Genomic DNA, 85,111 nt, shown 5'->3' with positions numbered 1-85,111 from the left:
GGAGCGGTAGTTCAGTTGGTTAGAATACCGGCCTGTCACGCCGGGGGTCGCGGGTTCGAGTCCCGTCCGCTCCGCCATTTTCGGGAAAGCATTTACTACCTAGCAGGTTCTACTGCGCATTAGCAACGTCTTCTCATCTTTCGATTGGCTTTCTGTCCTTCGCTTGCCGTCTATTCTCATCTTGTTATTTATTTCTTCATTTTTTCTTTACCAAGCTTGTCCCTATTTGTCTTGCAGTACTGTTACCTGTAGCGTACGTATGGCTAACCACTGAATAGCGGTTTGGCTTGAATTGGCGTTTAACGTCCTTTTGTTGGCATTTTCACGTGAGTCACTTCCATAGCAGCTACATCCGTAAACTACACGTTTTAGATGATGTTGTTACCAGGTTTCATTTCGACACGAGATAAATTTATTCTTCTTCGCTTCATTAACTTATCTTAATATCCTGAAATACTTAAGTTCATCTAAAGTATCATGTGAATAGTCAATTTTTCGACTACTTTCATGTGTATACAACAAAATGTTTAAATTTTACGTGGTACGAATGACTTATAATCAGCATAAAAAATTTCTACTCGCTGACAATCTTAAAGCAATAGCTGTATCTTTTTTGTCTGTCGTTCTTGTTAGCGCGGTGCTTGGCCTGCTGATGTTCTCAGTCATTAAAGAGCATGAGGATGATCGTGCCGAAGATATTTTATTAAACGTGAACATGGTATTTAAAGACGCCGAGGCCGCATTAGATAATTTGAACGCTCAACCTTACTACTCTTGCAGCGAAGAAAATTTAAACGAAATGCGACGGACGTTGTTTCGCTCTCGTTTCGTGAAAGAAATTGGTTTCTTTGGTGATGGAAAGTTATTGTGCAGTACCTATCTGGGGATTTTAGAGCAACCCATAGACGAAGCTACCCCAGACTTTGAGACTTCTTTGGGAGATGCATTTTGGATAAATACCCCGTTAGAGTTATTTGACAATCAATCTAAAGGAACCATCGCAAAGCGTGGCCGTTACAATGCTGTATTAGATATGGATGCGGTTATTGGCCTAAACTTTAGTCAGGATTGGGCGCTATTTTACAAAGGGGATTCGTTATTTCACATGGCGGGGAACGCCGATTTAATGCCACAGAGCAAAGGTGTTGCCAGCCTTGCTACTAGCTACTTCTCTTTAAGTTTGATCAAGTGCGATAAATATTATTATGCCACTTGTTTGAGCGTAGTATCGGATAAAGAACGAATTTTTAACATTCATAAAGGCAAATTGGTTTTGTTCGTTTGTGTAATGTTAATGACGGCAGCGTTGACCCATATGCTTATGTTCAATTGCTTAAGACGCAGGCGTTCACTAGAGTCGCGGATTAGTCGTGGGCTTAAATCGGGTAAGTTCTATTGTTTATATCAGCCGTTCGTAATATTAAAATCTGGCGAAGTTGTTGGCTGTGAAGTATTAAGCCGATTTGAAGATGAATTTGGCTCGATTTACCCCGATGAATTTATACCTCAAGTCAAAGAGTTAGGAAAAACGTGGGAATTCACTACTGTGATGATTGAATCGGCAATGACTGCCCTCAACGAGAACAAGGACATTCCAGAAGGCTTTAAAGTTTCATTTAATCTGTTTCCGTCAGACTTTATGCAAGATGAGCTACTAGACTTAGATTGGGTGCTCGATATGAACGACAAGCACTTTAAGTTGGTTCTTGAGATAACCGAAGATGAGCAGCTAGCCACAGCTAGTGCGGTTAAGCATATAAAAGCACTCAAAAGCAGAGGTTTCTGGATGGCCATCGATGATTTTGGGGTAGGGTATTCAAACCTTAGCCAACTTAAATCTCTTAAATGTGAATTTTTGAAAATAGATCGTAGCTTTGTGATGGATATGGAAGATCACAGTATTCGTTCCTCTCTAATTCCCCATATTGTCAGTATCGCCGACGAATTGAGAGTGACATTAATTGCCGAAGGTGTTGAAAACACCGAGCAGTGTCAGGAACTTGTGAACATGAATGTTGAGTACGGGCAAGGGTGGTTATTTGGTAAACCGCAAACCGTTGAGAATCTAGCACATACCATTGAGCTGTCGTCTCAAACCCATTAATCGGTTGGCGTGCCGGTCGTTCCGCGATACCATGCGCTTATTGTTAAAAGACGAAGAACGGCTGCATGCAGGACGTATTACATTGCCGCAAAATTTGTAAAACTTATCAAGAAGGCGAGAATAGTACGCCTGTCCTAAACAACATTTCACTTTCTATCAATGCGGGTGAGCATGTTGCCATTTTAGGTAGCTCTGGTTCAGGAAAAAGCACCTTACTGCATTTGCTTGGTGGGCTCGACACACCCACAAGCGGTGAGGTGTGGTTTAAAGGCGAGTCACTTACACACTTAAATGCTAAACAGCTTGCCGCCTTGCGCAACAAAGAAATGGGTTTTATTTACCAATTCCATCATTTGCTAGGTGAATTCACTGCACTTGAAAACGTTGCCATGCCCCTTCGAATTGGCGGCGAGAGTGCCACATCGGCTAACGAGAAAGCTAATGCATTACTTAACGACGTTGGGTTGTCTCATCGCGCGGATCACTTGCCTAGCGCGTTGTCAGGCGGTGAACGTCAGCGTGTTGCTATTGCGCGTGCATTAGTTACATCCCCTTCCGTTGTGCTTGCCGATGAGCCAACAGGAAACTTAGATGCCACTACAGGTGAGCAGATATATCAGTTGCTGAAGCGTCTAAGTGAACAAAAACAAACAGCATTTGTCGTGGTAACGCACGATATTACGCTTGCCAATCGTATGGACAGAGTACTTCGCATTAAAGATGGTGAACTGCTTAACACAGCAACTGAGGAACAACCCTAGTGGCGTTGGCATGGCAACTTGCTAAACGATTTCGTCGAGCCAAAGTACAAAATCGTTTCATCTCTTTTATCTCTATGTCATCCACGGTAGGCATAGGCCTTGGCTGCTTCGTGTTAATTATCTTACTTAGTGTAATGAATGGTTTTGAACGCGAGCTGACGCAGCGAATTTTAACCGTTATTCCTCACGGCGAGTTATATAGCACCGATAACACCGGTATTGAGAACTTAGATGCGCAGCTATACCGCCTGAAGCAAGACCCCAGAATTTCCACAGTTGAACCTTACACAGCGCTTACCGGCATGTTGCAATTCAAAGGTGAGTTAAAGGCAATTGCATTGACGGGCATTGCGGCAGACACACAAAACACGTTTAGCCGACAAGTATCGGATGAGCATTGGCAAAACTTTGCATTAAATGCCGACAGTGTGCTGATTGGCAAAGGTATAGCTAATAAGCTTAATATTGTTGTAGGCGATACCGTTCAAGCACTTATTCCCGTCACGACGAAAGATTTACGCTTTAGCGCACCGACATCAATAACGTTAACCGTTGCAGGCTTTATGCATGTTGGTGGCGAGCTTGATAACCAGTTGGGGCTGATGCATCTTGCGAAAGCTTCTGCGGCCGCTGGCATAGAGGGCAAAGCATTAGGCATGCGCTTTACATTACACGACCCCTTTTCGGCCTATATAACCATGCGAGATATAGGCTATAGCTACCCTCAAGCGGTCTATATGTCTGACTGGACGCGAACTCAAGGTCATTTGTACAACGACATTCAGCTAGTTCGTACCGTTGTGTATATTGCTTTGGTACTCGTGATTGCCGTGGCCTGTTTTAATATTGTGTCTTCATTAGTGATGGCAGTGCGAGAAAAACAACCTGCCATTGCTATCTTAAAAACCATGGGTGCTACCGATACACTAATTCGGCGCACGTTTATGTTTCAAGGTTTACTGAACGGACTCATTGGCATAGTGGTAGGGGTAACCCTTGCTATGATTATTGCCCCTAATCTTTCTACTATTGTTAAGTTCTTAGAAAGTGTTTTTGGGGTAGAAGTGTTGTCAGGGGATATCTATTTTATCGACTTTTTACCTTCCGCGCTCATGTGGCAAGACGTGGTACTCACCTGTGTGGTCGCCATCATCATGTCCGTATTAGCAACCTGGTACCCAGCCCATAAAGCGACAAAAGTGTCTCCCTCTCAATCCCTTCACTAAAAGTGTTGGAGTTTAGAGATAGGGTGGCTTTATTGTCATCGCTAGTATGACTAGCTAGCAATATTCTTAGCTAGTCATAATCGTAAATGACAACTGTACTAGCCGCATACTAAAGCGTTTGATGGAGCGTATTGCAGCATCAATATGCTTGGCTTATTCACTTACAAATAGGTATTGAGGTAGTCAGTATATTGCAATTCAAAAGTGTATTTGCATTGGGTGATGGCAAGACCAACAAGCAACAAAAAAGGGTTAGCGATGCTAACCCTTTTGTTATGTTCGAAAGCGATGAGGGAGTTAAGCGTTCTTGTCAAATTCGCTAAAATTCACATCTTCTTCTTTTTCACCGGCATGTTCGTCGTAGTACACATCTTCATCCAGTCCTCCTTCGCTTTTCGCAACGACGCATGACACCATACAGTCACCTGTGATATTGACCGCAGTACGGGTCATATCAAGTAAGCGGTCGACACCAATAATCAGCGCTATACCTTCCACTGGCAGATTAACTTGCTGTAGTACCATGGCAAGCATGATTAAGCCCACGCCTGGCACACCCGCCGTACCGATAGAAGCTAAGGTAGCAGTTAACACCACCATCATGTAGTCGCCCAAACTCAAATCAACGCCATAAACTTGTGCGATAAATACGGTAGCTACACCCTGCATAATGGCTGTGCCATCCATATTGATGGTTGCGCCTAAAGGAAGGGTGAAAGACGCTACTGAATTGTTAATACCCAATTTATTTCGCGCTGTTTCCATAGTGACTGGCAGTGTAGCGCTGCTGCTTGAAGTACTAAATGCAAATAAGGCGGCATCGCGCATTTTTTTCAGTAGGACAACTGGGCTCAAGCCGCTCAGTAATTTAAGCAGTATTGAGTAAGTCACTAAACCATGGATGATAAGCACACCAAATACTAAGAAGAAGTATTTGGCCAAGCTGAAGATAGTGTCGCCACCAATGGTAGAAAACAGTTTAGCCATCAATACGAATACGCCGTATGGCGCTAGGTTCATGATGATGGTTACAAGGCGCATGATAACCGTGTTGATATCTTCAAAAAACGCACTGACGCGTTTGCCCGCTTCGCCAGTCATCGCCATAGAAATACCAAATAACACCGCAAACACGATGATTTGAAGCATATTGCCTTGCGCCATCGAGTTAATAGGGTTACTAGGAAACATATTGACGATAACGTCACCCAAGCTTGGTGCGGTCTTCGCTTCAAATGATGTTTCAGTGGTTAGATTTAACCCTTCTCCTGGTGAAATAAGTAAAGCCATACTCATTGCCAGTGTGATTGCTATTGCAGTCGTGACAACATAAAGACCAACAGACTTTGCGCCTAACCGGCCTAATTTACTCGGGTCGGATAGCGTACTGGTACCGCAAATCAATGAGACAAAGACTAATGGCACCACCAACATCTTTAAACTAGCGATAAAAATCTGCCCAAGGGTAGAAAATATACCATCTACAAAAATGCTATACGCAGAGAACTGGAAACCAAATACCGAAAACGTAAAATCTCCGCTATCATCGAATAATAATTGAAGAAGCACACCTATCACGATACCGGCAATCATGCCGATAAAGATTCTGGTGGTTAAACTAAATTTATGTGCAGATTGAGACATTAAAATTCCCTGTACATTTTTATATTTTTATTTAGTGTGACAGATTCTATTGATTTTAAAACATAAAAAACGACCCAATTGTCATTTATAAAGGTTCAGGAACGAATTATGCGACAAATTACGCGAGTCTTGTCTAAGACGCTCTGGCTATTTAGTGCACTTTTTATACTAACAGCGTGTGGGGGCGGCGACTCAGTCTCTAGAGATGATAGCGATGGCTCCGATGATGGCGGTGGTTCCTCCGCTACTGTTAATGTCGTATTAACCGTTCAAAACGCCAGCGGCGAAACCGACCGCAATCTAACCGCCGACAATTCCCTTACCGTTATTGCCACTGTTACCGACACCGACGGCGTTGCCCAAGCCGACCAACTTGTCACGTTTGCTTTAAGTAATACCGACCTCGCGGTGTTCGGGAACGACACCGGTACAGCGCGAACGGATGACAGCGGGGTTGCAAGAATTACTATTAGTGCCAGTACTGCCTCAGGCGATGGAGAGATTACAGGTAGCTTGAGCAGCGGTGAAAGCGGCTCTACTACTTTTTCGGCAGTGGGTAGTGTTACTGTTAGCGAAGAACCTGCGTCGCTACAATTATATGCCAGTGCGGTTCAACTTGCCTCAAGTGGTTCAGATGACATAGAGCTTATCGCTTTGATTAAGAACGAACAAAGTGTGTTGATGGAAGGAATTGAAGTTAACTTTTCAGCCAGTAATGAAGCGGGCGTTGAATTGCAATTAACCCAATCTACCACCACCGCCGATGGTACAGCCAGAGCGTTAGTGTCTACTCAGAATGATGCGTCGAATCGCACGGTAACGCTAACAGCTCAAACCGGCGCATTAGTTGAAACCGTTGATATTTTGATCACCGGCACCGAAGTTACTATTAATGGTGCAAATTCAGTCATATTGAATGATACTGCCGAATATACGTTACGTGTACAAGATTCTGATGGGGTGGCCATTGTTAATCAAACTATCCTATTAGAAGCAGATAATGGCTCTTTAAGTGAAGCCTCGGTTAATACGGGGGCTGATGGGCAAGCGACTATCACTTACACAGCGACTGCTTCGGGCGCAGATACGATCACTGCATCATCGCTTAATGCTTCAGTAGAATTTGATTTAGACGTTCAACAAGATGAATTTAGTTTTGTGGTATTGCCAGATGAAGAAATATCATTAAATGAAGCGGCCACAATCAGCGTTCAATGGCTACAAGAAGGTATTGCGGCTGTTGGCAATAACGTGACATTTAGTACCTCTCGTGGAGAGATTATTGACGCAGCGGTTGTAACAACTGATGCTGAAGGTATTGCCTCTATCTCAATAGAGTCTGACAACGCCGGTTTCGCTTCAATTACTGCCACAGGAAGTGAGTCTGGTAATGAGTCTACGGTGAATGCGGTTGCGCAAGTAGAATTTATCGCGGTTGAGCCTGCTACCTTGATTGCGGATGCTACCCCTGATCTTATTGGCCCCGATGGCCAAACAAGCACCATTACTGCGGTAGTAAGAGATCCGTCAGGTAATTTAGTTAAAAATACCGTGGTTAACTTTAACGTTGATGATGTATCTACAGGCTCTATTTCACCTTCTCAATCAACTACCGACAGCAGCGGTATAGCGTCTACGGTATTTACTTCAGGCGCACCTTCAAGTGAAGATGCTGTGATTATTCGCGCTGAAGTGGCTAGCGATGAATCTATCTCTGATTTGGTTTATATGACAGTGGGTGATAGAGCATTTGATATTTCAATTGGTACGGGTAACTCTCTAGAGGAGCCTGACTCAACCACTTACTTAAAACGCTTTGCAGTATTCGTGTCAGACTCCGCGGGACGGCCAGTTAGCGGCGTTGAACTAACGGCATCGGGTACGCCAGTCAAATTTAGTGAAGGCGGTACGTACGATAAAGGTTATTGGCAGTGGAATGATACGGCTTCTATCTGGGAGTCAATCACCACGATAGTGTGCCCTAATGAAGATATAGACAGTAATGGTATTCTTGATAGCGGCGAAGATACTAACGACGATGGTTTCCTAACGCCGGGTATAGTAGGGACATTATCTTTCGCTGATACAAATGTGACGGATGAGAATGGTCAGGCAGAATTAGAATATCGCTATCCAGCTAATTACGGACATTGGTATAACCTCGTTATCACTATTTTCGGTCAGTCTACGGGCAGTGAAGCTAGCCAAGATCATTATTACAGACTAAGTGTTTCTTCTGATGATATCACTAACGAAGCCGCGTCTTTACCCAGAAACCCATTTGGTTCTGAAGCAAACTGCAGTACTTTCAACTAACACAAAAAAGCCGGCGTAAGCCGGCTTTTCATAAGCAAAACAATAACTAATCTTGTTGGAATGGATACACAGAACCAAGCTTTAATAGCTGAGTAAGTTCATCTAGGGCAGTACGTGATTCAATCAGTAACTGTGGGTCGCGTAAATCGTCTTCAGCGAGTACGTCGCGGTAGTGTTTATCTACCCATTTGTTCAGACGCGCAAATTGCATGTCGTTAATTAACGTTGCTGGGTTTACCGCATCAAGTTCTTGGTCGTTCATGGCTACACGTAAACGCAAGCACGCAGGGCCGCCACCATTGCGCATACTTTGCTTTACATCAAAATAGTTCACCGATTTTATCGGCGTGCCCAAGGTTACTAGCTTGTCTAAATAACGCTTAACCGCATCGTTTTCTTCACAGTCCGTTGGCGCAATAATCGTCATGTCACCGCTTGGCAGCGTGATGATTTGGGTATTGAAAAGATACGTTTTAATTGCATCTTGTACCGATACTTCATCAGTAGGCACTTCAATAAGATGAAGGGGGGAATCACCAAACTTAGTTTGTAGTTCTTTTAGCCCAGCGTCCTTTTTATAAAAGGCTTGGTCGTGGTAAAAAAGTACGTTTTGGTTGCCCACGGCAATCACATCGTTATGGAAAACCCCTTGGTCGATAACATCAGGGTTTTGCTGCATGTACACCACGCCTTCTTCACTTAACCCATGCAAGCGAGCAACGGCTTGGCATGCTTCAAGCGTTTGTCGTGCAGGGAATTTAGTGGGGGCGGGTTTACTTGGGTCGAAAGCGTGACGGCCGTATACAAAGAGCTCTACCCCAGCATGGCTGTAATCTGAACACAAGCGGGTGTGGTTTGCTGCGCCTTCATCACCAAAGTGTTCGTTATCTGGCAAATGTAAGTGGTGGGCAAAGTGTTTTTCATTTGCGAAGGTCGCTTTTAAAATATTGCCTGTCACTTGCGGCTCTAACGAACGATGAAACTTGTTTGTTAAGTTTGCAGGTGTAAAATGCACGCGACCATCGGCCGTATCTGCGCTTGGAGAGACTGTGGCTGCATTTGCCGTCCACATGCTTGATGCAGAACAACATGCTAAGAAAATCTCTCTAGATTGCTTTGCAGCGCTTTCTAGCACTCTGGCATCTGAACCAGAGAAGCCGAGTCGACGTAATGCAGCTATGTCTGGGCGTTCTTGAGGGGCAAGTACACCTTGCATCATGCCCATGTCAGACAAGGCTTTCATTTTCAGTAAACCTTGTTTAGCCGCTTGTTTGGGGCTGCTAGCGGCATTGGCATTGTTCAGAGAAGCAACATTACCAAACGAAAGTCCGGCGTAGTTGTGGGTTGGGCCAACAAGCCCATCAAAGTTAACTTCAAATTGCTTCATACTTTCCCTCTATTTGGTGTTTGAGCGTTTGACCGCTACCCTATAAATGCACAACCCATGACTTAGGTGGTATTTACAGTGAAGCTAACGTCTCATTTTTTGGTGGCCGCGAATTAATAAGCATAATAAATGCCTGTTAATTACTAGGCGCAAAGGCATAATGGCTGGCATTATACGGTTTTTATGCGCCTTGCCAATCAAGGTGGTTGAAAAGTGAACAGGAATTGCACGTGATTGAAGCAATGGGAAGAATAACTATTAAGAAGATCTTGTTTTCCATTCACTTTGTCGATATATGTTAAAAAAGCACGGGCACCGCAATGGCACAGTCTACGGGCCCTTTATCTTTGAGAATGACTAAAATAGTCCTTTAGAATCAATAGGTTTAATTCAATTATATGGCAAAATCTCTAGTCATAGTCGAGTCGCCAGCCAAAGCGAAAACGATAAATAAATATCTTGGTAAAGATTTTATCGTAAAAAGTTCTGTCGGCCATGTTCGCGATCTGCCTACGAAGGCATTGGGCAAAGTTGAGCCCAAAAAGCCAGCGAAAGAACTCAAAACTTATAGCGAAGAAGACAAACAAGAATATCTTCGCAGACATGAATATTTAAAACTTGTTGACCGCATGGGTGTAGATCCAGAACAGAACTGGAAAGCTCACTATCAGGTTTTACAGGGTAAAGAAAAAGTGGTTAACGAGCTTAAACGCTTGGCCAAAGACGCTGACACTATCTATCTCGCAACGGATTTGGATAGAGAAGGGGAAGCTATTGCGTGGCACTTACAAGAGTTGCTGGGCAGTAAAGGCAAAACCTATCAGCGTGTGGTGTTTAACGAGATTACTAAAAACGCCATTCAAGAAGCCTTCTCAGATCCAGGTGAAGTGAACGTTGCTCGTGTAAATGCACAGCAAGCTAGACGTTTCCTCGACCGCGTTGTGGGCTTCATGGTGTCACCGCTACTTTGGAAAAAAATAGCACGTGGTTTATCTGCTGGCCGTGTTCAATCGGTAGCTGTTCGTCTAGTAGTTGACCGTGAACGTGAGATTAAAGCGTTTGTTCCAGAAGAGTTTTGGGATATTCATGCCGACTTAACCAGTGAGCAAAAAGCAGCGCTGCGTATGTTGGTAGCCAAGCACGAAGGTAAAGCGTTCAAACCGGTTAATAAAGCGCAAGCAGACAAAGCATTAGAAGATTTGAACGGTGCTAAGTATTTAGTTGAAAGCCGTGAATCTAAGCCTACGTCTAGCCGACCTTCAGCACCGTTTATTACCTCAACATTACAGCAAGCCGCGAGTACCCGTTTAGGCTTTGGTGTTAAGAAAACCATGATGATGGCGCAGCGCTTGTATGAAGCGGGTTACATCACTTATATGCGTACTGACTCAACAAACTTGAGCCAAGAAGCACTCGATAACTGCCGTGCGTATATCGATGAAAATTTTGGCAGCCAATACCTACCAGAGTCGCCTAATCGTTATGGTAGCAAAGAGGGGGCACAAGAAGCGCACGAAGCGATTCGTCCTTCAAGTGTTAAGGTAAATGCTGCGCATTTAGGTGATATGGAGCGTGACGCTCAGCGTTTATACGAGCTTATTTGGCGCCAGTTTGTTGCGTGTCAAATGACACCGGCTAAATACGATGCTACCACCATTAGAGTGGGGGCTGGTAATTACGAGTTAACGGCGAAAGGTCGTGTGTTGAAGTTTGACGGTTGGACACGCGTTCAACCGCAGCTTCGCAAAAAAGGTGAAGAAGAGTTAATGTTGCCTGATGTTCAAAAAGGTGATGTATTAAACTTAAACGCGCTTGATCCCAAGCAGCACTTCACTAAACCAGTGGCTCGTTTTAACGAAGCGTCTTTGGTAAAAGAGTTAGAAAAGCGCGGCATTGGCCGACCTTCTACATACGCAAGTATCATTTCTACCATTCAAGATCGGGGTTACGTTCGCCTTGAAAATAAGCGTTTTTATGCTGAAAAAATGGGTGAAATCGTTAACGACCGTTTGATGGAAAACTTTGATGACCTAATGAGTTTCGACTTTACCGCCAACATGGAGCAACAGCTTGATGATATAGCGGAAGGTAACAAAGATTGGAAAGACGTACTTAACCTCTTCTACAGCGATTTCTATGGCAAGTTGCTTAATGCTGAGAAAGCCCCTGAAGAAGGCGGAATGCGCCTTAATCAAGCTATTCCTGCTGGCATTACGTGTGACAAGTGTGGACGTGAAATGAACGTGCGTACGGCATCTACTGGCGTATTCCTTGGATGTTCTGGTTATAACTTACCGCCAAAAGAGCGCTGCACCAACACCATGAACCTGACACCGGGTGATGAAGTGGTGAAGGTAGATGACGAAGAAGAGTTAGAAACCGAAGCGTTACGTGCTAAGAAGCGCTGTCCAATATGCAGTACTGCCATGGACAGTTACTTAGTAGACGAAACCCGTAAGCTGCATGTGTGTGGTAATACACCGACCTGCGAAGGTACCTTAGTGGAGACCGGTACGTTCAAGATTAAAGGGTACGACGGCCCCATTATCGAATGTGATAAGTGTGGTAGTGACATGGAACTGAAAAACGGTCGCTTTGGTAAATACTTCGGTTGTACCAATGAAGAATGTAAGAACACGCGTAAGTTGTTACGTAACGGCGAGGCTGCGCCACCTAAAGAAGATCCGGTAGATTTACCAGAACTTCCTTGTGAAAAATCGGATGCGCACTTTGTGTTACGTGATGGGGCTTCAGGTATTTTCATGGCGGCGCATAACTTCCCTAAATCTCGGGAAACTCGAGCACCAAAAGTGGAAGAACTGGCGCGCTTTAGAGATAGAATATCTGAAAAATTCTATTATTTAGCAGATGCACCGCAAAAAGATCCGGAAGGTAACCTTGCTATTGTTCGCTACAGTCGTAAGACCAAGCAACAATATGTGATGTCGGAAAATGAAGCGGGTAAAGCTACGGGTTGGTCTGCATGGTATAACGACGGTAAGTGGGAAACACAAGCCGCCAGTAAACCTGCTGCTAAAACCAAAGCGAAAGCCAAAAAGAAATAAAGAGATTTAGTATATGGCCTCGTTACAGGAACAGTTATTAAAAGCCGGCTTAGCAGATAAAGGTTCTGCTAAGCAGGCGCGTGCTGAAAAGCGCAAAAAGAATAAGCAAAAAACAAAGAACAACCAGGGTGTGGTGGACGAAGCAACTATTGCTGCTCAGAAAGCCGCTGAAGAAAAGAAAGCCCGTTCACGTGAGTTGAATCAGTTGCAACAGCAAGAGCGTGAAAAGCGCTCTGTCATTGCACAAGTGAAGCAACTCATTGATGTGAATAAACAACCGCGAAAAGGCGATACCGTACTGAATTTCACTCATGACAATGTAGTGAAGCGTATGTACGTGAGCGCTGAAATGCACAAGCAAGTCACCAAAGGCCGCTTAACCGTGGTTATCTTAGGTGACGCCTACGAGCTAGTGCCTACACCTGTAGCCGATAAAATTGCGCAGCGTGACGATAGCTTCATTATTTACCGTGCAGATTTAGACACCAGCGATAGCGATGGTAAAGAAGAAGCACAAGACGATTGGTATGCCGACTACGACATTCCAGACGATCTTACGTGGTAACGAACTACTGTGGCGTGAAAAGTCTTTTTCACGCCATTTTTCTTCCTCTCTACTTTCCCGTTCTCTTTTGAATTTCATTCCATTGTTTTCGCTATTCATCTTTCATCGCTTCTAGTCATTTCTAAAATGCTAGCGCTTGATTAGCACACCACCTTAACCAGGTTTCAGTAACGGTAACGCCGTTAGTTTGCCAATGCATTTCTAGCGGCACGGATAGGGGAATATTCAACGTAATAAACACACATCCTTCTGTCTGTAAATTCTTGATGCAGCTGGGTACTAAAGCCACATTTCGCGTACTGGCTATGTGGGTAAGCAGGGCTTGCATACTACTAGGCTCGTTAGTTACTTTAGGTTGTACTTTCACGCGGTGGAATGCACTAATAATGGTGTCAAATAAGCTAGATGCTTGGTCTCGGGCAAACAAAGTGAGCGAGTAACGCGCTAAATCTACCAAGTCTACGCTGCTATTTTTCGACAGTGGATGCGATTCGGATATCACGAGAACAATAGGATCATCAGTTAAATGCTGTTGATTTATGAGACCGCGATAGCCGCCATCTATGGGCCTTGAAAAGCCAATTTCTATTCTTCCTTCGCTAAAGGCTTCTAACTGCTGAGCGGCAGTCATTTCAAATATTTGTACATCAATGAGAGGCTCGCTTAGCGAGAAGCGGCTTAGTAATTTGGGCATAACATGCGCACATGCTGAGCTTAAGTAACCAATACGCAATAACCCTTGTTTACCGTTAGCAACGCTTTGAGTTTCATATTGTGCTTGTTGGAAATGGGTTAAAATATCTTCAGCATGGCGAAGAAATACTTTTCCAGGTGCGGTTAGCTCCACATAACGAGTGGTGCGCTCAAAAAGCTTAACGTTAAGGGAGGTTTCAAGTGCATTAATATGACGACTAACCGCACTTTGAACAGTATGTAAGCGCGTAGCAGCTAACGAGAAGCTTTTGCATTGAGCCACTTCGACAAAAGTATGCATGTGTTTAAGGTTCATAATAGCTCGGTGAGTAAAATAAGATTCATGCAAAATATGCATTAATTGTGAATAAAATTATCATTTAACGGATAGCAGTGCCAGTGCGTAAAATACAAGCCGCGTTAATTTAGTTTCAATGGGGTTTTATGAAGTTATCACGTTTAGGAGAAATCACGTTATTGGTGATTTCAATGTTAACCATTATGGTAGGGGCGGTATTAGCGCCCGGACTGAACTCAATTGCGCCTGCCCTAGGGGTTAGTAAATTTGCGCCTTTGTTAATCACCTTGCCTGCATTGGGCGCCATTTTGTTTGCGTCCTTTTTCGGAAAGCTCATTGATAGCATTGGGGCTCGCAAAACCTTAGTCATAGCCTTGTGGGGATACTTATTATTAGGTATTGGTGGCATTTGGGTTTACGGGCCTTTATGGGTAAGTATCGACCGAATTTTACTCGGTGGCTTTGCAGCGGGAGTAATGGCGTCAGGCACAGCGATTATTTCACAGTGGTATAATGGCAAGGCCAGACTATCTGTTATTGCTAAACAAGGCATGGCCATTGAGCTGGGCGGCGTAATAATACTATTTTTAGGTGGTCTGCTAAGTGAAATTGATTGGAGAGCGCCATTCTTGCTCTACGGGTTGGCATTGATTTGTTTGGTGCTGACCGCAATGAGCATTCCGCATAATGAGCCAGAAACTCAACCGGTTACCATTGGTGAAGGTGGTCAAATTAATGAAAACTTACGGTCTGTCTTAATCAATACCGTATTAGCCATGTCGCTGTTCTTTAGTATGTTTATAACACTGCCAGTTCTCCTTGGCGATTTAGGTTACCGCGAAGCCGAAACGGGTTATTTGCTGTCTTTTATCTCATTAATGGCTGTTTTATCTGCGCTGGTTATGCCACAGATAGTCAATCTGAAGTCTGAGAAAGTCACCTTATTTCTAGCTTTTATAAGCTTTGCGGCAGCACACGCAATCTTCGCGATTGCTGAGACTACAAGTTTACTCGTTGTTGCATCTATATTTGCAGGTACAGGCTTTGGGTTTTCTATACCCTTACTCAACCATGCCACCGTTGAGCGCAGCTGTGAGGCGAATATGGGGCGGAATTTAGCGTGGTTTGCCATGGCGGTATTCTCAGGGCAGTTTTTAACGTCGGCGCTTGAGTTTTTACCTGTAGCAGAGCGTGGCGTATTCACCGTGTGTGGGGCAATTGCAATTCTATGCTCGATTTACGTGGTGAAAACAAAAGCGTAGCTAAGTGGTTTAAAGGTAAGTAAACATTGTTAGCCCTGTTTACTTACGCAAAAAGCGAATTACCTACGCGACGCCTAACCTTACGCGTTACGCACATTTATCTATATAATCATCAAGCCCAGCTAAAAATTGGGCTTTCTCAGTAGTACTCAGCCAGCTTGCTTTAAAGCTGTTTGCCACTAGCGTACTTAGCTCATCTTCGCTGAATCCCCCTTCTTGCTGAAGTGCAATAAGGTTGTCATTTAAATACGCTCTGAAATAAGAAGGATCGTCTGAGTTAATCGTTGGCATTAACCCACGTTCAAGCATGGCTTTTATTTCAGTTGAGGTTAGTGATTGCACCACGAATTGGTTAGACACAGGGCAAACCGTTAACCCAATATTTTTTTGCTTCACTAATTTGCATAACGCGTCTGATGCTAAAATATTTACGCCGTGATCTATTCTGTCTACATCTATATCTTCTAGTACTTGGCGAATATGTTCTAGGGTATTTTGCTGATTCACATCGCAATGCATAGTGAGTTTTAGTCCCCACTCACGGGCTTTGGCAAACACCTCGGCAAACTTAGAGGGTGGGTTATTGTGTTCATCTGAATCTAATCCTACGCCAATGAGTTTACTGAGATGCGGTTCAGCCATAGTTAAATGTTTCATGGCGGACTCGGCCGACATATCGCGAAGAAAACACAGTATAAGATTACTTTGCACACCAAATTTAGTGCTTGCGTCTTGTTGTGCGCAATAGATACCATTAATCACAGTCTCAAAATCTACACCTCTGGAAGTATGCGCTTGTGGGTCGAAAAAGAGTTCCACATATACAATGTGCTGCGCCGCTGCTTTTTCAAAGTAAGCCATGGTAAGTGCGTAAAAGTCTTCTTCTTCAACTAATACACTCATACCTGCGTAGTAAATATCTAAAAAAGAGGGAAGGTCGTGAAAATTATAAGCAGCAATCATTTGCTCTGGGGTTTCAGCGCTCAGTTTTATGCCATTTTTCTGCGCTAATGCAAAGCTTAGCTCGGGCTCTAATGTGCCTTCAATATGAACATGTAGTTCGGCTTTTGGCATCTTTTTTATAAATTCTTGCATATGGCCTCGGTGTTATTTTTTTGGAATAAGCGCGGAAAACGCATTCAGTCTGAAATACAGCTAATTAATGACGCTGCCTAGAGTGGGCTTATGTGCAAAGCTACATAAGTCAAAACTACATTAAGTCAAAGCAATGCAAAAAACACGCCTTAGTTTAAAGTTATGGTATTCAACTAAATAGCTTAAGTTATTAATAGTAGTGGGTAATTTACGTTTTTACTTTGTGTTCATGTACAGGTGTGTAATGGAAAATGATAGATAAATAAGCTGCATGAAGCAGGGGAGGCGTTTTGGCGTTAATGGTGTGACGCGACAATAAGTGGCAGATGCATCGAGTTAGTGCAGTGTTGTGATTAGTAACAATGCGTATTTCACCACACGCCGGTATGCTCAGTGTTAATTGACCTTTCAATGATAGGGTGCTCGAAAGGGTAAAGACTAAAAACCCGGGTAACGTCTTGAATGGATACTTGTACAAACCGCTCCGCGCCAGCGAACGCTTCCAGTTTTGGGTGAGACCACAAGATAGATGCTTTGCCATTAACGAACAAGATATCTCCATTGCTATCATCAACAAAGCATAAACCTACCCGCCCATCTGATTCGATGTTGCCTAGAGTATTAAAAAACTTATTCCCACTAAAGTCAGGAAACAACAAGCTACTGTCATCTACGTAAATAAAGCCAGGCTTACCGCCTCGATGTGATACATCCAGTCCGTGGCGAGGGTCGTCGGTAAAGTCATGGTGCCTTGAGGCAATGTAAAATGTATCCGCCCGAGCGATTAGCAAAACATCTTTCTTCATTAACCCATTAGATTGCACATACTGAGCCTTAACGTTTGAATTCGTGCTTGAGCTGGCAGCCAGTGTAGGCGCAACATCACGGTGCAAGGTATCTCGAGGGTGAATATACTGAGGGCAGTTTCCATAACTTTGCTCTACTTGCACGCGTATTACGCCACCCCAGTTGTGCATTATTAGTCCGTTGAGCCTATTACGGCGGCGGGTGCTGAGCTGTAACCCAAGTAGCGCAATTTTACTGCCAGTATTAACATCTAACAATGCGACATCATTAATTAACCAAGTTACATTATCGTTTAAGGCAAGTGAAAGCTGAGTGGGTGATGGCGACTGAATATAGTGGTGGTCGTCAACAGTGGTATGGTCACCCCAAAGCGGTATAGCCCAAGGATGACCCTGGCTATCTACAAGACCAGCCATCATAAATGGGCTACTGCAAAAGAACGCGCGGTGCTGCGCTGGCATAAAAGGGCGTATGAAGCCTTTCATCTGCTCATTCATACGCTCAGCAACGCCTAAGCGTTGCTGAATGCGATATTCCTCAGTATGAAAGACACTCGCATTACTAGTATTAGCGCTGCTCATAACAAACCCTACAGCCTCCATTCCACTATGGGAGACCTGGCCATAGGAATGAAATTAGCTAGCGATTCAATGCGGTTAACCCAAGCGCGAATAGCGGGGTAGGGTTGCAACGAAACACCCCCTTCAGGTGCATGGGCTATGTAACTGTACATGGCAATATCCCCAAGCGTCAGCGAGTCGGTAGCCAAGTATGATTTGGTGTCGGATAAAGTATCTTCCATCACTTTTAGCAAGGTTTCAGTTATTGCTAATGCGCTGGCTACATCAATATTGGCACCAAATACATACTCAAGACGAAGTGCGGCTGGGCCTTTGGCAAGCTCACCTGAAGCCACTGAAAGCCAGCGTTGTACACGGGCCTTTTCAATAGGTGTCGCCCCCATCCAAGGATAAATACTGCCGTAAGTATCTGCTAAATAGACAATAATAGCGTTGGAGTCTGACACTGTGTGTTCACCATCAACAATCACTGGTACCTGCCCGAAAGGGTTCTTGGTAATAAAGTCGGCCGATTTGTGCGCGCCGTTAACCATATCAAGTTCGTGATTAATGTAGCTAATACCGAGCAGCGACATAAACAATTCCACTTTATGACAATGCCCAGATTTTGGGTTTCGATAGTGAATAATAGGTGCGTCTTTCATTGTGCTATTTGGGGCATTTTTCGGTAATGAAGTCATCAACACTCTCCTTATAAATCAAGTTCTGTAAGGCTTGGAAAGTCATCTGGACGGCTATCGCCTTCCCAAGTCAGTTTACGTTCATTGGCATTGATAGGGTGGTCGTTAATACTGGCTATGCGACGCTGCATTAAGCCTTCCGGATTAAACTCCCAGTTTTCGTTGCCATAAGCCCTAAACCATTGACCTGTTTCATCTTGAAACTCATAAGCAAAGCGAACAGCAATACGATTTTCAGTATGCGCCCACAGCGCTTTTACCAATTTATAGTTAAGTTCTCTGGCCCATTTTCGTGTTAAAAAAGCCTCGATTTGAGCCGTTCCGGTAATAAACTCAGCACGATTTCGCCACTGACAATCAGCCGTGTACGCTGCAGCTACTCGCACAGGAGAACGACTATTCCAAGCATCTTCAGCCAGGCGAATTTTTTCAATAGCAGTTTCTTTGGTAAAAGGGGGAAGTGGAGGTCTCATAAGCTCATCCTGTTTATTTATATTGCAGTGAGTATGATTGCTTGCTAAAAATAAATAATTACTCAATTTTGAAATTTATAATTTCATTATTTGAAATAATAAAAGTGTAGAATAGTTGGTAAACCCCATTAGGAATGAGTAAAGCGACTCGGTATGGATAGAATACAAGCAATGTCAGTGTTTGCGGAAGCAGCCAAGCTTGGCAGTTTTGTAAGCGCTGCCGAGCAATTGTCGATGTCGGCTCCGGCGGTAACGCGGGCTATCGCTACTTTAGAAGCACAGTTGAACACGCGATTGTTCCATCGTACAACTCGTCGTATTCGATTAACCGAAGCGGGCATACAATACCTTAATGACGTACAGAGAATATTGGCAGACATAGCACAAAGTGAAGCTGCAATTGCGGGTGTTCAGTTATTGCCAAAGGGTACGCTGAGTGTAACGGCGCCCGTGTTATTTGGTGAGCTTTACATTACACCTATCATTGCTCAGTTTTTACGAGACTTTCCTGAAGTAAATGTGCATGGCTATATGTACGACAACATTGTTGATCTACTCGATACAAAAATTGATGTGGCAATAAGAATTAGTAAGCCGAAAGACTCTGGATTATATGCCACTACTGTGGGGTACGTAAGAAAGGTAACGGTAGCATCGCCAGACTATTTAGCTAATGCACCAAACCTAAAAACACCGGAAGATTTAAAACATCATACTTTGCTGTACCCGAGTGACTTCAAGGAGCCGCCGGTGTGGAATTTCAAACGTAATGGTAAAACGGTAGCCATCCGTTTACAGCCTAGATTTGAATGTAATCAAAATCGTTCGACAATTAGCGCCGCAAAATCTGGGCTAGGCATCACGCGCCTGATGTCTTATCAAGTAGCGGATGCAATAGAAAAGGGCGAATTAGTCAGTGTGTTAGATGAATTTAACGATGAAAAACTACCTATACAAGTAGTCAGTCTTGAAGGGCGTCATAACCTAGAAAAAGTGAAGAAATTCGTGGAATATGTCAAAAATACACTAACAAAAGATGTGTACTTGAATTCGTATTCTCACGCTAATATTAAATAAGCTGTGCAACAATCCGTTCAGCAAGCTGTTAATACGAGCTCCGAATCACGCTTTTTAAAAGCGTTGTACCTAAACGTTGAATAACGATTGATACGTTACTTTTACTTACCCTGGTTAATACCCTCATTAATGACTTCGTTTCTTTCTCGTTCGTAGGTGTCATAACTTTTTTGATACTGAGCTTCGCACTCTTCTCGTTGTGCGCCATAAAGTTTACGGCATTCTTGAAGGCGGTTCTCTTGCGTAGCTTCGTACAAATCTTGCGACGTGCAAGCGAATAAAAACGGCAATACCGTTGCCACTACCGCGAGGGATGCGAGTTTGCGATTAAACATAAATTACCTTTGCGAAGAGAAGTGCCACACTCGTGGCTAACAGGTATTTGTTATGACGGTTCAAATTCCATTTGGTTCATTGATTCAACCGTTCATTTTTTAGTGCTATCTTCATACAGGTTTGATAAAACTAGCCCCATAAATAAAGAGTAAATAACCAGCCTTATGATTTCTTGGAAAGTATTAACATTTAGTCAGCTCAATACCCATCAGTTGTTCGAGCTTATGAAACTGCGAGTTGATGTATTTGTAGTAGAACAAACGTGCCCATACCCTGAGCTTGATGAAAAAGACAGACATAGCGATACGCGGCATTTGTTGGGCTTTACTAACGACAAACTAGTCGCTTATGCCCGTTTGATCCCTGCGGGGGTGAGTTATCCTGGGGTAAGCATTGGCAGAGTGGCTACCCATGCTGACTTCAGAGGCAATGGTGCGGGTATAAGCTTGTTAACTGAGGCGATAAAGCAGTGTGAAAACCTGTGGCCGAAAGAGGATATTGAAATTGGTGCACAAGAATACCTGTTAGCGTTTTATCGAAAGTTTGGTTTTGTGCAAACATCTCAAGTGTATCTAGAAGATGATATCCCCCATGTGGACATGAAGCGTAACGCAGTAGTTTGATTCAAGTATGGCTTGGGTAATTAGGGCGAGTAGTTAATTAGGGCGGGTAAACACCCGCCCTAAAATAACCGGTAATTATTGTTGCTTAGGTAGCATATCTACCAATTCGTTAAGGTCATTTACGTTGTAATCGGGTGCAATAGCCAGTGGATACAATACCTTTCCAGGGCGGGCAATAAAGGCGGCTTGCCAACCGGCTTGTTTAGCGCCAGCAATATCCCAACCATGTGCAGCAACTAGCATCGCATCTTCGGGTTTAACCCCCATTTTTTCAGCGGCCCATGCGTAAGTGCGAAGATCAGGTTTGTATAGGTTGATATCTTCAACACTTAAGCGGTGTTCAAAAAAATCCAGTAAGTTAGCGTTTTTAAACTGGGTATAAACGCCTTTGTTTGAAGAGTTGGTCAAGCTTACCAGTGTATACCCTTTGTCTTTTAACGCTTGTAAACCACTGCGTACATCTGGGTGTGGTGGCAAACTGCGAAGTGGGGTAACAATGGCCGTTTTCGCTTGTTCTTGAGTAAGCGAGATGCCTTCTATTTCAGCCACCATTAGCAATGACGCCACACCAATTTCACCGAAAGTGTGAAAACGTTGGGTGGTAGAGTCTACCAATGAGTGATGCAACATGGTTGAAAACCACAAAGGGAGTAATTCATTACGCCCGCCTAATGCTTCTCCCACTGAGCTTCGCATTGCAGTCAGGTCTAGCAGGGTTTCATTCACATCGAAGAAAATAACTTTTGGGGCAGAAGGTTGAGCCGTCTTCATAGTGCTGTCTGCCTGCTGTTGGGCATAGGTTGAAAATAACGGCAGTGTGAGTAGTACTGCAGTAATAAATCGTTTCATAAGGTGTCCTCTTCTAATGAGCAAGATAAGTGAGCGAATAATACGAGTGGGTTTAACCGATGGTCTAAAAATAGACTTTCATATTTTGAATGATTGTTCAAAACGATAAAGGAGTTTGCAGTAGGGTTCAATAACTTTTTGAGTGTTTGTTCAAAATTGCTATTATGTAAATAAGTAAAGCATAAGAAAAAAATGGCGACTGTGATGGCTAGAGCGCAATTTGATAAAGACAGTATTCTGGATAAAACGATTATGCTGTTTTGGCAGCAAGGCTACCATGGCACATCGATGCAAGATGTCACTGCTAGCACAGGGTTAAAACCTGGTAGCTTATACAATAGCTTTGGAAATAAAGAACAGCTGTTTATTGCCAGTTTGGAACGTTACGCACAGCGAAGCGCTGACAAAATGAAGCTTGTAATGTCACATGGCACAGGCAAGGGCATTGTTATGCTGCTGACCGACATGGTGGCAGCAAGAGGGAAGAAAGACTACGCAAGCTGCTTTATCATTAAAACCCAATTAGAACTTACCAGTACGGAGCCTAAGCTCGCTAAGCTTGCTGGAGACTACTTAAGCCGTACTAAAGCGCAGTACAAACTGGCGATTGCCAGCGAATACGGTGAAGCGCTGAGTGAGGTGTATGCCACGTCGGTCATGATGGCTATTTTCGGTATTCGGGTTTACGGATATCAGCAGCCAAATGAGGCCGATGTGCTTGAAAGCCTCAGGCTGTCTTTACACTGGTTGCCTTGGGAAAATCATTAAATAAATGTTGCCAAAGCTATTTTGGTTTGCCGAGCTAATTCATCGTTTAATTTCCAGTGGTCAGGACTCCAACCCGCTAAAAAACGATTAAAATCAGCGCAGGCAATAGGATATAGCGCTCGCCATTCCTGTTCTATTTCATGATGTTGAGATTCATACTGTGTGCCTATCAGTTTTGTGCGAAGGCAATCGAAATAATAATCCAAACAGTGAGTAGTGTGGGTTCGTTGGCTGCTTTCACTTAACGCGCTGCCAATGAAGTAAGCAACGTCTTTCATTCCTACTCCTAATCCAGTGTATTGAAAATCTACACCACCGCATTGGTTAAAGTCGGGGGTAAAGCAAAAGTTCGCAACCTTGGCGTCGCCGTGTAATAAGGTTTGAAAGCGTGCCGATGAAAGCTGACTCGACAACCTGCTAGCTTCCCGTTTTAAAGGCCCATCTACCATGGCTTGCCATTCATCTTGTCGTGTACTCAAATGCCAGTAAGTGCCTTCGGGCCAGACATTTGTGTCAACAATACCCATGAAGCGAGCATGAAATGCTGCCAGCCAACGCAATACCGAATGCGCTTGTTTTGCACTCAGCGAGGTTACACGCTTTGTATATCCCGCGTCATCTAGGTCGCTCATCACTAAGATATGCGCATTGCTATTGTTTTCACTCTTAAGCTCTGCATTGTTAGCGGCGCTGACGGTTTCTTTGGCAACTAGATTCGCAGCTGGCTTCTCAAGTACGTTGGTTCCGCTAGCTGATACTAGGCACATAGGGGTTAAGCAGTCTGCGTTAGTGTTAGGTTGCAAATGAGTGTAAAAGTAGTGTTCTACCTCAAATGATCGGCATTTTCTAATGTGACTGGTGTTGCTTTGCCATCCCTTAGGGTGGCTGATTTCAACAGAAGGTTGAACGCACTTCGCCACCACAGGCATTGAAGTGTTATCAGCTTTATCAAACAGGGTGGCACGAAAGCATGCGCCATAACCACTCCACAGTGACTGAATAAGCGTTGGGGAGCGCACTTCTTTTTTGGTTGTGCTTGCTAACCAATCAATCAAGCTGGGTTTAACTTTTTCCATCGCTTTACTCCCACAGTTCAACAATACAAATGACCAATAAAAAAGCCGCAATTAAGCGGCTTCTTGTAATGTTTAAACAACCTTAGTCCTTAGTAATAACGATAGTCAACAGTAACTATCGCTATCAGTAACTAGGGGTGTTAATCACGCTAGGCGTTTTCATCAACACTGGCTGGCAATGTTGTTGGGGCTGATGCCGCTGCGCTTGCTTTCGCAATAGTTGCGCTTCTACCCGATACTACCACGGTAGGTCGGCTATCGTCTGACTTAGCGGTAAGCGCTACGTCATTGAAAGCATCATCAACTGATGCAGGTGCTGCCATTGGCGCAGATGCATTAATGCGGCCTCGGCTACTTGCAGGTGCGCCTGTAATAATTGGCTTGGTTATCACAGCTTTCGCTTTCTTAGGCTTAGCTTTTGGCGCAGGCTTTTCAGTTGTTTCCGTTGCTGCTTTATCAGACGCTTCACCTAGGTTAATTTCAACCTGTTTAGGTGCAGCTTCAGTGGTAGGAGCAGGGGCTACTTCAGCTTTAGCTGGCTTAGCCGTGTCCGCTTCACTTTTAGGTGAAGCTAGCTCGAACTGCATTTCGTCTTGAACTACTTCAGGCGCCGGCTTGGCTGTTGCAGTTTCTGTTGTTGCTGGCACTGCATTTTCATCCGACGGGGCCAATACACCAGGCTTGCTGGCTTGGGTGTCTTCTGTTTTAGACGCAGGTGCATTATCACTACCAGAAGGCGCTTCAGCCTTATCGGCACTTGTATCAACAGCAGCAGGCTGTACATTCTCATTTTGAGTATGCGCAGTGTCTGCCTCAAGTTTACCAGGCATAGCTGCTTGCGTATCTTCTGCACGAGGTGCTGGTTCACTAGTGTCGGCGGCAGACGTCGTTGACGCTGGTGCTTCCTGTGATGGTGAAGTTTCAACGTTTGCTGCTGGCTGTTCGCTTACTGATTCGCTGCTGTCATCATTAGACTGCTGCGCTTCTTTCTTGCGGCGCTGACCAGCGGCACGAACATGACGAGGAGAGCGGCGTGAACGACCACGGCTTTCACGTTTTTGACCGTTTTCATCAGTGTCGTTACTCGATTGTTCAGAAGATGTTTGAACATCTTGTTCAGTGGTCGAGTTAACGTCAGCAGGTTGAGAAGCTTCTTTTACTGGCGCTGTTGATTCAGAAACTGCTGTTGTATCAGTTGACTGAACTGGCGTAGCCTTAACTTCTTCTACTTCAGCAGGCGCTGATTTAGCTGGATTAGGCTTATCAACTGCAAGAGATTTTACTGGTTTGCTAGCCGGTGCTTCATTTGACTGTGTATTGTCATCTTTTTTCACACGTACGCTGCGACGAGTGTCTCTTCGTTTGCGGCGCTCGGCCACTTCTTGCTTCTTCTGCGCTTCTTGAGGCTTAGCATCTTGAGACTTGCTTTCTTGTGTCTTAGGCGCTTCGTCTTGCGCGTTATTTCTGCTTTGCTCTTGCTTAGACTTCTGAGTTTCGTCACGAGGTTTACGAGGCTTACGGCCTTTATTGTTACTTGCGCGTGGCTTGTCGTCTTGCTCAGAACGTGGCGTACGCTGTTCTTGTTCGCCGTCTTTGTTTTGAGGCTGGTTACGACGGGTATTCTTTCGTGGTTTACGACGACGATCATCACCATTGCGGTTGCGAGACTGATTGCCACCACGATTGTTTCGGCTTTCAGACTGCTTCTGTTTCTCTTTTTCTTTCGCTTCAGCTTCAGCTTTCGCTTTTTCGTCTTCACCGCCAAGTACATCACCTAACCATTTACCAATACGGGCAAATAGTGATGGTGAACTTTCAGCTTTAGCCGCAGGTACTTCTGCTTTAGGCGCAACAACTGGCGCAGCTGAAGGAGCAACTAACCCTTTTAATGCTGGCTCTTCACGTTTAACCGGCGCTGACGCTGTAGTTTCAGTTTCTGTTTCAACCGTAGGCATCAACTCTACTTCGTAGCTTGCGTCATCGAGAATATCATCTGGGCGGCGGCGAGTGACTTGATAGTGAGGTGTTTCAAGGTTGGCATTAGGGATAAGCAGTAAGTTAACACCATGACGTTTTTCTAAGCTTTGAATCGCTTTGCGCTTTTCGTTAAGCAAGTAGGTTGCTACCGATACAGGTAGCTGCGCTTCAATTTGGCCTGTGTTTTCTTTAATGCTTTCTTCTTCAAGAATTCGCAAAATAGAAAGTGCTAATGACTCGGTACCACGAATGGTGCCGTGACCTGAACAGCGAGGGCACACATGATGTGCTGAATCACCCAATGATGGGCGTAAACGCTGACGTGACATTTCAAGCAAGCCAAAGCGAGAGATACGGCCTAATTGAACACGAGCACGATCGCTGCGAACCGCGTCTTTCATGCGGTTTTCAACTTCACGTTGGTGGCGCACTGGGGTCATATCGATAAAGTCGATAACGACCAAGCCACCTAAGTCGCGTAAACGTAATTGACGGGCAATTTCGTCCGCTGCTTCTAGGTTAGTATTGAACGCTGTTTCTTCAATATCACCGCCTTTTGTTGCACGGGCAGAGTTGATATCAATAGAGGTAAGGGCTTCAGTAGGATCGATAACAATTGAACCACCAGAAGGCAAGCGAACTTCACGTTGGAAGGCTGACTCAATTTGGCTTTCAATTTGATAATGGCTGAACAAAGGCACTTCGCCACGATAAAGCTTAACGCGGTTGGCAAAGTCAGGGCGCACAAGTTGGATGTGCTGCAATGCTTGTTCATAGATGCTGGTTTTATCAATTAATATTTCACCAATATCACGACGTAGATAGTCACGAATTGCACGAACAATAACGTTACTTTCTTGGTGAATTAGGAAGGGGGCTTCACGCTCTTCAGCAACGTTAGAAATAGCTTCCCAATGGGTAAGTAATACTTTTAAATCCCACTCTAACTCTTCGTAAGATTTGCCTACGCCAGCGGTACGAACGATTAAGCCCATGCCATCAGGCAGGTCTAGTTTGTTCAAAGATTCTTTAAGCTCTGTACGTTCATCACCTTCGATACGACGAGAAATACCACCAGCACGAGGGTTGTTTGGCATTAATACTAAGTAGCTACCCGCTAGTGATAAGAATGTGGTAAGCGCTGCGCCTTTTTGACCACGTTCTTCTTTATCAATCTGAACTATAACTTCTTGGCCTTCCTTAATCACATCTTTAATGTTTGGGCGGCCTTCGAATCGGTAGCCTTTAGGGAAGTAAGTGCGCGCAATTTCTTTGAGGGGTAGGAAACCGTGGCGATCTGCGCCGTAGTCTACGAATGCCGCTTCGAGGCTTGGCTCAACGCGGGTTATTTTACCTTTGTAAATGTTTGCTTTTTTCTGTTCGTGCCCAGGACTTTCGATGTCCAAATCGTATAAACGCTGCCCATCAACAAGGGCAACACGCAACTCTTCTAATTGAGTTGCATTAATTAACATTCTTTTCATTGTATCTAACTCTGTTTTAATACAGCCGTCCAGATACAAAATTAAAGTGACATGTACAAACCCTCACCGCGCAATCTCACGATTGGACGGGGACCTTGTTGTAACGCCGCATTATCCTTGAACTTACGCAGCATGTAACGTTTTTCGTTACTCGTTCCGCGTTTTATATTGTTCTTAAGGATGTCGGGAGCGACATACCCTTATTTCTATCTATCTTTTTTACAAACACCGCTCTTAGGCTGGCGCTTGTTTGTCAATTCAATTCTGTTAGCTAAACGGCGAACTTATTTTATGTTCGCAAACAGCATCTGAATTATCTAACGGCAGTGTAGTCGTTGCCTCTATAATTCTCGTTCCAGATATAAAATTGCGTGTTCATTGAATAATGCAATTGGAACGTGACGCTGTTCTAATGGATAACAATAATGGCGAAATAAGCGAGTAACGAATTAACTAGCTCTAAATGCTCACTATGTTAAATGTAGTGTTTTACCGGCATGGTTTAGCCGCGTAAAATACAGCTTCCATTATGGCATCAAAGGTTCAATTTAAGCAAGGTGCCAAGGGTAAATAAGCCCAGATAATACGGTTTTTCAGTGCTAAATGCCCGTTTAGTATCAAAAGTAGTCAAAGGGTTTTATTTTTACGGCACATCAAAGTTTCTGTATCGGTCTGCTTTTGCATTGCGTTATAATGGAGTCTATGAAAGAACAAACCCAACAATCAGTCCGTTTCGTTACCGTTGAACCCGATTTAGCAGGGCAACGTGTAGACAATTTTTTGCGCACCCAATTAAAAGGCGTGCCCAAAAGTATGATTTATCGCATCTTGCGTAAAGGTGAAGTGCGCGTAAATAAGGGTAGAGTAAAACCCGAATATAAACTCGTTGCCGATGATGTCGTGCGTATCCCACCTGTGCGTGTTTCAGAAGGAACACCAGGGCCATCGCCAAAACTCGATAAAATTGCAGCGCTAGAATCTCAAATATTATTTGAAGACGAGCGCATTATTGTAATTAATAAACCTTCAGGCATTGCTGTTCATGGTGGCAGTGGTTTAAGTTTTGGCTTAATTGAAGGTTTACGCGCACTGCGCCCCGATGCTAATTTTATGGAATTGGTGCACCGTTTAGACAGAGACACCTCTGGCTGTATTTTAATTGCTAAGAAACGTTCGGCGCTTCGTCATATGCATGAGCAGTTGCGTACCGGTAAAATGGATAAGCGCTACCAAGCATTAGTGGCAGGGCAGTGGCCTGAAAATCGCTTTAAAGTGAAGGCGCCACTTCGCAAGAATGTATTGCAGTCAGGTGAACGCATGGTGAATGTGAGTGAAGATGGTAAGCCATCTGAAACCCGCTATCGGATATTGCAAAAATTCGAGGCCGCCACATTGGTAGAAGCATCACCTATTACTGGTCGAACCCACCAAATCCGAGTTCACTGTTTACACGCAGAGCATCCAATTGCGTGTGATCCTAAATACGGTGATACCGAGTTTGACGAAACTATGCGCCAAAAAGGGTTAAACCGCCTATTCTTGCACGCACACAGTATTTCGCTAATTCACCCCGGTACAGAAGAGCGGGTTAAATTTACCGCGCCATTAGATGCCACCTTAACCAATACCCTTAAAGCTTTGTAATTAGGCTTTTAGGGTATTCGGTACAACGTTAAATAAAGCGACTGGATTAGGTAGTACTTGGTTGCAAACCCCTTGAATAAATTTATTCGTTATTTGAATTTGTCTTTTTTATAAATAAGGATCGCAGTAACTATGCGCTATAAGTTGGTTATATTTGATTGGGACGGCACCTTAATGGACTCCGCCGATAAAATTATTAACTGTATGCAAATAGCAGCAAAACACTGTGATGTGCCTGTTCCTAGTGCTGATGCGGTAAGTCACATTATTGGAATTAGCTTAAAACCTGCGATTAAGCAGTTATTTAACATCGATGATGATGCTCTTGCTGAGCGTTTAGTACTGGCTTATAAAGAAGCCTTCGTAAGCCATGACGCTACGCCTTGCCCTTTATTTAATGGTGTAGACGATTTGTTGTCAGCGTTACAGGCTGAAGGGGCTACTCTTGCTGTCGCAACAGGGAAAGCACGTAGAGGTCTTGATAGAGCCTGGTTGCAAACCGGAACTGGCCACTTTTTCAGTGCGTCACGGTGCGCTGATGACGCCCAGTCGAAACCGTCACCTGACATGCTACTGCAAATTTTAGACGAGCTAAATATTAGTGCCCACGATGCCGTTATGATTGGCGATACTACCTACGACATGCAAATGGCAAAATCTATTGGTATGCGCAGAATAGGGGTTTCTTACGGGGTGCACGCACAAGTTCACCTTGAAGCGTTGGCGCCTGAAACCATAGTGCATTCTATAGGCGAGCTTCAACAGTTTTTAATTAGCTAGTTTAGCTTTTAAATTAGCTGTTGAAGGAATACTGCTCTCGCTGTCTATCTTCACTAGCTAATTCTCGTTAAGCACATCTTCAAGCGCTAGGCTTTGGCAGTAGCAAGGTCTAGCAAATCGATATTAAAATGTTTGTCTAGCATATTATGCAGCAGCATCACAGGAAGCCCTATTAAAGTATTAGGGTCACGACTGGTAATGCGTTCAAACAATAAGGCCCCCATGCCTTCACATTTGAAACTTCCTGCGCAATCAAGTGGCATTTCGGCTTCAACATAAGCACGTAATTGTGCTTCCTTATGACTACGAAAATACACACAGGTTTCTTCAGCTCGGGTAATAGTGTCTAAATTGCTGGTAAGGATGTCGGGTAGGTCTTCGTCGTCTTCAGTTTTACACAAACTTATCGCGGTATAGAAGTACACAGATTTTCCTTGGCACATTTTTAATTGCGCTACCGCATTTTCTACCGTGCCGGGCTTTCCTAATATGATTTTGCCATCAGTGCCTTCTACAGAAGCAACTTGGTCGCTACCAATCACAATTCTACCTGGCTGTTGTTGTGCAATCTTTTTTGCTTTTTCGAATGCTAAACGTTTACACAACGCAAGGGGAGTTTCATTAGGTAGGGGAGTCTCATCTATATCTGGTTTGCTTATTTCAGCTTGAATGCCAATATTCGACAACAATTGCTGGCGGTATTTTGATGATGAAGCTAGAACGAGTGTGGTCATACTACAAAACCTCAATCTTACATTAAGTGTTAATTAACCGAATTTTGCTTTGCGTGCGTGCCTTCTTACGAAAGTGTGTGTTTATATGTGCGTTAATAGTTAAACACCAAATTCCTTTTATGTAGTTGTTTCTTGCAAATTACCCATTAATAGTAATCACAACTTACCCTAAATATAGCGTGTTTTAGTAAAGGAGCGTAATGTCCTTTGCCCACTTGGGCATTTTCGATAATAGGCTGTTTTGCGAACCGTACCCCATTTTATACACATCATATTCTTTTTACTTGTTATTTTGGGTTATTCCCTTAAAATTCGGATCATGAAAAGAAGTACAAAACCGCTAAATTATTATACAAAAATGCCCATTAAATCTTTGACAGTGGGATGTGGAATCTATAGAATGCGCGCCCTATGCAGAAAGTGAAACTCCCTCATACGGTCGAACCGACCAGCAGCGCTATGAAACGTTCCGATTATCGGGGTGTTCTTGTGTCTGAAGATATGGAACGATTGGGTGGGGCTGTTGTCCGATGTAGTGAATTTGTGAACGTCGATGTGCAGTTCAAAAAAGACGAGCAGGGTCTTACTGTATTTCACGGTCATTTAGACACGCAGGTAACACTTCTCTGTCAGCGGTGTAATGGTGAATTCGATACCACACTTGATGTGGATTTTTGTTTTACTCCAGTGCAGGGAGAAGAGCGAAATGAAGAAGATCCAATACCCGAGGCTTACGAACCGGTAGAGGTCAACGACCACGGAGAAGTTAATCTGCTTCAGATATTTGAAGACGAGTTGCTTTTATCTTTGCCCATCGTACCCCTTCATGCAGAGGAGGAGTGCTCAGTGTCTAAAGATGATATGTCGTTCGGAAAGATTGAACCGGAACAAGAGCGAGAAAACCCTTTCGCGGTTTTGAAAGAACTTAAGCGAGACCAGGAGTAAGTTATGGCTGTACAAAAAAATCGTAAAACACGCTCTAAGCGTGGTATGCGTCGTTCACACGATGCATTGACTGCGTCGACTTTGTCTGTCGACCCAACGTCGGGTGAAACACACCGTCGTCACCACGTGACAGCTGACGGTTACTACAAAGGCAATAAAGTAGTCGGCGCGTAATACGGCGTCTACATTTTGTCTAAGCTAACCATCGCGTTAGATATCATGGGGGGCGATCATGGTCCCCCTGTTATCCTCTCTGCGGCTGTTAAAGCCATTGAACTTCATTCTGACGTTCATTTTCTGCTATGCGGCGACCAAGCCGTTATATCTCCAGCAATTGAAAATCTCACCGCTTCTCAACGAAGTCGGGTAACCGTATCTCATTGCGACCAAGTCGTTGAAATGGGTGAAGCGCCTACCTCTGCGTTACGCAATAAAAAACGCTCGTCAATGCGCCGTGTGATTGAATATGTTCAAAGCAACGAAGCCGATGCATGTGTAAGTGCAGGCAATACTGGTGCGCTGTTAACCTTATCGTTCTATTTATTAAAAACCTTATCGGGTATTGATAGGCCAGCACTTATCAGCATGATGCCCACCGCGAGTCACCATAATGTTTTCTTGCTCGACTTAGGCGCAAATGTTAATTGCACGCCTGAAATTTTATTTCAGTACGGTGTGATGGGTTCGGTGTTAGCGCAAGAAGCAGCGGGTATTCCTTCTCCTCGTGTTGCGTTATTGAACGTGGGCGAAGAAGATATAAAAGGGAATGCGTACGTAAAGTTAGCCGATCAACTATTTAAAGATGCCCCAGGCATTAACTACATTGGCTATGTAGAAGGTAATGATATCTTTACCGATAAAGCCGATGTGGTGGTGACTGACGGTTTTACCGGCAATGTCGCGCTTAAATCTAGCGAAGGGTTGGCCAAGTTGGTTATCAACGAAGTGAAACGTCAGTCACAAAAGAACTTTTATACGCGGCTAATGGCCAAAATTGCTTTTCCATTGCTCAAATCTATCTATAACAGCGTGAACCCCGACCAGTATAATGGTGCGAGTCTGATAGGATTGCGCGGCATTGTTATCAAGAGTCATGGAAATGCATCTAAAGACGCCTTTTATTACGCCATTGTGCAAGCAATGAAAGAAGCAAAGATGCGAGTTCCAGACAAGATAAAAACGAAGATAGAAACGGTTTTATTGGAGCAGCTTTGAGCAAATATTCTCGATTTATCGGTACCGGCAGTTATTACCCTAGTGATATACGAACCAATGCCGATTTGGAAGTTATGGTTGATACCAGTGATGAATGGATCACTGATAGAACCGGTATTAAAGAACGCCGAATTATAGGTGCTGAAGAAACCGCTGCGACCATGGGTGCAGAGGCAAGTAAGAAAGCCATAGAGATGGCAGGCATCGACCCTCAATCAATTGATATGATAGTGTGTGCTACTACTAGCGGACGCTATGCACTTCCTAGCACTGCGTGTGAAATCCAGCGCATTTTAGGCATTAACGGTATTCCTGCTTTTGATGTGGCAGCTGCCTGTGCAGGTTATTGCTACGCGTTAAGTGTGGCCGACCAATACATCAAATCTGGCATGGCTAAGCGTATCTTAGTTATCGGTACAGATTGTCTTAGCCGCTTGATAGCACCTGAAGATCGCACTATGGTCATTTTATTTGGCGATGCTGCTGGAGCCACGATTATAGAAGCCAGTGATGAGCCGGGTATATTATCGACTCACATAAACGCCGATGGCTCTTACGGCGATTTACTTTATGTTGGTAACCCAACACGTGGTGATGAAGCATCTGTTCACGAAAATTGGGGTGTTATGCGCGGGAACGAAGTTTTCAAAGTTGCCGTGAATAAATTGTCTGAAGTGGTCGAACAAACCCTTGCGGCCAACAATATGCAAAAATCTGATCTGGATTGGCTAGTGCCTCATCAGGCGAATTTCAGAATTATTAAAGCGACAGCAAAGAAATTAGATATGTCGTTAGACCAAGTGGTGGTTACGTTAGAAAAATACGGTAATACCTCGGCTGCCACAGTACCCACAGCATTAGACACCGCTATTCGCGATGGCCGTATTCAGCGTGGGCAACATTTATTATTAGAAGCATTCGGCGGCGGTTTTGCGTGGGCATCTGCGCTGGTACGATACTAGTTTCTTTTAATAGTCTTCATGAATTCGTAGTATTCAAGAGATTCGTTGTACTCAAAAAAATAACAAGGAACAACAATGACAAAAACAGCCTGCGTCTTTCCTGGGCAGGGTTCACAATCTGTGGGCATGCTTAAAGAGTTGGCAGACAGCCATCCTTCTGTTTTAGATACCTTCAAAGACGCTTCAGACGTATTGGGTTACGATCTTTGGGAACTGGTACAAAACGACACCGAAGGAAAATTGAACGAAACCCATATTACCCAGCCAGCTTTACTTGCCGCCAGTGTTGCTACTTGGCGAATATTAGAAGCACAAGGCATTGAAGTGAGCTATTTAGCGGGTCACAGTTTAGGTGAATATTCAGCCTTAGTGTGTGGCGGTGCCATGTCTTTCGCCGATGCGATAAAGCTAGTTGAAGCGCGTGGGCAATATATGCAAGAGGCGGTGCCAGCAGGGGCAGGTGCTATGTATGCTATCATCGGCTTAGACGACAACACCATTGCCAACGTGTGCCACCAAACGGCGATTGCCACAGGCGATGTAGTGTCTCCGGTTAACTTTAATTCGCCAGGCCAAGTGGTTATTGCCGGTGAAAAGGTGGCCGCTGAGCAAGCTGCTGCTGCATGTAAAGAAGCCGGTGCCAAGCGAGCGCTTCCATTAGCGGTTAGTGTGCCTTCGCATTGCGAACTTATGCGCCCCGCTGCTGACAAGCTAGAAGATGCGCTGGCGACTTTAAATGTTCACACCCCTGCAATTAATATCATTAATAATGTTGATGTCACCATTGAAACCGATGGAGCATCAATAAAAAGTGCGTTGGTACGTCAATTATATTGCCCCGTTCAGTGGACGCGTACCGTTGAGTACTTGGCCGCAGCAGGTGTTGAACGCATTATTGAAGTAGGCCCAGGTAAAGTACTTTCTGGATTAAATAAACGCATTAATAAAAGTTTAGAATCCATTGCTGTAAACACCCCAGAAAGTGTGGAAGCATTAAAACAATAAGGAATCGCTATGAGTCAGTTAGAAGGCAAAGTAGCACTGGTAACCGGCGCAAGCCGAGGCATTGGTAAAGCCATTGCCAGCCAGCTTGCAGCGCAAGGTGCTACGGTTGTGGGCACGGCTACAAGCGACAGTGGTGCAAGTGCAATTACTGAGTATTTATCTGAATTTGGTGGCAAAGGCATTGCACTAAATGTTACCGATAAAGACAGTATAGATGCTATAATCAAGGAAATTAATGACACCTTCGGTGGCATTGATATTTTGGTTAATAATGCAGGTATTACTCGTGATAACTTGTTAATGCGTATGAAAGATGACGAATGGCAAGATATTATTAATACCAACCTTACAGCCATTTTTACGCTGTCAAAAGCAGTACTTCGCGGTATGATGAAGAAACGCTTTGGCCGTATCGTAAATATCGGTTCTGTGGTGGGTAGTTCGGGTAATGCTGGGCAAGCAAACTACGCAGCAGCGAAAGCAGGTGTTATTGGTTTTTCGAAATCTATGGCACGTGAAGTGGCTTCTCGTGGTATAACTATTAACGTTGTTGCGCCTGGTTTTATCGATACCGACATGACAAAATCATTGACGGACGATCAAAAAAGCGCAATTTTTAAAGATATTCCTGCTAACCGTTTAGGTGAACCTGATGAAATAGCAGCCACTGTTGCCTTTTTAGTGAGCAGCGGTGCAGCCTATATTACAGGCGAAACTATCCATGTAAATGGTGGTATGTATATGGGTTAAATTCACGAAAATTGTGAATTTAACTATGTTTGGGGTGGATTTTCCCCGAACTTGGATGTAAAAATAGAACATTAAGAATTTGGGATGTCGCTGGTTTGACCAGAAAATTTGTTTAAACTGGTGCTTGCAAGCTAGTACCTTGCAAAATAAACTAGCGGCACTTTGACTATCTAGTGACGTTTAAGGGAAACCTAGAATTATGAGTAACATTGAAGAACGCGTTAAGAAAATTATCATTGAACAACTTGGCGTAAAAGAAGAAGAAGTAAAAGCTGAAGCTTCATTCGTTGATGATTTGGGCGCAGACTCACTTGACACTGTTGAGCTAGTAATGGCGTTAGAAGAAGAATTTGATACTGAAATTCCTGACGAAGAAGCAGAAAAAATTACTACTGTTCAGTCAGCTATTGACTATATCAATGCTAACAAAGACGCTTAAGTCTTCGTTATAGTAAATTAAAAAACGGCTCTCTTTAGAGCCGTTTTTGTATTCCCACCTTATTAGTTCCAATGCGAGGGCTTTTTGTGACAAAACGTCGCGTAGTGGTTACTGGTCTTGGCATGCTTTCACCTTTGGGTCTTTCTGTAGATGAGACTTGGCGTCGTCTGTTAGCAGGCGAAAGCGGTATTGGTGAAATCACCCATTTTGATTGCAGTGACTATTCCACCCGTTTCGCAGGTCAAGTTGATAACTTTGACCCGCAGGAATATATAGAAAAGAAAGAAACGAAAAAAATGGACAGGTTTATTCAGCTGGGTATTGCAGCGGGTAAACAGGCCATGGCTGATTCGGGCTTAACGATAACTGAAGAAAATGCACATCGTGTAGGTGTAGCTATTGGTTCAGGCATTGGTGGGCTAGAACAAATCGAACAAAACCACACTAAATTAATGAATAGCGGTCCTAAGCGCGTTTCGCCATTTTTTGTGCCTTCTACTATTACCAACATGATTTCTGGCTTTTTGTCTATCATGGAAGGGCTTAAAGGGCCAAACCTAAACGTAGTGACGGCATGTACCACTGGTGTGCATAACATTGGTATTGCTGCGCGTACTATCGCGTATGACGATGCAGATGCCATGCTAGCAGGCGGTTCAGAAGCGTCTATTACGCCATTAGGTATAGCTGGTTTTGCTGCGGCACGTGCATTGTCTGCACGAAACGACGATCCTCAAGGCGCCAGTCGTCCTTGGGATAAAGATCGTGATGGTTTCGTCATGGGCGAAGGTGCTGGCGTAGTGATGCTAGAAGAATACGAAGCGGCGAAAGCACGTGGTGCAACCATTTATGCTGAACTTGTTGGTTTTGGTATGAGTGGCGATGCCTATCATATGACATCACCACCTGCTGACGGTGAAGGTGCAGCGGCTTCAATGAGTAACGCTATTCGCGATGCAAAAATTGAGAGCAGTGAAATTGGTTACGTTAACGCGCATGGTACATCTACACCAGCGGGTGATATTGCAGAAGTAGCAGCGGTTAAGCGTGTATTCAACGAACATGCGCATAACATGCTGGTAAGCTCTACTAAGTCGATGACAGGTCATTTACTTGGTGCAGCAGGCTCTGTAGAAGCTATTTTCACTATATTAGCACTACGTGACAAAATGGCACCGCCTACCATTAACTTGGATGAGCCAAGCGAAGGATGTGACTTAGACTTCGTGGCTAATAAAGCAAAAATGTTTACTTCAGACTATGCGCTGTGTAATTCATTTGGCTTTGGTGGTACTAACGGTTCGCTTATCTTTAAAAGAATTTAAGCCCGAACATACGTTTGGATACCCTAGTTATTGAATAAAGGCAGCGCAAGCTGCCTTTCTTGTTTGCGCACAACAACTTGGTATACTGCGCCCTAGACGTTACTAATTAGAGCTAGTTGTGAAAATAGTCGCAAACACCGACACCGCATCTTTAACCTCTTCATCCGCCGATGCAATTGCCCTTAACGACAGGGCACTGAACTATGGTGATGGGGTGTTTACTACTATGTGTGTTAGCCAGGGGAAAGTAGAGCTGCTGTCTTTTCATCTCGCTAGGCTGAATCATGATGCCAAAGCGTTAGCCATTCCCCTCAATATGGCTACACTGAGAACTGCTATTGACGAGTATGTCAGTACGCTTAACGCATCGCTTGAACACACGAAGACTCAAAGAGTAATGAAGATTCATGTATCTTCAGGAGAAGGCGGTCGTGGTTACGCGCGAGATAGCCACGCACCTGCGATTGTTCGGTTTTCCACGCATGCTTATCCGGCACATTATTCTGAACTTGCTGCTAGCGGTTTAACCCTTATAAATGCGAAAACACCGCTGGCAATTCAGCCTTTGCTTGGTGGTATTAAACATATGAACCGGTTAGAGCAGGTATTGGTTAAGCGTGAAGTTATCGCGGCCAATGCCGATGATGCCTTGGTGTTCGACACGCAAGGGCACCTTATTGAAGCCAGTGCGGGAAACGTATTTTTTCAAACCGATAGTGGATGGCACACACCAAAGGTAAATAACTGTGGTGTAAATGGTGTTGTGCGCCAGTGTTTATTAAGTATGTTAAAAGCAAGCTCTTCAAAAGACAGGGACATAATTGGCAACCCCTCAAGCGTTCATGAAGGCGAATACACACTGGCAGATTTAACTAACGCAAAAGCATTAGTTATCACCAATGCCTTAATGGGCGTGATGCCAGTAAATAAAGTCATTTACAATAATAATGACAAAGAGATTAGCAATGAATTGGAATTCAGCGCGTCCCACCAAGGGGCAAAGACCCTCGCTAAATTAGTATTAGATAAAATTCAGGACGATCATGCGAATAGTTATTAGCATTGGGATAATGCTAGCGCTTGTTGTAGGTGCAATTACCTTTGGTGTTTTATATGTAAACGGGCAAGCTTCATCACCCTTGTCGATTTCTCAACCGCAGCTTTATACGGTAGAAAAGGGCAGTAACGGATATAAAGTGGTAAGGGAGCTTCGGGCGCGTGAGTTACTTGATAGCCCTGAATTAGCGACAAAACTTTGGCTCAAATTTTTCGCTGCCAATACCCACGTGAAATCGGGTACTTACCGTTTAGCACCTGGGTTATCACTACGAGAAGTATTCGGTATATTAAGCCGTGGTGACGAGCACTATTTTGCCGTGAGCTTGGTAGAAGGACTGACACTAAAAGAGTGGTTGGTTACGTTAAAGGCGCAAACTGAACTGATAAACGATGTATCGCTGGATCAGGTTGAAGAGACGATTAATATCTCAAGCTCGGTAAATGAGGAAAAAGCGCCAATGCTATGGCTGAGTGAAGCTAGCAGCGCCGAAGGCTTATTTTTAGCCGATACGTATTTCTTTACCGCTAACACTGCGGCCAGTAGCATTTTAAAACGCGCCCACAAGGCCATGTTAGATTATGTCGAAACCCAGTGGCAGCAACGGCAAGCAGATTTGCCATTGAACTCACCGTACGACGCCCTAATATTGGCAAGTATTATTGAAAAAGAAACCGCAGTGAGTGCAGAACGAACCAAAATAGCGGGGGTATTTGTAAACCGACTGCGGAAAAATATGAGATTACAAACCGATCCCACCGTTATTTACGGCATTGGCGATGCGTATGATGGTAATATTACCCGTAAGCACCTTCGTACGCCCACACCTTACAACACGTATACAATTAAAGGTTTACCGCCCACGCCTATTGCGATGGCCGGTAAGGAAGCCATTTGGGCCGCGTTAAACCCAATGGAAACCGATGCTTTGTATTTTGTGGCTAGGGGTGATGGTAGCCACGAATTTTCATCTTCGCTGGCAGCCCATAATGCAGCTGTGCGAAAATATCAGTTAAATAGAAAATAATAAGTCCAGCAACGAATAATTATGAACGGAAAGTTTATTGTAGTAGAGGGCCTTGAAGGGGCCGGAAAAAGTTCAGTGATTGGGCTTATCGTAAAGCATTTGCAAGACGCAGGTATTGCGGTTGAGCAAACGCGCGAGCCTGGCGGTACGCCTATGGCCGAGGCGATACGCGAGTGTGTTAAACACGACTGGGACGAAACCGTAGCCGAAGAAACAGAATTACTGTTGATGTACGCCGCACGGGTACAGTTATTAACTAACCGTATACTTCCGGCGTTAAATGCAGGGCAGTGGGTAGTAGGTGACAGGCATGACTTGTCTTCACAAGCCTATCAAGGCGGTGGTCGCGGCGTAAGCGCTAATACCATGACTGCCATTAGCAAAATAGCGCTTAACGGTTTTAAGCCAAATTTAACCTTGTACTTAGACGTTGAGCCAGCCATAGGGCTAGAACGCGCTAGAGGCAGGGGAGAGCTAGATCGCATTGAACAAGCAGGCTTGGCCTTTTTTGAGCGTACTCGTGAACGGTACTTAAGCTTAGCAGCACAAGACGACAGTATTGTGGTGATTAATGCCATGCAAGCTATGGAAGATGTACATAAAGACGTGATAACCGCTGTGCAGGAGTACCTTTCTTAATGCAATCTGGGCAAATGCTTCCTTGGTTCACTGATACCTATAACGAATTGCTTGTACGCTATTTTAATAACAAGCTGCACCATGCGCTGTTATTCATTGGCGCTAAAGGTATTGGTAAAGCAAAATTGGTTGCAGGGCTGTCGGATGCGCTGTTGTGCAAAAAGCCAACCCAGCAAGGGGCCTGTAATGATTGCCAAAGCTGTCATTTACGGCTTGCTGGAAATCACCCCGATTTTTACGTGCTAGAAAGCGAAAAACAATTGGGCGTGGATAAAATTCGTGAAGGTATTGCCAAGTTAAGCGGTACGGCGCAAATGGGGGGCAATAAGGTGCTGGTGATCCCCGTGGCCGATAGCATGACTGAGGCGGCGGCCAATGCACTATTGAAAACGTTAGAAGAGCCCACCAATAATACGTACTTGTTGCTAATCACTGACAGCCTGAACAGAATAATGCCCACTATTTTGAGTCGATGTGAAAAACATTCGCTCGGTTTGCCTGACGTACAAAGTAGTTTGGCCTATTTACAGCAACAGGGCGTACAAGATGCCAGCGAAGCGTTATTAGAAGCCTATGGCTATGCGCCACTTCGTTTAGAAGCAGCACTTAATAGCGAAAGCGACTTTAATTATCGTACTTTTACAGATGGTATGGGCGCATTACTTGCTGGTACTGGAAGTCAGCAGCTTTTAGCGCTTGCGAATAAATGGCAGAGCGATGCTGTTCAGGTAGCAACGTGGTGTCAACACATGGCACATAAATCGTATGTAGAACGCCAGCAAGCGCAAGATTACGCGCGTTATCGCGCCTGTGTAGAGGCAGTAAAAACCTTACAGCACCCTGGGGTGAATAAATCCATGGTGTTGGTAAGTATTTTGAAACAATTTCAGCGCTAGGCCGCGGTTATAGTGGGTTAGCCTTAAAAAAGATAGGTATATTTTGTTTGTAGATTCACATTGTCATTTAGACAGATTAAAGCAATCGCCAGAAGAATTGGCAGAAACCCTTAACTTTGCCCGCACCCGCGGTGTAGAGCACTTTTTATGTGTGTGCGTATCGGTGAGCGATTACGACAGTATGTTAGAAACGGTAAAAGGCTTTAATGATGTTTCTGTTTCTTGCGGCGTACACCCGCTTCACCAAGAAGATGCATGTACTTACGATGAGTTACTTGAAAAAGCGCAAGACGATGCGGTAGTGGCCATTGGTGAAACAGGCTTAGACTACTTTTATAGCCCTGAAAGTAAAGAAGTTCAGCTAACGTCGTTTGTTGACCATATTAACGTGGCTAACGAAACGAAAAAGCCGCTTATTATTCATACCCGCGATGCCCGTGACGATACCATTAATTTATTGCGCGAGCATAAAGCCAGCCACACAAAGGGCGTGCTACATTGTTTTACCGAATCGCTAGAAATGGCGCAGGCTGCCATTGAAATGGATTTTTATATTTCAATTTCTGGCATAGTGACATTTAATTCCGCCAGTGAATTACGAGACGTTGTAAAAGCAATTCCACTTGAGCGCTTATTAATTGAAACCGACTCCCCTTGGCTGGCACCGGTGCCTCACAGAGGTAAACAAAATCAGCCTGGCTATGTGGTAGAAGTCGCAGAATTCATTGCCGAATTGAAAGGTATTTCGGTAAAAGAGTTAGCACGTATTACGACTGAAAACTTCTACACTTTGTTTTCACTTGCCCAACGCAAAGCCGCTTAAGCGACCGGAGAGTTTTAACGATGCCGCAGTGGCGCACAGGGTTGACAAAAAGCTTACACGCTAGCAGAAGTATGCCTGAGAGCCGTTATTTTCAGTTGGCAACTGCTGACAAAGACGGCGTGCCGTACTGCAGAACCGTGGTGTACCGAGGCTTAAGTGATGACAACAAGCTGATTGTTATTTCAGACACCCGTACCGAAAAATACACCCAATTGTCACAGCAAGCGAAAGCGCAAGGCTGTTGGTATTTTTCGAAAACTCGTGAGCAATATCGATTTAGCGTAATTGCGACTATCATGACTGAAAACGAAGATAGGTCACTCATAGAGTCTCATTGGGCTAAATTGTCTGATGCAGGTAAAAAGCAGTTTCTATGGGGCGACCCAGGTACGCCAAGAAACAACGGGTTACCGCTTCAGATTGCGGGCGACTACTCTGTCGCTCCCGAACATTTTTGCGTAATTTTGCTAGATATTGTGAACGTGGATTATTTGAATTTGCGCGGTAATCCGCAGTATCGAGAGTTACATCGTCGTGACGATAAGGGGAACTGGATAAGCCAGTCTATTATCCCCTGATGCGCTAAAGTTGAATTCTAACAATCAAGCCTATACGCATACGAAAAAACGCCAGCACAATGTCCGGCGTTTTTAATTTTATCCTTTTGCTTACATTCTTTTACTCGAAAATTTTCGAAATTGGCGTATCACCTTTAAACAAGTAAGTAGTGACATTACTTGTGTCGCTGCGATTAACTGCTTCCACAATAGCTGTAGCCACGTCCTCTCTAGGAATCACTGCATCGTCTTGGTTGTCAGGCATGTCGGTAGATACCAAATGTGTACCTGGCTCGTTTAAGAGAGTACCGGGGCGTAGAATGATATAAGGCACGCCGCTGTTCATCAGGTGCTCATCAGCCATGTGTTTAGCGACTAAATAAGGCTTAATGCTAGAGCTAACTGCGTCTGGCTCGCCGGCCCCTATTGAACTTACCATCACAAATTTAGGCGTACTCGCTACCTTGGCATAATTCGCTGCGTTTCGCGCTGCCCATAGATCTATAAGGAGTGTTTTATCATCGCCTGAATTGCCGCCGCTGCCGGCAACGAATACAACGCAATCGACACCTTCGAAATGTTCAGAAAAGTCTTTTTCAAGATCTTGTTCTTTAATGACGAGGTTGTCGTTTTCAAAGTCGTTTAGCTTTTCGGGGCTTCGTACAGGCGCTACCACGTGGTGACCTGCTTCAAGTAATTTTCCAGTAGCCTGCTTACCAATTTGGCCTGATGCGCCAATGACAAGAACCTTAGCCATAAATGTTACCTCCATGATTGAATATGGTTATTCATAAGCGTGGGAGGGGATTTCGATCACACAGTACGATGAGTTTCATCATACTGCGCTGGTCGGCGTTAAGGCATAAATTAATTACACTCGGGAGAAGAGTGGTTTACATAATAGGTAAAGCAGCGGCTAAATCAGCAGGTTAACATAAGGCTATTTAACAACAGCATTGCGCCCCTGGGCTTTACCTTTGTAGAGTTTTTTATCAGCTGCGTGAATGCATTGCTCTACGCTATCGCTTTCACGAATATCAGCTATCCCCGCGGTGATAGTCACTTTCACATCATGTCCTTCGCAGTGAAATGAGGTTTTCTCAACCGCTTTTCTTAATTTCTCACCTACCCAGTAGCATTCATGCGCATTAAGCTCAGGCAATAGAATAAGAAACTCTTCGCCACCCCAACGACAAATAACGTCGGAATTTCTCAAACTCGTGCGTAGCAGTTCTGCCACCTTAACCAATATAAGATCGCCTACATGGTGACCGTAAGTGTCGTTAATTTGTTTAAACCAATCAATATCTACAATAAGCAAAGAAAATGCCTGTGCATAACGCTCGTAACTGTCCCAAGCCTCGAGCGCTCTGCTTGTAAAATAGCGCCTATTTTTCAATCCGGTTAACGAGTCTTGGCTTGATAGCAACGTTAGTTTATCTACTACGTCTTCAAGATCTTTGGTTTTTTCTTCGACCATTTTTGCAAGCACAACCGAACGGTTTTTAAGGGTTCGAATACGCCACCACACAAGTAGCGTTAACAGTAGAAAAGCCGAAACGATAATGGCACTTCGCCAGATGGGTTTGTCCCACCAAGGGGGGACAATACTGATTTTCAGCTTGGCTTCATTTGGGCTCCATACTTTTTCTTTATTCATCGCTCGAATAGTGAGGGTGTAATTCCCAGGGGCCAAATTGGTGTAGGTTACTCCGCGGCGGCGATGGTCGGTAAAACGCCATTTATTATCAAACCCTGATAATAGGTAGGCGTAACTTACTTCATTTGCACGAGTAAAATCGAGCGCCGCGAATTCTACAGAAAATGAAACATTGTCTGAGCTAAGGATTAATTCTTCGATATTGGTATTCGGGAAGAGGTCTTTCGAATCACTGCTTTGTTCATTAATAATTTCAATATGCGAGATATTGACCTTAGGCGACCAAGGCTGTTGTTTGATATCACTTGGCTTGAAGCGAGTGAGACCCTGTGGGCTGCCCATGAAAATAGTGTCGTCAACGGTTTTTACGGCAGCGCCTATGTAGTAACCAGCTTCACTAACACCATTTTGTGCCCCAAAATAAGAAACCGACGATAAGGTAGAATCGATATGTGCAATGCCGACGGTTGTTGAGATCCAGAGTGCGTTTTCTTGATCTTCAACAATAGCGCCAATCGAGATGTTGCTTAAGTAGCTGTCTGCTTCTATTTGGTTAAATGATACTGAAGATACTTCGTCATCTCCAAGCACCATAAAATAGATGCCGTTTGACTGTGTGCCAATCCAATAGCCGCCACGAATAGAACGAGAAACCCACGTCACCACCGCATCTTTAGGAAAATTACTGCTACTTTCACCAATATTACGGATTTCACCCGTAAATTTATTGGCAAAGTATAAACCCGATATGCTGGCCAGCCATGCGCTCTCGTTATCTTCAAATACAATGCGAGTGGTTAGCGAAATAGGCCATTGGCGAATAACTCGATTTTCGGAAGGGCGATACACAAAAACACCGTCGCTATAGCCGCCGTACCAAACATCACCGTCTGCATCTACATTAAGGGTATAGCCGGCCTTGCCCTCCAAGGCCACCAAATCTACTTGTTCGGTGGTGGTATTTAGTTTTGCTAGCCCCGCGCGAGTCGATAGCCAAACTGAGTCTGACGGTTTATCGTAATGCACGGTTAAAAGCTTGTTTGAAGATGATTTGCCTTCAGACTCGAGTGTTGAGGTATAGGGGCCGCGAACCTTGCCAGATTGATAATTGTAATGCCAAAGGTTTTCTTCAGTAGCAAGCCACACTGAGGTATCTGAATGTGCCGCAATACCAGAGATATTATTGCCAATAGCTGCGCTAGTTGAAAAGTTGGCCAGCACAGGGTTGTGAATAGAAAACCCATTGTCGCGAGACCCAGCTATAATGGCACCAGCTTCTGTTTGATATAGCGCGGTAATGTAATTATTGGCGAGTTTCGATTGAGAGACCGATAACGACACAATCTCTGATGTGTCTTTAGCCGGAATAATATTTACTCCGCCGCCCGTAGCAACCCAAATATTACCATTACGCTGAAATAAAACATTCAGCACATCATTAGATGAAAGGCCGTTGCTTTCATCAAAACAAGTAGACTCGGAAAAATCGTTTTTCGCAAATAAGGGGTAACGGCAAAGACCGTTAGCGCCTGTGCCAATCCACAAGCTCTCGTCAGCAGCTAATGCCATCAATGTTAAGTTTGTGTCCGCCAGTTGCTGAAGCTCTAAGGTATTGAAAGCCGTATTAAGCTTGTATAGCCCTGATGTTGAACTAAGCCAAACGTGACTGTTTCTATCAAAAACGATGTCGGTTAACGTACTGGTTATGTTATCTAAAACAGCAACTTGAACCAGTTTGTTTGAAAGTGATGAAAAACGATAAAGCGCACGGCCGCTAATAACCCAAACGTTGCCATTCTTATCAATCTTTATTCGTTTGATTGAGCCGGCTTTTATTTTGCTGGATACAGTTATGGGGAAGTGTTCGAACGTTGTCGTTTCGATATGAAACTTGCTTACCCCACCAATAGTACCCACCCACAAGTATTCTTTGTCTAACGAAGCCTCAATTTGAAAGGTAGTTGCAGCGTAAAGCCCGTCAGACTCAGTCTCTTGCCATTTACCGAGATGCTTAAATTCGTTCCCATCAAACCTGTCGATCCCCGACTGTGTCGCCAGCCAAATATAGCCGTTGTTATCTTCTGCGATATCTAAAACCGATACCTGCGATAAGCCTTCTTCGATTGAAAAGCTTTTAAACACGGGCAGGGGGAAGTCAGCGGCACGAGATGTGGCAGCTAAAGAAAAAACAATAGGTAATAGCATAGTGGCGGTAACCAGAAATCTTACCACTACAAACTTCATAAATACGCTCGGGAATTGGGAACAAGCGTTACGATATACTAGGGTTAACCTAGTAAAAATGGGACATAAGTATTAATTTTGCATTTACGAGATACAAGCGCAGATAAAAAAAAACCCCGATTAACGAGGTTCTACTATTAAATCATTTAGTTGGCTAAAACATTACCAGCCACACTGACGCGTAGCATTTTGCTCATCTAACCATGATTTTAACGGTGCAAAGTAGTCAGCAATGGTACTTGCATCCATTTCAGGCGAGCCAGTGAGGGTTTCTAACGCCTTTTGCCATGGCTGGCTCATGCCCATTTCAAGCATGGCGTTTAGTGCTGTACCTGCTTCTTCACTGTTATAAATAGAACAGCGATTAAGTGGGCCTTCATCACCCGCAATATCACATAACGCTTTGTGGAATTGGAATTGCAAAATATGTGCTAAGAAATAGCGCGTGTAGGGCACATTAGCGGGAACATGGTATTTAGCACCTGGGTCAAACGCATCAGCAGGTCTGTCTACCGGTGCTTTTACGCCTTGGTATTTTTCTCTTAATTCCCACCAAAGTGTATTGTATTGCTCAGGTGATACTTCACCTGCCATGACTTTCCAGCGCCACTGATCGACCATCAGGCCAAATGGAATAAAGGCAATCTTATCTAGCGCCACCTGCATTAGCATGCCTATGTCGTTAGACGCGTCTGGAATTTCGTCAATCAAACCAATTTCTTTGAGGTACTTTGGCGTGATCGACAAGGCAATGGTGTCGCCAATCGCTTCATGGAAGCCATCGTTAGCTGAACCACGGTACAATAAAGGTTGGTCTTTATAGGCACGCTGATAATAGTTGTGACCCAGTTCATGGTGAATAACATTAAACTCTTCCCCCGTTTTTTGGATACACATTTTTATACGTAAATCGTCTTTGTCGTCTAAGTCCCAGGCTGAAGCGTGACACTGTGCGTCTCGACCTTCAGGTTTTTGGAACATAGAACGCTCCCAAAACGTATCAGGCAGCGGCGCAAAGCCCAGTGAAGAAAAGAAAGACTCAGCCTGTTTCACCATTTTTATTTCATCATAGTCCTGCGCAACAAGTGATGATGTCACGTCTGGCACCGTCATCTCTTGTTCAGGCTTCACGATATCGTAAACATTGCCCCACGTTTGCGCCCACATATTGCCTAACAAGTGCGCTGGAATAGGTTGGTCTTGAGGTACTAATTCTTCACCATAATGCTCACCCAACTTAGCACGAACGTGACAGTGCAACGATTCGTAGAAAGGCGCAACTTGTCCCCACAACCTATCAAGTTCTTTCGGGAAGTCGTCGGCTGGCATATCGTATTTACCGCGCCATAGTTCGCTAACGTTTTGAAAGCCTAATTCAGCAGCGCCTTCGTTAGCCAAATTGACCTGTTGTTCATAAAGCGGCTTCATAGGCACAGACACTTCACGCCAACCTTTCCAGTACTCTAGTAAGGTGTCGGCATCGCGAACAGTCGCCATTTCACTGCTCATTTCTACCAAGCTTTTACAGGTGCCATCTTCCATGCAGTACTGACCAGAACCATACATTGCACTAAGCTCAGAACCAATTTTAGCAAGTTGCTCTGCTTTCGCAGGTTCTGACGGAGGTGGCATGGTAAGCCCGTTTTTGAGCAAATTGAGTTGACGACGGGTATTTTCATCTACTTCAACATCGTTAAATTTAGCCGCTTCTTTGGCTAATACCGCTACTTTGCTGGACAGTACTTCATTAAAATAGGCACTGACTGCGGCGGTATCAAAATTGATGTTAGTGGCGTAACTCCACTCGGCATGTGCGGCTGGCACCTGCATTTTACTAATGTCGTTTTGCGCATTAATAAGGAATTCTTGCGCATCTTGCGCGGTAGGTGCCGCAGGTGTGGTTTCAGTTTTAGTAGTAGCTTCACCGCAACCTATTAGCGTAATGCTAACTAGCGCTGCGACGATAGTGCGTTTAGTTGAAAACATAAGTTTGCTCTTGTCGTTGTTGTTTTTATGTATTGGGGAGTACATATATTTTAGCGTTATATTTTGGAGTGACTAGCACGCTTTGTAAAACAAATTTGCAACAAAAAGCGATGGCTAAATGATTTTGTGTAAAGGTGAATAGCGTAAAGCGAAAAATAAAGGCTTAGTCTGCTATCGCTATTTTTAGATTTTAGCTCATAAGCCGCCTCATAAGCTGTCTTATAACCCGGGTACATTGTGTGAAATCTTGTTTTATTTTAAGCGTGCAGAGGGTAGGCTTTGAGTCTCACCTTAATAGGCTCAATGCCATTTTTAGTTGGCTTAGTATTATAAGCCAACGGTAATCTCAGGAATTTAAATGAATGTAGAGGTTAGTTTTAGGTTTCTATCGCTCAATAAATTACAAGCTCACACGTTAGAACGAGAAGTGGCGAATTCATCTACTCGCTATGTTGAAGATAAAAATTGTTATGTGGGAATAATTCCACTTACCGAAGATATCTTTGACCCATTGATGATTTTTTTCGAGCGCCAACAAGTCGCACTTGCCAATTGCGATATTTATTTGTCGGTGCTTAGTAGTAAAGACAACAACATTGTTGATGTTCCTTCCTCGGTCAATAAAATGTTAAAGCATATAAACTGTAAGCTAGTATTTTCATACGCTTACAATCAGTAACGATGTGGAATGATAAAAATGGGTCGAGCATTCTAAGATAGTGCAGGCTCATATCTAAATGCGTATTTTTAGCAAATTTGATAAAGTCTAAGTTTTATAGCGTTAAAATTAGCGTAGTGATGACTGATAATACAAATAAGCATGCAGCAAGTACCTTTGAAGAATCTAGTAAAGGTTGTACAAACACAAGCTGCTGCCCGCCCAAAAGCCCAATAACCCGTTCGGCACCAAAGATTGGTCGCAACAGTCCTTGTCACTGCGGTAGTGAAGTTAAATTTAAGAAGTGCTGCGGTAAAAACTAACTCTACGTTTTTCGATTGTTAATAGAGCCGAGTGTGCGACTGTGAGTAAATGGAAGGTCGAGTATAGACCTTAACGCACCACAACGCCTTCCAACTACTGGGTTCATAAGGTTTAATGATGAGAAGGATTTTGTTAGGGCTATGCGTCGTTGTACTACTTGGCTTTGTTATACCAGAACCGCGAACTACTCCCGTAGATAACGCCAGTGCCGCTGATTGGAACAAAGACACTTTTTGGTATGAACCCTGGGGCACTTCAGGGGTCCACAAAGGTATCGATATCTTTGCTCAAAAGGGCACGTCGGTGCTGTCATCCACGCATCAACTTATTATCTATCAAGGTCAGAAGCCAAAAGGCGGCAATATCATACTTGCCTTAGGGCCTAAGTGGCGGCTGCATTATTATGCGCATCTTGATTCAATAGATATTGACGGCATTACACTTGTTTCCAATGGTTCAAAAATCGGTACGGTTGGTTCAACAGGCAATGCCCAAGGTAAAGCGCCTCATCTGCATTATAGTATTGTTTCGTTGTTTCCCTATTTTTGGTTGGCTGATGAATCGACTCAAGGTGCTAAGAAGGCGTATTATTTAAATCCAATATCGTACTTAAGCACGGTTGATTGATTAAAAATGGAGATATAATGAATAGTACAACCTCCTCAGATACTGGCGCTGAATATAAAAAAGAATACGAAGAAGCGTATGTGTATGCAGGTTTTGGGATTAGATTTGGCGCATCAATTATTGATACATTACTTTTATTAGCGATTACTTTTCCACTACTGCATCTAATTTATGGCAATGGATATTGGACTGCTGAGGACTCTGTTGTAGGTATAGTTGATGTCTTAATTAGTTATGTTCTACCGTTAATTGCCACAATATTATTTTGGGTATATAAATCGGCTACGCCAGGCAAAATGGTGCTTAACGTTAAGGTGGTTCATGCTAAAACGGGAAGTGCGCCCACAATACGCCAGTCTATAATTCGCTATATAGGATATTACGTTTCTATATTCCCCCTAGGCTTAGGCTTTTTATGGGTGTTATGGGATACCAAAAAACAAGGATGGCATGACAAAATGGCTGGAACTGTTGTTATTCGACCTAAAAATAAAGGTGTTGAACCGGTCAGTTTCGATGAAAAGTAACGTTGAATATTGGTAAGAGCGAGTCGATGGGTATAGCTTATCTACTTGCTCGGCAGCTTTCAAATTACGTATTAGTCACAAGGAAGCACGATGAAGCTTGAGCAAAAAATCCCGCCAGTTGCCGTCTTTTTACTGTCAGCCTTTTTTATGGTGGTGACGACCAAAGTCGCTCGGGGTGTAAGTGTTGAATATCAATACAAGTTTGAGACGCTAATTCTATTTCTATTGTTGGGTGTTGGAATAGCGGTTATAGGTGTCGTTTCGTTCAAAAAACACAAAACCTCGGTACATCCTATCAAAACCGAACGTGTTGTTAGTTTAGTGACTTCAGGTGTGTATCAGTACAGTAGGAACCCCATGTATGTAGGTATGTTGTTGTGTTTGGTGGGTATTGGGCTTTACACGGCCAACCCCGTTAATGTTGTCTTTATTCTGCTTTTTGTGTGGTACATGAATAAGTACCAGATAATACCCGAAGAGGCATTTCTAACGGATAAATTTGGCGCCAGCTATACAGAATATATGAAAACGGTTCGAAGATGGCTGTAAGCAAATTCGGCGTACTTATCACTCTTACCTTTTGCACCGCCTTAATAGCAGCGGCTTTTCTGAATTTATTACCTGTAGAAGTGGTATACCTTTACATTACTATCAGCACGATAACTTTTGCCATGTATGCTTTTGATAAATCGGCCGCTCGCAAAGGAAAATGGCGTGTACCAGAAACTCGTCTTCATCTTTTAAGTTTACTTGGTGGTTGGCCTGGGGCGTATCTTGCCCAACGAAAATTAAGACACAAGTCGGCTAAAGTTTCATTTAAGCGAGTTTATTGGGCTACGGTGACGCTAAATTACTTTGCGTTTATTTGGCTTTTTAGCGAACAAGGTCAACATTTCATCAATGCTATTTTGGCGTAAATAACGTGTCCTTTTCTTGTTGGCATTGAGCGGGTAAGATTAAAAGTTAACCACGGACTAAAACTAAAAAAATAAAGGAATATGTTGTGTTCAGACCGGTCATTACGATTGCAGTATTTTTACTTATTTTGGTGCCTTTACACTCGTACTCAAAAGTACGTGGAGAAACTACGTACCTAAATATTCATTCTGAAATACTCGATGAAGAGCATGAGTTGTTCATACACTTACCCAATAATTATCACCAGCCGACTAAGTTACGTTATCCTGTACTCTATTTACTTGATGGTCAACGAAATTTCAGCCATGCAGTAGGTACATTAGACTTGCTCAATCAATCTAATATGGCGCAAGAAATGATAGTAGTTGGTATCGCAAATACCCATCGCTCAAGAGACTTTACCCCAACTTATGATGAGAATTATAACGAGTGGGGAATATCAGGTGGTGCCGACAATTTCCTAGATTTTATCGAGAAAGAGCTCGTGCCATACATTAGCGAAAACTATCGCGCCAACAACTACAAAATAATATCAGGGCATTCGTTAGGTGGGCTATTGTCGGTGTATGCCTTGCAGTCTAGACCCCATTTGTTCCAAGCCCATTTTGCCTTTAGCCCAAGCTTATGGTGGCAAGAACAGGTTATCTTTGACGATGCCGAAACCTTCTTTTCCGATACTTCTGAATTAAACAACTACTTGTATATCAATATGGGCAGCGAAGGCGGCGATATGCTGAGCGCTTACCAGCGCTACCACGAATTGCTAAACACGCATAAGCGAAAGGGATTTAGCTACAATACAGATTTAGATACCTCAGAAAGCCACAATACCACTGCGCTTGCTGGGCATTCGTTGGCTTACCAAAATCTTTACACGTCGCTGCAGCCATCAAAAGAAGTGTTAAGTGGCGGGATGCCAGCAATTAAGCAGTTTTATAAAGCACAGTCTGAAATGTACGGTTATGAAATTAAGCCCAGTTATCGCGCCATTAACAGTGTGGGATACAAAGCATTATCTGAAAAAGATTATTCATCGGCTATTACGATATTTCAAAGCAATGTCGACAGCTACCCTTATAAAGCGGATGCCTACGACAGCTTAGCCGATGGGTTTGAAGCTAGTGGAGATTTACAAAAAGCATTAGAAATGAGAGCGCTCGCGATAAAGAAAAGTACGGCTGAAAATGTTGAAAACGGCGCTTATAAAACCCGTCATGCGAATTTACTCAAAAAAATTCAGGACAAAAAGCTTTAGTACTTTCTCTTTACGCGCGTTGAACATAATTTATAAAGGAAAACGTTGTGGTAGTGATCTATGGAATTGATAAGCACTTAAACCCAATTAAAAGCCAGTTGTCTGATGTGATCCACCGTTGTATGCAATCTGTTTTGGGTATGCCGGAAGACAAACGCGCTCATCGCTTTATTCCGCTTGCCAAAGAAGACTTTTTCTATCCTGGTGGCAGAACAGATAGCTATACCGTTATTGAAATTAACGTGATGAAAGGGCGTAAGCCCGACACCCAAAAAGCACTGATTAAAGGGCTTTTTAAAGCAATCGAGTCTCAATTGGGAATTAGCACGGTAGACATTGAGATAACGATTAAAGAACAGGAAAAATACCAATGGGGTTTTCGTGGTATTACCGGTGATGAGGCGTCAGATTTAAAATACAACGTTGATGTGTAAACTAGGCCTGCGCTCATACCTACACAAAGCCACATTATGGCTAGCTGGTGCCTTATATAGTAATAAATATAAATTTTGGGTAATTTGAAGTATTACGGTTAACGCCTTAAACGATAAATACCATTTAATTTCGTAACCTTTCAATAGCAGTAAAAAGGATTGTCGATGACAACAAGAATACTAAAAACCATGTCTGGGGCAATGTTACTCACGGCACTCTTTTCACTCGCAGCATGCAGTGCAATAGTTAGTAACAACACAGGTAAACAAGCTCAATCTAGCAGTTTAATGGATTTCCTTTACCCCGATGAAGAAAGCCGGGTTAAGCACCAGCCTGAAATTCCCACGCTACAATTACCGGTAAAGGTGGGACTTGCGTTTGTTCCTTCAAGCAATTGGCGCCGAGATGGCCTGCATGGTAAAGACCAAGTCGAGCTTCTAGAAAATGTTAAGCAGTCTTTCCTTCAGTACGAGTATATCGATCGCATTGAAATCATTCCTAGTGAGTACTTAAGCGGGGGAGAAGGTTTTTCAACGTTAGAGCAAGTAGGAAGGTTATATGATGTTGATGTAATGGCGTTAGTGTCTTACGACCAAGTTACTCAGTCACTCGAAAATAACGCGGCGTTATTGTATTGGACCATTGTAGGAATGTACGTTATTCCAGGGAATGAAAACACGGTACAGACCTTTGTGGATACTGCAGTTTTCGATATCAAAAGTAAAAAGATGCTGTTCAGAGCGCCAGGTGTAAGTAAGCTTGAGAAGCGTACCACCGCTGTAGGTATTGACGATTCGTTGGCCGAAAAATCTTTAGAAGGGTTTGGTATAGCCGTTGACGATATGTCTACAAACTTAGATGCTGAACTTGCTCGATTTAAAACCAGAGTAAAAGAAGAAAAGATTGCGAAAGTAGAACATAGAGAAGGCTATAGTGGCGGTTCACTTCAGGTTTTTTGCTTACTGCTTATGGGCGTCATGTTATTTAGAAAAATGACTGTACGGTAACTCGCTGTCAAGGTGTGCAGATTGAACGTCACCAAGCAACATCTTAAAGACGCAGTAAGCGCCAATATTCTTTCATCTGAACAGTTGATCGCGTTTTTGAATCAGCAAACGAGTACCACTGCCAAGTTCGATTTCACCCATGTGTTGTATTACCTTGGTGGCTTAATTGCCATTGGCGCAATGACACTGTTTATGAACCTAGGCTGGGTATCTTTTGGCGGAATCGGTATTGTTTTCATCAGCTTATTCTATGCAGCTGTGGGAATTAAGTTAGCTAACGTTTTTAAGGTGAAAGGATTGTTTGTGCCGGTGGGCCTATGCGCTACCTTTGTTGTTGTGCTAACCCCGTTGGCGGTTATTTGTAAATTACCTAGGTATAAAGTGGCAAAAGAACGAAGCCGCTATTACCGCGAAAACACGTAAACTTTTGCCTATGGCACTGCAAACACTGTTGGACGCTAAACATCTCTAGATTAACCTGTGTTAAATGCACAAGTTGATACTCGATTAGAAACCTGTTTATAAATTAGCGGTAAATAGGCCAGCCAAAGATTTGACTGGCCTCTACGCATTTTTGCCGTTGCTTAATATTTTCTACGTTTTAACCCTGTTTCCGCCAATATTTTCGCTGAAATCTCTTCTATTGAATATTTGGTACTGTTTAAGAACGGAATTTTTTCTTTTCGATACAAGTTCTCAACTTCTCGTAATTCCATTCTACACTGCTGTAATGACGCATAGCGGCTATTCGCTTTACGCTCAGAACGAATTTGATGCAACCGTTCTGGCTGTATAGTTAAGCCAAAAAGTTTATTTTTATAGCGGCGAAGGGCTGTAGGTAACCTAAGCATGTCGCCCATGTCATCTTCGGTAAACGGGTAGTTTGCCGCTTTAATACCAAACTGCAGGGCTAAGTATAAACTGGTAGGGGTTTTACCCGAGCGCGAGACACCCACTAAAATAATGTCGGCTTCGTCGTAATCTTTCAGGTTAGAACCGTCATCGTTGGCTAAGGCATAGTTAACCGCCTCAATACGAATGTCATACGTGGTTTCATGAATGCTATGAGTACGATGTTTTTCGGGTTTTGAGGGCACACCAAGCACTTTTTCCAGCGGGGCCACGAACTGATCGAGGAAATTGTAGTTAATACCCACAGATTTTGAAATTATCTTGCGAACATCTACATTCACAATTGTATAAAAAACGAGCGGCCTTTCTCCTGTGTCTTGAAAACTTTCAGATATTTTATCCAAAACCTTGTTGGCTTCTTCCTCAGTTTCAACAAAAGGGATGGTATTGTGATTGAATTCAACAGGGAACAAAGACAGCAGGGCGTGGCCAAACACCTCTGCTGTAATGGCGGTACCATCTGAAATATAAAAAGCTGTGCGCACAACAAATCCTTAACATTGTCGTAATTTTATTACAAAAGTAATAAAGAGTTTACTTTCCGATTTCCCCCATTCTAAGATGATTTCGTCGAAAAGCTATATGGTTATTAATGATGACTTGATGTAACGCAAGTCTGCTTTACTTGGTACTCGTTAATATTAATAAGCATTAAGCGCGTTTGGATATACGCAGTCGACACGTATTTTACCAATGTTGGGCATGTGGCCCGCCATTGCTTATACCCTACTCAAAAATAAGCTGGAGGCTTCGGCAGTGAAAGAATTCGTACTTTGGTATCAAGAACTGGGCATGCATGATGTAGGTCGCGTTGGCGGCAAAAATGCATCTTTAGGCGAGATGATTTCTAACCTAGCTAACGCCGGTGTACAAGTACCGGGAGGTTTCGCCACAACTGCAGAGGCTTTTAATGAATTTCTAGAGCAAAGTGGTCTAGAAGCAAAAATTCATAACGTACTCGATACACTCGATGTTGAAGATATTAGTGCGCTTAACGAAGCCGGCAAAGATATTCGTCAATGGATCATCGAGACGCCGTTTCAACCTGCACTAGAAGACGCCATTAAAGAAGCGTTTGTAAAATTGCAGGGTGATGCAGGCGACGAAGCATCATTTGCAGTTCGTTCATCAGCTACCGCAGAAGACATGCCAGATGCGTCGTTTGCCGGTCAGCAAGAAACCTTCCTTAACGTGAAAGGTTACGAGTCTGTATTAGTAGCCATTAAACACGTATTCGCCTCGCTATTTAACGACCGTGCTATTTCGTATCGTGTTCACCAAGGTTACGACCATAAAGGTGTCGCATTGTCTGCTGGTATTCAGCGCATGGTTCGAAGCGATATTTCATCGTCGGGCGTGATGTTCACTATCGACACAGAGTCGGGCTTTGAAGACGTAGTATTTATTACGAGTTCATACGGCCTGGGTGAAATGGTTGTGCAGGGTGCGGTAAACCCAGATGAATTTTACGTACACAAACCAACCCTTGATAAAGGGCTTCCAGCCATTGTTCGCCGTAACCTAGGCAGCAAGCTAGTTAAAATGATTTACTCAGACGATGAGGCGCATGGCAAGCAAGTGTCTATCGTTGATATCGACAGCGCTGAAAGTAAAGCTTTCTCACTGAACGACGAAGAAGTGATGGAGCTGGCGAAGCAGGCGCAGATTATTGAAAAGCACTACGATCGCCCGATGGATATCGAATGGGCCAAAGATGGCGTAGATGGTAAGTTGTATATTGTTCAAGCGCGCCCTGAAACGGTTCGAAGTCGTGAAGATTCTCAAAGTATTGAGCGTTTCCAACTTAAAGGTCAAAGTAATATCGTGTGTGAAGGCCGCGCTATTGGGCATAAAATTGGTGCAGGCGTGGCGAAAGTACTTGGCTCTATTGAAGAGATGGACAAGATTCAAGCTGGCGATGTACTGGTTACCGACATGACAGACCCAGATTGGGAACCTATCATGAAAAAGGCGTCTGCCATTGTCACTAACCGAGGCGGTCGTACATGTCACGCAGCGATTATTGCTCGTGAGCTAGGCATTCCTGCAGTAGTAGGGTGTGGTAACGCCACTGACAGTATCGAGAACGGCGATAAAATTACCGTATCTTGCGCAGAAGGTGATACAGGTTATATCTATGGTGCAGAGCTAGAGTTTGACGTAGTGACCTCACGTATCGACTCTATGCCTGACTTACCACTAAAAGTAATGATGAACGTGGGTAACCCAGACCGCGCCTTTGATTTTGCGCGTTTGCCTAATGCAGGTGTTGGCCTTGCTCGCTTAGAATTCATTATTAACCGTATGATTGGTGTGCATCCTAAAGCGTTACTTAACTTCGATAGCCAGCCTGCTGAGCTTAAAGAAGAAATTGGCGATATGATTGCCGGTTACGACTCACCAACTGAATTCTACATTGAAAAATTGGTTGAAGGTATTTCTACCATTGGTGCTGCGTTCTCGCCTGAAAAAGTCATTGTTCGTATGTCTGACTTTAAGTCTAACGAATACTACAACTTAGTTGGCGGCTATCAGTACGAGCCAGATGAAGAAAACCCAATGCTCGGTTTCCGTGGTGCGAGTCGTTATATCTCGGAAGATTTCCGCGACTGTTTTGCCTTAGAGTGTGAAGCCATTAAACGGGTTCGTAACAACATGGGCTTAATCAATGTTGAGATCATGATCCCCTTCGTACGTACTCTCGAAGAAGGCCGTAAGGTTATCGAACTACTAGAAGAGCAGGGGCTTAAGAAAGGCGAAGACGGTTTACGCGTTATTATGATGTGTGAACTACCCTCTAATGCATTACTTGCCGATCAGTTTTTAGATATTTTTGATGGCTTCTCGATTGGTTCGAACGATTTAACTCAGTTAACCCTTGGGCTAGACCGCGACAGTGGCGTTATTGCTCACTTGTTTGACGAACGAGATCCCGCCGTGAAAGCCTTGCTATCAATGGCTATTCAAGCGGCTAAGAAACGTGGAAAGTACGTCGGGATTTGTGGTCAAGGCCCATCAGATCACGAAGATTTCGCTGCTTGGTTGGTAGAAGAAGGTATCGATTCAGTATCGCTTAACCCAGATACCGTCGTTGAAACTTGGTTATACCTTGCTGAAAAGCATGGCTAGCTAGAGATTTTAAATAGCGACGTTAACTAGCTTACAGGCAGTTTACACATACCGGGTAAACTGCCAAATAAGCCAATCTAGCAGAAGCGCTATTTATAAAAGCCTCAACATTAAAAAGCCGCATAGATTTTTCAATCTAAGCGGCTTTTTCTAAGCACTTTTATCACACTGTCAGCGTAACGCAGCCTTAAGCTTTTAACTGGTTTCCAATAGGTAACTGCCTAATGCGCTTGCCACACGCCGCAAAAATAGCGTTACACAAGGCTGGGGCATAAACCGGTGTGGCTGGTTCACCCACGCCTGCTGGTGGTGCATCACTGGGTATAATCTCAACGTCAATTTCTAACGGCGCATCACTCATACGCGGTACGCGGTAGTCATGAAAATTACTTTGTTGAGCACGGCCTTTATCAAAGGTAATACCCTCACTAATGGCGGCAGTAATACCAAAGACAGAGCCACCTTGTACCTGATTTTTCACGGTGTCGGTGTTTACCACAGTACCCGCATCAATGCTGGCCCACGATTTGATAATTTTGAGATCGCCTGCATCTGACACTTCTACTTCCACCACAGTAGCTACATAGGTTAAGAAGCTTCTATGGGCTGCAATACCAAGCCCTCGGCCTTTTGGTAGTGCTCGACCCCAGCCACTCATATCTGCCACTTTCTCGATGGCTTTGCGTAGGCGACCAATATCGAGTGGATAGGCATCTTTGTCGGCACCGTAGTTACCGTACTCTGCATTTTGTTCAGTTACATCGATAATACGATCGGGGCCAATGGTTTCAAGTAGGTAGTCTTTTTGATCGCGACCCGCTTTGTGTGCCGCTTCACCAATGAAGGACTGAATAGCGAATGCATGAAAGATATTAGACACCGAACGCATCCACCCTATACGCGCTTTTGCAGGTGCTTCACCACTTTCAAGTTTAATATTAGGGGTATTGATTGGGTTATCAGTAAAGCCTAGGCCAAGTTCAAAGCTAAACGGCGCGGTAGCATCTTGTTGGAAGGTAGACGCAATAGGTGAAAAAGCCGTACGGTGCAAGTAAGCATTAATACCGCCATTTTCATCTAAAGAAGCTTCAATGTGCTGAGCTGACACTGCATGGTAGAAACCATGCTGAATGTCGTCTTCACGTGTCCACTGCACGCGAATAGGCTTACCTGTTTTCATTGAAAGGTAGGCCGCTTCAGCAGAAAAGTCGGGCTTAGACTTACGCCCAAAACCACCGCCTAGCATGGTGACGTGCACGTTAATTTTCTCTTTTGGCATACCAATCATGGCACCCACGGTTTCCATATCGGCTTGAGGGTTCTGCGTGGCAGCCCACACATCAACGCGGTCTTTATAATACATTGCCGTGGCGCAAGGTGGCTCCATTGGCGCTTGCGCTAAGTGCGGCACATAATAATCGGCAACCAGTTTGTCACTTGCACTGGCGAGCACATTGGCTGCATCACCTTCTGCGCGTACCGACTTTTGTGGTTTCGATACTGTTTCTAGCAAGCTTGCTTTAAAGGCCGCAGAATTATAATCACCATTTTTACCGTCATTCCAGTTTACTGTAAGAGCACGACGTCCTTTTATGGCAGCCCAGGTATTGTTAGCAATAATGGCGATGCCGCCTTTAGGTTGAAACTGTGGTGCGCCTTTCGCCGCCGGAATTTCCACAACATCTACAACGCCATCAATGGCTTTAACTGCTTTTGCATCAAAGCTTTTTACTTTTCCGCCAACAACAGGTGGGCGAACTACCACGGCAACTAAGGCTTTTGGCTCAAGTACGTCAGCCGCAAAAGTCGCTTTGCCAGTTACAATGTCTTTTAGGTCGATATGCGCCATGGCGGTATTAATGTAACGCCACTCGCTGCGCGCTTTTAATGTAATGCGATCTAATTCTGGCGGAGTAATTTTTAATGCATCGTTTACCAGTTCTGCATAGGTAAGAGTTTTACCCGAGGTATGGGTGACCACATGTTGCACTGCACTGCATGAGTCGAAAGGCACATCCCAACGTGTGGCCGCGGCTTGCTGCATAAGGTGGCGCACGCTTGCGCCCATTTCACGAAGACGCTGCATGTTATAACGAATACTGCGTGAACCATCGGTATTTTGATCGCCGTATTTCGGATCACCTTTACCTTGGATAACCACGACTTTGTCCCACGAGGCTTCCATCTCATCGGCCACAATTTGCGCCAATGCGGTACGAATTTGTTGGCCCATTTCAGAGCGGTGACATGTAATCTCAACAACGCCATCAGGGCGAAGTGCTACAAACAAGTTAGCCATTTTGGCTGACTCAGAGGGTTTTGCTAGTACGCCTGCCATAGCGCGGGGCGCCGCTCCCATGAAGTAAGTGCCTAACACGAGTGCGCCAGCGGTAGCCGATGACTTTAAAAAGCTGCGACGAGTTAAATCAAAATACCTGCTCATGCTTCTTCTCCCGCAGACTCAGGCACATAATACTCCACACCGGCCATGGTTTTGGCCGCTGACTTTATGGCTTTGTGAATACGGGGATAAGTACCGCAGCGGCAGATATTGCCAGACATACCTTGCACAATTTCTTCATCGCTTGGGGTAGGGTTACTCGCTAATAAACTGGCCGCTTGCATCATTTGGCCGCACTGACAGTAACCGCATTGAGGTACCTTATGTTCAACCCATGCTTGTTGAACGGGATGTTCACCGTCTTTACTTAACCCTTCAATGGTCGTTATTTTGCTGCCTGAAACAGCAGAAACAGGCAGTACGCAAGAGCGCTGTGCTACGCCATTAATGTGTACTGTGCAAGCACCACATTGTGCCATGCCGCAGCCAAATTTAGGGCCAGTTAGATGTAATTCGTCACGTAAGTACCACAGTACGGGAGTGGTAGGATCGCCCGCAAATTCACGTGTTTCACCGTTAACGGTAAACGTAATCATGGTCTTGTCTCCATTGTCGTAAGTGTCGATGGTCAGTCGAATATCTCACGTTGCCTGTTTGAATAAATGAAAGGTTTTTTGATTTTATAAGGTGTTATATAACGCGTCGTTGGTTTTTATACGCGTTACGAATTTAGCGTATAAAATAACATGACGATGGAGGTTATACTGAAACTTCAGATTAATGGTTTACGATGTGCGATGACAGGGGGATAAACGTGTAAATTACGTAGTAATGAGTTAGCGAAATTTACGCATTAACAATACGCGGTCTATTTTTCTAGCGCTTGACGTCATCATGTTCTGGCTTATTTTTAGCCATCCTCGTGCACGAGGCCAATCGTAGCTTAGTAATACTAAACCACCTATTACCAACAGAATCGACCCTGGCAAAAGGGTTAACACAATCCCGCCGATAAATAGAATGCCACCAAGGGTTAACCGAACAATTTTCATGATAATTTTTCCACGCAATTAAATGCTAGTTACTGAATTTTAGCTATTAACGGCAAGCCATCGAATCTAATCGCTTAGCCCTAACGTTCAAATTAAAGCAATCGAACTCAGGTAATGAAAGAAAACTAAACTCATTGTGGTTCAAAATCGAATAGTTGCCAACCACAAAAGTGTAAACAAGTGTATAGCGGAGTTTTTAAAGCTCAGTTAGTTTTTAAACGAGGCCTAGCATGGCCAAAGCCCCAAAACCGATGGCGGTAACAGGTAACGACACCAATGTGCTTAGGGCAATAATACTTGCAGCCAAGCGGTGATCGCCACCTAAGTTCCTTACCATCACATAACTGGCTGCGGCTGTCGGCGCGATAGACAGCAATAATACTATGCCTAGCTCCATGCCTCTGAAACCAAAAAAATAGGCAATACCTACCAGTAAGGCGGGGTAAACAATGCACTTACTAACTGTGGCTAATGCGATGTTGTACCAGTCGCTAGAAAATGAGCGGAACTGCAGCGATGCGCCGGTACAAATAAGTGCTAAGGGAAGGGTAAGCTGGGCAAAGTATTCCCCGGTTTTTAAGGCAACCTCGGGCAACGACCATTGAAAATAAGAAAACGGTAAAGCTGCAACAATCGAAATAATAAGCGGATTTCGAGCAATACCTTTAATTTGATTCATTGGCGCCGTAAAACCCACCTGATAGAAGTTAAGTACAAATACTGACATAACATTGTACAAAATAGTAATGCAGCCCATATAAACGGATGCGGCTGCTAAACCTTCTTGTCCGTAAGTATTCGCGCAATATGCTAAGCCAATAATGCCCATATTGGCCCTAAAACCGCCTTGCACTACCACCCCGCGTGCATTTTGTGGGTTCACGGTGCAATGCACCAATAGCATTAATACCGCGCACATTAATACCGAACCACTTATTCCAATAGTGATAAGGGTAAAATTAGCAGCATTAGAAAAATTCGACTGACTAATAGATAAAAAAAGCAGCGCTGGTAAGGCAACATTAAATACGAGTTTTGAACCCGACTCGATAAAGGCTTCGTTTAACCAACGGATGCGAAAAAATACCCAACCCATTAAAAGAAGGATTAAAACGGGCACTAAGGTACTGGTGATAAATGAAAGCATGGGAGTTAATCGATGAAAGCACTAAATTCAGGAGATGGGCAATACAGTACCAAACTTAAACGAGATTGCGGCATTAGTTTGAAAATATAATTTCAGTACTTTCATAGCGGGTTTTAGACATTCCAATGGCACTTGTAACTTTGCATAACTATCATTCAGTTCAGTACAAACAACAAATCCAATAGCTCAAAATGATGTCGACACTAATTCCCTAGGTCCCCAGCCCTTTGGCCCTTATTTGGAATTTCTATGAGAACGCTATATTTAAAATTTGTTGTAACGCATTTTGTTTTAAGCGCCATTATGTTTTGTGTTTGGTACTTGGTTGCAGGTATAGAGAATGCGAGGGAGATGACTTTCGTTATAAGTACATTAGCGAGCTGTATAGCAGCTAAAAATCTAATGGAAGACACATTGAAAGAAAAGAGCTGACAACATAAGTGTTGGTTCGCGTAATGTATGCACAGCGCCTTTTGAGAAGTGTCAGGCACATGCTAAATTTCCATTTCAATCTGTTGAAGTGAGCGGCCAACGCCGCCAGCCATTAAACGAGTAATGCAGCCATCAACCAACTGTAAATCAACGGTTATCAGGCTGCCTGATGGGGGATTCATTAAATGGCCTTGTTCAATGAACAGAGTAGTTTTGTCTATACCCTCTCGATCATAGAGATAGCAAGCTAAAGGGCCAGCAGCCATACCAGTAGCAGATTCTTCGTCAATTCCATAGCGTGGGGCAAACATTCTAGCGCCAGCATGACGCCCGCGCACAGTGGCTTCACTTGAAAAAACATAGAAACCTATTAGGTCATATTGTTCGCTCATTTTTTTGATGAGATTTTGATTCGGTTGTACTCCAGCTACCGAAGCTGCATTGTGAAGGGGAACAAGTAAAAAGGCATTCCCCGTATTCACAATTGATATTGAATGAAGCGGTACGTCGCTTGAAAGATTAAGCGCAGCGCGCACTTCTTCGGTGTTTAACACATCCGTGTAGATTGGCCGTGATTGCTCCATAAATGCCATTGAACCATCAATGATTATTTCTCTGGTTCCATCTACCGTCTCTTTCGACATCCGAGCATTTTGTACTAGGCCAAGCTCACTCATTCTGCTAAACGTCGCTATGGTGGCATGACCGCAATGCGCTATTTGCTGTACGGGGGTGAAAAACTCCAGCTTTATAGTGGCAACTTCTGAGTTTGAAACAAAGGCGGTTTCAGAAAGCCCCACTTTTTGCGCCACTATAAGCTTCTGCTGTGCCGTTAAGGGGTTCGCATCTAAAACTACACCGGCGGGGTTTCCACCAGAGTCACCGTCAATAAATGCATTTACTATTTCAACAGAGACTTTCATGATGAGCTCCTCTAGCAAACAATAGGACTGAATGTACTAACGTCAGACTACTAACCTCTAACACTTGAGGTTGGGCAGTTATTCCTTAAGCGCTATGAATATATCTTTATTAAGAGCCCTAATCCAATCCTTCTTGTACCATCATGTTTTTCACCGCGTTACGGCTTAGCATGGTTTGATAGTGCGCATTTAAATGCGGCCAGTCTTGAGCTTTACTGGCATACCGACGGCTCCAGTAGGCAACCATGAACAAGTGGAAGTCGGCAGCAGTAAGTTGCTCACCTACTAGCCATGGTCCATTATTGGTGAGCACTTTTTCAAGTACGCCCCAGCAATGGGTGAGCATATCATTCGCGTTATCTTTTACTTGCTGCAAATTGCTGTCGCCGCTAACGTATTGTTCAGGGTGAGCCCAGCGGTTGGCGGCCTCTTGCAGCGTAGAAGACATCCAAAATAAGTATTGATAGTACAAGCCGCGTGCAGGAGAGTGTATATCAGGCGCTAGTCCAGATTCTGGGTACTGATCTATCACATACAGTAATATTGCGGCAGATTCATAAATAACTCGCCCTTCATGCACCAACGTAGGCACTTTACCGTTTGGGTTAATGGCTAAATATTCAGGCGATTTTTGCATGTTTTTAGCTAAGTCTATTTCTATTAACTCATAAGAAACGCCAAGCTCTTCAAAAATGGCGTGGGTAGCCATATTCGCGCCGCCTTTATCCCAATATAATGTATAAATAGTTGTGCCTTTTTTTTGCTGCTATAGCTAAAAATTGAAAACCTATTAGGTGTTTTTTTAAAGCTTATCATTTTCGCGAAATTTTCGACATGATGGCAGCGGCTAGAATGGGTATTTCCGACTTCTTAAGCCTGCAATATTAATTCTACCGTTTGGCATGCCGTAAATAACGAACTCACCTTGTAGTAACTGCATTTGTTTTGCTGATAACGGTAATAATGAAAACATGCCTCTTTAAATAGCAAAATGACGTAGACGATGACACCGAACTTACACTAACCCTATTACTACCAGTCGGCGCTATATTTTTTATTCGCTTCAAAAGCTTCTACTTCTAACGGCGCATTATCGTAACCGTACGCTGCTAAATCAGAATAATGCTGCGTTATTATTTTATCTAAGCTGGCATTTTCTATCTGCCGCACATGCACTAATTCATGGGCTAGCGTTCCTTTCTAATTTTCGATGTATCTAAATATTCAGACATTTTAATACTCAAGGCCTTTCAAACTGTTTTACTTGCCTAAGTACCAAACAGCTAAGATTAATATTGCAAGATAAATGGCAAAGATACCATAGCTAGCCGACGTTGAAGCCGGTGAAATATTTTGAATTGTAAGCTTATCGTCATCTTCAAGTTCATCAAAATTTACTGTTTCAAAATTTAACGGGGAGCCAGAATGAATCTTTACTGCTATTGCGCCTGCACCAATAGCTAACTCTTTAAAAGCTCGCTTTTCAATCATAGTGAGACCACCTTCGGTTTTTTCCATAGGATGGATAATGACCTTAGGTCTGGGCCGTAATATTTGGTTAGTACTTAAGTGCTTAAAAGCGTGTTGTAGTAGCTTTTCGCCTACATAGAAATCAGAAAAAAGTACTCTGGGGTGTGAGAAAGGGTTTACGGCAATTTCATCCTGTTGAAGATTTTTACTCGCTTCTTTACCAATTCCCGATATTAGTTTCTGACCTTTGTCGGTCGTCTTTATGACTACAACGGGGTAATCATCAAAGGACGTGCGCTTTGCGGTATCAGTGACTTTTAATCGATGCTCCCAAATTTGCATGTACATGATCGGTGCAAATCTAGAACGTAAATTTGACAGCATCTTAATTTCCTTAGCATGGGTGGGGCAGGGTAGATTTCAATTTTTATAATAGTTTTATTCTATATCTCTACAAGTGTTTGTGTCACTGACGTTGGGAACGACAAAATATAGTTGATAACCACTAAATAGAGACTCTCTCAGCATTTGGAAATAACAGGCAAGCTCGGTCAAACACAAGAGCAGTATGTCTTTGTGATAGGGTGATATCGATGGCATTTGAACTATGATTAAATACCGTAATAATGTTGTCGGCATGTTGAATACGCGCTGCGCTTTGTTTATTAATTCGCTTACCCTGAGACGGCCACAGTCTTGCCAAGGGAGTATGAAGAATTAACACTTCATCACCAACGTCTTGCAATAGATGCTCCGGATTATTTAGGCGTGGTGAGCGGAACATAAAAAAAGTAAACAGAAATATAAGCAATGCTACTAAATAGAGATATTCCATGTGGGCACATTTTCCTTTGGTGAATAAATCCAGATTACCCCCTAATTCCCCCAAATTAAATACAAACTAAACAACAAAGTAGATTAGCGTACTTCGCTAATTGATCAAAACCACCAAAACGCTCCGCTAAAAGAGAAAAGTGTATTTTGCTTAATCACTATGCTATAAATTATACTATGTATTACATAGTAATAAGCTTAACCTAGCTGGAAGGTCATGACAGAAGCTTCAAATCAAAGCGCGAAGTGGGATGCGCAACTTCGAAAAGGCACCTTAGAGTTGGCCATACTTGCCGCGGTCGCGAGCGAAGAAAAATACGGGCTGGCGATACTTAATTACCTGCATAGTTTTGAAACCATGGTGATTAGTGAAGGCACGCTTTACCCATTACTCGATAGGTTGAAGCGCGAAGGGGTACTGAATGCAAAATGGCATCAAGAGGGTGAAGTACGCCCACGAAAATATTACTCGCTTACCGAAAGTGGTCTTGAACGGTTACATATTCTGCGCGCACGCTGGAAGCGTTCGGTAGTCGATATGGAATCGCTGCTAGCAGATACAGCTATCGGCGAAGGTAACGGTGCAGACAGTGTGACAGAAACTGGAAAAAGAAAAGGATAATGAAATGAGTGGAAGGGAACAAATTAGCAACTACCTGAAAAGCTTTAGTCGTTACTTGGCCTCGTTAAGTTCTGAAGATGCAGCAGAAGTCATTCAAGAAATTGAATCTCATATTTATGATGTTATCGATCAACAGGAAATGGCAGGAAAAGAAGCCAATATTGAAAGCATCTTGGCTGGGCTTGGTGCGCCAAGAGTACTGGCCGAAAATTACGTGAGTCATATTCAACAAGGTACACCCCCACCAAAAGGGTTTCGGCCTTTAACGTCGGTCACTAAAGGCCTGTCTAAAACTTTGTATTGGGGCATGTTGGCTTTTGGTTATGGTACGGGTTTGGCACTAATCGTATTGGCATTTGCAAACTTATTGCTGCCCAACGGCATTGCCTTTTGGGTAGAAGCTGAGGGAAATTCAGTTGCTGTTGGCTTTTTAAGTAACCCTATATTGGCAAATAGCGACGCTACTATTACAGGCTTATGGATAACGCCGGTTGCCTTGGTAAGTGCCTACGCGATTAGCCTATTAACCTATCGCATTCTGGCTTTGCTTAAACGGTTTGCTGTTGGCTATCAGTATGCTTAAGCGCGCAGCGAAACGTATAGCGAAATCAGTCGGGCATTTTCTACTTGTTTCTTTTGTGTTGGCTATTGTTGGTGTGGGTGTCTTAATAAGCCAGCATGGCTCTATCGATATCGGCGACGCTCCATTGGCTTATAAAGTAGGCGGGGAAGGGCCCTTTGTATTTTTTAACGATGAAACACAGATAAGCACTGATGATACAGGCTCTGATAATGTAGGTGCAGATATTGTAGGTACTAATCTTCAAGGTATTGGCGTTGAAATTAATTACATCCGCGGAAGCCGAGAAGAAAACTTCTTCATTGAAAAACGCTACGTGCCTTTAACAGACCAAACAGCAGTGCCCCTTGAGGTATATTTTGCTTTAGAAGATGCCACGTTTACCTTCAATTTAAAGCCATTGAACACATTGAATACCAAAACGCCGTCGGTGTATGAAAGCACTGCGCCTATTTTGGCAATGTCCGACTTAGAAGGGAATTATAAAACCTTTCGTGATTTCCTTATTACCCATAACGTTATAAATGAAAACCTTGAATGGCAATTTGGTGAAGGCCATTTAGTGCTAGTGGGCGACATGGTAGACAGAGGATTTTCTACTACCCAATTGCTTTGGTTCATTTATAAGCTAGAACAAGAAGCCCAAAAAGCGGGAGGGGTGGTGCATTATATTATTGGCAATCACGAGCTTAAAAACCTTCAAGGCAATTTTAAATCGGCGGCCAATAAGTATATCCCCATTGCGGGCTTAATTGGCAAAAGCCAAGCCGATTTATTCAGCCACAATTCGTACATAGGGCGCTGGCTTGCCAGTAAAAATACCATTGAAAAAATTAATGGCCATTTGTTTGTACATGGCGGTATTCATGAAGATATCGCGAACCTTGATTTAAGTTTGCAACAGATAAACAACAGGTCTAAAGCTTATTACCGACAAATGTATTTCCCAGGCGTGGCTGACAAGGCAACTGAATCGTTAATTTCAACCGAGACTGGACTGGCGTGGTATCGAGGGTATTTCAAAGGTGACGCCAGCAATACATCTATACAGCAAACATTAGATAAATTTGATGCTCGCTCAATAACGGTGGGCCATACCTTGCAGTTTAAGGTAAATAAGCAATTTAATGGCCGCGTGTTTGCTATAGACGTGAAGCACCCCAATGATTATCGAGGAAGCTTTCCAACAAAACATTCTGAGGCTTTACTGATTGAAAAGGGTAACTTTTATCGGCTTACTGAAACTGGCGAAAGAATAGTTTTATAAGTATTTGGGAAACAGCTTTAGGGTGATTCCATTGCTTTGTTCATGGCGTTTATCGATCCCATTATGTCAGCATTAGTTATCTGTGATTGTGCTTTTTTCAAGTGAATGGGGGCAGAGTCGGAGGGATCACCACGAATAATATAACGAAATCAGAGAGATAAAAAAGAAGGGAACATTCAATTCGTTTGGTGATCAGAACAATCGCCAAACATCACTGAGACCTAATAACCATGAATGCCCTGACTATTGTGAACAAAGTCGTATCGCTTGTCAGCTTTAAGATACACAATACTCGGCAAAAAGCAGTTATTGATTGTGTTAAGAGTTTGCTCAAGTGGTACAGCTCCTTAGTAGACAAAGCCTGGGGTGGAGGTACATGAAATTAAATTCGTGGGGATCCCTCAGGGGCAGGGTACATTATTAAGGTACTTTGACTCTTATTTAACGTCGTGTTGTTTAACTTGCTTTGTTATATTTAGTTCGCCATTCCCCAGCAGTGCAGCCAACGTAGCGTTTGAAAGATTTTTGAAAGGCAGATTCAGAACTGTAGCCCACGTGTTCAGTTACTTGTAATATACTCATTCCATCGGTAAGAAGCCGTGAAGCTAAATGCATTCTCCAACTATTGATGTATTGCATTGGTGGCTGCCCAACGTAAAGATTAAAACGTTTTGCCAGGGACGAGCGAGACATAGCGCATTTATTTGCCAGTGCGGCGAGTGTCCACTTATTAAATGGCGCTTGATGAATTAATACCAGTGCTTTTCCAATACATGGATCTTGTATCGCCGATAACCAGCTTTGTTTATCAAGGTCTGAATGACTCTCCATATGTTGCCTTAGTGCTAAAGTAAATATTAATTCAGTTAACTTTGTAACAATGCTTTTCGCTCGTTCATTCGATTTTCGCATCTCTTGTAAAGTAGAAAGTAGCAGTTGTTTCATTAATCCGTCGTTGTTGATGTGATCTTTAACCACCAACATATTCGGCAAAGTATTCAATACTGTATTTAATGGTTTAGCATTAAAGCCTATATACCCACATACCAAATATGACCGCGTGCCATCCTCACCTAATTTAACCGCAGTAAATGGCTGTTTTTTGGCGGCAGTTTGTTGATAAAAACTAGTGTCAACTGGCTGGCCTTCCCAACTATCAATGTTTGAGGTTAAGGAATGGCTAGTGCCCATTGGAAACATCACTACGTCACCAGTTTCAAGTTTTACTGGTGGAGAAGAATCACTAACTGATTTAGCCCAGCCTTCTCCACTAAGCATTATGTGAAAGGGTATAACATGTTCAACATCTGGCAACATGTACGATCCTATCGAGTTCATGGGAGGGTTAACCAATACCCATGGCTGTCCTGCTTCCACTTCAAAATAAAGTGCACCTTGAATGTGTAGACTGTTTAGCACATCAGTTAATACATCCATTTATCGCTTCCTTCGTGGGCACATACTGCTGAAAATAGTGGTTTACTGACGAGAATGGGAAGACACTAGGGATAGATTAGCCTATTTTTTGGACGATTGGATATAAATTAAGGTGAATTGGCTATTACCCTTTTGTGTTCAGGAGAACATGATTAGGCAGGTTTTTCGTTTAGTTAAATAAGTCATTGCGCTTTTACAGCGCAAAGTTAACAGGTGCTAATAGGTAAGATGCAAAAGCCGCAAAGTTATTATTCAAGGAATTATTACGACAACTAATAGGAATAAACAATGAATTTGCTTAGTTTTAAAAAGATGGACGGCAGCACTATTGAAGTAGAAAAGAGCAAAGTGATAGATGCGCTTACAGGGGAAATTATTATGCCCGATGCAGAGAGCTTTGATGAAGCACGGACGATATGGAATGGCATGATTGATAAGTTTCCCGGTTTAATTGTGCGGGTTAGCAATCAAAAAGACGTAGTTAACGCAGTAAATTTTGCCCGCGCTCATAATATTCTATTGGCAGTCAAGTCTGGCGGACATAATATCGCTGGTAAAGCCCTAGTAGATGACGGGTTAGTCATCGATTTTAGTAGTATGCAAGCAGTGACCATGAACCTTGGTGAAAATACCGTTAAAGTCGCCCCTGGCGCTACCTTGGCAGATATCGACCATGTAACTCAGCAACATGGTTTGGTGGTGCCTACGGGCATAAACTCAACAACTGGAATTGCGGGGTTAACGCTAGGTGGAGGATTTGGGTGGACTACGCGTAAATTTGGCTTAACTATTGATAGTCTGATTGGTGTTTCTATGGTGACAGCAGCGGGCGAAATTATAAAAGCGAATGCGCAACAAAATGTCGATATATTTTGGGCCGTCCGCGGCGGAGGTGGCAATTTCGGTGTGGTGACAGAGTTCGAGTTTACCCTACATCAAGCTGGGCCAGAGGTATTGGCCGGTATGGTTATTCATCCTTTCTCTGATGCTAAAAACGTACTCACGCAGTATCAAACTTTTATAAATACAGCGCCAGAAGAATTAACCTGCTGGATAGTAATGCGTAAAGCGCCGCCGCTACCTTTTATTCCAGAAAAATGGCACGGGAAGAAAATACTAATAATGGCCATGTGTTATGTAGGGGATATAAACGATGGGCAGAACGCCACTGCAGGTTTAAGAAAAATAGGCCACCCCATTGCAGAAGCGGTGGGCCCCATGCCTTTTACATCTTGGCAAGCCGCCTTCGACCCCTTGCTTACCGAAGGCGCGAGAAACTATTGGAAAAGCCTTGATTTGCAGGACGTTGATAATGATGTTGTAACAGAAATAGAAAAGGCTGTTGAGACATTACCTAGCGATGAATGTGAAATCTTTATTGCTCACCTTGGAGGCGCTATGGCGAACGTTGCGCCAGAAGGTACGCCTTGGATCAATCGACAAACCCACTTTACTGTAAATATTCATACCCGTTGGCAAAAAGCCTCAGATGACGAACTATGTCGAAATTGGGCTCGTCAACTGCATAGCAATTTAACGCCACACGCTATGGGGAGTGTTTACGTAAACTTTATTCCTGAAGGTGATGAAGACAGTATTGCACATGCTTACGGAGCTAATTTTGAAAGGTTAAAGAGAATTAAGCAGCATATCGACCCCAATAATCTATTTAGGGTCAATCAGAATATTGTTCCTTAAATAATGGCGCCGAGTACATTATAAGTTTTTAAAGTACTCGGTCCCTCTCTACGAACCCTCTTTACGAACCTTTTCTTCGGACTTTACTTCGCTGTTTGCGTCGCTATACCCACTTCACTATTTTCATCGATTTTTCAAAAGATTTAGTCAGCTTCGTACTGCAGTACGGCTTTGGATTAACTATGATTTGTTGATTGCAAAGGCGTAAAAGGGGGATATCAATTGAACTGTCTGAGTAACCTATAATTGTTTCATATTCTTCAAGGTTATAGCGCATTTTATGCGTTCAACTTTATTAGTTGAATAACAATGAAACTTGCTGACCATACCTCCAGCGAGCCGACTTTCTTCAGAGCAAGCGACCTCCAGCTTTGGAATACAGAGCTTTGCAATAATACGCTTAACCATCCACTCTGATGCACCACTGACAATTACTACTGTGTCATTATTTTGGGTATGTGAAATTAACTTTTCAATCGCGTTTTTATATAGGACGGTAGCGTTATTTTCCAAATACCTGTTAATAAAGCGCTTGCGTAATTTAGCTACCTTTTTAGGAGACATGCCACACGTAACTAGCCACAGAAGCACAGAGAAACCAATAAACTTTGTTTTATTCAGTATCAAAAAGGGCAGGGTGAAAGGTAGCGCGAAGAAGCATAATACAAATCGAATAGGATTGCGTTGCACCATGAACTTCATATACTCGGCGCCGGTATCTTTGTTTATTATTGTTTTGTCAAAATCAAACAATATTAAATTCACGGTGCTAAATATTTCCTTAATTTGACTACATGAGTCTTGGTAGCTATTCCACAAATAACGATATTCCACAGTTTGGAAAGTATAATTTGTGAATGTGAACATGCTCCATACCATTAAACTCAAAACTATTTACCTATAACGCCATTTTAAGCGGCACTGCCCGCTCTTGGCTGGTGCCGCTTAAAAATTTTTGTTAAGTTCTTACCTATTGATTACCATCTAATTAATAATATCATTTTCACTAAAATATGCATAAACACAGCTACTTATTGCAGCTCCGAATATTAGATATAGACCCCATGCGGATATCATCGATATAGCTTAGCTAAATTAATCACTACAGCCACCACCAGAATCTGAACCCTCATTACCCGAATATAAGTTGCTACTACCAGAACCGTCCGCAACAGGATTACCGCTATTTACTTTAGGGTTTATTGAGCGAAGGACAAGCAAAGTAATAGCAGGGCCACCTACTGGAATAAACCAATTAACAAGTAATGTAATTACTCGAGAGTAATTATTGATGAACAATGTGCTGTTGACAGCTAGAGTATTAAAAAATGCCCAAGCCAAATGAACACAAATAATTCCAGCTAATAAGTAAACCATAAGTTAGGTTTTCCCGATGGTATATAATGCCTGCAGCTGCAGCCGCGCGACGCGAGGCAGAATGCGCTTGTTAGATGTTTTCATAATTTTGCCACCAGTTTAACGGGTTGTCTTGAGCATCATAAACATTGCCATACCACCACGTAGGCTCTTTTAAGCAACTCACAAGCTTTGGCGATAGCTACTTCAATTTTTTTGAAACCCTCTTTTTACTGGGATTGTCCAAACTGCAACATGCTCAAGGTTACCATCGAGGCGAGCACCAACTTTAGACAAGGCCTCATCTAGGCTTTGCAGCTTATGAACAATGCTCTCAACTTCAACTGGTTGAGTATCGCATTCAGTACCTTCGATATATAAATCAATATGTTTGTTCATTCTTATATCTAACGCCAAGCTAAGCGGCGCAGCTCTGCTGCGTCCTTGCATGAGCGCTTTGATAAATTATTACCCAATAATAGTAGGAGGTAAGTATATGGTAAATTCATTTATTGGCTCGACTAACACACTATAGGGATTGCTTTGCTCTTCTTCCTTAACAATATCAAGGTCAGACAAAAGTTTGAAATTAGCTGATTTTATCTTGGCGGGCTTAACCTCAAGCTCTTTGTGCCACACACGATATGTACCTAACTTTTTATCTCTTCGATAATAAAATCCTGCTAGCGGATGAGTTAGATAGACCAAGGCAGACTCAACATCGGGAAAACCCGGGAAATTTAACAAATCAGATTCAGATTGAACCAAATCAACTGAAGCTTCAGCCCAGTGGGATTCAGTTTCCATGTGATACTTTTTGTACAAGCCATTTACTTCATTAAGAGTGCAGTCAAAGCTAACTTTTCCAGCGTGCCACGGAAGATTCCAAAGGTATCTTGGCACCGCTAGCGTCCAAGAATCTAAAGTAGTACCAAGGAACCACACACAACGCTCCCCAGTTTCAGTATCGATAATGTATATTCGATAGTTTGTTTGGCCCATTGTAAATTTCGGAAACGGGAAGACTGCAGAAGTAAAGTCAACATCAATGAATGGAACTACAGATATAAGCCCCATTTCTTGGCCGTTGATTTCAACTGTGTCTAATTTAAAGCGCTCGGGAAATATACCTTGAAATCTATCAGAAGGTACTGCGTAAGTAATGATTGCGAAATGCTTCAAACCACAAAGGACATCTATACCTTTCGGTTTAGGCCTTTCTATCAAATAGTCCGCCAGTTTCCGCGATTCTTGCACGATGCTTCCTTGAATTTAACAGTTTATTAGGCCCCAAATCGGTCTGTTTAAACACACTATTATGGGTTTTTTGATTTTATCTATATTTCCAGATTACCTGCTAACCCCTCAAAACAATAAAGCCGGATGGTGTTTTTTGCTCACGAATTAAAGGTACAAAAACGGTATGTTCGGGGCTGAAGGAGTATTTGACTCATTTACTTTGTATTATGGTGTAGTAAGTTTAATTTAGCTAGAAGACCATAAAAGTACTACAAATTAAGCTCTATAAATACAAAGCGCTTAGGTAAAACAAATGACAAGTGGCATTTATGGCGAAAGGTACGCTAAAAAATATTTGTCTAACGCAGAGTGCCTAGAACGGTTATATATTCTTCGCGTATGATTGAAGCGTTCCAAAAGGGATAGGGAATCGCTATTAGCAAATAAATAAAGCAGCAAAAAATATAGCTACAATTAACTTACCTGCATCAAATTCACCCAACGCTGTCACCTGCATTATTAACAAGTGCAGCGTTAGGTAAGCCTAAGCAATAAACTTCAGCTAGCTATAAAAACAAAGATAAGCAGTAGGTGTTTCAATTTTTACATCGAAAGAAAGCTTTGCATCAATAGTAAACTCTGTTCCCGTTTTGAACGACTGCCAGTCGCTTGAACCTGGAAGTTTAACGGTCATTTCACCTTCCATTACTTTCATTACTTCGTGCTGACTGGTGTTGAAGGTGTACTCACCTGGCGCCATTACGCCTGAAGTACAGGGGCCATTTGCTGACTCAAATGCAATTGAACGAACCTTGTCATCAAAATAACTGTTTACTGTAAAAGACATATGCGCTTTCCTTTAATTGAAAATAGAAGAGCGAGCATTGTGCAATAATTAAAGCTGAATGGCTAACCTGTGATTTTCTAAGGTATTCTCATTCGCAAAATAAGCCGGCATTAAAAAGGCATCCAGTTATATAAAGTGCAAAATTAGTCATTAAAACCACATGAAATATGTGTAATTGGCTAGAGACTCTCAAGCGCTGTGGTTATACTAGCTCACAATCGCATTTCCAGAGGTTTTACAGCAATTGAGCACAATGAGTTTGCCACGTGTGGTGCCCCAGCAGAGTCTTTTAACACATTATCAGACATATCTAGAACAGCTTGCTAGTACCGCTTTTACCGGCGATGTTGAGTACAGCTATGCCAGCCGTCTTGCTGTGGCCACCGATAATTCGGTATATCAAAAACTCCCTCAAGCTGTGGTATTTCCTAAAAGCGTTGCCGATTTGCAAGTATTAGGCAAGCTGGTTAACGACCACCCGCTAGTGAAATTCTCTGCGCGTGGCGGCGGCACAGGCACTAATGGCCAAAGTTTAACCGACGGCATTGTGGTTGATATGTCGCGTTACATGAATCAAATTCTGGAAATCAATGTTGAAGAGCAATGGGTTAAAGTACAGTCAGGCGTAGTAAAGGATGCACTGAATGACGCCCTTCGCCCCCATGGATTTTTCTTTTCCCCGGATCTTTCTACCAGTAACCGCGCTACGGTAGGTGGGATGATTAGCACCGATGCCTCTGGGCAGGGCTCGTTAGTTTACGGTAAAACCAGCGATCATGTATTGGGCTTAACTTCGGTGCTGGCTAACGGTGATGTATTAAACACCACGCCAATTAGTGTGCAAGAAGCGAAAGAAATAGCCGACACAAACGCAGATAACAGTGCCTATGCGGGTATTCTGCGCCAAGTACTTGCTACTTGCGTAGATAAGCGCGATGCCATTATTGAAAAATTCCCGCGTTTAAACCGCTTTTTAACCGGTTACGATTTAGAGCACGCCTATAACGAAACCGAGCAGCTTATAGATGTAAGCCGCCTGATAACCGGCGCCGAAGGCTCGCTAGCCATGGTGGCCGAAGCTAAGCTTTCCCTAACGCCTATCGCGAAACATAAAGCCTTAGTTAATATTAAATACGATACCTTTGAATCGGCGCTTCGTCATGCTCCCGAAATGGTAAAAGCAAATGCCACGTCTGTTGAAACGGTAGACTCAAAAGTACTGAACCTAGCTAAAACCGATATTATCTGGCATTCCATTGCCAATTTAATTACCGACGTTCCGAATAAGGAAATGTTGGGCTTAAATATGGTGGAGTACAACAGTAATGATGAAGAAGAAATTCGCACCCGCATTGCCGAACTAGAAGCCAGGCTTACCGCCGCTGCTGAAACCGGCGAGGGTGGGGTAATTGGATATCAGGTTACGTTTGATAAAGCGGATATTGGTAAAATTTACGCCATGCGTAAAAAGTCAGTTGGCCTGTTGGGTAAAACCAAAGGGGTGCAAAAGCCTATTGCGTTTGCTGAAGATACCGCAGTACCACCTGAAAACTTGGCTGACTTCATCATGGAATTTAGGGCTCTGCTAGACAGCCATGGTTTAAAATACGGTATGTTTGGGCACGTTGATGCAGGTGTGTTGCACGTACGCCCAGCCCTTGATTTATGCGATGTTGAACAAGAAAAATTGATGCATCAAATATCAGATGAAGTAGTCGCGTTAGTGGCTAAATATGGCGGCTTAATGTGGGGCGAGCACGGTAAAGGTTATCGCAGCGAGTATGGTCCTGCCTTTTTCGGTGACATGTTATTTACCGAATTGCGTAAAATAAAAAGCGCATTCGATCCGCTTAATAAAATGAACCCAGGTAAGGTGTGTACGCCTTTAGATAGTACTGAAAGCTTGGTAAAGGTTAGCGATACGAAACGCGCGACATTCGATAGAACTATTCCTACTACGTTTAAAGAAGCTTTTGCGCCTGCCATGGAATGTAATGGAAATGGCTTGTGCTTTAACTACGACACCACGTCGCCCATGTGCCCATCAAGTAAAGTGACTCGCGATAGACGGCACAGCCCGAAAGGCCGTGCCGGCCTTATTCGTGAGTGGATACGCTTACTCGCGAAAGACGGGGTAGACACCAAAACACTAAGTGCCGACCAATTCGATACGTCGTGGTGGCAGCGCTTTAGTAATAGCCGAAACAAACAAGACGATTTTTCTCACGAAGTGCTAGATGCCATGAATGGTTGCTTAGCCTGTAAGTCGTGTTCAAGCCAATGCCCGGTGAAAGTAGATGTACCTGATTTTAGGTCGAAGTTTTTATCTATTTATTACCAGCGCTACATGCGCCCAATGAAAGACCACCTTGTGGGTAACATTGAACGCATGGCGCCAATTATGGCTAAGTTCTCGCCAGTGGTTAATTTGTTTTTGAAACGAAAGTGGATGCAAAACGGTATCGAGAAAACCATTGGTTATGTAGACACGCCTATTCTATCTGAGCCTACGTTGGCGAACAGAGTAAAAGGGAAAGTAGCTACTTATAATCATGATGCGCTATCGAAGCTAAGTGCTGAAGAAAAACAAAAGACGGTGTTGATAGTGCAAGACCCTTTCACCAGCTACTACGATGCGAGTGTGGTTGAAGATTTTGTTGCCTTAGTGAATGCCCTTGGTTTTACACCGGTAATGTTACCGTTCAAACCGAATGGCAAACCAGAACATGTAAAAGGCTTTTTAGCTAAATTTGCGAAAACTGCAAAAAATACCGCAGGCTTTTTAAATGAAGTGGCGCAGCTAAACATTCCTATGGCAGGTGTAGATGCCTCTTTAGTACTGGTTTATCGTGATGAGTACACCAAAACCTTGGGTAAAGCCCGTGGTGATTTTCATGTGTTGGCAGTGCATGAATGGCTTGAAACGGTACCCAGTGATGTATGGCAAGCGACAAGCAAAAAGGCAGGTGTGTCAGAGACTTCAGCTCAGCCATTTGCTCTGCTAAGCCACTGCACAGAAAAAACGGCGTTGCCGGCATCTGAAAAGCAATGGCAAGGTTTGTTTGCTAAAGTTAATCAGCCAGTTGATATTGTGGCGGTAGGCTGTTGCGGCATGGCGGGAACTTATGGCCATGAAGCCGATCAAAAAGAAAAGTCGTTAGCCATTTATGGGTTAAGTTGGGAGCAAGCGGTTAAACGCTACCCACCAAATGCTATTCTTGCCAGTGGCTACTCTTGTCGAAGTCAGGTAGCCCGTATAGAGCAATTCAAGCCGAAGCATCCTTTACAAGGTTTATTGGCTTGTGTTTCATCACCCCAATATCTATTGGCTAATATTGACCGACTATGTAAAAACTAAAAATAAAATAGATTAGAGAATAATATGACAGACAATACACCACAAAATGAAATGACCGACCAGCAGCGCAGTGAATGGGTGCGTGAGCAATTTCAAAAAGCAAACAAACACCTCGCCGCAAATGGTGTGCTTTTTGAATCAGTCGTAACAAATGAAAGCCGCTATTTGGTGCCTTACTTGGCAGTGTGGAAGATAAAAGATACTAACAATGCAATGTATTGGGTGATGAGTGGCGATTTACCCACTGACTACATTGCTGAGTCTACGGCGGCTACTGCTCGCGATGCAATCAAACATTTCGCAATGGCGTGGCAGTTGAAGGCGGCAAATTTACGCGAGTCAGACAGTGCTGATGCATCGTCGTTGGAGTATGCGGAATTATTAGAAAGTAGAGCAGAAGGCCTGCACGCCATACAAAACCAAGATGAGCTATGGCCAAGCGTTTAAGTTAACCTTTATTGATGCAATGGCTAATGTGATAGTTAATGCATTTGTGAAACATCGGGGAATGGAAAACGTTCTGCAGGGCATTGCATGCGCTGTCGTGCTACGCCACCGTCCATAAACACTTGCCCTTCGGGCTTAAAGCCTAAGCCTTGATGGTACGACACACTATCAAGGCTGCAGCTAACTGTTAAGATAGTAACTTGATGGTGGTTGGCAACCTCTATTAACGCCGCAAACAGCGTGCGGTAAATAGACATGTTTCGGTAGCCGCGTTTCACCGCAATTCTGCCAATTTCCCCACACTGAGTTAACCGCCCGGTTGCAATGGGTAAGCTGGCTTCCTCACCTTCTTCCAAAAGCAGTACATGAAAAGCGCTGGCATCGCGCTCATCAAATTCACTGTCTTGGGGTACTCGCCATTCCAAAACGAATACATCTTCCCTAATTGCTTTAAGTCGATGCTTATCCCTTGCCCAATCGACGTTCTCTATCGTATAAGCCATATCGGTGCTTTATGCTTCTATCCATTCCCAGTAACCTTTGTTTATAAGTGTAGTTAATGTTGCTAAAAACGCAAAAGAGGGGGGATCTGGCAGAATATTCGCAAAAAGAACATCGTTGTTCACTAAAAGCTGAACCCACTGTTCATCTTCCTTGCTAAAACTAAACCGTTCGCCGTTAACGTAAAAGTAGCTACCAGAACGAGAAAGCGATGTATTTTCAGCATCAGTTGCAATGAGCGCACGTACACCCGGTGCAGGCGCAAACTCTACACCCGCTTCAAAACCTGCGGCTATTTGGCTATCTGTATATAAATGCTCGGGTGGATATTCAGGAAGCCCTTGTTCGCTTAACGATTCAAGCAACGCATGGGTAAAGTCATCTGAATTAATGGCCGTGATGAGCTGTTTTTTCAACGCGGCGATATCGCTGGGTTCAACCACTGCCGAAGGCATTGACAACTTTCTACCTGCATCGGTAAATCGCACGTTAATGTCGCTGGTTTCTAACATTAACGACAGGCTATCGGCGAGTTGAGCGGTTTCAGGGGCACGAAAGCCTACCGAGTAGGTTAAGCAGTCTTCCAGCGCCTTACCGTCGTGTGGCCAACCCGGCGGAATATAAAGCACATCACCAGGGTGCAGTACTTCATCAATAATAGGCTCGAAGCCTTCAATTTGACGAAGTTTAGGGTGTGGGAATACTTCTTTGTATTCTCCAGGCTTACCTACTCGCCAACGGCGCTGCCCTTTTCCTTGTACTAAAAACACATCATATTGGTCGATATGTGCGCCAACACCTGCATTTTTAGTGGCAAAACTTACCATTAGGTCGTCTAAGCGCCAGTTTGGAAGAAAGCGGAAGGGTTCAAGAATATCAGCGACGTCGTGCACATACCTGTCTACACTTTGCACGAGTAGGGTCCATGCCCCTTCGCACACGGCTTCAAAATCATGAATAGGCCCTTGATGTACTTTCCATTCGCCTGTGCTATCAGTAGCGTTGCCACGGGTATTTTCAAAGCTTAGTAGTCGGCTATCTATTTCTTCTTCTTGGGCCAAGCCTGCCAAATCGTGCTCATCGATAGGATCTTCAAAATCTTGAAAAAAGCCACGTAATACTACGGGCTTTTGTTGCCAATAATGAGATAGAAAATGTTCAATATCGAATTCTTTCATTAATTAATCTCCACGCATCTATGAGGGTATTATCGTTTATTCTATAAAGGGTTACTAGCCTAGCGTGTATCAGTAAGTCGGTGCTCGAAGGCGTCCAATTGACCTATTTTGCTATTAATTAAAATGGGGCAGAATTTAGCTTGGGTTTCAGCGGGTAGATGGGGAAATGTGCTAGCGCAAACGGTAACGGAATTTCCGTTGCAATGTTGTTCTAACATAGACGCCAAATTAACTGTATTACCCCACACATCGAAAATGCCGTGCTGCCTTTGGGGCATGCCAGCGGTAACAGGGCCTGCTGCCACACCAATACGAATTTGGCACGGCCAGCCTTCTTTTAATGCAAAAACTTTAAAGGTGGCGGTAACGGCAAGGGCAAACAGCACGCAGTTGTTTATGTGATGTGTATTTTCTTGCATTCTACTGTGTGAATGACTCTGCGCACTTGCCTGTGAACTATTCTGCGTATTTGGGTCGCCTTTTTGCGCACCAATTGCAGGGTGTGAAGGAGGGAACATACACAGTTCGCTAACCGCCATGTATTCATCGCCATTCGTTTTTACTGGGAACATGTTGTGCGCAGCGGCGAGCACATCTATTTGGCTGTAAAATGCATCTAAAGCCTCTATTACGTTTTGTTCTCCAAACAAGGGGGCCAACGTTTGATAACCTTTTATATCTGCAAATAACACACTGGCCGAGGTAAAGGTTTGACGCGTTAGCCCTGTTGAAAAACTATTTGAAGTGTGGCGCGAAAGCCCGTTGTGAGGGGTGTTTGAAACGCGGTTCAAAGGGCGAGTAAAAGCGCTTGTAAGCTTGGCTGCAGGAGTTGCTTTTATTAACAATTGCCGCGTATGGCGGTAGTTCACAGCAAGATGATGAAGGTGGCGACGGCTATGGGCATGTAAGGTCAGTATAAGGCCCACGCTGGCTAGGGTTAAGGTAATACTGTTGCTACGGCGAATAGCGCCCTGCCAACCTTGAAGCGAGTAGCTAAATAGGCCGTCGATAACACAGAATGTTAGGGCGAACAGTAACCCCCAGTAAAGTCGTGGACGTTGCTCATGCTGGCTAAACACTCCCACACAGCATAAGCAGCCAATCAATAAAAAGTGCTGAATGTACACGTCACCACGCCATAGGAAAGTCGCTAGCACGATATAGCTGTAATAGCTGGTTAACAGTAGTGTACGAGCATGCGATGGCAGGCCTTTGTTACAAAGGTATAGCGTGGTAAATGCACAAAGAATATGAAAGGTTAGATTCCACCACAGTGCGATATGGTGTGCGCTGTAGTGAGCATAAGCCATCAATAGCGGTGTTTGTAACAATAAGCACAGGGCAAAAAAGCGTGCAGTTGCGTGAAGTATTGCCGCTTTTGAATGAAATGTTTTGTGTGTAAGCATGCCTAAATCCCAACTATAAAAAAACGCGGACTGGCCGCGTTTTTAAGTGTATGGAAAAGGCGATGCCTTTATAACTGATCTACTAGCCTGATTGCATCACCAATGTAGCTTGCAGGTGTTAATGCTTTAAGGTCAGCTTTTGCTGCTTCTGGCATGTCTAAGTTATCAATAAACTCAGCCACGATTTCAGCGTTAACCTTTTTACCACGGGTCAACTCTTTCAATTTCTCGTAAGGCTTTTCAATACCGTAACGACGCATTACCGTTTGAATTGGCTCAGCTAGTAATTCCCAGTTGTTATCAAGTTCATTCAACAAGCTTTGCTCGTTAACTTCTAACTTGCTAATACCTTTAAGGGTAGCTTGATAAGCGATAACCGCATAACCCACACCAACCCCTAAATTACGAAGTACGGTAGAGTCGGTTAAATCACGCTGCCAGCGAGAAATAGGAAGCTTCGCAGCCAAGTGATTAAAGATAGCGTTAGCGAGGCCTAAGTTACCTTCCGAGTTTTCAAAATCGATAGGGTTAACTTTATGCGGCATGGTTGAAGAGCCAATTTCACCTGCAATGGTTTTTTGCTTAAAGTGACCTAGCGCGATATAACCCCACACATCACGATCGAAATCGATAAGAATGGTATTAAAGCGGGCTACTGCATCAAACAACTCGGCAATATAATCATGCGGTTCAATTTGCGTGGTGTATGGGTTCCACGATAAGCCTAGTGATGTGACAAACTTTTCAGACTCGCTGTGCCAGTCTACATCAGCGTAAGCAGATAAATGGGCATTGTAGTTACCTACGGCGCCATTAATTTTGCCTAAAATTTCAACCTTAGCAATTTGCGCACGTTGACGCTTCAAACGCATTGCCACGTTAGCCATTTCCTTACCCATGGTAGAAGGAGAGGCGGGTTGGCCGTGTGTACGTGCCATCATTGGAATGTGTTGGTATTCCTTGGCAAGTGCAATAAGGGCATCGATAAGTTTGTCGCAGTAAGGTAGCAACACGGTATCACGGGCTTCGGTAAGCATAAGGCCGTGAGAAAGGTTGTTAATATCTTCAGACGTACAAGCAAAGTGAATAAACTCATTTACAGCAGATAATTCGCTGTTGCTAGCCACTTGTTCTTTTAGAAAGTATTCAACCGCTTTAACATCGTGGTTGGTGGTGCGCTCAATATCTTTAATGCGCATAGCATCATCAACACTAAAGTTAGCCACAATAGAATCTAATAATGCGTTTGAGGTATCAGAAAACGCAGGAACTTCTTCAATTTTAGTGTTCGCCGATAGCATTTGCAGCCATCGTACTTCCACTTCAACACGGTATTTCAGTAAGCCGTATTCGGAAAAAATACTACGTAATTCTACGCTTTTTCCAGCATATCGACCATCGACAGGGGAAATTGCAGTTAACTGACTCAGTTCCACCTTCAGCTCCTTAACTAGTTTATCAGCCTGAGCGCCTTTACAGCGCTATTTAAAATTTGTTTTCTGCGAAACAAAATGTTCCGACGTTTACCACCCATTTGACGCCACATTACCGCGGCGCGCACGCCTGCAAGTAATATAGCTCGAACTTTGTGCTGCGTAGCCGGTTGGCCAAGATGATCCGGGTTGCCCGCTATTTGAATGCGCGGTGCTAATGGACTAATAATATCGCTGTATATACTGGCCAACGACGACACAATTTGCGGATTTTGAAAATCTACATGTGCCAATTGACGCTGCACGTGAGAAATACGCTCTGCTAGCTCTTTCATAGCGGCAGGTTTACGTGCAAGTTTTCTTTCAAGGCCAAGAATGCTGGCAATATAACGCGTCAACTCGGTGTCTTTGTTCGTTTGTTTATCTGATAACTGTGCGAATAAGGTTTTATACCCAACTTCCAGGTTGCTTAACTTGCCAAACACTTGCTGTGGATTTTCAGGATCGGTAACCAAAATACTGGAAAGACTTGCTTCTACCGCTTCGTCGTTTGCCGTGCCCTTTCTTGCAAGGCTTTGCACAAGTGCCGCAGACTGGCAAACGCCAGCCAAGGCCAAATTATTTTCTATGTCTGTATCTAACATTAACGAATATAGCTCTCAATAATTCCGCCGCCCAAACACACTTCATCTAGGTAGAAAACGGCAGATTGACCAGGTGTAACCGCTTTTTGCGGCTCATCAAAAATGACTTCAATCATATCATCATTGATTGGCGCGAGTGCGCAGGGAATATCAGTTTGACGGTAGCGGGTTTTTACCACAGCTCGCATAGGTTCTGTAATAGCCGTGCGGTCTACCCAATGCAGTTGTTTTGCCACCAAGCCTTTAGAGTATAGGCGAGGGTGGTCGGCACCTTGGCCTACAATTAATACATTGCGTGCTACGTCTTTATCTACCACATACCAAGGTTCTTCACCGTATTTTGCGTGGCCACCAATGTGCAGGCCTTTGCGTTGACCGAGGGTGTGATACATCAAGCCTTCGTGTTTACCAATTTCTTCCCCTTCCGCAGTTTCAATAATACCGGGTTGGGCAGGTAAATAGCGGCCTAAAAAGTCCTTAAATTTACGTTCGCCGATAAAACAGATGCCGGTGGAATCTTTTTTGTCGTGGGTGATTAGCCCTTGTTCTTCAGCAATTTTACGTACCAGAGGCTTTTCAATATCGCCTACAGGGAACAAGGTTTTCGCTACGTGTTCTTCACCTAAGGTATAGAGGAAGTAGCTTTGATCTTTATTTTCATCCAACCCGCGCAATAGCTGCCACTTGCCATCTTGATGGCGGCGGCGCACGTAATGACCGGTTGCAATATAGTCTGCACCTAAGTCTTCGGCGGCAAATTCAAGGAACGCTTTAAACTTAATTTCCTTGTTGCACATTATATCGGGGTTAGGCGTTCTGCCTGCTTTGTATTCTTCTAGGAAATACTCAAATACGTTATCCCAGTATTCAGCGGCAAAATTGATGGTGTGAAGCTCAATGCCTAATTTGTCAGCGACGGCTTGTGCATCTTTTAAATCTTCGGCGGCTAAGCAATATTCATCATTATCATCTTCTTCCCAGTTCTTCATGAACAAGCCTTCTACCTGATAGCCTTGCTGTAATAGCAAGTAGGCAGAAACGGAAGAGTCGACGCCGCCGGACATTCCGACGATCACTTTTTTGCTCGCGTTTGATTCAATATCAGTCACAACGTAGATAACACTCATTTAGGTTGATTTCAGGGTGGCGGATTTTACCAGATAAAGCACACCAATTCACATAATAAAGCGATTGTGTTCAATCGTTTTGCTTTCTCGACAAATTTTATTGTCGGGATGCGTAAATTGGTCGTTTAAATGCGTATTTCAAGCG

The 85,111-nt window shown here is 43.6% G+C and carries 80 protein-coding genes, 1 tRNA gene and 1 pseudogene; 44 read left to right on the top strand and 38 right to left on the bottom strand.

The window, feature by feature from the left end; all coding sequences use genetic code 11:
- The 4 genes from JKP82_RS13030 (at nt 1) to lolE (ending at nt 4,091) form a co-directional block, all read left to right on the top strand.
- Nucleotides 1-77, top strand: a tRNA-Asp gene (locus tag JKP82_RS13030).
- A 470-nt stretch (nt 78-547) separates the two neighbouring features.
- Nucleotides 548-2,104 (top strand): EAL domain-containing protein, encoded by a 1,557-nt coding sequence (locus tag JKP82_RS13025; RefSeq protein WP_218397322.1) that lies wholly within the window; start codon nt 548-550, stop codon nt 2,102-2,104.
- A gap of 65 nt (nt 2,105-2,169) precedes the next feature.
- Nucleotides 2,170-2,865: a lipoprotein-releasing ABC transporter ATP-binding protein LolD gene (gene lolD, locus JKP82_RS13020; RefSeq protein WP_159530891.1), complete on the top strand. Its 696-nt coding sequence runs from the start codon at nt 2,170-2,172 to the stop codon at nt 2,863-2,865.
- Nucleotides 2,865-4,091, top strand: coding sequence for a lipoprotein-releasing ABC transporter permease subunit LolE (gene lolE, locus JKP82_RS13015; protein WP_218397321.1), 1,227 nt, complete (start codon nt 2,865-2,867; stop codon nt 4,089-4,091). Before lolD ends, lolE begins: the two co-directional genes overlap by 1 nt.
- A 297-nt stretch (nt 4,092-4,388) precedes the next feature.
- On the opposite strand, the gene JKP82_RS13010 is transcribed toward lolE, so the two are convergent.
- Nucleotides 4,389-5,735, bottom strand: a complete 1,347-nt coding sequence (locus JKP82_RS13010; protein ID WP_159530887.1) for a dicarboxylate/amino acid:cation symporter — start codon at nt 5,733-5,735, stop codon at nt 4,389-4,391.
- Between the two features lie 108 nt (nt 5,736-5,843).
- Between JKP82_RS13010 and JKP82_RS13005 the strand changes: the two genes are divergently transcribed.
- A complete protein-coding gene (locus JKP82_RS13005; RefSeq protein ID WP_218397319.1) occupies nt 5,844-8,051 on the top strand; it encodes an Ig-like domain-containing protein in 2,208 nt (735 codons plus the stop codon).
- A 46-nt stretch (nt 8,052-8,097) separates the two neighbouring features.
- Here JKP82_RS13005 and astB read toward each other — a convergent pair whose 3' ends face one another.
- Nucleotides 8,098-9,438, bottom strand: coding sequence for an N-succinylarginine dihydrolase (gene astB, locus JKP82_RS13000; protein ID WP_218397318.1), 1,341 nt, complete (start codon nt 9,436-9,438; stop codon nt 8,098-8,100).
- Between the two features lie 398 nt (nt 9,439-9,836).
- Between astB and topA the strand changes: the two genes are divergently transcribed.
- Nucleotides 9,837-12,503 (top strand): type I DNA topoisomerase, encoded by a 2,667-nt coding sequence (gene topA / locus JKP82_RS12995; RefSeq protein WP_159530881.1) that lies wholly within the window; start codon nt 9,837-9,839, stop codon nt 12,501-12,503.
- A 13-nt stretch (nt 12,504-12,516) separates the two neighbouring features.
- On the top strand, nt 12,517-13,068 hold the full coding sequence (locus tag JKP82_RS12990; protein ID WP_218397316.1) for a DUF2058 domain-containing protein: 552 nt from the start codon (nt 12,517-12,519) through the stop codon (nt 13,066-13,068).
- 121 nt (nt 13,069-13,189) lie between these two features.
- Here the strand turns inward: JKP82_RS12990 and JKP82_RS12985 are convergent, their stop codons facing one another.
- Nucleotides 13,190-14,077, bottom strand: a complete 888-nt coding sequence (locus JKP82_RS12985; RefSeq protein WP_218397315.1) for a LysR family transcriptional regulator — start codon at nt 14,075-14,077, stop codon at nt 13,190-13,192.
- Nucleotides 14,078-14,205: 128 nt separating this feature from the next.
- On the opposite strand from JKP82_RS12985, the gene JKP82_RS12980 reads away from it, so the two are divergent.
- Nucleotides 14,206-15,321 carry an MFS transporter gene (locus JKP82_RS12980; protein ID WP_218397313.1) on the top strand — a complete coding sequence of 372 codons (1,116 nt, stop codon included), beginning with the start codon at nt 14,206-14,208 and terminating at the stop codon, nt 15,319-15,321.
- Nucleotides 15,322-15,408: 87 nt separating this feature from the next.
- Here the strand turns inward: JKP82_RS12980 and add are convergent, their stop codons facing one another.
- The 4 genes from add to JKP82_RS12960 form a co-directional block, all read right to left on the bottom strand.
- Nucleotides 15,409-16,416 (bottom strand): adenosine deaminase, encoded by a 1,008-nt coding sequence (gene add, locus JKP82_RS12975; protein ID WP_218397312.1) that lies wholly within the window; start codon nt 16,414-16,416, stop codon nt 15,409-15,411.
- A gap of 371 nt (nt 16,417-16,787) precedes the next feature.
- Nucleotides 16,788-17,804 (bottom strand): pyridoxamine 5'-phosphate oxidase family protein, encoded by a 1,017-nt coding sequence (locus JKP82_RS12970; protein WP_218397311.1) that lies wholly within the window; start codon nt 17,802-17,804, stop codon nt 16,788-16,790.
- An 8-nt stretch (nt 17,805-17,812) separates the two neighbouring features.
- Nucleotides 17,813-18,484, bottom strand: coding sequence for a glutathione S-transferase (locus tag JKP82_RS12965; protein ID WP_218397309.1), 672 nt, complete (start codon nt 18,482-18,484; stop codon nt 17,813-17,815).
- Between the two features lie 11 nt (nt 18,485-18,495).
- A complete protein-coding gene (locus JKP82_RS12960; RefSeq protein ID WP_159530867.1) occupies nt 18,496-18,957 on the bottom strand; it encodes a nuclear transport factor 2 family protein in 462 nt (153 codons plus the stop codon).
- Between the two features lie 153 nt (nt 18,958-19,110).
- Between JKP82_RS12960 and JKP82_RS12955 the strand changes: the two genes are divergently transcribed.
- Nucleotides 19,111-20,034 (top strand): LysR family transcriptional regulator, encoded by a 924-nt coding sequence (locus JKP82_RS12955; protein ID WP_218397308.1) that lies wholly within the window; start codon nt 19,111-19,113, stop codon nt 20,032-20,034.
- Between the two features lie 101 nt (nt 20,035-20,135).
- On the opposite strand, the gene JKP82_RS12950 is transcribed toward JKP82_RS12955, so the two are convergent.
- Nucleotides 20,136-20,369, bottom strand: a complete 234-nt coding sequence (locus JKP82_RS12950; RefSeq protein ID WP_159530863.1) for a hypothetical protein — start codon at nt 20,367-20,369, stop codon at nt 20,136-20,138.
- A 165-nt stretch (nt 20,370-20,534) separates the two neighbouring features.
- Here JKP82_RS12950 and JKP82_RS12945 point away from each other — a divergent pair, with 165 nt between their 5' ends.
- Nucleotides 20,535-20,993: a GNAT family N-acetyltransferase gene (locus JKP82_RS12945; RefSeq protein ID WP_159530861.1), complete on the top strand. Its 459-nt coding sequence runs from the start codon at nt 20,535-20,537 to the stop codon at nt 20,991-20,993.
- 75 nt (nt 20,994-21,068) lie between these two features.
- Here JKP82_RS12945 and JKP82_RS12940 read toward each other — a convergent pair whose 3' ends face one another.
- Nucleotides 21,069-21,842: a haloacid dehalogenase type II gene (locus JKP82_RS12940; RefSeq protein ID WP_159530859.1), complete on the bottom strand. Its 774-nt coding sequence runs from the start codon at nt 21,840-21,842 to the stop codon at nt 21,069-21,071.
- A gap of 192 nt (nt 21,843-22,034) precedes the next feature.
- On the opposite strand from JKP82_RS12940, the gene JKP82_RS12935 reads away from it, so the two are divergent.
- Nucleotides 22,035-22,610, top strand: coding sequence for a TetR/AcrR family transcriptional regulator (locus tag JKP82_RS12935; protein ID WP_159530857.1), 576 nt, complete (start codon nt 22,035-22,037; stop codon nt 22,608-22,610).
- Here the strand turns inward: JKP82_RS12935 and JKP82_RS12930 are convergent.
- Nucleotides 22,607-23,686, bottom strand: a complete 1,080-nt coding sequence (locus JKP82_RS12930) for an oxidoreductase family protein (protein ID WP_218397306.1) — start codon at nt 23,684-23,686, stop codon at nt 22,607-22,609. The genes JKP82_RS12935 and JKP82_RS12930 overlap by 4 nt on opposite strands.
- A 149-nt stretch (nt 23,687-23,835) precedes the next feature.
- Entirely contained in the window at nt 23,836-27,147 is a 3,312-nt protein-coding gene (rne, locus tag JKP82_RS12925) for a ribonuclease E (protein WP_218397304.1), read from the bottom strand.
- A gap of 702 nt (nt 27,148-27,849) precedes the next feature.
- On the opposite strand from rne, the gene rluC reads away from it, so the two are divergent.
- Together rluC and JKP82_RS12915 are read left to right on the top strand one after the other, a co-directional pair.
- Nucleotides 27,850-28,791 (top strand): 23S rRNA pseudouridine(955/2504/2580) synthase RluC, encoded by a 942-nt coding sequence (rluC, locus tag JKP82_RS12920; protein WP_159530851.1) that lies wholly within the window; start codon nt 27,850-27,852, stop codon nt 28,789-28,791.
- A gap of 132 nt (nt 28,792-28,923) precedes the next feature.
- Entirely contained in the window at nt 28,924-29,571 is a 648-nt protein-coding gene (locus JKP82_RS12915; protein ID WP_218397302.1) for an HAD-IA family hydrolase, read from the top strand.
- An 86-nt stretch (nt 29,572-29,657) separates the two neighbouring features.
- On the opposite strand, the gene JKP82_RS12910 is transcribed toward JKP82_RS12915, so the two are convergent.
- Complete coding sequence (locus JKP82_RS12910; protein ID WP_159530847.1) at nt 29,658-30,305, bottom strand: Maf family protein; 648 nt, start codon at nt 30,303-30,305, stop codon at nt 29,658-29,660.
- A 411-nt stretch (nt 30,306-30,716) separates the two neighbouring features.
- Here JKP82_RS12910 and yceD point away from each other — a divergent pair, with 411 nt between their 5' ends.
- The 14 genes from yceD (at nt 30,717) to JKP82_RS12840 (ending at nt 41,966) form a co-directional block, all read left to right on the top strand.
- Nucleotides 30,717-31,250 (top strand): 23S rRNA accumulation protein YceD, encoded by a 534-nt coding sequence (gene yceD / locus JKP82_RS12905; protein WP_159530844.1) that lies wholly within the window; start codon nt 30,717-30,719, stop codon nt 31,248-31,250.
- Between the two features lie 3 nt (nt 31,251-31,253).
- Complete coding sequence (rpmF, locus tag JKP82_RS12900) at nt 31,254-31,424, top strand: 50S ribosomal protein L32 (RefSeq protein ID WP_013784462.1); 171 nt, start codon at nt 31,254-31,256, stop codon at nt 31,422-31,424.
- Between the two features lie 15 nt (nt 31,425-31,439).
- Nucleotides 31,440-32,465, top strand: a complete 1,026-nt coding sequence (gene plsX, locus JKP82_RS12895) for a phosphate acyltransferase PlsX (protein ID WP_159530842.1) — start codon at nt 31,440-31,442, stop codon at nt 32,463-32,465.
- On the top strand, nt 32,462-33,427 hold the full coding sequence (locus JKP82_RS12890; RefSeq protein WP_013784460.1) for a beta-ketoacyl-ACP synthase III: 966 nt from the start codon (nt 32,462-32,464) through the stop codon (nt 33,425-33,427). Before plsX ends, JKP82_RS12890 begins: the two co-directional genes overlap by 4 nt.
- 75 nt (nt 33,428-33,502) lie before the next feature.
- Entirely contained in the window at nt 33,503-34,432 is a 930-nt protein-coding gene (fabD, locus tag JKP82_RS12885) for an ACP S-malonyltransferase (RefSeq protein WP_218397300.1), read from the top strand.
- Nucleotides 34,433-34,441: 9 nt separating this feature from the next.
- The gene (gene fabG, locus JKP82_RS12880) at nt 34,442-35,182 is read left to right on the top strand and encodes a 3-oxoacyl-ACP reductase FabG (protein WP_057792377.1); all 741 of its coding nucleotides are present in this window, start codon (nt 34,442-34,444) and stop codon (nt 35,180-35,182) included.
- A gap of 199 nt (nt 35,183-35,381) precedes the next feature.
- A complete protein-coding gene (gene acpP / locus JKP82_RS12875; RefSeq protein WP_013784457.1) occupies nt 35,382-35,621 on the top strand; it encodes an acyl carrier protein in 240 nt (79 codons plus the stop codon).
- Nucleotides 35,622-35,707: 86 nt separating this feature from the next.
- Complete coding sequence (gene fabF, locus JKP82_RS12870) at nt 35,708-36,946, top strand: beta-ketoacyl-ACP synthase II (protein WP_057792376.1); 1,239 nt, start codon at nt 35,708-35,710, stop codon at nt 36,944-36,946.
- 118 nt (nt 36,947-37,064) lie between these two features.
- A complete protein-coding gene (gene pabC, locus JKP82_RS12865; protein ID WP_218397298.1) occupies nt 37,065-38,006 on the top strand; it encodes an aminodeoxychorismate lyase in 942 nt (313 codons plus the stop codon).
- On the top strand, nt 37,990-39,030 hold the full coding sequence (mltG, locus tag JKP82_RS12860) for an endolytic transglycosylase MltG (protein WP_218397297.1): 1,041 nt from the start codon (nt 37,990-37,992) through the stop codon (nt 39,028-39,030). The genes pabC and mltG overlap by 17 nt, the downstream gene beginning before the upstream one ends.
- A 21-nt stretch (nt 39,031-39,051) precedes the next feature.
- Nucleotides 39,052-39,669, top strand: a complete 618-nt coding sequence (gene tmk / locus JKP82_RS12855; RefSeq protein WP_218397295.1) for a dTMP kinase — start codon at nt 39,052-39,054, stop codon at nt 39,667-39,669.
- Nucleotides 39,669-40,565 carry a DNA polymerase III subunit delta' gene (gene holB / locus JKP82_RS12850; protein ID WP_218397293.1) on the top strand — a complete coding sequence of 299 codons (897 nt, stop codon included), beginning with the start codon at nt 39,669-39,671 and terminating at the stop codon, nt 40,563-40,565. Before tmk ends, holB begins: the two co-directional genes overlap by 1 nt.
- Before the next feature lie 43 nt (nt 40,566-40,608).
- Nucleotides 40,609-41,388 (top strand): TatD family hydrolase, encoded by a 780-nt coding sequence (locus JKP82_RS12845; RefSeq protein WP_159530830.1) that lies wholly within the window; start codon nt 40,609-40,611, stop codon nt 41,386-41,388.
- Nucleotides 41,389-41,408: 20 nt separating this feature from the next.
- Complete coding sequence (locus JKP82_RS12840) at nt 41,409-41,966, top strand: pyridoxamine 5'-phosphate oxidase family protein (RefSeq protein WP_159530828.1); 558 nt, start codon at nt 41,409-41,411, stop codon at nt 41,964-41,966.
- Between the two features lie 100 nt (nt 41,967-42,066).
- Here JKP82_RS12840 and JKP82_RS12835 read toward each other — a convergent pair whose 3' ends face one another.
- From JKP82_RS12835 to JKP82_RS12825, 3 genes are all read right to left on the bottom strand, one after another.
- Nucleotides 42,067-42,702, bottom strand: coding sequence for an SDR family oxidoreductase (locus tag JKP82_RS12835; RefSeq protein WP_159530826.1), 636 nt, complete (start codon nt 42,700-42,702; stop codon nt 42,067-42,069).
- A gap of 183 nt (nt 42,703-42,885) precedes the next feature.
- Nucleotides 42,886-45,849, bottom strand: a complete 2,964-nt coding sequence (locus JKP82_RS12830; RefSeq protein WP_218397291.1) for a ligand-binding sensor domain-containing diguanylate cyclase — start codon at nt 45,847-45,849, stop codon at nt 42,886-42,888.
- A gap of 162 nt (nt 45,850-46,011) precedes the next feature.
- Complete coding sequence (locus JKP82_RS12825) at nt 46,012-47,835, bottom strand: M2 family metallopeptidase (protein WP_159530822.1); 1,824 nt, start codon at nt 47,833-47,835, stop codon at nt 46,012-46,014.
- A 358-nt stretch (nt 47,836-48,193) separates the two neighbouring features.
- Between JKP82_RS12825 and JKP82_RS12820 the strand changes: the two genes are divergently transcribed.
- The 10 genes and pseudogenes from JKP82_RS12820 to JKP82_RS12775 form a co-directional block, all read left to right on the top strand.
- Nucleotides 48,194-48,514, top strand: coding sequence for a hypothetical protein (locus JKP82_RS12820; protein WP_159530820.1), 321 nt, complete (start codon nt 48,194-48,196; stop codon nt 48,512-48,514).
- A gap of 119 nt (nt 48,515-48,633) precedes the next feature.
- The gene (locus JKP82_RS21075) at nt 48,634-48,816 is read left to right on the top strand and encodes an SEC-C metal-binding domain-containing protein (RefSeq protein WP_159530819.1); all 183 of its coding nucleotides are present in this window, start codon (nt 48,634-48,636) and stop codon (nt 48,814-48,816) included.
- A 118-nt stretch (nt 48,817-48,934) separates the two neighbouring features.
- Nucleotides 48,935-49,444, top strand: coding sequence for a M23 family metallopeptidase (locus JKP82_RS12810; protein WP_218397289.1), 510 nt, complete (start codon nt 48,935-48,937; stop codon nt 49,442-49,444).
- 17 nt (nt 49,445-49,461) lie between these two features.
- On the top strand, nt 49,462-49,971 hold the full coding sequence (locus tag JKP82_RS12805) for an RDD family protein (RefSeq protein ID WP_218397287.1): 510 nt from the start codon (nt 49,462-49,464) through the stop codon (nt 49,969-49,971).
- A gap of 90 nt (nt 49,972-50,061) precedes the next feature.
- Nucleotides 50,062-50,520, top strand: coding sequence for a methyltransferase family protein (locus JKP82_RS12800; RefSeq protein ID WP_159530813.1), 459 nt, complete (start codon nt 50,062-50,064; stop codon nt 50,518-50,520).
- A complete protein-coding gene (locus JKP82_RS12795; protein ID WP_159530811.1) occupies nt 50,511-50,888 on the top strand; it encodes a DUF1294 domain-containing protein in 378 nt (125 codons plus the stop codon). Before JKP82_RS12800 ends, JKP82_RS12795 begins: the two co-directional genes overlap by 10 nt.
- An 86-nt stretch (nt 50,889-50,974) precedes the next feature.
- Nucleotides 50,975-52,144, top strand: coding sequence for an alpha/beta hydrolase-fold protein (locus tag JKP82_RS12790; RefSeq protein ID WP_218397285.1), 1,170 nt, complete (start codon nt 50,975-50,977; stop codon nt 52,142-52,144).
- 47 nt (nt 52,145-52,191) lie between these two features.
- Nucleotides 52,192-52,578, top strand: a complete 387-nt coding sequence (locus tag JKP82_RS12785) for a tautomerase family protein (RefSeq protein WP_159530807.1) — start codon at nt 52,192-52,194, stop codon at nt 52,576-52,578.
- A 165-nt stretch (nt 52,579-52,743) separates the two neighbouring features.
- Nucleotides 52,744-53,586 (top strand): rhombotarget lipoprotein, encoded by an 843-nt coding sequence (rhlP, locus tag JKP82_RS12780; RefSeq protein ID WP_159530805.1) that lies wholly within the window; start codon nt 52,744-52,746, stop codon nt 53,584-53,586.
- Nucleotides 53,587-53,607: 21 nt separating this feature from the next.
- A pseudogene (locus JKP82_RS12775) lies at nt 53,608-53,943 on the top strand (DUF2157 domain-containing protein); the annotation flags it as partial.
- 227 nt (nt 53,944-54,170) lie between these two features.
- Here JKP82_RS12775 and ppsR read toward each other — a convergent pair.
- Nucleotides 54,171-54,983 carry a posphoenolpyruvate synthetase regulatory kinase/phosphorylase PpsR gene (gene ppsR / locus JKP82_RS12770; protein WP_159530803.1) on the bottom strand — a complete coding sequence of 271 codons (813 nt, stop codon included), beginning with the start codon at nt 54,981-54,983 and terminating at the stop codon, nt 54,171-54,173.
- Between the two features lie 271 nt (nt 54,984-55,254).
- On the opposite strand from ppsR, the gene ppsA reads away from it, so the two are divergent.
- Nucleotides 55,255-57,627, top strand: coding sequence for a phosphoenolpyruvate synthase (gene ppsA / locus JKP82_RS12765; protein ID WP_218397283.1), 2,373 nt, complete (start codon nt 55,255-55,257; stop codon nt 57,625-57,627).
- 187 nt (nt 57,628-57,814) lie between these two features.
- On the opposite strand, the gene JKP82_RS12760 is transcribed toward ppsA, so the two are convergent.
- The 10 genes from JKP82_RS12760 to JKP82_RS12720 all read right to left on the bottom strand — a co-directional run bounded on the left by JKP82_RS12760 (nt 57,815) and on the right by JKP82_RS12720 (nt 65,827).
- Nucleotides 57,815-60,070 (bottom strand): xanthine dehydrogenase family protein molybdopterin-binding subunit, encoded by a 2,256-nt coding sequence (locus JKP82_RS12760; protein WP_218397281.1) that lies wholly within the window; start codon nt 60,068-60,070, stop codon nt 57,815-57,817.
- On the bottom strand, nt 60,067-60,564 hold the full coding sequence (locus tag JKP82_RS12755; protein WP_126872196.1) for a (2Fe-2S)-binding protein: 498 nt from the start codon (nt 60,562-60,564) through the stop codon (nt 60,067-60,069). The genes JKP82_RS12760 and JKP82_RS12755 overlap by 4 nt, the downstream gene beginning before the upstream one ends.
- Nucleotides 60,565-60,804: 240 nt before the next feature.
- Nucleotides 60,805-61,020 carry a tellurium resistance protein TerC gene (locus JKP82_RS12750; RefSeq protein ID WP_126872197.1) on the bottom strand — a complete coding sequence of 72 codons (216 nt, stop codon included), beginning with the start codon at nt 61,018-61,020 and terminating at the stop codon, nt 60,805-60,807.
- A gap of 214 nt (nt 61,021-61,234) precedes the next feature.
- Complete coding sequence (locus JKP82_RS12745) at nt 61,235-62,167, bottom strand: AEC family transporter (protein WP_126872198.1); 933 nt, start codon at nt 62,165-62,167, stop codon at nt 61,235-61,237.
- Between the two features lie 494 nt (nt 62,168-62,661).
- A complete protein-coding gene (locus tag JKP82_RS12740) occupies nt 62,662-63,522 on the bottom strand; it encodes a PhzF family phenazine biosynthesis protein (protein ID WP_218397279.1) in 861 nt (286 codons plus the stop codon).
- A gap of 118 nt (nt 63,523-63,640) precedes the next feature.
- The gene (locus JKP82_RS21030) at nt 63,641-64,231 is read right to left on the bottom strand and encodes a glutathione S-transferase family protein (protein WP_218397277.1); all 591 of its coding nucleotides are present in this window, start codon (nt 64,229-64,231) and stop codon (nt 63,641-63,643) included.
- Between the two features lie 138 nt (nt 64,232-64,369).
- Nucleotides 64,370-64,495: a hypothetical protein gene (locus JKP82_RS20870; protein WP_257720344.1), complete on the bottom strand. Its 126-nt coding sequence runs from the start codon at nt 64,493-64,495 to the stop codon at nt 64,370-64,372.
- Nucleotides 64,496-64,554: 59 nt separating this feature from the next.
- Nucleotides 64,555-64,692 (bottom strand): hypothetical protein, encoded by a 138-nt coding sequence (locus tag JKP82_RS12730; RefSeq protein ID WP_158306767.1) that lies wholly within the window; start codon nt 64,690-64,692, stop codon nt 64,555-64,557.
- 90 nt (nt 64,693-64,782) lie between these two features.
- Entirely contained in the window at nt 64,783-65,376 is a 594-nt protein-coding gene (locus tag JKP82_RS12725) for a rod shape-determining protein (protein WP_218397274.1), read from the bottom strand.
- A gap of 121 nt (nt 65,377-65,497) precedes the next feature.
- A complete protein-coding gene (locus JKP82_RS12720; protein WP_218397272.1) occupies nt 65,498-65,827 on the bottom strand; it encodes a hypothetical protein in 330 nt (109 codons plus the stop codon).
- A 216-nt stretch (nt 65,828-66,043) separates the two neighbouring features.
- On the opposite strand from JKP82_RS12720, the gene JKP82_RS12715 reads away from it, so the two are divergent.
- From JKP82_RS12715 to JKP82_RS12705, 3 genes are read left to right on the top strand one after another with little or no spacing between them, the layout of a single operon-like run.
- A complete protein-coding gene (locus tag JKP82_RS12715) occupies nt 66,044-66,448 on the top strand; it encodes a PadR family transcriptional regulator (protein ID WP_218397270.1) in 405 nt (134 codons plus the stop codon).
- A 4-nt stretch (nt 66,449-66,452) separates the two neighbouring features.
- Nucleotides 66,453-67,031, top strand: coding sequence for an HAAS signaling domain-containing protein (locus JKP82_RS12710; protein WP_218397268.1), 579 nt, complete (start codon nt 66,453-66,455; stop codon nt 67,029-67,031).
- Nucleotides 67,024-68,295 carry a metallophosphoesterase gene (locus tag JKP82_RS12705; protein ID WP_218397266.1) on the top strand — a complete coding sequence of 424 codons (1,272 nt, stop codon included), beginning with the start codon at nt 67,024-67,026 and terminating at the stop codon, nt 68,293-68,295. The genes JKP82_RS12710 and JKP82_RS12705 overlap by 8 nt, the downstream gene beginning before the upstream one ends.
- 456 nt (nt 68,296-68,751) lie before the next feature.
- On the opposite strand, the gene JKP82_RS12700 is transcribed toward JKP82_RS12705, so the two are convergent.
- Nucleotides 68,752-69,732, bottom strand: a complete 981-nt coding sequence (locus JKP82_RS12700; RefSeq protein ID WP_218397264.1) for an AraC family transcriptional regulator — start codon at nt 69,730-69,732, stop codon at nt 68,752-68,754.
- Nucleotides 69,733-70,020: 288 nt separating this feature from the next.
- On the opposite strand from JKP82_RS12700, the gene JKP82_RS12695 reads away from it, so the two are divergent.
- Entirely contained in the window at nt 70,021-71,430 is a 1,410-nt protein-coding gene (locus JKP82_RS12695) for an FAD-binding oxidoreductase (protein WP_218397262.1), read from the top strand.
- 240 nt (nt 71,431-71,670) lie between these two features.
- On the opposite strand, the gene JKP82_RS12690 is transcribed toward JKP82_RS12695, so the two are convergent.
- The 5 genes from JKP82_RS12690 to ppnP form a co-directional block, all read right to left on the bottom strand.
- A complete protein-coding gene (locus JKP82_RS12690) occupies nt 71,671-72,195 on the bottom strand; it encodes an HAD family hydrolase (protein ID WP_218397260.1) in 525 nt (174 codons plus the stop codon).
- Nucleotides 72,196-72,525: 330 nt separating this feature from the next.
- Nucleotides 72,526-72,807: a hypothetical protein gene (locus JKP82_RS12685; RefSeq protein ID WP_159530787.1), complete on the bottom strand. Its 282-nt coding sequence runs from the start codon at nt 72,805-72,807 to the stop codon at nt 72,526-72,528.
- A 186-nt stretch (nt 72,808-72,993) separates the two neighbouring features.
- The gene (locus tag JKP82_RS12680; protein WP_218397258.1) at nt 72,994-73,185 is read right to left on the bottom strand and encodes a hypothetical protein; all 192 of its coding nucleotides are present in this window, start codon (nt 73,183-73,185) and stop codon (nt 72,994-72,996) included.
- A gap of 69 nt (nt 73,186-73,254) precedes the next feature.
- Complete coding sequence (locus tag JKP82_RS12675) at nt 73,255-74,043, bottom strand: DUF2071 domain-containing protein (RefSeq protein WP_159530783.1); 789 nt, start codon at nt 74,041-74,043, stop codon at nt 73,255-73,257.
- Nucleotides 74,044-74,587: 544 nt separating this feature from the next.
- Nucleotides 74,588-74,872, bottom strand: coding sequence for a pyrimidine/purine nucleoside phosphorylase (ppnP, locus tag JKP82_RS12670; protein WP_159530781.1), 285 nt, complete (start codon nt 74,870-74,872; stop codon nt 74,588-74,590).
- Nucleotides 74,873-75,125: 253 nt separating this feature from the next.
- Between ppnP and ydiJ the strand changes: the two genes are divergently transcribed.
- Together ydiJ and JKP82_RS12660 are read left to right on the top strand one after the other, a co-directional pair.
- Nucleotides 75,126-78,230: a D-2-hydroxyglutarate dehydrogenase YdiJ gene (gene ydiJ / locus JKP82_RS12665; RefSeq protein WP_218397256.1), complete on the top strand. Its 3,105-nt coding sequence runs from the start codon at nt 75,126-75,128 to the stop codon at nt 78,228-78,230.
- Between the two features lie 24 nt (nt 78,231-78,254).
- Nucleotides 78,255-78,677, top strand: coding sequence for a DUF4826 family protein (locus JKP82_RS12660; RefSeq protein ID WP_159530777.1), 423 nt, complete (start codon nt 78,255-78,257; stop codon nt 78,675-78,677).
- Nucleotides 78,678-78,712: 35 nt separating this feature from the next.
- On the opposite strand, the gene JKP82_RS12655 is transcribed toward JKP82_RS12660, so the two are convergent.
- The 6 genes from JKP82_RS12655 to mnmA form a co-directional block, all read right to left on the bottom strand.
- On the bottom strand, nt 78,713-79,180 hold the full coding sequence (locus JKP82_RS12655) for a GNAT family N-acetyltransferase (RefSeq protein WP_159530775.1): 468 nt from the start codon (nt 79,178-79,180) through the stop codon (nt 78,713-78,715).
- Between the two features lie 9 nt (nt 79,181-79,189).
- Complete coding sequence (locus JKP82_RS12650) at nt 79,190-80,356, bottom strand: JmjC domain-containing protein (protein WP_218397255.1); 1,167 nt, start codon at nt 80,354-80,356, stop codon at nt 79,190-79,192.
- Nucleotides 80,357-80,415: 59 nt separating this feature from the next.
- The gene (locus JKP82_RS12645; protein WP_218397253.1) at nt 80,416-81,762 is read right to left on the bottom strand and encodes an adenylate/guanylate cyclase domain-containing protein; all 1,347 of its coding nucleotides are present in this window, start codon (nt 81,760-81,762) and stop codon (nt 80,416-80,418) included.
- 68 nt (nt 81,763-81,830) lie between these two features.
- Entirely contained in the window at nt 81,831-83,198 is a 1,368-nt protein-coding gene (gene purB / locus JKP82_RS12640; protein ID WP_129737948.1) for an adenylosuccinate lyase, read from the bottom strand.
- A gap of 14 nt (nt 83,199-83,212) precedes the next feature.
- Nucleotides 83,213-83,839, bottom strand: coding sequence for a high frequency lysogenization protein HflD (hflD, locus tag JKP82_RS12635; RefSeq protein ID WP_159530769.1), 627 nt, complete (start codon nt 83,837-83,839; stop codon nt 83,213-83,215).
- A complete protein-coding gene (gene mnmA, locus JKP82_RS12630; RefSeq protein ID WP_218397251.1) occupies nt 83,839-84,966 on the bottom strand; it encodes a tRNA 2-thiouridine(34) synthase MnmA in 1,128 nt (375 codons plus the stop codon). Before mnmA ends, hflD begins: the two co-directional genes overlap by 1 nt.
- Nucleotides 84,967-85,111 lie beyond the last annotated feature (145 nt).

This window comes from Alteromonas lipotrueae, from assembly GCF_019249215.1.
GTDB classification, from domain to species: domain Bacteria; phylum Pseudomonadota; class Gammaproteobacteria; order Enterobacterales; family Alteromonadaceae; genus Alteromonas; species Alteromonas lipotrueae.
The sequence above is the reverse complement of the archived record's forward strand: the minus strand, read 5'-3'. Positions and strand labels throughout refer to the sequence as shown.

Excerpts from the sequence above, each read along its gene's own strand:
- JKP82_RS12685 (WP_159530787.1), bottom strand. The coding sequence starts at position 72,807 with ATGGTTTACTTATTAGCTGGAATTATTTGTGTTCATTTGGCTTGGGCA.
- JKP82_RS12680 (WP_218397258.1), bottom strand. The coding sequence starts at position 73,185 with ATGAACAAACATATTGATTTATATATCGAAGGTACTGAATGCGATACT.
- rhlP (WP_159530805.1), top strand. The coding sequence starts at position 52,744 with ATGACAACAAGAATACTAAAAACCATGTCTGGGGCAATGTTACTCACG.
- fabD (WP_218397300.1), top strand. The coding sequence starts at position 33,503 with ATGACAAAAACAGCCTGCGTCTTTCCTGGGCAGGGTTCACAATCTGTG.
- rluC (WP_159530851.1), top strand. The coding sequence starts at position 27,850 with ATGAAAGAACAAACCCAACAATCAGTCCGTTTCGTTACCGTTGAACCC.
- JKP82_RS12940 (WP_159530859.1), bottom strand. The coding sequence starts at position 21,842 with ATGAAACGATTTATTACTGCAGTACTACTCACACTGCCGTTATTTTCA.
- mltG (WP_218397297.1), top strand. The coding sequence starts at position 37,990 with ATGCGAATAGTTATTAGCATTGGGATAATGCTAGCGCTTGTTGTAGGT.
- JKP82_RS20870 (WP_257720344.1), bottom strand. The coding sequence starts at position 64,495 with ATGTTTTCATTATTACCGTTATCAGCAAAACAAATGCAGTTACTACAA.
- JKP82_RS12985 (WP_218397315.1), bottom strand. The coding sequence starts at position 14,077 with ATGAACCTTAAACACATGCATACTTTTGTCGAAGTGGCTCAATGCAAA.
- holB (WP_218397293.1), top strand. The coding sequence starts at position 39,669 with ATGCAATCTGGGCAAATGCTTCCTTGGTTCACTGATACCTATAACGAA.
- JKP82_RS12655 (WP_159530775.1), bottom strand. The coding sequence starts at position 79,180 with ATGGCTTATACGATAGAGAACGTCGATTGGGCAAGGGATAAGCATCGA.
- JKP82_RS13005 (WP_218397319.1), top strand. The coding sequence starts at position 5,844 with ATGCGACAAATTACGCGAGTCTTGTCTAAGACGCTCTGGCTATTTAGT.
- JKP82_RS12760 (WP_218397281.1), bottom strand. The coding sequence starts at position 60,070 with ATGAGCAGGTATTTTGATTTAACTCGTCGCAGCTTTTTAAAGTCATCG.
- JKP82_RS12745 (WP_126872198.1), bottom strand. The coding sequence starts at position 62,167 with ATGCTTTCATTTATCACCAGTACCTTAGTGCCCGTTTTAATCCTTCTT.
- JKP82_RS12980 (WP_218397313.1), top strand. The coding sequence starts at position 14,206 with ATGAAGTTATCACGTTTAGGAGAAATCACGTTATTGGTGATTTCAATG.
- tmk (WP_218397295.1), top strand. The coding sequence starts at position 39,052 with ATGAACGGAAAGTTTATTGTAGTAGAGGGCCTTGAAGGGGCCGGAAAA.
- lolD (WP_159530891.1), top strand. The coding sequence starts at position 2,170 with ATGCAGGACGTATTACATTGCCGCAAAATTTGTAAAACTTATCAAGAA.
- JKP82_RS12930 (WP_218397306.1), bottom strand. The coding sequence starts at position 23,686 with ATGGAAAAAGTTAAACCCAGCTTGATTGATTGGTTAGCAAGCACAACC.
- astB (WP_218397318.1), bottom strand. The coding sequence starts at position 9,438 with ATGAAGCAATTTGAAGTTAACTTTGATGGGCTTGTTGGCCCAACCCAC.
- JKP82_RS12755 (WP_126872196.1), bottom strand. The coding sequence starts at position 60,564 with ATGATTACGTTTACCGTTAACGGTGAAACACGTGAATTTGCGGGCGAT.
- JKP82_RS12805 (WP_218397287.1), top strand. The coding sequence starts at position 49,462 with ATGAATAGTACAACCTCCTCAGATACTGGCGCTGAATATAAAAAAGAA.
- hflD (WP_159530769.1), bottom strand. The coding sequence starts at position 83,839 with ATGTTAGATACAGACATAGAAAATAATTTGGCCTTGGCTGGCGTTTGC.
- JKP82_RS12660 (WP_159530777.1), top strand. The coding sequence starts at position 78,255 with ATGACAGACAATACACCACAAAATGAAATGACCGACCAGCAGCGCAGT.
- JKP82_RS12710 (WP_218397268.1), top strand. The coding sequence starts at position 66,453 with ATGAGTGGAAGGGAACAAATTAGCAACTACCTGAAAAGCTTTAGTCGT.
- JKP82_RS12950 (WP_159530863.1), bottom strand. The coding sequence starts at position 20,369 with ATGTTTAATCGCAAACTCGCATCCCTCGCGGTAGTGGCAACGGTATTG.
- JKP82_RS12810 (WP_218397289.1), top strand. The coding sequence starts at position 48,935 with ATGAGAAGGATTTTGTTAGGGCTATGCGTCGTTGTACTACTTGGCTTT.
- fabG (WP_057792377.1), top strand. The coding sequence starts at position 34,442 with ATGAGTCAGTTAGAAGGCAAAGTAGCACTGGTAACCGGCGCAAGCCGA.
- JKP82_RS12795 (WP_159530811.1), top strand. The coding sequence starts at position 50,511 with ATGGCTGTAAGCAAATTCGGCGTACTTATCACTCTTACCTTTTGCACC.
- JKP82_RS12830 (WP_218397291.1), bottom strand. The coding sequence starts at position 45,849 with ATGAAGTTTGTAGTGGTAAGATTTCTGGTTACCGCCACTATGCTATTA.
- JKP82_RS12840 (WP_159530828.1), top strand. The coding sequence starts at position 41,409 with ATGCCGCAGTGGCGCACAGGGTTGACAAAAAGCTTACACGCTAGCAGA.
- JKP82_RS13010 (WP_159530887.1), bottom strand. The coding sequence starts at position 5,735 with ATGTCTCAATCTGCACATAAATTTAGTTTAACCACCAGAATCTTTATC.
- JKP82_RS12700 (WP_218397264.1), bottom strand. The coding sequence starts at position 69,732 with ATGGATGTATTAACTGATGTGCTAAACAGTCTACACATTCAAGGTGCA.
- yceD (WP_159530844.1), top strand. The coding sequence starts at position 30,717 with ATGCAGAAAGTGAAACTCCCTCATACGGTCGAACCGACCAGCAGCGCT.
- rne (WP_218397304.1), bottom strand. The coding sequence starts at position 27,147 with ATGAAAAGAATGTTAATTAATGCAACTCAATTAGAAGAGTTGCGTGTT.
- JKP82_RS12645 (WP_218397253.1), bottom strand. The coding sequence starts at position 81,762 with ATGCTTACACACAAAACATTTCATTCAAAAGCGGCAATACTTCACGCA.
- JKP82_RS12825 (WP_159530822.1), bottom strand. The coding sequence starts at position 47,835 with ATGTTTTCAACTAAACGCACTATCGTCGCAGCGCTAGTTAGCATTACG.
- JKP82_RS12820 (WP_159530820.1), top strand. The coding sequence starts at position 48,194 with ATGAATGTAGAGGTTAGTTTTAGGTTTCTATCGCTCAATAAATTACAA.
- add (WP_218397312.1), bottom strand. The coding sequence starts at position 16,416 with ATGCAAGAATTTATAAAAAAGATGCCAAAAGCCGAACTACATGTTCAT.
- JKP82_RS12715 (WP_218397270.1), top strand. The coding sequence starts at position 66,044 with ATGACAGAAGCTTCAAATCAAAGCGCGAAGTGGGATGCGCAACTTCGA.
- JKP82_RS13025 (WP_218397322.1), top strand. The coding sequence starts at position 548 with ATGACTTATAATCAGCATAAAAAATTTCTACTCGCTGACAATCTTAAA.
- topA (WP_159530881.1), top strand. The coding sequence starts at position 9,837 with ATGGCAAAATCTCTAGTCATAGTCGAGTCGCCAGCCAAAGCGAAAACG.
- ppnP (WP_159530781.1), bottom strand. The coding sequence starts at position 74,872 with ATGTCTTTTACAGTAAACAGTTATTTTGATGACAAGGTTCGTTCAATT.
- rpmF (WP_013784462.1), top strand. The coding sequence starts at position 31,254 with ATGGCTGTACAAAAAAATCGTAAAACACGCTCTAAGCGTGGTATGCGT.
- JKP82_RS12910 (WP_159530847.1), bottom strand. The coding sequence starts at position 30,305 with ATGACCACACTCGTTCTAGCTTCATCATCAAAATACCGCCAGCAATTG.
- JKP82_RS21030 (WP_218397277.1), bottom strand. The coding sequence starts at position 64,231 with ATGGCTACCCACGCCATTTTTGAAGAGCTTGGCGTTTCTTATGAGTTA.
- JKP82_RS12725 (WP_218397274.1), bottom strand. The coding sequence starts at position 65,376 with ATGCTGTCAAATTTACGTTCTAGATTTGCACCGATCATGTACATGCAA.
- acpP (WP_013784457.1), top strand. The coding sequence starts at position 35,382 with ATGAGTAACATTGAAGAACGCGTTAAGAAAATTATCATTGAACAACTT.
- JKP82_RS12990 (WP_218397316.1), top strand. The coding sequence starts at position 12,517 with ATGGCCTCGTTACAGGAACAGTTATTAAAAGCCGGCTTAGCAGATAAA.
- JKP82_RS12705 (WP_218397266.1), top strand. The coding sequence starts at position 67,024 with ATGCTTAAGCGCGCAGCGAAACGTATAGCGAAATCAGTCGGGCATTTT.
- JKP82_RS12650 (WP_218397255.1), bottom strand. The coding sequence starts at position 80,356 with ATGAAAGAATTCGATATTGAACATTTTCTATCTCATTATTGGCAACAA.
- JKP82_RS12695 (WP_218397262.1), top strand. The coding sequence starts at position 70,021 with ATGAATTTGCTTAGTTTTAAAAAGATGGACGGCAGCACTATTGAAGTA.
- JKP82_RS12835 (WP_159530826.1), bottom strand. The coding sequence starts at position 42,702 with ATGGCTAAGGTTCTTGTCATTGGCGCATCAGGCCAAATTGGTAAGCAG.
- JKP82_RS12955 (WP_218397308.1), top strand. The coding sequence starts at position 19,111 with ATGGATAGAATACAAGCAATGTCAGTGTTTGCGGAAGCAGCCAAGCTT.
- JKP82_RS12720 (WP_218397272.1), bottom strand. The coding sequence starts at position 65,827 with ATGGAATATCTCTATTTAGTAGCATTGCTTATATTTCTGTTTACTTTT.
- JKP82_RS12740 (WP_218397279.1), bottom strand. The coding sequence starts at position 63,522 with ATGAAAGTCTCTGTTGAAATAGTAAATGCATTTATTGACGGTGACTCT.
- JKP82_RS12935 (WP_159530857.1), top strand. The coding sequence starts at position 22,035 with ATGGCGACTGTGATGGCTAGAGCGCAATTTGATAAAGACAGTATTCTG.
- JKP82_RS12800 (WP_159530813.1), top strand. The coding sequence starts at position 50,062 with ATGAAGCTTGAGCAAAAAATCCCGCCAGTTGCCGTCTTTTTACTGTCA.
- JKP82_RS12965 (WP_218397309.1), bottom strand. The coding sequence starts at position 18,484 with ATGACTTCATTACCGAAAAATGCCCCAAATAGCACAATGAAAGACGCA.
- JKP82_RS12970 (WP_218397311.1), bottom strand. The coding sequence starts at position 17,804 with ATGAGCAGCGCTAATACTAGTAATGCGAGTGTCTTTCATACTGAGGAA.
- mnmA (WP_218397251.1), bottom strand. The coding sequence starts at position 84,966 with ATGAGTGTTATCTACGTTGTGACTGATATTGAATCAAACGCGAGCAAA.
- JKP82_RS12750 (WP_126872197.1), bottom strand. The coding sequence starts at position 61,020 with ATGAAAATTGTTCGGTTAACCCTTGGTGGCATTCTATTTATCGGCGGG.
- JKP82_RS12915 (WP_218397302.1), top strand. The coding sequence starts at position 28,924 with ATGCGCTATAAGTTGGTTATATTTGATTGGGACGGCACCTTAATGGAC.
- JKP82_RS21075 (WP_159530819.1), top strand. The coding sequence starts at position 48,634 with ATGACTGATAATACAAATAAGCATGCAGCAAGTACCTTTGAAGAATCT.
- JKP82_RS12945 (WP_159530861.1), top strand. The coding sequence starts at position 20,535 with ATGATTTCTTGGAAAGTATTAACATTTAGTCAGCTCAATACCCATCAG.
- JKP82_RS12960 (WP_159530867.1), bottom strand. The coding sequence starts at position 18,957 with ATGAGACCTCCACTTCCCCCTTTTACCAAAGAAACTGCTATTGAAAAA.
- ydiJ (WP_218397256.1), top strand. The coding sequence starts at position 75,126 with ATGAGTTTGCCACGTGTGGTGCCCCAGCAGAGTCTTTTAACACATTAT.